This window comes from Agromyces sp. NPDC029043 (genome assembly GCF_055564615.1).
Map to the genome: position 1 here is coordinate 1 of NZ_JBVHVX010000018.1, position 111699 is coordinate 111699.

General features: G+C 72.1%; 113 protein-coding genes, 1 tRNA gene and 1 pseudogene (1 of these 115 only partly in view). 32 read left to right on the top strand and 83 right to left on the bottom strand.

Features of this window, described 5'->3' with window-relative positions; genetic code table 11:
- Window positions 1-123: 123 nt before the first annotated feature.
- The 5 genes from ACZ4TW_RS18355 to ACZ4TW_RS18375 all read right to left on the bottom strand — a co-directional run bounded on the left by ACZ4TW_RS18355 (window position 124) and on the right by ACZ4TW_RS18375 (window position 7974).
- The gene (locus ACZ4TW_RS18355; RefSeq protein ID WP_465545039.1) at window positions 124-2007 is read right to left on the bottom strand and encodes a PA domain-containing protein; all 1884 of its coding nucleotides are present in this window, start codon (window positions 2005-2007) and stop codon (window positions 124-126) included.
- 162 nt (window positions 2008-2169) lie between these two features.
- The gene (locus ACZ4TW_RS18360) at window positions 2170-3915 is read right to left on the bottom strand and encodes an amino acid ABC transporter ATP-binding/permease protein (protein ID WP_465545041.1); all 1746 of its coding nucleotides are present in this window, start codon (window positions 3913-3915) and stop codon (window positions 2170-2172) included.
- On the bottom strand, window positions 3908-5542 hold the full coding sequence (gene cydD / locus ACZ4TW_RS18365; RefSeq protein ID WP_465545043.1) for a thiol reductant ABC exporter subunit CydD: 1635 nt from the start codon (window positions 5540-5542) through the stop codon (window positions 3908-3910). The genes ACZ4TW_RS18360 and cydD overlap by 8 nt, the downstream gene beginning before the upstream one ends.
- Before the next feature lies 1 nt (window position 5543).
- Window positions 5544-6551 (bottom strand): cytochrome d ubiquinol oxidase subunit II, encoded by a 1008-nt coding sequence (gene cydB, locus ACZ4TW_RS18370; protein ID WP_465545044.1) that lies wholly within the window; start codon window positions 6549-6551, stop codon window positions 5544-5546.
- Between the two features lie 10 nt (window positions 6552-6561).
- On the bottom strand, window positions 6562-7974 hold the full coding sequence (locus tag ACZ4TW_RS18375) for a cytochrome ubiquinol oxidase subunit I (RefSeq protein WP_465545046.1): 1413 nt from the start codon (window positions 7972-7974) through the stop codon (window positions 6562-6564).
- Window positions 7975-8084: 110 nt separating this feature from the next.
- Here ACZ4TW_RS18375 and ACZ4TW_RS18380 point away from each other — a divergent pair, with 110 nt between their 5' ends.
- The 3 genes from ACZ4TW_RS18380 (at window position 8085) to ACZ4TW_RS18390 (ending at window position 10188) form a co-directional block, all read left to right on the top strand.
- Complete coding sequence (locus ACZ4TW_RS18380; RefSeq protein WP_465545048.1) at window positions 8085-8456, top strand: BlaI/MecI/CopY family transcriptional regulator; 372 nt, start codon at window positions 8085-8087, stop codon at window positions 8454-8456.
- 1 nt (window position 8457) lies between these two features.
- On the top strand, window positions 8458-9384 hold the full coding sequence (locus tag ACZ4TW_RS18385; RefSeq protein ID WP_465545050.1) for a M56 family metallopeptidase: 927 nt from the start codon (window positions 8458-8460) through the stop codon (window positions 9382-9384).
- Window positions 9385-9459: 75 nt separating this feature from the next.
- Window positions 9460-10188, top strand: a complete 729-nt coding sequence (locus tag ACZ4TW_RS18390; RefSeq protein WP_465545052.1) for a DedA family protein — start codon at window positions 9460-9462, stop codon at window positions 10186-10188.
- Here the strand turns inward: ACZ4TW_RS18390 and ACZ4TW_RS18395 are convergent.
- The 5 genes from ACZ4TW_RS18395 to ACZ4TW_RS18415 form a co-directional block, all read right to left on the bottom strand.
- A complete protein-coding gene (locus ACZ4TW_RS18395; protein WP_465545054.1) occupies window positions 10185-11114 on the bottom strand; it encodes an ABC transporter substrate-binding protein in 930 nt (309 codons plus the stop codon). The genes ACZ4TW_RS18390 and ACZ4TW_RS18395 overlap by 4 nt on opposite strands.
- The gene (locus ACZ4TW_RS18400; RefSeq protein ID WP_465545056.1) at window positions 11111-11872 is read right to left on the bottom strand and encodes an ABC transporter permease; all 762 of its coding nucleotides are present in this window, start codon (window positions 11870-11872) and stop codon (window positions 11111-11113) included. The genes ACZ4TW_RS18395 and ACZ4TW_RS18400 overlap by 4 nt, the downstream gene beginning before the upstream one ends.
- Window positions 11869-12561, bottom strand: a complete 693-nt coding sequence (locus tag ACZ4TW_RS18405) for an ABC transporter permease (RefSeq protein WP_465545058.1) — start codon at window positions 12559-12561, stop codon at window positions 11869-11871. Before ACZ4TW_RS18405 ends, ACZ4TW_RS18400 begins: the two co-directional genes overlap by 4 nt.
- On the bottom strand, window positions 12558-13370 hold the full coding sequence (locus ACZ4TW_RS18410; RefSeq protein ID WP_465545061.1) for an ABC transporter ATP-binding protein: 813 nt from the start codon (window positions 13368-13370) through the stop codon (window positions 12558-12560). The genes ACZ4TW_RS18405 and ACZ4TW_RS18410 overlap by 4 nt, the downstream gene beginning before the upstream one ends.
- Window positions 13371-13482: 112 nt before the next feature.
- Complete coding sequence (locus ACZ4TW_RS18415) at window positions 13483-14142, bottom strand: TetR/AcrR family transcriptional regulator (protein ID WP_465545063.1); 660 nt, start codon at window positions 14140-14142, stop codon at window positions 13483-13485.
- A 104-nt stretch (window positions 14143-14246) separates the two neighbouring features.
- Between ACZ4TW_RS18415 and ACZ4TW_RS18420 the strand changes: the two genes are divergently transcribed.
- A complete protein-coding gene (locus ACZ4TW_RS18420) occupies window positions 14247-15305 on the top strand; it encodes an App1 family protein (protein WP_465545065.1) in 1059 nt (352 codons plus the stop codon).
- A gap of 39 nt (window positions 15306-15344) precedes the next feature.
- Here the strand turns inward: ACZ4TW_RS18420 and ACZ4TW_RS18425 are convergent, their stop codons facing one another.
- The 24 genes and pseudogenes from ACZ4TW_RS18425 to ACZ4TW_RS18540 form a co-directional block, all read right to left on the bottom strand.
- A complete protein-coding gene (locus tag ACZ4TW_RS18425; RefSeq protein ID WP_465545067.1) occupies window positions 15345-16400 on the bottom strand; it encodes a quinone-dependent dihydroorotate dehydrogenase in 1056 nt (351 codons plus the stop codon).
- A gap of 13 nt (window positions 16401-16413) precedes the next feature.
- Window positions 16414-16887 (bottom strand): transcriptional regulator NrdR, encoded by a 474-nt coding sequence (nrdR, locus tag ACZ4TW_RS18430; RefSeq protein ID WP_465545069.1) that lies wholly within the window; start codon window positions 16885-16887, stop codon window positions 16414-16416.
- A gap of 30 nt (window positions 16888-16917) precedes the next feature.
- On the bottom strand, window positions 16918-18225 hold the full coding sequence (hisD, locus tag ACZ4TW_RS18435) for a histidinol dehydrogenase (protein WP_465545071.1): 1308 nt from the start codon (window positions 18223-18225) through the stop codon (window positions 16918-16920).
- Window positions 18226-18272: 47 nt separating this feature from the next.
- Window positions 18273-21803, bottom strand: a complete 3531-nt coding sequence (gene dnaE, locus ACZ4TW_RS18440) for a DNA polymerase III subunit alpha (protein ID WP_465545073.1) — start codon at window positions 21801-21803, stop codon at window positions 18273-18275.
- An 88-nt stretch (window positions 21804-21891) separates the two neighbouring features.
- Window positions 21892-22812 (bottom strand): RluA family pseudouridine synthase, encoded by a 921-nt coding sequence (locus ACZ4TW_RS18445; RefSeq protein WP_465545075.1) that lies wholly within the window; start codon window positions 22810-22812, stop codon window positions 21892-21894.
- Between the two features lies 1 nt (window position 22813).
- The gene (gene lspA, locus ACZ4TW_RS18450; RefSeq protein WP_465545077.1) at window positions 22814-23428 is read right to left on the bottom strand and encodes a signal peptidase II; all 615 of its coding nucleotides are present in this window, start codon (window positions 23426-23428) and stop codon (window positions 22814-22816) included.
- Window positions 23418-24101, bottom strand: a complete 684-nt coding sequence (locus tag ACZ4TW_RS18455; protein WP_465545079.1) for a DivIVA domain-containing protein — start codon at window positions 24099-24101, stop codon at window positions 23418-23420. Before ACZ4TW_RS18455 ends, lspA begins: the two co-directional genes overlap by 11 nt.
- A gap of 117 nt (window positions 24102-24218) precedes the next feature.
- Window positions 24219-24536 carry a YggT family protein gene (locus ACZ4TW_RS18460; RefSeq protein ID WP_465545081.1) on the bottom strand — a complete coding sequence of 106 codons (318 nt, stop codon included), beginning with the start codon at window positions 24534-24536 and terminating at the stop codon, window positions 24219-24221.
- A gap of 10 nt (window positions 24537-24546) precedes the next feature.
- Window positions 24547-25026 (bottom strand): cell division protein SepF, encoded by a 480-nt coding sequence (locus tag ACZ4TW_RS18465; RefSeq protein ID WP_465545083.1) that lies wholly within the window; start codon window positions 25024-25026, stop codon window positions 24547-24549.
- A gap of 34 nt (window positions 25027-25060) precedes the next feature.
- Complete coding sequence (locus ACZ4TW_RS18470) at window positions 25061-25732, bottom strand: YggS family pyridoxal phosphate-dependent enzyme (RefSeq protein WP_465545085.1); 672 nt, start codon at window positions 25730-25732, stop codon at window positions 25061-25063.
- A 31-nt stretch (window positions 25733-25763) separates the two neighbouring features.
- Window positions 25764-26972, bottom strand: coding sequence for a cell division protein FtsZ (ftsZ, locus tag ACZ4TW_RS18475; RefSeq protein WP_465545087.1), 1209 nt, complete (start codon window positions 26970-26972; stop codon window positions 25764-25766).
- 171 nt (window positions 26973-27143) lie between these two features.
- Complete coding sequence (locus tag ACZ4TW_RS18480) at window positions 27144-28157, bottom strand: cell division protein FtsQ/DivIB (protein WP_465545250.1); 1014 nt, start codon at window positions 28155-28157, stop codon at window positions 27144-27146.
- A 54-nt stretch (window positions 28158-28211) separates the two neighbouring features.
- Window positions 28212-29646, bottom strand: a pseudogene (murC, locus tag ACZ4TW_RS18485) (UDP-N-acetylmuramate--L-alanine ligase); the annotation flags it as partial.
- 43 nt (window positions 29647-29689) lie between these two features.
- Entirely contained in the window at window positions 29690-30790 is a 1101-nt protein-coding gene (gene murG, locus ACZ4TW_RS18490; RefSeq protein ID WP_465545089.1) for an undecaprenyldiphospho-muramoylpentapeptide beta-N-acetylglucosaminyltransferase, read from the bottom strand.
- A complete protein-coding gene (gene ftsW, locus ACZ4TW_RS18495; protein ID WP_465545091.1) occupies window positions 30787-32034 on the bottom strand; it encodes a putative lipid II flippase FtsW in 1248 nt (415 codons plus the stop codon). Before ftsW ends, murG begins: the two co-directional genes overlap by 4 nt.
- Window positions 31991-33547 carry a UDP-N-acetylmuramoyl-L-alanine--D-glutamate ligase gene (gene murD, locus ACZ4TW_RS18500; RefSeq protein ID WP_465545093.1) on the bottom strand — a complete coding sequence of 519 codons (1557 nt, stop codon included), beginning with the start codon at window positions 33545-33547 and terminating at the stop codon, window positions 31991-31993. Before murD ends, ftsW begins: the two co-directional genes overlap by 44 nt.
- Window positions 33532-34626 (bottom strand): phospho-N-acetylmuramoyl-pentapeptide-transferase, encoded by a 1095-nt coding sequence (gene mraY / locus ACZ4TW_RS18505; RefSeq protein WP_465545095.1) that lies wholly within the window; start codon window positions 34624-34626, stop codon window positions 33532-33534. The genes murD and mraY overlap by 16 nt, the downstream gene beginning before the upstream one ends.
- Complete coding sequence (locus ACZ4TW_RS18510; RefSeq protein ID WP_465545252.1) at window positions 34623-36035, bottom strand: UDP-N-acetylmuramoyl-tripeptide--D-alanyl-D-alanine ligase; 1413 nt, start codon at window positions 36033-36035, stop codon at window positions 34623-34625. Before ACZ4TW_RS18510 ends, mraY begins: the two co-directional genes overlap by 4 nt.
- Window positions 36032-37588, bottom strand: a complete 1557-nt coding sequence (locus ACZ4TW_RS18515) for a Mur ligase family protein (protein ID WP_465545097.1) — start codon at window positions 37586-37588, stop codon at window positions 36032-36034. Before ACZ4TW_RS18515 ends, ACZ4TW_RS18510 begins: the two co-directional genes overlap by 4 nt.
- Window positions 37589-37600: 12 nt before the next feature.
- The gene (locus ACZ4TW_RS18520; RefSeq protein ID WP_465545099.1) at window positions 37601-39385 is read right to left on the bottom strand and encodes a peptidoglycan D,D-transpeptidase FtsI family protein; all 1785 of its coding nucleotides are present in this window, start codon (window positions 39383-39385) and stop codon (window positions 37601-37603) included.
- A gap of 76 nt (window positions 39386-39461) precedes the next feature.
- Window positions 39462-40043 carry a cell division protein FtsL gene (gene ftsL / locus ACZ4TW_RS18525; protein WP_465545101.1) on the bottom strand — a complete coding sequence of 194 codons (582 nt, stop codon included), beginning with the start codon at window positions 40041-40043 and terminating at the stop codon, window positions 39462-39464.
- Window positions 40040-40993: a 16S rRNA (cytosine(1402)-N(4))-methyltransferase RsmH gene (rsmH, locus tag ACZ4TW_RS18530; protein ID WP_465545103.1), complete on the bottom strand. Its 954-nt coding sequence runs from the start codon at window positions 40991-40993 to the stop codon at window positions 40040-40042. Before rsmH ends, ftsL begins: the two co-directional genes overlap by 4 nt.
- 104 nt (window positions 40994-41097) lie before the next feature.
- Complete coding sequence (gene mraZ / locus ACZ4TW_RS18535; RefSeq protein ID WP_465545105.1) at window positions 41098-41529, bottom strand: division/cell wall cluster transcriptional repressor MraZ; 432 nt, start codon at window positions 41527-41529, stop codon at window positions 41098-41100.
- 386 nt (window positions 41530-41915) lie between these two features.
- Window positions 41916-42311 carry a DUF3040 domain-containing protein gene (locus ACZ4TW_RS18540; protein WP_465545107.1) on the bottom strand — a complete coding sequence of 132 codons (396 nt, stop codon included), beginning with the start codon at window positions 42309-42311 and terminating at the stop codon, window positions 41916-41918.
- Between the two features lie 75 nt (window positions 42312-42386).
- Here ACZ4TW_RS18540 and ACZ4TW_RS18545 point away from each other — a divergent pair, with 75 nt between their 5' ends.
- Window positions 42387-43493, top strand: coding sequence for a polyprenyl synthetase family protein (locus ACZ4TW_RS18545; protein WP_465545109.1), 1107 nt, complete (start codon window positions 42387-42389; stop codon window positions 43491-43493).
- Between the two features lie 17 nt (window positions 43494-43510).
- On the opposite strand, the gene ACZ4TW_RS18550 is transcribed toward ACZ4TW_RS18545, so the two are convergent.
- The gene (locus tag ACZ4TW_RS18550; RefSeq protein WP_465545111.1) at window positions 43511-43849 is read right to left on the bottom strand and encodes an Rv2175c family DNA-binding protein; all 339 of its coding nucleotides are present in this window, start codon (window positions 43847-43849) and stop codon (window positions 43511-43513) included.
- A gap of 135 nt (window positions 43850-43984) precedes the next feature.
- Between ACZ4TW_RS18550 and ACZ4TW_RS18555 the strand changes: the two genes are divergently transcribed.
- Together ACZ4TW_RS18555 and pknB are read left to right on the top strand one after the other, a co-directional pair.
- Window positions 43985-45097: a LysM peptidoglycan-binding domain-containing protein gene (locus ACZ4TW_RS18555; protein WP_465545113.1), complete on the top strand. Its 1113-nt coding sequence runs from the start codon at window positions 43985-43987 to the stop codon at window positions 45095-45097.
- Window positions 45098-45198: 101 nt separating this feature from the next.
- Window positions 45199-47118 (top strand): Stk1 family PASTA domain-containing Ser/Thr kinase, encoded by a 1920-nt coding sequence (gene pknB, locus ACZ4TW_RS18560; RefSeq protein ID WP_465545114.1) that lies wholly within the window; start codon window positions 45199-45201, stop codon window positions 47116-47118.
- A gap of 105 nt (window positions 47119-47223) precedes the next feature.
- Here the strand turns inward: pknB and ACZ4TW_RS18565 are convergent, their stop codons facing one another.
- The 3 genes from ACZ4TW_RS18565 to ACZ4TW_RS18575 form a co-directional block, all read right to left on the bottom strand.
- Window positions 47224-48552, bottom strand: coding sequence for a class II 3-deoxy-7-phosphoheptulonate synthase (locus tag ACZ4TW_RS18565; protein ID WP_465545254.1), 1329 nt, complete (start codon window positions 48550-48552; stop codon window positions 47224-47226).
- Window positions 48553-48674: 122 nt separating this feature from the next.
- Window positions 48675-49364 carry a lysophospholipid acyltransferase family protein gene (locus ACZ4TW_RS18570; RefSeq protein ID WP_465545116.1) on the bottom strand — a complete coding sequence of 230 codons (690 nt, stop codon included), beginning with the start codon at window positions 49362-49364 and terminating at the stop codon, window positions 48675-48677.
- A gap of 52 nt (window positions 49365-49416) precedes the next feature.
- Window positions 49417-50367, bottom strand: a complete 951-nt coding sequence (locus tag ACZ4TW_RS18575) for an ROK family glucokinase (protein WP_465545118.1) — start codon at window positions 50365-50367, stop codon at window positions 49417-49419.
- Window positions 50368-50510: 143 nt separating this feature from the next.
- Here ACZ4TW_RS18575 and ACZ4TW_RS18580 point away from each other — a divergent pair, with 143 nt between their 5' ends.
- Window positions 50511-52346: an AMP-dependent synthetase/ligase gene (locus ACZ4TW_RS18580; RefSeq protein WP_465545119.1), complete on the top strand. Its 1836-nt coding sequence runs from the start codon at window positions 50511-50513 to the stop codon at window positions 52344-52346.
- A gap of 59 nt (window positions 52347-52405) precedes the next feature.
- Here ACZ4TW_RS18580 and def read toward each other — a convergent pair whose 3' ends face one another.
- From def to ACZ4TW_RS18595, 3 genes are all read right to left on the bottom strand, one after another.
- A complete protein-coding gene (gene def / locus ACZ4TW_RS18585) occupies window positions 52406-52897 on the bottom strand; it encodes a peptide deformylase (RefSeq protein WP_465545121.1) in 492 nt (163 codons plus the stop codon).
- Window positions 52898-52965: 68 nt separating this feature from the next.
- Window positions 52966-54345 (bottom strand): MinD/ParA family ATP-binding protein, encoded by a 1380-nt coding sequence (locus ACZ4TW_RS18590; RefSeq protein WP_465545123.1) that lies wholly within the window; start codon window positions 54343-54345, stop codon window positions 52966-52968.
- Window positions 54346-54383: 38 nt separating this feature from the next.
- Complete coding sequence (locus ACZ4TW_RS18595; RefSeq protein WP_465545125.1) at window positions 54384-57788, bottom strand: pyruvate carboxylase; 3405 nt, start codon at window positions 57786-57788, stop codon at window positions 54384-54386.
- Window positions 57789-57867: 79 nt separating this feature from the next.
- Here ACZ4TW_RS18595 and ACZ4TW_RS18600 point away from each other — a divergent pair, with 79 nt between their 5' ends.
- Window positions 57868-58710, top strand: a complete 843-nt coding sequence (locus ACZ4TW_RS18600; protein WP_465545127.1) for a ParA family protein — start codon at window positions 57868-57870, stop codon at window positions 58708-58710.
- Between the two features lie 80 nt (window positions 58711-58790).
- Here ACZ4TW_RS18600 and ACZ4TW_RS18605 read toward each other — a convergent pair whose 3' ends face one another.
- The 5 genes from ACZ4TW_RS18605 to ACZ4TW_RS18625 all read right to left on the bottom strand — a co-directional run bounded on the left by ACZ4TW_RS18605 (window position 58791) and on the right by ACZ4TW_RS18625 (window position 61772).
- A complete protein-coding gene (locus tag ACZ4TW_RS18605) occupies window positions 58791-59345 on the bottom strand; it encodes a MerR family transcriptional regulator (RefSeq protein WP_465545129.1) in 555 nt (184 codons plus the stop codon).
- A 122-nt stretch (window positions 59346-59467) separates the two neighbouring features.
- Window positions 59468-60160 carry a transcriptional regulator FtsR gene (gene ftsR / locus ACZ4TW_RS18610; protein ID WP_465545131.1) on the bottom strand — a complete coding sequence of 231 codons (693 nt, stop codon included), beginning with the start codon at window positions 60158-60160 and terminating at the stop codon, window positions 59468-59470.
- Window positions 60157-60672: an FHA domain-containing protein gene (locus tag ACZ4TW_RS18615; RefSeq protein ID WP_465545133.1), complete on the bottom strand. Its 516-nt coding sequence runs from the start codon at window positions 60670-60672 to the stop codon at window positions 60157-60159. Before ACZ4TW_RS18615 ends, ftsR begins: the two co-directional genes overlap by 4 nt.
- A 2-nt stretch (window positions 60673-60674) precedes the next feature.
- Complete coding sequence (locus tag ACZ4TW_RS18620; protein WP_465545135.1) at window positions 60675-61295, bottom strand: CDP-alcohol phosphatidyltransferase family protein; 621 nt, start codon at window positions 61293-61295, stop codon at window positions 60675-60677.
- 9 nt (window positions 61296-61304) lie between these two features.
- Window positions 61305-61772 carry an NUDIX domain-containing protein gene (locus ACZ4TW_RS18625; protein ID WP_465545137.1) on the bottom strand — a complete coding sequence of 156 codons (468 nt, stop codon included), beginning with the start codon at window positions 61770-61772 and terminating at the stop codon, window positions 61305-61307.
- Window positions 61773-61908: 136 nt separating this feature from the next.
- Between ACZ4TW_RS18625 and idi the strand changes: the two genes are divergently transcribed.
- Genes idi through ACZ4TW_RS18670 form a run of 9 tightly spaced genes read left to right on the top strand, consistent with a single transcriptional unit; the run spans window position 61909 to window position 68356 of the window.
- Window positions 61909-62451, top strand: coding sequence for an isopentenyl-diphosphate Delta-isomerase (gene idi / locus ACZ4TW_RS18630; RefSeq protein WP_465545139.1), 543 nt, complete (start codon window positions 61909-61911; stop codon window positions 62449-62451).
- The gene (locus ACZ4TW_RS18635; protein WP_465545141.1) at window positions 62444-63490 is read left to right on the top strand and encodes a polyprenyl synthetase family protein; all 1047 of its coding nucleotides are present in this window, start codon (window positions 62444-62446) and stop codon (window positions 63488-63490) included. Before idi ends, ACZ4TW_RS18635 begins: the two co-directional genes overlap by 8 nt.
- The gene (locus ACZ4TW_RS18640; RefSeq protein ID WP_465545143.1) at window positions 63487-64392 is read left to right on the top strand and encodes a phytoene/squalene synthase family protein; all 906 of its coding nucleotides are present in this window, start codon (window positions 63487-63489) and stop codon (window positions 64390-64392) included. The genes ACZ4TW_RS18635 and ACZ4TW_RS18640 overlap by 4 nt, the downstream gene beginning before the upstream one ends.
- Window positions 64389-66020, top strand: a complete 1632-nt coding sequence (gene crtI / locus ACZ4TW_RS18645) for a phytoene desaturase family protein (protein ID WP_465545145.1) — start codon at window positions 64389-64391, stop codon at window positions 66018-66020. The genes ACZ4TW_RS18640 and crtI overlap by 4 nt, the downstream gene beginning before the upstream one ends.
- Window positions 66017-66403 (top strand): lycopene cyclase domain-containing protein, encoded by a 387-nt coding sequence (locus ACZ4TW_RS18650; protein ID WP_465545147.1) that lies wholly within the window; start codon window positions 66017-66019, stop codon window positions 66401-66403. Before crtI ends, ACZ4TW_RS18650 begins: the two co-directional genes overlap by 4 nt.
- The gene (locus ACZ4TW_RS18655; RefSeq protein ID WP_465545149.1) at window positions 66400-66741 is read left to right on the top strand and encodes a lycopene cyclase domain-containing protein; all 342 of its coding nucleotides are present in this window, start codon (window positions 66400-66402) and stop codon (window positions 66739-66741) included. The genes ACZ4TW_RS18650 and ACZ4TW_RS18655 overlap by 4 nt, the downstream gene beginning before the upstream one ends.
- On the top strand, window positions 66738-67643 hold the full coding sequence (locus ACZ4TW_RS18660; protein ID WP_465545151.1) for a prenyltransferase: 906 nt from the start codon (window positions 66738-66740) through the stop codon (window positions 67641-67643). The genes ACZ4TW_RS18655 and ACZ4TW_RS18660 overlap by 4 nt, the downstream gene beginning before the upstream one ends.
- A 23-nt stretch (window positions 67644-67666) precedes the next feature.
- Window positions 67667-68038 (top strand): RNA-binding S4 domain-containing protein, encoded by a 372-nt coding sequence (locus tag ACZ4TW_RS18665; RefSeq protein WP_465545153.1) that lies wholly within the window; start codon window positions 67667-67669, stop codon window positions 68036-68038.
- 24 nt (window positions 68039-68062) lie between these two features.
- Complete coding sequence (locus ACZ4TW_RS18670; protein WP_465545155.1) at window positions 68063-68356, top strand: GNAT family N-acetyltransferase; 294 nt, start codon at window positions 68063-68065, stop codon at window positions 68354-68356.
- 51 nt (window positions 68357-68407) lie between these two features.
- Here the strand turns inward: ACZ4TW_RS18670 and ACZ4TW_RS18675 are convergent, their stop codons facing one another.
- Complete coding sequence (locus ACZ4TW_RS18675) at window positions 68408-69259, bottom strand: aggregation-promoting factor C-terminal-like domain-containing protein (protein ID WP_465545157.1); 852 nt, start codon at window positions 69257-69259, stop codon at window positions 68408-68410.
- Window positions 69260-69430: 171 nt separating this feature from the next.
- Between ACZ4TW_RS18675 and ACZ4TW_RS18680 the strand changes: the two genes are divergently transcribed.
- Both ACZ4TW_RS18680 and ACZ4TW_RS18685 read left to right on the top strand, forming a co-directional pair.
- The gene (locus ACZ4TW_RS18680; protein WP_465545159.1) at window positions 69431-69844 is read left to right on the top strand and encodes a YchJ family protein; all 414 of its coding nucleotides are present in this window, start codon (window positions 69431-69433) and stop codon (window positions 69842-69844) included.
- A gap of 193 nt (window positions 69845-70037) precedes the next feature.
- Complete coding sequence (locus tag ACZ4TW_RS18685) at window positions 70038-70688, top strand: GTP pyrophosphokinase (protein WP_465545256.1); 651 nt, start codon at window positions 70038-70040, stop codon at window positions 70686-70688.
- 6 nt (window positions 70689-70694) lie between these two features.
- Here the strand turns inward: ACZ4TW_RS18685 and ligD are convergent, their stop codons facing one another.
- Both ligD and ACZ4TW_RS18695 read right to left on the bottom strand, forming a co-directional pair.
- A complete protein-coding gene (gene ligD / locus ACZ4TW_RS18690) occupies window positions 70695-71723 on the bottom strand; it encodes a non-homologous end-joining DNA ligase (RefSeq protein WP_465545161.1) in 1029 nt (342 codons plus the stop codon).
- A gap of 37 nt (window positions 71724-71760) precedes the next feature.
- Window positions 71761-72039, bottom strand: a complete 279-nt coding sequence (locus tag ACZ4TW_RS18695; RefSeq protein WP_465545163.1) for a DUF2277 domain-containing protein — start codon at window positions 72037-72039, stop codon at window positions 71761-71763.
- A gap of 152 nt (window positions 72040-72191) precedes the next feature.
- Here ACZ4TW_RS18695 and ACZ4TW_RS18700 point away from each other — a divergent pair, with 152 nt between their 5' ends.
- Window positions 72192-72392 (top strand): hypothetical protein, encoded by a 201-nt coding sequence (locus ACZ4TW_RS18700; RefSeq protein WP_465545165.1) that lies wholly within the window; start codon window positions 72192-72194, stop codon window positions 72390-72392.
- 30 nt (window positions 72393-72422) lie between these two features.
- Here ACZ4TW_RS18700 and ACZ4TW_RS18705 read toward each other — a convergent pair whose 3' ends face one another.
- From ACZ4TW_RS18705 to ACZ4TW_RS18715, 3 genes are read right to left on the bottom strand one after another with little or no spacing between them, the layout of a single operon-like run.
- The gene (locus ACZ4TW_RS18705; protein WP_465545166.1) at window positions 72423-73487 is read right to left on the bottom strand and encodes a YihY/virulence factor BrkB family protein; all 1065 of its coding nucleotides are present in this window, start codon (window positions 73485-73487) and stop codon (window positions 72423-72425) included.
- Window positions 73488-73540: 53 nt separating this feature from the next.
- Complete coding sequence (locus ACZ4TW_RS18710; protein ID WP_465545168.1) at window positions 73541-74764, bottom strand: AI-2E family transporter; 1224 nt, start codon at window positions 74762-74764, stop codon at window positions 73541-73543.
- Window positions 74724-75758, bottom strand: coding sequence for an EamA family transporter (locus tag ACZ4TW_RS18715; protein ID WP_465545170.1), 1035 nt, complete (start codon window positions 75756-75758; stop codon window positions 74724-74726). Before ACZ4TW_RS18715 ends, ACZ4TW_RS18710 begins: the two co-directional genes overlap by 41 nt.
- A 40-nt stretch (window positions 75759-75798) precedes the next feature.
- On the opposite strand from ACZ4TW_RS18715, the gene ACZ4TW_RS18720 reads away from it, so the two are divergent.
- Window positions 75799-76323 carry a MarR family winged helix-turn-helix transcriptional regulator gene (locus tag ACZ4TW_RS18720; protein WP_465545172.1) on the top strand — a complete coding sequence of 175 codons (525 nt, stop codon included), beginning with the start codon at window positions 75799-75801 and terminating at the stop codon, window positions 76321-76323.
- A gap of 27 nt (window positions 76324-76350) precedes the next feature.
- Here the strand turns inward: ACZ4TW_RS18720 and ACZ4TW_RS18725 are convergent, their stop codons facing one another.
- The 5 genes from ACZ4TW_RS18725 to ACZ4TW_RS18745 all read right to left on the bottom strand — a co-directional run bounded on the left by ACZ4TW_RS18725 (window position 76351) and on the right by ACZ4TW_RS18745 (window position 80693).
- A complete protein-coding gene (locus tag ACZ4TW_RS18725; protein ID WP_465545174.1) occupies window positions 76351-77274 on the bottom strand; it encodes an aggregation-promoting factor C-terminal-like domain-containing protein in 924 nt (307 codons plus the stop codon).
- Window positions 77275-77484: 210 nt separating this feature from the next.
- On the bottom strand, window positions 77485-77790 hold the full coding sequence (locus tag ACZ4TW_RS18730; protein ID WP_465545177.1) for a hypothetical protein: 306 nt from the start codon (window positions 77788-77790) through the stop codon (window positions 77485-77487).
- A gap of 16 nt (window positions 77791-77806) precedes the next feature.
- Window positions 77807-78538, bottom strand: a complete 732-nt coding sequence (locus ACZ4TW_RS18735) for a glycosyltransferase family A protein (protein WP_465545179.1) — start codon at window positions 78536-78538, stop codon at window positions 77807-77809.
- A 74-nt stretch (window positions 78539-78612) separates the two neighbouring features.
- A complete protein-coding gene (locus ACZ4TW_RS18740; protein WP_465545181.1) occupies window positions 78613-80271 on the bottom strand; it encodes a SulP family inorganic anion transporter in 1659 nt (552 codons plus the stop codon).
- Window positions 80268-80693: an ArsR/SmtB family transcription factor gene (locus ACZ4TW_RS18745; protein WP_465545183.1), complete on the bottom strand. Its 426-nt coding sequence runs from the start codon at window positions 80691-80693 to the stop codon at window positions 80268-80270. The genes ACZ4TW_RS18740 and ACZ4TW_RS18745 overlap by 4 nt, the downstream gene beginning before the upstream one ends.
- A gap of 95 nt (window positions 80694-80788) precedes the next feature.
- Here ACZ4TW_RS18745 and ACZ4TW_RS18750 point away from each other — a divergent pair, with 95 nt between their 5' ends.
- The gene (locus ACZ4TW_RS18750; protein WP_465545185.1) at window positions 80789-81748 is read left to right on the top strand and encodes a helix-turn-helix transcriptional regulator; all 960 of its coding nucleotides are present in this window, start codon (window positions 80789-80791) and stop codon (window positions 81746-81748) included.
- Window positions 81749-81905: 157 nt separating this feature from the next.
- Window positions 81906-82628: an alpha/beta fold hydrolase gene (locus tag ACZ4TW_RS18755; protein WP_465545187.1), complete on the top strand. Its 723-nt coding sequence runs from the start codon at window positions 81906-81908 to the stop codon at window positions 82626-82628.
- Here ACZ4TW_RS18755 and ACZ4TW_RS18760 read toward each other — a convergent pair.
- Genes ACZ4TW_RS18760 through ACZ4TW_RS18775 form a run of 4 tightly spaced genes read right to left on the bottom strand, consistent with a single transcriptional unit; the run spans window position 82555 to window position 85176 of the window.
- The gene (locus tag ACZ4TW_RS18760; RefSeq protein WP_465545189.1) at window positions 82555-83190 is read right to left on the bottom strand and encodes a mismatch-specific DNA-glycosylase; all 636 of its coding nucleotides are present in this window, start codon (window positions 83188-83190) and stop codon (window positions 82555-82557) included. The genes ACZ4TW_RS18755 and ACZ4TW_RS18760 overlap by 74 nt on opposite strands.
- A gap of 1 nt (window position 83191) precedes the next feature.
- Window positions 83192-84037, bottom strand: coding sequence for an NUDIX hydrolase (locus ACZ4TW_RS18765; RefSeq protein ID WP_465545191.1), 846 nt, complete (start codon window positions 84035-84037; stop codon window positions 83192-83194).
- Between the two features lie 4 nt (window positions 84038-84041).
- Window positions 84042-84533, bottom strand: a complete 492-nt coding sequence (gene lepB, locus ACZ4TW_RS18770) for a signal peptidase I (RefSeq protein WP_465545193.1) — start codon at window positions 84531-84533, stop codon at window positions 84042-84044.
- 28 nt (window positions 84534-84561) lie between these two features.
- Window positions 84562-85176, bottom strand: coding sequence for a DUF6448 family protein (locus ACZ4TW_RS18775; RefSeq protein WP_465545195.1), 615 nt, complete (start codon window positions 85174-85176; stop codon window positions 84562-84564).
- Between the two features lie 116 nt (window positions 85177-85292).
- Here ACZ4TW_RS18775 and ACZ4TW_RS18780 point away from each other — a divergent pair, with 116 nt between their 5' ends.
- The 4 genes from ACZ4TW_RS18780 (at window position 85293) to ACZ4TW_RS18795 (ending at window position 89214) form a co-directional block, all read left to right on the top strand.
- Complete coding sequence (locus tag ACZ4TW_RS18780; protein ID WP_465545197.1) at window positions 85293-86846, top strand: carboxylesterase/lipase family protein; 1554 nt, start codon at window positions 85293-85295, stop codon at window positions 86844-86846.
- Between the two features lie 27 nt (window positions 86847-86873).
- Complete coding sequence (locus tag ACZ4TW_RS18785; protein ID WP_465545199.1) at window positions 86874-87638, top strand: 2-oxo acid dehydrogenase subunit E2; 765 nt, start codon at window positions 86874-86876, stop codon at window positions 87636-87638.
- Between the two features lie 215 nt (window positions 87639-87853).
- The gene (locus tag ACZ4TW_RS18790) at window positions 87854-88237 is read left to right on the top strand and encodes a PNPOx family protein (protein WP_465545201.1); all 384 of its coding nucleotides are present in this window, start codon (window positions 87854-87856) and stop codon (window positions 88235-88237) included.
- 134 nt (window positions 88238-88371) lie between these two features.
- Entirely contained in the window at window positions 88372-89214 is an 843-nt protein-coding gene (locus ACZ4TW_RS18795; protein ID WP_465545202.1) for a 2-oxo acid dehydrogenase subunit E2, read from the top strand.
- 65 nt (window positions 89215-89279) lie between these two features.
- On the opposite strand, the gene ACZ4TW_RS18800 is transcribed toward ACZ4TW_RS18795, so the two are convergent.
- Window positions 89280-90053: an SRPBCC family protein gene (locus ACZ4TW_RS18800; RefSeq protein ID WP_465545204.1), complete on the bottom strand. Its 774-nt coding sequence runs from the start codon at window positions 90051-90053 to the stop codon at window positions 89280-89282.
- A 144-nt stretch (window positions 90054-90197) separates the two neighbouring features.
- On the opposite strand from ACZ4TW_RS18800, the gene ACZ4TW_RS18805 reads away from it, so the two are divergent.
- Complete coding sequence (locus ACZ4TW_RS18805; protein WP_465545206.1) at window positions 90198-90836, top strand: DnaJ family domain-containing protein; 639 nt, start codon at window positions 90198-90200, stop codon at window positions 90834-90836.
- A 53-nt stretch (window positions 90837-90889) separates the two neighbouring features.
- On the opposite strand, the gene ACZ4TW_RS18810 is transcribed toward ACZ4TW_RS18805, so the two are convergent.
- The 3 genes from ACZ4TW_RS18810 to ACZ4TW_RS18820 form a co-directional block, all read right to left on the bottom strand.
- Window positions 90890-90963 (bottom strand) — tRNA-Pro (locus tag ACZ4TW_RS18810).
- Between the two features lie 111 nt (window positions 90964-91074).
- Window positions 91075-91731 (bottom strand): hypothetical protein, encoded by a 657-nt coding sequence (locus tag ACZ4TW_RS18815; protein WP_465545208.1) that lies wholly within the window; start codon window positions 91729-91731, stop codon window positions 91075-91077.
- Window positions 91728-92207 carry a MarR family winged helix-turn-helix transcriptional regulator gene (locus tag ACZ4TW_RS18820; RefSeq protein WP_465545210.1) on the bottom strand — a complete coding sequence of 160 codons (480 nt, stop codon included), beginning with the start codon at window positions 92205-92207 and terminating at the stop codon, window positions 91728-91730. The genes ACZ4TW_RS18815 and ACZ4TW_RS18820 overlap by 4 nt, the downstream gene beginning before the upstream one ends.
- Before the next feature lie 98 nt (window positions 92208-92305).
- Between ACZ4TW_RS18820 and ACZ4TW_RS18825 the strand changes: the two genes are divergently transcribed.
- Entirely contained in the window at window positions 92306-92824 is a 519-nt protein-coding gene (locus tag ACZ4TW_RS18825) for a nitroreductase family deazaflavin-dependent oxidoreductase (protein ID WP_465545212.1), read from the top strand.
- Between the two features lie 10 nt (window positions 92825-92834).
- Window positions 92835-93449 (top strand): GNAT family N-acetyltransferase, encoded by a 615-nt coding sequence (locus ACZ4TW_RS18830; protein WP_465545214.1) that lies wholly within the window; start codon window positions 92835-92837, stop codon window positions 93447-93449.
- A gap of 13 nt (window positions 93450-93462) precedes the next feature.
- On the opposite strand, the gene ACZ4TW_RS18835 is transcribed toward ACZ4TW_RS18830, so the two are convergent.
- Both ACZ4TW_RS18835 and ACZ4TW_RS18840 read right to left on the bottom strand, forming a co-directional pair.
- Window positions 93463-94428: a CHAD domain-containing protein gene (locus tag ACZ4TW_RS18835; RefSeq protein ID WP_465545216.1), complete on the bottom strand. Its 966-nt coding sequence runs from the start codon at window positions 94426-94428 to the stop codon at window positions 93463-93465.
- Window positions 94429-94437: 9 nt separating this feature from the next.
- Complete coding sequence (locus ACZ4TW_RS18840; protein ID WP_465545218.1) at window positions 94438-94887, bottom strand: nitroreductase family deazaflavin-dependent oxidoreductase; 450 nt, start codon at window positions 94885-94887, stop codon at window positions 94438-94440.
- Window positions 94888-94896: 9 nt separating this feature from the next.
- Here ACZ4TW_RS18840 and ACZ4TW_RS18845 point away from each other — a divergent pair, with 9 nt between their 5' ends.
- Window positions 94897-95760, top strand: a complete 864-nt coding sequence (locus ACZ4TW_RS18845; protein WP_465545220.1) for a YqjF family protein — start codon at window positions 94897-94899, stop codon at window positions 95758-95760.
- A 33-nt stretch (window positions 95761-95793) separates the two neighbouring features.
- Here the strand turns inward: ACZ4TW_RS18845 and der are convergent, their stop codons facing one another.
- The 16 genes from der to ACZ4TW_RS18925 form a co-directional block, all read right to left on the bottom strand.
- Window positions 95794-97302 carry a ribosome biogenesis GTPase Der gene (gene der, locus ACZ4TW_RS18850; protein ID WP_465545222.1) on the bottom strand — a complete coding sequence of 503 codons (1509 nt, stop codon included), beginning with the start codon at window positions 97300-97302 and terminating at the stop codon, window positions 95794-95796.
- Between the two features lie 53 nt (window positions 97303-97355).
- Window positions 97356-98057, bottom strand: coding sequence for a (d)CMP kinase (gene cmk, locus ACZ4TW_RS18855; protein ID WP_465545224.1), 702 nt, complete (start codon window positions 98055-98057; stop codon window positions 97356-97358).
- Entirely contained in the window at window positions 98054-99136 is a 1083-nt protein-coding gene (locus ACZ4TW_RS18860; protein WP_465545226.1) for a prephenate dehydrogenase, read from the bottom strand. Before ACZ4TW_RS18860 ends, cmk begins: the two co-directional genes overlap by 4 nt.
- Window positions 99137-99928: a pseudouridine synthase gene (locus ACZ4TW_RS18865; protein WP_465545228.1), complete on the bottom strand. Its 792-nt coding sequence runs from the start codon at window positions 99926-99928 to the stop codon at window positions 99137-99139.
- Window positions 99915-100556, bottom strand: coding sequence for an SMC-Scp complex subunit ScpB (scpB, locus tag ACZ4TW_RS18870; protein WP_465545230.1), 642 nt, complete (start codon window positions 100554-100556; stop codon window positions 99915-99917). Before scpB ends, ACZ4TW_RS18865 begins: the two co-directional genes overlap by 14 nt.
- Before the next feature lie 73 nt (window positions 100557-100629).
- Window positions 100630-101484 (bottom strand): segregation and condensation protein A, encoded by an 855-nt coding sequence (locus ACZ4TW_RS18875; RefSeq protein ID WP_465545258.1) that lies wholly within the window; start codon window positions 101482-101484, stop codon window positions 100630-100632.
- A gap of 40 nt (window positions 101485-101524) precedes the next feature.
- The gene (locus ACZ4TW_RS18880; RefSeq protein WP_465545259.1) at window positions 101525-102400 is read right to left on the bottom strand and encodes a ParA family protein; all 876 of its coding nucleotides are present in this window, start codon (window positions 102398-102400) and stop codon (window positions 101525-101527) included.
- A gap of 60 nt (window positions 102401-102460) precedes the next feature.
- On the bottom strand, window positions 102461-103366 hold the full coding sequence (gene xerD, locus ACZ4TW_RS18885) for a site-specific tyrosine recombinase XerD (RefSeq protein ID WP_465545232.1): 906 nt from the start codon (window positions 103364-103366) through the stop codon (window positions 102461-102463).
- Window positions 103363-104010: an NUDIX domain-containing protein gene (locus ACZ4TW_RS18890; RefSeq protein ID WP_465545234.1), complete on the bottom strand. Its 648-nt coding sequence runs from the start codon at window positions 104008-104010 to the stop codon at window positions 103363-103365. Before ACZ4TW_RS18890 ends, xerD begins: the two co-directional genes overlap by 4 nt.
- The gene (locus ACZ4TW_RS18895; RefSeq protein WP_465545236.1) at window positions 104003-105697 is read right to left on the bottom strand and encodes a CTP synthase; all 1695 of its coding nucleotides are present in this window, start codon (window positions 105695-105697) and stop codon (window positions 104003-104005) included. The genes ACZ4TW_RS18890 and ACZ4TW_RS18895 overlap by 8 nt, the downstream gene beginning before the upstream one ends.
- A gap of 138 nt (window positions 105698-105835) precedes the next feature.
- Window positions 105836-107533 (bottom strand): DNA repair protein RecN, encoded by a 1698-nt coding sequence (recN, locus tag ACZ4TW_RS18900; RefSeq protein ID WP_465545238.1) that lies wholly within the window; start codon window positions 107531-107533, stop codon window positions 105836-105838.
- The gene (locus tag ACZ4TW_RS18905; RefSeq protein WP_465545240.1) at window positions 107526-108482 is read right to left on the bottom strand and encodes an NAD kinase; all 957 of its coding nucleotides are present in this window, start codon (window positions 108480-108482) and stop codon (window positions 107526-107528) included. The genes recN and ACZ4TW_RS18905 overlap by 8 nt, the downstream gene beginning before the upstream one ends.
- Window positions 108437-109252 (bottom strand): TlyA family RNA methyltransferase, encoded by an 816-nt coding sequence (locus ACZ4TW_RS18910; RefSeq protein WP_465545242.1) that lies wholly within the window; start codon window positions 109250-109252, stop codon window positions 108437-108439. Before ACZ4TW_RS18910 ends, ACZ4TW_RS18905 begins: the two co-directional genes overlap by 46 nt.
- Window positions 109249-109437 carry a hypothetical protein gene (locus tag ACZ4TW_RS18915; RefSeq protein ID WP_465545244.1) on the bottom strand — a complete coding sequence of 63 codons (189 nt, stop codon included), beginning with the start codon at window positions 109435-109437 and terminating at the stop codon, window positions 109249-109251. The genes ACZ4TW_RS18910 and ACZ4TW_RS18915 overlap by 4 nt, the downstream gene beginning before the upstream one ends.
- Window positions 109438-109487: 50 nt before the next feature.
- Window positions 109488-110519, bottom strand: coding sequence for an HAD-IIA family hydrolase (locus tag ACZ4TW_RS18920; protein ID WP_465545246.1), 1032 nt, complete (start codon window positions 110517-110519; stop codon window positions 109488-109490).
- Window positions 110516-111699, bottom strand: the 3' portion of a protein-coding gene (locus ACZ4TW_RS18925) for a primosomal protein (RefSeq protein ID WP_465545248.1). The gene runs 436 nt beyond the window's last position; the window shows 1184 of its 1620 coding nt (coding positions 437-1620); its start codon lies off the right edge, out of view — the gene reads right to left on this strand; its stop codon occupies window positions 110516-110518. The genes ACZ4TW_RS18920 and ACZ4TW_RS18925 overlap by 4 nt, the downstream gene beginning before the upstream one ends.

Below are 111699 nucleotides of genomic sequence, written 5' to 3' on the forward strand. Positions count from 1 at the left end.
ACGTCCTCCCCTTGGAGGACGTGTGGCTCGCGGAACCCGTGTCCGCCCCCCCCCCTAGAAGAGGGGGGAGGAGGGGGGGGGGGGGGGGCCCCCCCCCCCCCCCCCCGCAGCGGTCCGAGCCGATCAGTCTCCCGGGTTGTACTGGAGGATGTACAGCCCACTGTCGCGGTCGGAGGCCAGCACGTACTTCTCGTTGCCGATCTTGTGCACTTCGACGCCCCAGAAGTTGTTGCCGCCTTCGTCGATGAAGCTGCCGACCTCTTCGAGCTGCCCGTCCGCGTAGCTCAGCACGCGGAAGCCCGCGGCGTAGTACGAGATGTAGGCCAACTGCTCGTCGGGGTCGGTCGCGACCTCGTGCACCGACAGGTCGCCGGAGCCCGACGCGTACGCCGGGTCCTGGCTCTCATCGACCCAGTACTGGTCGAGCTCCGGCAGCTTCTGCTTCCCGTCGACCTCGACCGGCGTGGTCGAGTACAGGTGCACGTAGCCCCAGCCGTCGAAGACCGCCTTGATGTCGACGTCCTGACCCGCGGTGCCGATGAGGTTCGAAGGTACCGCGGTACCCCCGGCGTCGTCGCACGCGTATCCGGCCGGCACGCCACCGGTGACGATCCGGAAGCCGTCGGTCCGCGACACGAACACCGCCGGGATCCCGGCCTCAACGAGCATCGAGACGAGCGCCTCGCACCCATCGACTCCGGTCCGGTTGAACACGACCGCGCCGTCGTAGCCCTTGGCCTCGACGTTCTGGACCTTGACCGTGAAGTCGCACACGCCGCGCTCGATGACCGCGATCTCGTCCTCCGTCGCGCTGGCTTGGGGGATCAAGTTCGGGTCGCACGCCAGCCCCACGTACCGCGACGGACCCGACAGCCAGGAGTCCTCGTCGGCGCCAATCGCGGGAACGTCGGAGCCCTGCACGGCGGTGAACTCGGTTCCATCCTCCATGGTGGCGACCACCCGGAACGGGTCGAAGTCCTCATCAGTCGCGATGAAGTACTTGCGGTCGTTCGTGAACTCGGCCTGGTGCGCGTTGCCCTCAGGCGAGATCGTCTGCCCGAACTGCGCACGCACGGGATCAGCGGCGGCGAAGTCGGTGTCCGCGATGAACTCCGGGTCCGCCGGGTTCTCGACGTTCAGCATCGCGTACCCGCCGTCCCAGTACGAGACGAGCATGGTCATGACGCCGCCGACCTCTTCGACGACCATGTCATGCAGGAAGACCGCGTCGCCGTGCACCGCACCCAGCGACTGCGCCGTGTCGGCGTCGAGCGACGTCTCGGAGATCAGCTTCGGCTTCGACGGGTTGGTGATGTCGAGGATGTCGATGTCGGTGTCCTCCTCGTCGTCGACGAGCACCGCGTAGGCCTTGTCGCCGTCGGTCCACATGCGGACCGAGTGCGTCTCGTTGGCCTTGGTCTGCGCCTTGCCGGCGTTCGAGAAGTCCCCGGCGCCCTCGACGAGGATCTTCGGCTTGGTCGGGTCGGACACGTCGACGAGGGTGATGCCGCCGATGCCGTTCGTGTACCCGGGGCAGATCTCGTTCTGGAACGCGAGCAGTTCGCCGCTGAAGTGCTTGGTCTCGAGGTGGATCACCTGCGAGCCCTCACCGCTGAAGGTGCCCTGGTGGCTCGGGATCTGCGTGACGAGCTCCGGCTGCGAGGGGTCGGAGATGTCGGCGATGTACACGCCGCCGCGGTCGCACTCGGGCTCGTAGAACGCGGTGAGGTACGCGTAGTTCCCGTACGCCGAGACGTCGGCGATGCGGCCCGGCTGCTCCGCACCTGCGAAGAGGTCGAGTTTCCCGATCACGTCGACGTTCTCGTTGACCGCCGGGAGGTGTCCCTTCTCCTCGCCGTGCTGCTGGTCGTGCTCGTGGTGGTAGTGCGTCTCCTTCCCGGAGTCGAGGACGCCGTCATCGATCCACTCCGTGTCGTCATGCGCGATCGCGGGCGCGGCGGCGAAGGCGAGTGCCGCTGCGGCCGTGAGGGCGATACCGGTGGTCATTGCGCTTCTTCTCATGAAGGCTCCTTGTAGGGGAAATCCAGTCCGGTGGTTCCGGTCGGATTCAACCAGAGCGATGGCATCCCGCCTAGGGGTGGGGGTATGCACGCAACAACCGTGCGCGGAACGCGTGAAATCGTCATCGCGCTGAGCTCGTCGATGTGCTCAGAGCGCGATCCTCCGGTCGACCGTCCCCTCGGGCGCTCCCGTGTGCGAGATGAGCACGACGGACCGGTCGCGCCCCGCCGCGTCGAGGAGGTCTCGCAGCAGCGCGTCCGCCCGATCGGGGTCGACGCTCGCGGTCGGCTCGTCGAGCACGAGGATGCGAAAGTCAGCGAGCATCGCCCGTGCGAGCGCGATCCGCTGAGCCTGCCCGCCCGAGACGAGCCCGCCGCGCTCGCCCACGGGCGCGTCGAGGCCGCCGCGCTCCTCCACCCACTCGCGCAGCCCGACACGGTCGAGCACGTCGAGCAGTTCCTCGTCCGACGCGGTGTCGCGCGCGAAGACGAGGTTCTGGCGCACGTCCTCGTCGAAGAGCCACGGCCGCTGCTCGACGAGGCCCACGACGCGTCGCACCGCGCGCGGATCGAGCTGTCGTACCTCGGCGCCCCCGAGCCGGTACGAGCCCTCGTGATCGAGGAACCGCACGAGCACGTGCGCGAGCGTCGTCTTCCCCGATCCCGACGGTCCTTCCACCAGCAGCCGCTCCCCCGGCGCGAGGTCCAGGTCGATCGACTCCAGGGCCGCGGGCACGGATGGCAGGGGCTCGCCGTGCCGCGTCGACGCGCCCGCAGCACCGCTCGCCGAGCCATCCGCGGCCACGTCTCGCACATCGTCGGCACCGACGCGCGGCCAGTGAGCGCGCACCCCGCGCAGTCGTATCGGCGGCACGCCGGAGTCGCCCACCGCCGCGCACGACGCCGATCCGACGACGGGCCGCGGCAGCTCAGCCGGCACCTCGTCGGGCACCGCGTCGGCAACGCGCCGCGCGCTGGCGCGCACGACCCTGAGCGACCCGATCGCGATCGGGAGCGCCGCTGCGACCTCCGCGATCGCGAGCGGCACGAGGCACAGCACCGCGAACGTCGGCCCGTCGATGCGTCCGTCCGCAAGGAGGGGCTGCGCCGCACCGAGGCTCGCCGTGGCCGCGAAGGCGCCCACGGCGCTCATGGCCGCCGCCGCCAGCCCGACGGCGGAGGCCCGCGCCCGCGTCGCGCGCTCGAGCCGTGCCCCGAGTCGGCGGATCCGGCCCCGGCTCGCCTCGGCGGCATCGAACGCGACCAGCACGTCGAGCGCCTGCACGTGCTCGAGGATCGCGGCCTGCAGCTCGCCGCGCAGCGGCGCCAGCCGCGCGTCGGCGCGGGCGGCCAGCACCGCCTGGGCGAGGGCGGCGATGGCGACGCCCGCCACGAGGCACGTGCCGACCGCCAGAGCGGACGCCGGAGCGAGCCAGGCCAGCCCGGCGATCGCCGCGACGAGCACGACCGTTGCGCTCGCCACCGGCTGCACGATGCGCAGCGACACGTTCTGCAGGTCGTCGACGTCGCCCACGAAGCGAGCAAGGAGGTCGCCGCGGCGCGACGTCGCGAGCCCGTCGGGCGCGAGCGGCAGCATGCGCTCGAAGACCCCGACGCGGATCTCCGCGAGCTGCCGGAACGCCGCATCGTGCCCGGCGAGGCGCTCGAGGTAGCGGAACACGGCGCGGCCGAGCGCGAAGGCGCGCACGCCGACCACGCCGAGCTGGAGGAAGAGCACCGGCGGCTGCTCGGCGGCGCGGGCGATGAGCCATGCGCTCGCACCGAGCAGCGCCACGCTGGAGAGGCCGGCGAGCACGCCGAGCAGCACGGACGGCAGCAGCACCCGGACGGGCGGGATCGCCTGCCGGAGGACGGAGCGGGTGCGGTCAGACACGGGCCGCCTCCGGGATCCGGACGACCCGATCGGCGAGCCCGGCGAGCCCCTCGCGGTGGGTGGTCACCAGCACCGCGCGCCCCTCGCGCGCGAGTTCGCGCAGTCCCCGCGCGAGCCCGGTCTCCAGACCCGGGTCGAGTGCCGAAGTCGGTTCGTCGAGCACGAGCAGCCCGGCGCCCGTCGCGAGCGCACGGTGCACCGCGCGTGCGACGGCGACGCGCTGCGCCTGACCGCCCGACAGGCCCGCCCCGCCCGGTCCGAGTCGGAGGCCCGCCGGCACGTCGACGCCGGCGGTCTCGAGCGCGCGATCGAGCAGCGCCGTGGGAGCGTCCTCGCAACCGAGTCGGACGTTGTCCGCCACGGTTCCCTCGAGCAGTTGCGGAGCCTGGCCGGCCCACGCCACGCGGTCGCGCATTGCGGCGCCCGCGCGCGCGCCGTCGAGCGTCAGCTCGCCCTCCGCCTCGGCGAATCCGAGGAGCGCGGCGACCACGCTCGACTTCCCGGAGCCACTGGCACCGGTGAGGGCGACGAGCTCCCCCCGCGCGACGTCGAGGTCGAGGTGCTCGACGACCGCGCGCTCGTCGCGGAGCACGCGCAGGTCGCGGATGCGCAGCCCCGTGCCATCCGCCCCCACGCCGTCGGGCCCGCTCGCCGCAGAGGCGGGCGCCGCCTCGCCGGCGCCGTCGAGCAGGCCGAGGGCGTCGCGCGACGCCTCGAGCCCCGCCGTCGACGCGTGGAACGCGGCGCCGACGTTGCGGATGGGAAGGAACACCTCGGGAGCGAGGATCAGCACGAACAGCCCCGGCGCGAACGACATGTCGCCGGCCACGAGTCGCAGCCCGATCGAGACGGCGACGAGCGCGACGGACAAGCTCGCCGCGAGCTCGAGCGTGAACCCCGAGAGGAAGGTCACGCGCAGCACCTTCATGGTGCTCGATCGATAGTCGTCGGTGACGACACGGATGCGTCCGACCTGGCGCTCGGCGCGGCCGAAGACCATGAGCGTCGACAGCCCGCCGACGACCTCGAGGAACCCGCGCGAGAGCGACTGCAGTCGCTGCCACTGCCTGCGCTGCACGACCTCGGTGGCCATGCCGATGAGCGCCATGAACACCGGGATGAGCGGGAGCACGAGCACGAGGATGAGCCCGGACACCCAGTCGGAGGCCCAGGCGGCGGCGACGAGCGCCGGCGTGGCGATCGCGGTGAGCACGAGCTGGGGCAGGTAGCGGCCGAAGTAGTCGTCGAGCGCATCGAGACCCGGACCGAGGAGCGTGGCGGCCCGCGCCGTGGTGACCGCACGGGCGCCGGGGCGGTCCTCGAGGGTCGCGAGGACCTCGTCGCGGAGCTCCGACTTGACGCGCATGGCGCCGGCCGAGCCGAGCCACTCCCACGACCAGCCCGCGAGGGCCCGGACCGAGGCCGCGACGAGGAGCACGCCCACGACCGGCTCCACGCCGATCCCGCCGGGCACCCCGCCCTCGATGAGCCCGACGACGAGCGACGCGAGCGCCCACGCGAACGCGACCGTCGCCCCGGCCTGCAGGAGCGCGAGCGCTCCGCCGGCGACGAGGAAGCCCCGCGCGGCACGCGACCGGCGGAGCAGCCTCGGATCGAGCGGACGCACGTCAGTGGACGACGGCGGCGTCGATCGTCTGCCGGGTGACGCGCTTGCGGAACACCCAGTACGTCCAGCCCTGGTAGGCGAGGATCAGCGGCAGGAAGATGAGCGCCGTCCAGCTCATGACGGTCAGCGTGTACGGGGAACTCGACGCGTTCGCGATGGTCAGGCTGTTGGCCGGGTCGTTCGAGGCCGGCATCACGTCGGGGAACAGCGCGGCGAACAGTGCGAACACCGCCGCGCCGATCGTCACGGCCATGAGCGCGAACGCCGTGCGCTCGGCACCGCGACCGTTCGCGAGCCAGCCTCCGACGAGCGCGAGCGCGGCGACCGCCGCGAGACCCCAGAACCACGCCGTGCCGTGCGCGAAGCCGGTCCACAGAAGGAACGCGGCGGCCACCACGATGGTCGCGGTGCCGGCCCGCGTCGCCAGCCGGCGAGCGCGCTCGCGGATCTCGCCGTCGGTCTTCAGCGCGGCGAACACGACGCCGTGCGTGAAGAACAGGAGCAGGGTCGTGAGCCCGCCGAGCAGCGCATACGGGTTCAGCAGGTCGAACAGCGTGCCGGTGTAGTTGTGGTCGGCATCGAGCGGCACGCCCTGGACGATGTTCGCGAACGCGACGCCCCAGAGGAGCGCGGGCACGGCCGAGCCGATGATGATCATCCAGTCGAAGCGGCGCTTCCACTCGGCCTCGGGCCGCTGGTGCCGGTACTCGAACGACACGCCGCGCGCGATCAGCGCGACGAGGATGAGCAGCAGCGCGAGGTAGAACCCCGAGAACAGCGTCGCGTACCACTCCGGGAACGCCGCGAAGAGCGAGGCTCCCGCGACGATGACCCAGGTCTCGTTGAGGTCCCAGACCGGGCCGATGGTGTTGATGAGCACGCGGCGGTCGGTGTCGTCCTTCGCGAGGAAGGGCAGCGACATCCCGACGCCGAAGTCGAATCCGTCGAGCACGAAGTAGCCGACGAAGAGGAAGGCGACGATCCAGAACCAGAGCACTGCGAGATCCATGTCTTGTCTCCTAGTAGACCGTTGCGGCGTGTTCGACTCTGCCCGTCTCCGGGTCGGGTGGGGCGATCTCGGGCGGGCCCTTCCGGATGGCGCGGAGGATGAGCTTCACCTCGACGACGGCGAGCGCGCCGTAGACGAGGGTGAAGACGACGAGCGAGATGAGCACGTCGAGCCCGGTCACGTTCGGCGACACCGCCGATTCCGTGGGTAGGAGGCTGAACACGATCCAGGGCTGGCGACCCATCTCGGTGAAGATCCAGCCGACGATCATCGCGCCGAGCGAGAGCGGGAAGCTCCAGATCGCGACCGTCCAGATCCACCGCTGCCGCGGCATCCGGCCCTTGCGGGTGAGCCACAGGCCGACCACCGCGATGAGGACGTGGAGCATGCCCAGGCCGATCATCCAGCGGAACGACCAGTAGGTGACCCAGATGATCGGGGCGTAGTCGCCGGGCCCGTACAGGTCGGTGTACAGCGCCTGCAGGTCGTTGATGCCTTCCACGCACCCGTCGAGCGTGTGCGTCGAGAGCAGCGAGAGCAGGTAGGGCACGCGGATCGAGAACAGCTCGGTGCTGCCGTCGGGCGTGCCGAGCGTGAACAGCGAGAACGAGGCATCCGCCCCGCAGACCGTGTCGTAGGTCGCCTCGGCCGCGGCCATCTTCATGGGCTGCGTCGCGACCATCGCGAGGCTCAGCTGGTCGCCGAAGAACGTGGTGAGCGCGCCCGCTCCGACCATCGTCCAGAGGCCGAACTTCAGCGCGGGGCGCATCGTGTCGAGGTGCTGGTTGCGTGCGAGGTGCCAGGCTGCGGCGCTGATGATCAGGCCCGAGCTGACCATGAACGACGCCGCGATGGTGTGCGGGAACGCCGCGACCGCCACCGGATTGGTCAGGAGCGCCCAGATGTCGACGAGCTCGGCGCGACCGCGCTCGGCGTTCATCTCGTAACCGACCGGGTTCTGCATGAACGCGTTCGCCGCGATGATGAAGTACGCCGAAAGGATGGTGCCGATCGCCGTCGCCCAGATCGTGGCGAGGTGCACCTTCTGCGGCAGGCGGTTCCAGCCGAAGATCCAGAGGCCGATGAACGTCGCCTCGAGGAAGAACGCCAGCAGGCCCTCCAGCGCCAGGGGTGCGCCGAAGACGTCGCCGACGAAGCGCGAGTACTCCGACCAGTTCATGCCGAACTGGAACTCCTGGACGATGCCCGTGACCACGCCCATCGCGAAGTTGATGAGGAAGATCGTGCCGAAGAACCGCGTGATGCGCAGGTACTCGACCTTGCCCGTGCGCACCCACGCGGTCTGGAAGACCGCGGTGGTGGTCGCCAGTCCGATCGTGATGGGCACGAAGAGGAAGTGGTAGACCGTGGTCAGTCCGAACTGCCACCGGGCGAGCAGCAGCGGATCGAGGAGGTCGTTCACTGTGGGGCCCCTTTCATGGGAGTGAACTGCGGCGCGATTCTTCTACACAGCGTAGAGCAATTTTCTACGCCCTGTAGAACCTTTGGGCCCTTGCGCGCTATCCTCGAGATATGGCAACACTCGGCGAGCTGGAGCGCTCGATCATGGAGCAGCTCTGGATGAGCGACACGGCGCTCACCGCGAACGAGATCCGCGACCGCCTGGCCGAGCCGGGCGCGCCGTCGCGTGCCCCCGCGACCACCACCGTGCTCACGGTGCTGTCCCGCCTCGAGCGCAAGGGGTTCGTCGCCCGCGCCCGCGACACACGGCCCCACCGGTACCACGCGCTCCTCACGCGTGCCGAGCACACCGCCGAGCTCATGCACGAGGTGCTCTCCTCGTCGTCCGATCGCGACGCCGCACTCGCCCGGTTCGTCGGCACGGTCAGCGCGGGCGAGGCGAACACGCTGCGTCGACTGCTCGACGAGCTCGTCCGACACTGACGTGATCGCCGCCGCCGTGCTGCTCGGCGCGCTCGCGTTCGCGCTCGCGTGGCCGGTCCCGGTGGCGCTCTCGAAGGCCGCATGGCCCAGCCGCTCCCCCGCGGCCGCGCTTGCGCTCTGGCAGGGCATCGCGCTGGGCGGCGCCCTCGCCATGATCGGGTCGCTCCTCGCCTTCGGCGCGGCACCGGCCGGATCCCTCGCGGCCGCCGCACGGCTCCTGCTGCCGGCGCTCCTGGCCGGTCCGATCCCCGCCGCGTTCGGGATCATCCAGGTCGCCGCGCTCACGCTCGCCGTCGGGCTGGCCGTGCACCTCGCCCTCAACGTCGCCACCACCGCGGTTCGTGCCGAGCGCGCACGCCGCCGGCTGCACCGCATGGTCGACCTGCTCGCCGACCCCGCCGACGACGCGTCGGGCGCCCGCATCCTCTCGCACCCCATCCCGCTCGCGTACTGCGTCCCGGGAATCCGCACCGCGACCGTCATCACCGCGGGCCTGGTCGACCTGCTCGACACCGACGAGCTGCGCGCGGTCATCGCGCACGAGCGCGCGCACCTCGACCAGTTCCACCACCTCGTGCTCCTGGCGTTCCGCGCCTGGCACGGGGCGCTCCCGTGGTTCCCCATCGCGAACCGCGCCGAACGGGCGGTCGCGCTGCTGACCGAGATGCTCGCCGACGACCGCGCACGCACCGAGGTCGGCGCCCACGCGCTCCGCGGGGCGCTCGTGCGCGTCGGCGCCGCCGGGGAACCGGGGCCCTACGCCGACACCGGCGGCGTGAACCCCGACGCCGGGATGCTCGAACAGCGGCTCGAGCGCCTCGAGGCGCCGCGCCATCCGCTCGACCCGGGCGCCCGCGCAGCCTGCTGGGCCGCCACGGCGGTCATCGTCGCGGTACCCGTCGGGGTCCTCGCCGCGATCGCCTCCTGACCCGGCGGACGGGCCCGCCCCGGCCCGGTCAGCGGCGCACGGCCCGCGCGGAGGGTCACGCCCTAGGCTCGAATCGTGAACGAGTTGCTCGACGGCATCCTCGAGACCGTCGCGGGGGTCGACCCCGTGCTGCGGACGCTGCTCGCCGCACTCGGCATCATGCTCGAGACCTCGGTGCTCATCGGCCTCGTCGTTCCCGGCGACACCATCGTCCTCGTCGCCGCCACGGCGGTCGACGGCACCGTCGAGTACTTCGCGCTGGCGCTCGCCGTGATCGTCGGCGCGCTGATCGGCGAGAGCATCGGCTTCGCCCTGGGCCGATGGTTCGGACCGCACATCCAGCACTCGCGCCTCGGCCGGCGCATCGGCGAGCACAACTGGCATCGGGCGCAGCGCTACCTCGCGCGCCGCGGCGGTCCGGCGGTGTTCATCTCCCGGTTCCTGCCCGTGCTGCACTCGCTCGTGCCGCTCACCGTGGGGATGAGCGACATGAGCTACCGGCGGTTCATCACGTGGACGGCGCCCGCGTGCGTGATCTGGTCCTTCGCCTATGTCAGCGTCGGGTCGGCGGCGGCGGGCGGCTACCGCGAACTCAGCGAGGAACTGCACTGGGCCGGCTACCTCTTCGTGGGCGCCATCGTGCTCTTCCTCCTCCTCGTGTGGACCGGGAAGAAGGTGCTGATGAAGCTCGAGGCACGGCACATGGCCGAGGATGCGGCGCACCCGCAACGCGGTCGCGCGGCGACGCACGAGGGGTCGGCCGCCGAGGCGACCGACCCCTCCGAGCGCGGCGGCCCGGCCTAGACGAGGCCCTCCGACTCGAGCCACTCGGCCGCGATCTCATCGGCCGAGCGCTGCTCGTTCACGCTCTGCGCGTTCAGCTCGACCAGCCCCTCGGGCGTGAGCGCCGCGCTGACCTCGTCGATGATCGCGGCGATCTCGTCGGTGACGTTCTCGCTCGCGACCGGCACGACGTTCGAGGCGAGGAAGAGCCCCTCCGGATCCTCCAGCGTCACCAGGTCGTTCGTCGCGATGTTCGGGTCGGCGCTGTAGATGTTCACCATCTGGACCTGGCCGTCGGTGAGCGCCTTGAGCGTCAGCGCGCCGCCCGAGTCCTGGATCGCGGTGAAGCCCACCTCGACGCCGTACACCTCCTTCAGGCCGTCGGGACCGTACGGACGCGTCTCGAGCTCGGCGTTGCCGCCCAGCGTGATCGGCACCGTCACGTCGGCCAGGTCGGCGAGGCTGGTCACACCGTTCGCCTCGGAGAACTCGCGCGTGACGTTGTAGGAGTCCTGGTCGGTCGCCGACGACTGCTCGAGCACGCGGAGACCCTCGGGAAGGGCGCCTTCGAGCTCGGCGTACACGTCGTCGGAGGTCGTCGCCTCGGTGTCGGGCACGTAGTACTGCAGCAGGTTGCCGGTGTACTCGGGGAACAGGTCGATCGCGCCCGACTCGAGCTCGGGGATGTAGACCTCGCGCTGGCCGATGCGGAAGTCCCGCTCGACCGTGTAGCCGTTGGCCTCCAGGGCCTGCGCGTAGATCTCGGCGATGATCTCGTTCGAGTAGTAGTCCTGCGAGCCGATGACGATCGTCTCGCCGCCGCCCTCGCCGTCGCCCGGATCCTCGTCGAGGGGATCCCCCGACGCGCACCCTGCCAGGGCCACTGTCGCCCCGACCGCGACCGCCGCGAGTGCGACGAGCCGGCCTTTTCCAGTCACGGACCTCATGATGCATTCCCTTCGTTGACGGGCCGCCCGGCGACCGGGCCTCCCACGACCGCCTTCGGCCGGGATGGCCGGAGGCGGAGCTTGTCGGCACCGCGCGCCGCGCGGACGCCGGCCGGCACGACGAGGCGCTGCAGCGCGGCGAACGCCCCGTCGAGCACGAGCGCGAGCGCGATGACGAGCATCGACGCGGCGAGCATGAGCGGGTAGTCGCGCGTCTGGATGCCGAGGAAGAGGTAGGTGCCCAGCCCGGGGCCGCCCACGTAGGCGGCCAGCGTCGCCGTGGCCACCACCTGGAGCACCGCCGAGCGTATGCCGCCCATGATGGTGGGAAGCGCGAGCGGGAACTCGACCTTGCCGCCGATCTGCGCCTCGGTCATGCCCATCGCGCGGGCCGCGTCGACGGTGCGGCGGTCGACCGCCCCGATGCCGGCGTACGCGCCCGCCAGGACCGGCGGGATCGCGAGCACGACGAGCGCGATGAACGGCGCGACGAGCCCCACGCCGAGCGCGAGGGCGACGAGCGTGAGCAGCCCGAGCGTCGGGAGGGCGCGCATGCCGCCGGAGATGGTCACGGCCGTCTCCCGCCCTCGGCCGGTGTGCCCGATGAGCGCGCCGACGGGCAGCGCGATGGCCGCCGCCGCGGCCACGACCGCGAGGCTGAACACGAGGTGGAACCACAGCTGCGCGCCGATCCCGTCTTCGCCAGCCCAGTTCGCCGGGTCGAGGATCCACGCGAACGCCTCGGCGAACAGGCTCATGCGACGGCCCCTTCCGGGTCGCGCACCAGCCGGCGGGCGGGTCGGCGGGAGCGACCGTCGGCGCGCTCCCAGGGCAGGAGTATGCGCCCGAGCAGCACGGCGGCGAGGTCGAGCAGCAGGGCCAGGGCGACCGTCACGACGATGCCCGTCGCGATCTCGAGCGGGATGTTGCGTTGGAAGCCGTCGGTGAACAGGCTTCCGAGGCTCTGGATGCCGAGGACCGCGCTCACGGTCACGAGGCTCACCGTGCTCACGATCACGACGCGGAGGCCGGCGAGGAGGGTCGGCCCGGCGAGCGGCAACTCGACCGCCCAGAACCTGCCGCGCGACGAATAGCCCATGGCGGTCGCCGAGAGCCTGATATCGGGATCGACGTCGCCGAACCCGTCGGCGGCGGTGCGCACCATCAGCGCGATCCCGTAGAGCGTGAGCGCGACGACCACGTTCACGGGCGAGCGCACCGACGTGCCGATGATGCCCGGCAGCGCGATGAACAGCGGCAGCGAGGGGATGGCGTACAGGATGCCGCAGAGCCCGAGCACCACCCCGCGCGACCAGCGGTAGCGCCACGCGGCCCACCCGATCGGCACGGAGATCACGAAACTCAGGATGATGGGTGGCACCGACAATGCCAGGTGCACGAGCGCGAGCTCGGCCACCCGGTCGAGGTTGTTCCAGAGCCAGTTCACGACGCGAGCACTCCGGCGGGTCGCCCGTCGTCGTCGACGACGACGCGCCGGCCGTCGACCTCCGTGACGTGCAGCGCCCGTCGGCCGCGATCGGCGCCGATGAAGCCGGCGACGAACTCGTCGGCCGGTGAGGCGAGGATCTCGGCCGGGGACCCGCTCTGCACGATCTCGCCGCCCGTGCGCAGGATCACGACCTGGTCGCCGAGCAGGAACGCCTCGTCGATGTCGTGCGTGACGAAGACGACGGTCTTGCCGAGCTCGCCCTGCAGGCGCAGCAGCTCCTGCTGCAGCTCGGCGCGCACGATCGGGTCGACCGCGCCGAACGGCTCGTCCATCAGCAGGATGTTCGGGTCGACGGCGAGTCCGCGGGCGACCCCCACACGCTGCTGCTGGCCGCCCGAGAGCTGCGCCGGGTAGCGGTCGGCGAGCGACCGGTCGAGGCCGACGGTGTCGAGCAGCTCGAGCGCGCGGCGGCGGGCCTCGCGCTTGGGCTCGCCGCGCAGCATCGGAACGGTCGCGACGTTGTCGATCACCCGTCGGTGCGGCAGCAGCCCGGAGTTCTGCATCACGTACCCGATGCCGCGTCGCAGCTTCACCGGATCGAGGGTCGAGACATCCGTGCCGTCGATGAGCACGCGGCCCGCGGTCGGGTCGACCATGCGGTTGATCATGCGCAGCAGCGTCGTCTTGCCCGACCCCGACGAGCCGACGAGGACGGTCGTCTTGCGGGGCGGGATGACGATGTCGACCTCGTGCACGGCGACCGTGCCGTCGGGGAACTGCTTGGTGACGCCGCGGAACTCGATCATGCTGCCTCTTTCCCGGGTGCGGGACGCCGTGCGGCGCACGGTCAAGCCAAACACCTCGGGGCCGTCGGGGGCAACGGATGTCGCGGCGGTTCGCCGCGCGCGCGGCAGGTTCTCAGGCCGCCGAGGAGTCCGCGGCGCGCGTCGAGAGATGCTCGTCGAGGTACTCGCGCACGACGCGGCGGGCCTCGTCGAGGTAGCGCTGGTCGCCGGCGGCATCCCGCTCGAACGCCCGGTGGATGAGCGTCGCGGCGATCTCGAGGGAGACGCCGAGGCGGAACCGGATCTCCGCCTCGTCGGCGATGCCGAACTCGTGCTCCATGAGGCGGGCCACGCGGTGCGCGAGCTCGGGCTCGCCGTCGCGGTCGGACGCCTCCCGCGGCGCGGCGTGGATCACGCTGAAGCCGGGCTCCTCGCGATAGAGGTCGGCGCACACGTCGAGGGCGTGGCCGACGACATCCCACCACTCCTCGAGCTCGGCGCGCTCCATGGTCTCGGCCAGGCGCTCGCGATAGCGGCGGACGCTGCGATCGCGAAGGGCGTGCAGCACGGCCACGCGGTCGGGGAAGTAGCGGTAGACCGTGCCGATCGACGCGCCTGCGCGCTCGGCGACCATCTGGGTCGTCAGGCGCTCGAAGCCGAGCTCGTCGACGATCTCGGCGGCGGCGTCGAGCAGCGCGTCGAGCCGCTGGGTGCTGCGACGCTGCGTCGGCTCGGTGCGTACCGAGCGCCTCCGTCCGTGATCGGTCCCGAGGATCAGGTCGATGTTGGGCACGGAACCTCCTCACTTGCCGGACCACTCTACCCGTGCCGCGCCGCGGCCCCGACCATGACGGCGGGGTTTCGCGTCCCGGCGGGGGTGCATGACAGACTAAGTGGATGCCGGTCAGCTCCCCCTTCCCGGCCGGTGCCCGGCAACGGCCGGTCCGGCACGGCGCCGCACGTCTCGAGGACTGGATCCACGACGTGCGCGAACGCTGGGCCCGTCGTCGCGGCCACGTGCCCACCGTCGTGCCGTACACCGGCTACGGGTCGACGGAGTGGGTCCGCGTGTTCTGCCGCGTGCTGCTGTCGAAGCCGGTGCGCGCCGACGACACGTCCAAGCGGCGCCGCCGGCGGCGCGAGCAGGGCATCCGCGGATGGCGCAGCTTCACGAGCGTGCCGGTCGGCGACGTCCCCGTGGTGATCGAGGTCGGCGGCGAGCGCATCGAGGTGCTCGCCGACCGGGGCGGCGTCGTCGACACGAAGATCCCCGTGCGGCTCGAGGCCGGATGGAACCGCGCCGTGCTGCGCGTGGAGGGCTCGGAGGACGTGGAGGCGCCCATCTGGGTGGTCGGGCCCGACGTCGACTTCGGCATCGTCTCCGACATCGACGACACGGTCATGGTCACCGCGCTCCCGCGCCCCTTCGTCGCGTTCTGGAACACGTTCGTGCTCGACGAGCACGCCCGCAGCCCCACCCCCGGCATGGCGGTGCTCTACGAGCGACTCGCGCGGGCCCACCCCGGCTCGCCCGTCATCTACCTGTCGACCGGCGCGTGGAACGTGGCGCCGACGCTCACGCGCTTCCTCTCGCGGAACCTCTACCCGGCCGGGCCGATCCTGCTCACCGACTGGGGTCCGACGCACGACCGCTGGTTCCGCAGCGGGCGCGCGCACAAGACCGAGAACCTCCACCGGCTCGCCGAGGAGTTCCCGCACATGCGCTGGCTGCTGATCGGCGACGACGGACAGCACGACGAGGAGCTCTACGCCGACTTCGCCAGGCGGCACCCCGACCAGGTCGCGGCGATCGCCATCCGCGAGCTCTCCGTCGGAGAGGCCGTGCTCGCCGGCGGCCGGGCCAAGGCCGAGCAGCACGGCGCCGACGTCCCCTGGGTGTCGGCGAGCGATGGTGCGACGCTCGCCGACCGGCTCGGCGACGTGGGCATGCTCTGACGCCCGCTCGGGTGCTCGCTTCGGCGGGCCGTCGCCGTGTCAGGCGACCGGGATCGCGGCGCGCCGCTCGCCTCGGAGTCGCTCGAGGCCGCGGTTGACCTGCCTGGCCCACAGCGGCCCACGGTAGATGAACGCGGTGTACCCCTGCACGAGCGTGGCGCCCGAGTCGAGCCGCTCCTGCACCTCCTCGGCGGTCTCGACCCCGCCGACCGAGATGACGCACAGCGACGCCGGCACGTGCTCCCGGATCAGGCGCAGCACCGCGAGCGAGCGGGCGGCCAGGGGCGCGCCCGAGAGACCGCCGGCGCCGATCGCTTCGATCTCGGTCGCCGGTGTCACGAGGCCTGAACGCGAGATCGTGGTGTTCGTGGCGATGATGCCGTCGAGGCCGAGCCGGGTCACGAGCTCGCAGATCCGCACCACCTCGGCATCGTCGAGGTCGGGGGCGATCTTCACGAGCAACGGCGTCGCGCCGGCGGCCGCCTGCACCGCCGCCAGGAGCGGCGCGAGCGCGTCGAGCTCCTGGAGCCCCCGGAGCCCGGGTGTGTTCGGCGAGCTGACGTTGACGACGAGGTAGTCGGCGTGCGGCGCGAGCACCTTCGCGCTCCGCACGTAGTCGTCGGTGGCCTGCTCGACCGGCGTGACCCGGCTCTTGCCGATGTTCACGCCGAGCACGGGCCGATGCGCGCGGCGCGACAACCGCGAGACGCGGCCGGCCGCGGCATCCGCCCCGCCGTTGTTGAAGCCCATGCGGTTGATGAGCGCGCGGTCGGCGACCAGCCGGAAGAGGCGGGGCCGCTCGTTGCCGGGCTGCGGTTGGGCCGTGATCGTGCCGACCTCGACGTGACCGAAGCCGAGGTTGCCGAGCCCGACGACGGCGAGGGCGTCCTTGTCGAAGCCGGCCGCGACGCCGAACGGCGACGGGAAGCGCAGGCCGAGGGCCTCGACCGCGAGCTCGGACGACGGCCCGGTCCACCGCTCGACGAGGCGGCCGACGCCGAGGAACGGAAGGGCTCGGATGACGCGGAACGCGAGGTGGTGCGCGGCCTCCGGGTCCATGCGGGAGAAGACCAGGGAGAAGAGGAGTCGATACATGCCGTCGCTCAGGCTACTCGACCGGGCGGGCCGGGAGGCGCCCGTGCTCCTCGCGGAGCGCTTCGATCGCCGCCTCGAAGTCGTCGAGCGACTCGAACGCCTGGTAGACGCTCGCGAACCGGAGGTAGGCGACCTCGTCGAGCTCGCGCAGCGGCGGCAGGATGGCCAGGCCGATGTCGTTCGCCTCGATCTGCGACGCGCCCGTCGACCGGATCGTCTCCTCGACCTTCTGCGCGAGCACCGCGAGGTCGGAGTCGGTGACCGGGCGCCCCTGGCACGCCTTCTTCACGCCGAGCACGACCTTCTCACGACTGAACGGCTCGATCACGCCCGATCGCTTGATGACCGAGAGGCTCGCCGTCTCGGTGGTGGAGAACCGGCGCCCGCACTCCGGGCACTGGCGCCGGCGGCGGATCGACAGGCCGTCGTCGCTCGTGCGGGAGTCGATGACGCGCGAGTCGGGATGGCGGCAGAAGGGGCAGTACATGGTGCTCTCAGCGTACCGGCGCGTGCGCGGTCACCGTCCGAACCGGGCGGTCACGGCCTCGCCGTGCGCGGGCAGGTCCTCCTCGGCCGAAAGGGTCGCGATGACGGGCGCGACCTCGCGCAGCGCGGCCTCGTCGTACCGCACGACCTGCTGGGGGCGCAGGAACGTCGCCGCCGACAGTCCTGCCGCGTGACGCGACTGCCCCCCGGTCGGGAGCACGTGGTTCGAGCCCGCCGCGTAGTCGCCGAGGCTGACGGGCGAGTACGGGCCGATGAAGATGGCGCCGGCGTTGTCGATGCGCGCGAGCGTCGCGTCGGCGTCGCGCACCTGGATCTCGAGGTGCTCCGCGCCGAACGCGTTCGCGAACTCGGCGGCCAGCTCGAGGTCGTCGACGAGGACCACCGCCGACTGCGATCCCTCGAGCGCGATCCGCACGCGCTCGGAGTGGCGCGTCTCGGTCGCTCGCACCGCGAGCCGCTCGAGCACGCGCTCGGCGAACTCGGCCGAGTCGGTGACGAGCACGGCCGCGGCGAGCTCGTCGTGCTCGGCCTGGCTGACCAGGTCGGATGCCACGAAGTCGGCGTCGGCCGCGTCGTCGGCGATCACGAGGATGTCGGTGGGGCCGGCCTCGGCATCGATGCCGGTGACGCCCTGCACGAGGCGCTTGGCCGCCGCGACGAAGACGTTGCCGGGGCCCGTGACGCGCTGCACGGGGTCGAGCCCGATTCCGGGGACGCCGTGGGCGAAGGCCCCGATCGCGCCCGCGCCGCCCATGGCGTAGACCTCGTCGATGCCCAGCAGCGCCGCGGCGCCCGCGATCGTCGGGTGGATGCGTCCGTCGTACGCGGCCTGGGCCGGCGAGGCGAGCGCGATCGAGCGCACGCCCGCGACCTGGGCGGGCACGACGTTCATGACGACGCTCGACGGGTAGACGGCCTTGCCCCCGGGCACGTACAGCCCGACGCGAGCGACGGGCTGCCAGCGCTGCTCGACCACGGCGCCCGTCGCGAGCACCGTGCGCTCGGGCGCGGGCACCTGGGCGGCGCTCGCCGCGCGCACACGCTCGATGGTCGACTCGATCGCTCGGCGCACGTCGGGCCGCAGCGCGTCGCGGGCCTCGGCGAGCTCGGCGGCCCGCACGCGGACCGCGCCCGGACGGACGCCGTCGAACCGTTCGGCCTGGTCGAGCAGCGCCGCCTCGCCGCGCTCGCGGACGTCGTCGATGAGCGCGCGCGCAGGCTCGAGCGCGGCGGCCACATCGGTCGCGGCGCGCGGCACGAGCGCGAGCAGCTCGGTGGCGGACGGACGGGAACCGCGGAGGTCGATCGTTCGAAGCATGGTCGGACCAGCCTATCGAGGCCGTCGCCGCGCCCGCACCGGGCCCGTCACGTCAGGCAGTTCGGCCCCAGGAGGCTCTTCAGCTCGCCGTAGAAGTCGGCGCTGACCGCGACCGGGTACGGCAGCTCGAACACCCGCGCGGTGCGCCCCTTCGTGAGCTTCAGCCGCACCTCGGTGTCGCCGCGGTGCCGGATCAGGACGTCGCCGAGCGCCGTGATGGTGTCGGTCGTCGCCCGCACGTCGGGCAGCGAGATCACCACGGGCGCGTTCTCGTCGCCCTGGCCCACCTCGGGCTCGAAGACGCTGTAGGCGTGCAGGTTCATGCCGTCGTCTCGCATGCTGACGCGACCGCGGACGACGACGATGGAGTCGCCCCTCAGCGCCGGCGCGAACTCCTGGTAGGCCTTGCCCATGAACATCACGGTGATCTCACCCGAGAAGTCCTCGACCTGGATCATGCCGTACTGATTTCCGCTCTGCCGCGCGACGCGGTGCTGCACGCTCGTCACGAGCCCGGCGATCGTCACGGTGTCGCCATCCTGCGTGGCATCGGACGACATGAGGTCGGTGATCGTCGTCGAGGCGTGCTTGGCGAGTGTGGCCTCGAGCCCCGCGAGCGGATGGTCGGAGACGTACAGCCCGAGCATCTCGCGCTCGAACGCCAGCTTGTCGCGCTTGGACCACTCGGGGCGGTCGGGCACGGGCGACGGAGCGGCCTCCTTCTCGTGGTCCTCGAAGAGGCTGTCGAAGTCGAAGCCGACGTCGCCGTTCTCCTCGGCGCGCTTCTCCTTCACGGCGGCCTCGACCGCGCCCTCGTGGATCTCGACCAGCGCCCGGCGCGTGTGGCCCAGCGAGTCGAACGCGCCCGCCTTTACCAGCGACTCGACAGTGCGCTTGTTGGCGACCTGGGTCGGCACCTTCTTCAGGAAGTCGTGGAACGTCTCGAAGCGGCCCTTCGCGTCGCGCGCGGCGCGGATCGCGTCGACGACGTTGAAGCCCACGTTCCGCACCGCACCGAGGCCGAACCGGATGTCGTCGCCGACGGCCGCGAAGAAGCCGATCGACTCGTTCACGTCGGGCGGGAGGACCTTGATGCCCATCCGCCGGCACTCGTTGAGGTACAGGGCGAGCTTGTCGCGCGCATCGCCGACGGAGGTGAGCAGCGCCGCCATGTACTCGGCCGGGTAGTGGGCCTTCAGGTAGGCCGTCCAGTAGCTCAGCACGCCGTACGCCGCCGAGTGGGCCTTGTTGAACGCGTAGTCGGAGAACGGCAGCAGGATGTCCCAGAGGGTCTTCACCGCGGCATCCGAGAAGCCGTTCGCCTTCATGCCGCCCGAGAAGCCCTCGTACTGCTTGTCGAGCTCGGACTTCTTCTTCTTGCCCATCGCACGGCGCAGGATGTCGGCCTGGCCGAGGCTGAACCCGGCGACCCGCTGCGCGATCGCCATGACCTGCTCCTGGTAGATGATCAGGCCGTAGCTCGTGTCGAGGATGTCCTTCAGCGGCTCTTCGAGCTCGGGGTGGATCGGCGTGATCGGCTGCAGGCCGTTCTTGCGCAGCGCGTAGTTGATGTGCGAGTTCGCGCCCATCGGGCCCGGCCGGTAGAGCGCGATGACGGCCGAGATGTCCTCGAAGTTGTCGGGTTTCATCTGCCGGAGGAGCGACCGCATGGGCCCGCCGTCGAGCTGGAACACGCCGAGCGTATCGCCGCGCGAGAGCAGCTGGTAGGCCTCGACGTCGTCGAGCGCCAGGTCTTCCAGGACCGGGCGGAAGCCGCGGTTCGCCTCGATGTTGTCGAGCGCGTCGTCGATGATCGTGAGGTTCCGCAGGCCCAGGAAGTCCATCTTGATCAGGCCGAGCGACTCGCACGCGGGGTAGTCGAACTGCGTGACGATCTGGCCGTCCTGTTCCCGCTTCATGATCGGGATGATGTCGATGAGCGGCTCGCTCGACATGATCACCCCGGCCGCGTGCACGCCCCACTGCCGCTTGAGGTTCTCGAGGCCGAGCGCGGTGTCGAAGACCGTCTTCGCCTCGGCGTCGGTCTCGATGAGGGCGCGGATGTCGCCGGCCTCCTTGTAGCGCGGATGCTCCTTGTCGAGGATGCCCGAGAGCGGGATGTCCTTGCCCATGACCGCCGGCGGCATGGCCTTGGTGAGCTTCTCGCCCATGCCGAAGGGGAAGCCGAGCACCCGGCTCGAGTCCTTCAGCGCCTGCTTGGCCTTGATGGTGCCGTACGTGACGATCTGGGCGACGCGCTCGTCGCCGTACTTGTCGGTGACGTACTTGATGACCTCGCCGCGACGACGCTCGTCGAAGTCGACGTCGAAGTCGGGCATGGAGACGCGGTCGGGGTTCAGGAACCGCTCGAAGATGAGGCCGTGCTGCAGCGGGTCGAGGTCGGTGATCCGCATGGCGTAGGCCGCCATCGACCCGGCGCCCGAGCCGCGGCCGGGGCCCACGCGGATGCCGTTGCGCTTGGACCAGTTGATGAAGTCGGCGACGACGAGGAAGTAGCCGGGGAAACCCATCTGGCTGATGACCTCGACCTCGTAGTCGGCCTGCTTCCGAACGGCATCGGGGATGCCGGCCGGGTAGCGCTCGTGCAGGCCCTTCTCGACCTCCTTCACGAACCAGCTCTGCTCGCTCTCGCCCTCGGGCACCGGGTAACGCGGCATGTAGTTCGCGCTCGTGTTGAACTGCACGTCGCAGCGCTCGGCGATGAGCAGCGTGTTGTCGCACGCCTCGGGGTGGTCGCGGAACAGGTGCCGCATCTCGGCGGCGGACTTCAGGTAGAACTCGTCGGCGTCGAACTTGAACCGGTTCGGGTCGTCGAGGGTCGAGCCCGACTGCACGCACAGCAGCGCCGCGTGGCTCTGGGCATCGTGGGCGTGCGTGTAGTGCAGGTCGTTCGTCGCCACGAGCGGCAGGTCGAGCTGCTTCGCGAGGCGGAGCAGGTCGCTCATGATGCGCTTCTCGATGCCGAGGCCGTGGTCCATGACCTCGGCGAAGAAGTTCTCCTTGCCGAAGATGTCGCGGAACTCGGCCGCCGCCCGGACGGCCTCGTCGTACTGGCCGAGCCGAAGGCGCGTCTGCACCTCGCCCGACGGGCAGCCCGTGGTCGCGATGAGGCCCGAGGAGTACGTCTGCAGCAGCTCGCGGTCCATGCGCGGCTTGAAGTAGTAGCCCTCGATCGAGGCTCGGCTGGAGAGCCGGAAGAGGTTGTGCATGCCCTCGGTCGTCTCGGAGAGCAGCGTCATGTGCGTGTACGCGCCCGAACCGGAGACGTCGTCGCCGCCGCCGTTGCCCCACCGCACGCGCGTCTTGTCGCTCCGGTGCGTGCCCGGCGTGAGGTACGCTTCGGTGCCGATGATGGGCTTCACCCCGGCGTCGGTCGCCTGCTTCCAGAAGTCGTACGCGCCGAACACGTTGCCATGGTCGGTCATCGCCACGGCGGGCATGCCCTCGGCCGCGGTGGCCTTCATCAGCTCGCCGACCCGGGCCGCGCCGTCGAGCATCGAGTACTCGGAGTGCACGTGCAGGTGGACGAAGGAATCGGCGGCCACAGGGCTCCTCATCGGTGGTGCTGCGAGGCGTGTTCGGGGGTGTGTTCACAGTGTATGAGCCCCGGGCGACATGTCGACCGGGGCTCGCGGCATCCGTCGCTCAGTCGCCGCGCAGGAGGTCGAGCGAGTGCTGCAGGTCGGCCGGGTAGTCGGACTCGTAGGTCGTCCACTCCCCCGTGCCGGGGTGCACGAACGAGAGCTCCTTCGCGTGGAGCCACTGCCGCTCGAGCCCGAGTCGCGCGCTCAGCGTGGGGTCGGCCCCGTACATCGCGTCGCCCGCGCACGGATGGCGCTGCGCCGCCATGTGCACGCGGATCTGGTGCGTTCGCCCGGTCTCGAGGTGCACTTCGAGCAGGGAAGCGTATGGGAATGCCTCGATGGTCTCGTAGTGCGTCACGGCGTGCTTGCCGTCGGACGTGACCGCGAACTTCCATTCCGACCGCGGGTGCCGGCCGACCGGCGCGTCGATCGTGCCCGCGAGGGGATCGGGATGGCCCTGTACGACCGTGTGGTAGACCTTGTCGACCTCGCGGTCGTGGAACTGGCGCTTCAGGTCGGTGTAGGCGCGCTCCGACTTCGCCACGACCATGAGCCCGCTCGTCCCCTGGTCGAGACGGTGGACGACGCCTTGGCGCTCGGGAGCGCCGGAGGTGGAGATCCGGTAGCCGGCCGCGGCCAACGCTCCGACGACGGTCGGGCCCTCCCATCCGAGCGAGGGGTGGGCGGCCACACCCGCGGGCTTGTCGACCACGACGATCTCGTCGTCGTCGTGGACGATGCCGAGGTCGGGCACCGGGATGGCCTCGACCTCGAGCGTGCGTGGCGGTGCCCAGGTCACCTCGAGCCAGGCACCGGCGCGCAGGCGGTCGGCCTTGTCGACGACGGCGCCGTCGAGGAGCACGCCGCCCGCCGAGGCGACCTCGGCCGCCTGCGTCCGGGAGAAGCCGAGCAGCTTCGCCAGCCCGGCGTCGACGCGCGACCCCTCGAGCCCGTCGGGTACGGGCAGCGAACGGTGCTCCACGTCAGGACTCGCGCGCGAGCTCGGCGGGTGCGCCGCCCCGGGCCCCGCGCCCGGATTCCGCCTCGGGCGTCGAGGCATCCGTCGCACCGCCGTCGCGGTCGCGCGCCGGCCGCGACCCGTCGAGACCCACCCCGCGGATCGTGAGGATCATGAACAGGACCATGCTCGAGACGATCGCGATGTCGGCCACGTTGTAGATCGCGGGCAGCATCCACGGCGTCGAGATGAAGTCGATCACGTGCCCGATGCCGAAGCCCGGCTCGCGGAAGAGCCGATCGGTCAGGTTGCCGAGCACGCCGCCGAGCAGCAGGCCGAAGACGAGCGCCCAGGCGATCGAGCGGATGCGACGGGCGAACCACACGATGAAGGTGATGACGCCCGCGGCGAGGATCGTGAAGACCCAGGTCATGCCGCTCGCGATCGAGAAGGCCGCCCCGGGGTTGCGCACGAACTGCCATTGCAGGACGTTGCCGAGGACCGGGACGACCTCGCCCTCGGCGAGCGTGGTGACGACGAAGTACTTGCTCAGCTGGTCGACGCCGTAGACGGTGATCGCGACGCCGACCAGGATGAGCAGCGCGGTGGTGCCGATCCTGGCCGCGCGCTCAGCCGCCAAAGCCCTGGAAGGTCGGAGCCGGCTGGTCGCTCGTGGCGCCCTGCGCACCGACCGGGGCCGAGAAGCCCGCACCACCCGAGACCTGCACCGGCTGGGCGGTGTCGAGCTCGCGGAGCTGGCCCTCGATGTAGCTCTTCAGCTTCTGGCGGTACTCGCGCTCGAAGACGCGCAGTTCGTCGACCCGCTTCTCGAGTGCGACGCGCTCCTGGTCGAGGATGCCCATCTGCGCGCGCTGCTTCGCTTCGGCCTCGGCCACGATGCGTGCCGCGGTCGCGTGGCCCTCGGCGATCAGCGCGTCGCGCTTCTCGACGCCCTCGCGCACGTGCTCCTCGTGGAGGCGACGGGCGAGCTGGAGCAGGTTGGTGGTGCTGGTCTGCTCGTCGATCTCAGCCTGCGAGGGCTGTGCGGGCGTGGGCACCGCGACCGTGGGCGGCGCGGCCGCGGGCTCGGCGTAGACGGGCGCGGGTGCGGCCGCCGGCGCGGCACCGCCCTCGCCGGCACGGGCCTCGGCAGCAGCGAGCCGCTGGCGCAGCTCCTCGTTCTCCTGGTTCAGCCGGCGCAGTTCGACGACCACCTCGTCGAGGAAGTCGTCGACCTCGTCCTGGTCGTAGCCCTCCCGGAACTTCGTCGCCTGGAAGCGCTTGTTGACCACATCTTCCGGAGTTAGCGCCATGGCTTCCCATCCCTTTGAATCTGTCGAACTGTCGATCACGTTCAGCTAACGGTAGCAAAGACAACCACACGGAGGCAGAGCGCCGGACGCACGGCGCGCCACCTCTGCGTCATCCGGTCAGGCGGATGCCGCCGACGCCGCGGCGAGCCAGGACACGACGGTCATCGCGACGATGACGACCAGCATCGCGATGCTCCACCCGAGGTCGAGCGCCACCTGGCCCAGGCGGATCGGCGGAACGAGCCGGCGGAAGAAGCGCACCAGCGGATCGGTCACCGTGTAGACGCCCTCGACGAGCACGAGCACGAATCCACGCGGCCGCCAGGAGCGGTTGAACGTGCGCACGAGGTCGAGCACGAACCGCGCCCACATCACGAAGAAGTAGATGAGGAGGAGCGTGTAGAGGAGGTTCCAGACGACGACGAGCGCACTCACGTCGGGGAGTCTACGCGTGCGTGAAGAACGACGCGTCGACGTCGCCCTCGGCCTCGCCGGCCTCCCCGGAGACCACGACGTGCGCCGGCGAGAGCAGGAACACCTTGCTCGTCACGCGCTCGATCTTGCCGTAGAGGCCCTGCGAGAGGCCGCTCGCGAAGTCGATGAGGCGGCGCGCCTCGGCGTCGGACATCTGGGACAGGTTGATGATCACCGGCACGCCCTCGCGGAAGGACTCGGCGATCACCTGGGCGTCGCGGTACTGGCGCGGGTGCACCGTGAGGATCTCGTTCATCTCCGCCTGCGGTGGTGTCGTCGGTTGGATGTGCTGCTTCCTGAGCGGTGTCACCGCGGCCCCGGTCTTGGGCGCCGGGGCGGGCGCGGCGTGCACGATGGGCGCCGGCGCTGCCGCCGTCTGCGGCGTCTCGGCCTCGAGCTCCTCGTCGGCGAGTCCGAGGTAGACCATGGTCTTCTTGAGCGGGTTGGACATCGCTGCCTCCGTCAGTGGTTCCGTGGTTCCGAGGCTAGCCCGGGGTCGGGCGTTCCCCCGTGATTGCCGTGCCGATCCGAAGGTGTGTCGCACCCTCCAAGATCGCGTCGCGATAGTCGTGCGACATCCCCATGGACAGTGCGGTCGCCTCGGGTGCGAGGGTGCGGACGCGCTCGGACATGGCGCGCACGCGCGCGAACGCCGGCCTGGCCTCCTCGCCCAGGGGCGCGACCGCCATGAGGCCGAGCAGGCGCAGGCCGGGCGTGCCCACCACGTGCTCGACGAGCGGCTCGAGCGCGTCGGGGTCGACACCGCCGCGACCGGGGTCGTCGGTGAGGTTGACCTGGACGAAGCAGTCGACGGCTGACTCCTCGGAGCGCAGCGCGTCCACGAGCGACGTGCGATCGACCGAGTGGATGACGGACGCGTAGACACGGACCTGCCTGGCCTTCTTGCCCTGCAGCTGACCGACGAAGTGCCAGGTCAGACCGACGTCGGCGAGTTCGCGGGCCTTGGCCTGCGCCTCCTGGTGGCGGTTCTCGCCCACGTCGGTGACGCCCAGCGCGGCGAGCTCGCGGATGAGCGAGACCGGCTGGAACTTGGTGACGACGACGGTCGTGATCTCGTCGGCGTCCCGCCCGGCCGTCGACGCGGCATCCGCGATGCCCGACCGCACGGAGGCGAGCCGGGAGGCGAGCCCGCTCACGCGGCTCGCCTCCGGGCGTGGCCCCGCGGACTCACTTGAGGAAGTCGGGGATGTCGAGGTCGTCGGAGTCGTCGCCGAACGCGGGGTCGGAGACGATCTGGTCGGCCGTGCTGCTGGTCGCCTCGCCCCAGTTGGCCGTCTCGACGAGCTCCTCGATGTCGATCTCGGCGAGGGCCTCGCCCGAGTCGGCGCCGGCCAGCGCGCTGCCGAAGCCGGCGCCCCCGCCCGCGACGGCGCCGACGGCCGCGGGGACGACCGACGGCTTCTTCACCTCGACCGGCTTGGGCATCGGGTCGCCGCCGTCGAAGCCCGCGGCGATCACCGTCACGCGGACCTCGTCGCCGAGGGTGTCGTCGATGACCGCGCCGAAGATGATGTTGGCCTCGGGATGCACGGCCTCCTGCACGAGCCGCGCGGCGTCGTTGATCTCGAAGATGCCGAGGTTGGAGCCGCCCTGGATCGAGAGCAGCACGCCGTGCGCGCCGTCGATGGACGCCTCGAGCAACGGGCTCGCGACGGCGAGCTCGGCGGCCTTGATCGCGCGGTCGGCGCCGCGCGATGAGCCGATGCCCATGAGGGCGGAGCCCGCTCCCTGCATCACCGACTTGACGTCGGCGAAGTCGAGGTTGATCAGGCCCGGCGTCGTGATGAGGTCGGTGATGCCCTGGACACCGGCGAGCAGCACCTGGTCGGCCGTCGCGAAGGCCTCGAGCATCGAGATGCCGCGGTCGCTGATCTCGAGCAGGCGGTCGTTCGGCACCACGATGAGGGTGTCGACCTCCTCCTTCAGTCGCGCGACTCCCTGCTCGGCCTGGGTCTGGCGCCGCTTGCCCTCGAAGCTGAACGGCTTGGTGACCACGCCGATCGTCAGCGCGCCGATCGACTTGGCGATGCGCGCGACCACGGGGGCGCCACCGGTGCCGGTGCCGCCGCCCTCGCCCGCGGTCACGAAGACCATGTCGGCGCCGGCGAGCGCCTCCTCGATCTCCTCCGCGTGGTCCTCGGCGGCGCGCCGGCCGACCTCGGGGTCGGCGCCGGCGCCGAGGCCGCGGGTGAGGTCGCGGCCGACGTCGAGCTTGACGTCGGCGTCGGACATCAGCAGCGCCTGGGCGTCGGTGTTGATGGCGATGAACTCGACCCCGCGCAGGCCGAGCTCGATCATGCGGTTCACGGCGTTGACGCCGCCCCCGCCGATGCCGACCACCTTGATGACGGCGAGGTAGTTCTGGTTTGTCGACATGTCCGGCCCTCTCTGCGAACTCTGAACCTTGAACCTCTAGTCGAAGGTTAAAGATTTGCCGAGTATGCAATTCCTGAGTCGAAGGTAGGTGCCCGTGGGCGGGCACGCGGCAAGGCGACTCCGCGTGTCGCGATCCGGTGAGCGGATGGCGCGCCGCGACATCCGCTCAGTTCACTGCGTCACGGGGCTGAGCGGCGCCGACACGTCGTACCGCCCCACCGTGTCGGGCGGCGCGGCGGCCATGAGCTTCACGAGCACGGTCGACTTCAGGGCGGAGTCCTCCGCACTCCCCCACGCCACGCTCGCACCCTCCGCGAGTTCCAGCCGCACGTCGTCCGGGGTCTCCGCCGTGACCGACGCGACCCGCGCGAGGAGGTCGGCCGGCAGGCTCCGCAGGACGGCACCGACCGACTCGAACGCGTCTCCGGCGACGCCTCCGTCGACCGTGATGAGCGGCAGCGCCTCGGGTCGCTCCTCGTACCGCTCGATGACCACGCCGGCCGCGTCGATCGCCGTGTAGCCCGAGGATCCCTCCACCACGCCGACCGGCGTGCGCTCGACGATGCGGACGACGAGCGTGCCCGGGGGCACGGTCTCGGTCGAGTACGTCTCGATGAGCGGGAACCCGGAGAGCGTCTCCTGCACTTCGTCGGCCGCGATGAGCGGCAGCGGCGTGCCGAGCCGGTCGTCGAACGCGGTGCGGACGTCGGCGGCGGGGATGCGGGCGGTGCCCTCGACGCGCACCTCGCGGAGCGCCATGAGGGGCGAGTACGCGGCGGCCACGGCCAGGACGGCGAGACCGACCACCGAGGCGATCCCCGTGATCCAGGCGATCCGGCGCATGCGGCTCCGCCTGGTGAATCGCCGCACCTCCTGCCGTTCGTACCGGCGGCGCTCCCGCTCGGCGGCCGCCAGCGCGCGCCGCGCCGCGCGGTCGTCGGCCTGCGGGTTCCCGTCGCGACGGTCGGGCGCTCCGGATGCCGCGGCGGAGGCACCGGGGGCGACGACGGTCGTGGCGTCGGCCGCCGGGCGGGCGTCGTCGGGCGCGACCAGGTCGCCCACGGGCAGCCGCAGGGGCTCGGTCAGCGTGCGGTCGCGGCCCTCGGCCGCCCGGGAGTCGCCGGCGGCCAGGACCGGCTGCCGACGGCTGCGCGCGCCGCGGTCGCCGTCTCCGTCGGGACGCACGGCCGCGGAAGAGGACGACGTGGCCGGCGTCCGCGCGGTCCGCGCGCGATCGAACCCCTGCGGCCGCTTCACGTCGCCCCGTTCAGCCGCGCCGCTCGCGCTCGAGCGAACCGAGGATCTGCGGCACGATCCGGTAGACGTCGCCGCAGCCGAGCGTGATGACGAAGTCGCCGGGACGTGCGATGCGCGCGGTGTGGTCGGCCGCGTCCTGCCAGTCGGCGATGAACGCCACGTGCTCGGGGTCGGCGAACCGCTCGCTGACGAGCGCGCCCGTCACGCCCGGCTCGGGATCCTCGCGCGCACCGTAGACGTCGAGCACGACCGTCTCGTCGGCGTACTGCTCCAGCACGTCGGCGAACTCCTTGGCGAAGAGCCGGGTCCGGCTGTAGAGGTGCGGCTGGTGCACCGCGATGATCCGCCCGTCGCCCACGACGGTCCGCGCAGCGGACAGCGCCGCCGCGACCTCGGTCGGGTGGTGCGCGTAGTCGTCGTAGACGCTCACGCCGTCGACCGTGCCGTGCAGTTCGAACCGGCGACCGGTGCCCGCGAACCGGGCGATGCCGTCGAGGGCGCCCTGCGGGTCGAAGCCGAGCCCGACGAGGACCGCGAACGCACCGGCCGCGTTGATCGCGTTGTGCCGCCCGGGGATGCGCAGCTGCGCGGCGTACTCGCCGCCCTCGTACGAGAGCGAGAACGCCACAGGACCCTCGGTCCTGATCGAGTGCACGCGCACCGTGGCATCCTGCGCCTCGCCGAACGTCATGACGCGCTCGTGCGAGAGCCGCGCACGCACGCGCGTCGCACCCGGGTCGTCGGAGGAGATGACGACGAGCTCTCGCGCACGGTCGGCGAAGTCGACGAACGCCTGCTCGAAGGCGTCGAGCGACCCGTAGTGGTCGAGGTGATCGGGGTCGACGTTCGTGACGAGCGCGACCGAGGTGTCGTACAGCAGGAACGAGCCGTCGGACTCGTCGGCCTCGACGACGAACAGCTCGCCCGAGCCCGATGCCGAGCTCACGCCGAGCTCCTCGATGACGCCGCCGTTGACGAAGCTCGGGTCTTCGCCGAGCGCGAGCAGGCCCGTGATGATCATGCCCGTCGAGGTCGTCTTGCCGTGCGCACCGGCGACGGACACGAGCCGCCGGCCGGCGATCACCGAGGCGAGCGCCTGCGAGCGGTGCAGCACCGGGATGCCGCGCGAGAGCGCCAGCCGGTACTCGGGGTTGTCCTGCCAGAGCGCACCGGTGACCACCACCGTGTCGACGTCGTCGGGGAGGTTCTCGGCGGCGTGCCCGATCGCGATGGTCGCGCCCAGGGCGCGGAGCGCGGCGATGTTGTCGGACTCGCGCACGTCGGAGCCGGTGACCCGGTGGCCCGCGCCGAGCACGAGTCGCGCGATCCCGCTCATGCCCGATCCCCCGATGCCGACGAAGTGCACGGCGCCGAGGTCGGCGGGGATCGGGGTCGAGAGGTCGGGCTTGATCGTCACGGTGTCGCGGAGCTTCCTGGTCGGGTGTTCGGTGGGTTCAACGTTACGCGCCCGCGCGGGGAGCGCCGCCCTCGGGGCGCAGCGCGGCGTCGATCAGCGCGACCGTCCGGTCGGTCCCGTCGAGCGCGCCGACGGATGCCGCGGCCTGCGCCATCGCGGCGAGGCGCCCCCGGTCCGCGAGCAGCGGCACGAGCTCGCGATCCACCCACGCGGGCAGGAACGCGGCGTCGTCGACGAGGATGCCGCCGCCGGCGCCGACCACGTCGGCGGCGTTGAAGCGCTGCTCGCCGTTGCCCACGGGATACGGCACGTAGACGGCGGGGATGCCGAGCGCGGCGAGCTCGCTCACGGTCGCGGCACCCGCGCGCGAGACGGCGGCGTCGGCGATCGCGAGCGCGAGGTCCATGCGGTCGGCGTACTCCACCATGCGGTAGTCGGGCAGGCCGGGGTCGTCGACCTCGGACTTCGCGCCGGTGACGTGCAGCACCTGCCATCCGGTCGCGACCAGGGCGGCGGCGCACTCGACCATCGTGCGGTTGATCCGTCGTGCCCCGAGGGATCCCCCGGTCGCGAGCAGCACCGGACGTGCCGGGTCGAGCTCGAACAGCGCGGCCGCCTCGTCGCGACGCGCCGTGCGGTCGAGCGTCTCGATCTCGCGGCGGAGCGGCATGCCGACGAACTCGGCGCGCGGAAGCGGCGTGCCGTGGAAGGCCACTCCGACGCGCGCGGCGAAGCGGGCGCCGAGCCGGTTCGCCAGGCCCGGCCTGGCGTTCGCCTCGTGGATGACGACCGGGACGCCCGCCCGTCGCGCGGCGAGGTACGCGGGCGTCGCGACGTACCCGCCGAACCCGACGACCGCGTCGACCTTGCGCTCGGCGATCATCGCGGCGACCTCGGCGATCGATCGCCGGAAGCGCGAGGGGAAGCGGAGCGCGGCGCCGTTCGGCCGCCGCGGGAACGGCACCTTCTCGATCGTGAGCAGCTCGTAGCCGCGCGCGGGGACCAGGCGCGCCTCGAGCCCCTCGGCCGTGCCCAGCACGAGCACCCGGGCCTGCGGGTCCCGCTCGCGCAGCCGGTCGGCGACCGCGAGGAGCGGATTGACGTGGCCGGCGGTGCCACCGCCGGCGAGCAGGTACGTGGTCATCGCGCGCGGGCCGCCCGTGCCGCGCGTCGCTGCTCGGAGCGCGCGGCGGCTCGCGCGGGAGCCTCGGGGTCGCGGGCGACCGAGAGGACGACGCCGATGGCGAACAGGGTGGTCAGCAGCGCGGTGCCGCCCGCCGAGACGAGCGGCAGCGGGACGCCGAGGACGGGGAAGACGCCGAGCACGACACCGATATTGACACATGCCTGGCCGACGACCCACACGAGCACCGCGGCCGCGACCGTCCGTCCGAACGGCGTGGAGGCGTTGCGGAGCACGCGAGCCAGTGCGATCGCGAGCACGACGAACAGCCCGATCACCACGACCGCCCCGATGAGGCCGAGCTCCTCGCCGATGATCGCGAAGATGAAGTCGTTGTCGGCCGCGGGCAGCCACGACCACTTCGCCGCCGAGTTGCCGAGGCCGACGCCGAAGATCCCGCCGTTCGCGAGCGCGAACGTGCCGTGCTGGATCTGCCAGCAGTCGGCCGTGTCGTACCGCGTGCAGTGCTCCTGCAGGAACGCGGTGATGCGCCGCATCCGGTTCTCGCTCGAGATCGCCACGAGCCAGAACGCGATCGCGCCGACGACGAGCGGGATGACCAGCAGGCGCAGCCGCACGCCGATGAGGAACAGCGTGCCGAGCAGCATCGCCGCCATGACCATGACCGTTCCCAGGTCGCCGCCGAGCAGGACCAGCCCGATCGCTCCCCCGCCGACCAGCAGGATCGGCATGATGCCCTGGCCGAACTCGTGCAGGTGGTCCTGCTTCTTCGTCACGATGAGGCCGAGCCAGAGGACGAGGGCGACCTTGATGAGCTCGGACGGCTGGAACTGGATCGGACCGAGTCGGAGCCAGTTCGTGTTGCCGCCGACCTCGACGCCCAGCGGCGTGGCGACGACGAGCAGCTGCAGCACGCACGCCACGCCGAGCACGAGCCAGGCGATGCGCATCCAGAACCCCTCGGGCATCCGGCCGGCCAGCAGCATCACGGGCACGCCGACGAGCGCGTACGTGGCCTGCTGCATGGCGCGCGACGTGAAGTCGCCGTCGTTCTCCAGGCCCGACTCCACGATCGACGAGGAGAGCACCATGATGAGGCCGAGCAGGACGAGGAAGACCGTCGTACCGAGCAGGAGGAAGTAGTCCTTCGACTCCGGCCGGAACGCGCCGAGCCGGATCCGGGCGGCCAGGCCCGAGGGCTCAGCGGCCTTCGGCGGGCGGCTCGTCCGAGGCGGGCTCGTCATGCGCCTCCCCTCCGAGCCGTTCGCGGACGGCGTCGTGGAAGCGCCGTCCGCGGTCGGCGTAGTCCGCGAACTGGTCCATCGATGCCGCCGCCGGCGCGAGGAGCACGGTGTCGCCGTCCTCCGCGACGGAGGCCGCGAGGGCGACCGCGTCGGGCATCACGCTCTCAGTGTCATCCGTGACCACCTCGAGGAGGGGCAGGTCGGGCGCGTGTCGGCGGAACGCCTCGACGAGCGCCGCGCGGTCGCGGCCGATGACGATCGCGGCCCGCAGCCGAGGCACGTGCCGGGCCACGAGCGCGTCGGCGTCGACGCCCTTGAGCAGGCCGCCCACGATCCACACGACCCGGCCGAACGCGCGCAACGAGGCCTCGGCCGCGTGCGGGTTGGTCGCCTTCGAGTCGTCGATCCAGCGGATGCCGCCGGCCACCGCCACGGTCTCGATCCGGTGCGCGTCGAGCCGGAAGGTCGCGAGCGCGTCGTGGATGACGCCGACCGGCACGTCGTACGAGCGCGCGAGCGCCGACGCGGCGAGGATGTTGGCCACGATGTGCGGCACCGCGAGGCCGAGCGGCTCGAGCTCGTCGAGCGTCGTGAGCTCGAGCGCGGCCGTGCGGCGCTCCTCGAGGAACGCGCGGTCGCACAGGATGCCGTCGACGACGCCGAAGTCGCTCGGTCCGGGCGTGTCCAGCCCGAAGCCGATCGCGCGGGCGCCCTCCTCGACCTCGGCCTCCTCGACCATCGCGCGGGTCGCCTCATCGGCGCGGTTGTAGACGCACGCCACCTTCGTGTTGGCGTAGACCTTGCCCTTCGCCTCACGGTACGCATCGGCCGAGCCGTGCCAGTCGAGGTGGTCGTCGGCGAGGTTCAGGCACACGCTCGAGTACGGATGGACGGCGCCGGGGCCGGCGGTCGGCAGATGATGCAGCTGGAAGCTCGAGAGCTCGACGACGAGCACGTCGTACCCGATCGGGTCGCGCACGGCGTCGAGCACGGGCACGCCGATGTTGCCGCACGGCGCCACCCGCACGCCGTTCGCGGCGATCAGCGTGGCCGCGAGCTGCACCGTGGTCGTCTTGCCGTTCGTGCCGGTCACGAGCATCCACTCGGACGCCCGCACCTTGTCGCGCACGCGCCAGGCGAGTTCGATGTCGCCCCACACGGCGATGCCCCGTTCGGCGGCCCACGCGAGCACCGGGTGGTCGGGACGGAATCCCGGCGAGACGACGATGAGCTCGGGGTCGGATGCCGCGAGCTCGTCGGGCACGACGTCGAGCGGCTGCACGACGAAGCCCACGCCGATCACCTCGAGGATGCGAGCACGGTCGACGTCGGGGTCGCGTGCGTACACCGTGACCGCCGCGCCGAGCTCGGCGAGCGTGTCGGCGACGGCGAACCCCGTGACGCCGAGGCCGAGCACGGCGACGCGCAGCCCGCGCCATCCCTCGGCATGCCAGCTGGTCAGGCCGTCGAGGCGCCCGGCGGGCGGTGCGTCGTCGGTCAACTCTGCAGCCATTCGAAGTAGAACGCGCCGACGCCCGCGGCCACGAACAGGCCCGCGATGATCCAGAAGCGCACGACGATCGTGACCTCGGCCCAGCCCTTCAGCTCGAAGTGGTGGTGGATCGGGCTCATGAGGAAGATCCGCTTGCCGCCGGTGACCCGGAAGTACGCGCGCTGCACGATCACCGAGCCGGCCTCGATCACGAACAGGCCGCCGAGCAGCAGCAGGAGCAGCTCGGTCTGGCTCGTGACCGCCAGTGCTGCGAGCGCGCCGCCGAGCGCGAGGGACCCCGTGTCGCCCATGTAGATGTGCGCGGGATTGGTGTTCCACCAGAGGAAGCCGACGACGGCGCCGACGATCGCGGTGGCCACGATCGCCAGGTCGAGCGGGTCGCGGACGTCGTAGCTGCGGTAGAGGTCGTCGGGATTCAGGTTCTCGCTGAACCGCGACTGGTTGAACTGCCAGAAGCCGATGATGATGAACGAGCCGATCGCGAGGATCGACGCGCCCGAGGCCAGGCCGTCGAGGCCGTCGGTGACGTTGACGCCGTTCGAGGCGGCGGCCGCGATCAACACGATCCACACGACGTACGCGATGATGCCGACGATCGAGCCGAGCACCATGAAGTCGAGGGGCAGATCCCGGATGAACGAGATCTTCGTCGTCGCGGGCGTCGCGCCCTCCTCGTTCGGGAACTGCAGCGCCAGCAGTGCGAACGCCGCGGCCACGATCGTCTGCCCGGCGATCTTCGCCCAGCCGCCGAGGCCGAGGCTCTGCTTCTTCCGCGTCTTCAGGAAGTCGTCGATGAAGCCCACGAGGCCGAGGCCGACCATCATGAACAGCACGAGCAGGCCGGAGGCCGTCGGGCCGTCGCCGATCAGCAGCGTCGCCGAGAAGTACCCGAACAACGTGCCCAGGATGAAGATGATGCCGCCCATCGTGGGCGTGCCGCGCTTGACGTGATGCGTCTTCGGGCCGTCGTCGCGGATGAACTGGCCCCAGCCGAGCCTCGTGAACAGCCGGATGAACAGCGGGGTCAGGAAGAGCGTGAAGGAGAGCGACAAGGCTCCGGCGGTCAGAAGTGCTCTCACTCGAACCATTCTCCCAGTCGGTCGCCGAGGTGACGGAGGCCCGCCGAGTTCGACGATTTCACGAGCACGGTGTCGCCGGGCCGCGCCGACGCGGTCACGAGGTCGAAGGCCTCGTCGGCCGTGTCGACGTACGCGGACTCGCCGTCCCACGACCCCTCGTTGATCGCGGTGATGTGCAGGCGCCGCGCGCCCTCCCCCACCACGACCAGCTGCGAGACCCCGAGCCGCACGGCGAGCAGCCCGATGCGATCGTGCTCCTCACCCGAGAACTCGCCGAGCTCGCTCATCTCGCCGAGCACCGCGATCGTGCGCCCCTCGGGTCGCCTCACCTGCGCGAGCGTCTTGAGCGCGGCCGCGACGGAGTCGGGGCTGGCGTTGTAGGCGTCGTTGATGACCGTGATGTCGTCGCGCCCGCCCATCACCTGCATGCGCCACTGCTCGGCCAGCGTCACGCGCTCGAGGCCCGCCACGATGGTCGCCAGCGGCACGCCGAGCTCACGTGCCGCCGCGATCGCGGCGAGGGCGTTCATCACGTGGTGCTCGCCGAGCACCGAGAAGCGCACGTGCGCCGATTCCCCGCCGGGCACCGTCACCGTGAACTCGGTGCCTCGGGCGTGCACCACGACGTCGGTCGCCCGCACGTCGGCGCGCTCGCCGAGCCCGAACCACACCACGCGCGCGGCGGTCACGTCGGCCATGGGCACGACGCGCGGGTCGTCGGCGTTCAGCACCGCCACGTCGGTCGGCAGCAGGTCGGTCACCATCTCGGACTTGGCCTGCACGGTCTTCTCGATGCCGCCGAACTCGCCGGCGTGGGCCAGGCCGACCTTGAGGACGATGCCGACGTCGGGGCGGGCCATCCGGATCAGGCGCGCGATCTCGCCGACGCCCGAGGCGCCCATCTCGGCGACCAGGTACTCGGTCTGCTCGGTGAGCTCGAGCATGGTCGTCGGCGCGCCGACCTCGTTGTTGTAGCTCTTGCGGGCCGCGACCGTCGGGCCGACCTGCTCGAGCACCGTACGCAGCAGGTTCTTGGTGGTGGTCTTGCCGTTCGACCCGGTCACGCCGACGATCCGAAGGCGCCCGAGGGCGCGGACGCGCCGCACGACCTCGGTCGCGAGCGCCCCGAGCGCGTCGACCGAATCCGCCACGACGACCTGCGGCACCGGCAGGTCGAGCGGTCGCTCGACGACGAGCAGCGCCGCGCCGCGCTCGACGGCGCCGGACGCGAAGCGGTGCCCGTCGTCGAACTCGCCGCGCTTGGCCACGAAGACCCCGCCGGGGACGACCTCGCGCGAGTCGGTCGTGACGGGACCGTCGACGATCGTCGCGCCCGTGGCATCCGTGCCGCTCGGCTCGAGCCGTCCGGCGGTCGCCGCCACGATCTCCTCCAGCGTCAGCGCGATCATTCGAGCCACCCCGCTTCCTGCAGTGCCAGCCGGGCGTCGTCCCGTGCCGAGTACGGATGCTTCACGCCCGCGACCTCCTGGTAGTCCTCGTGACCCGGCCCCGCGTAGAGCACCGCATCGCCCTCGCCTGCGAGGGCGAGGGCCTGCCGGAACGCGGCGCGCGGATCGGGGACCTCGTGGATCTCCCGGTCGGGAACCGCGGCGCGGGCACCCGCGATGAGCGCCGCGCGGATCGCGGCCGGATCCTCCCAGCGCGGGTGGAAGTCGGTGACGACGAGCGAGTCCGCGCCGCGCGCGGCGATCGCGCCCATGTCGGCGCGCTTGGTCGTGTCGCGGTCGCCGTCGGCGCCGAACACCATCACGATGCGCCCGTCGGTCGTGCGACGGATGGCGTCGAGCGTCTGCCGGAACGCGTCGGGCGTGTGCCCGTAGTCGATGTAGACCACGGGGCCGCGCTCGCCCGAGACCCGCTCGGCCCGCCCGGGGATGTACGCGTCGATGCCGTGCTCGGCGACCGCGCGCGCGATGAGGTCGAGGTCGTGGCCCGCCTCGACGAGCATCACGATGGCGAGTGCGGCGTTCGCGGCCATGAAGTGGCCGATGAGCGGCACGCGGGTCTCGAGCGTGCGGCCGTCGGGAGCGGCCAGGCGGAACGCGGTGTGCGTCGGCGTCTCCTCGAGCAGTGTCATCGTCCAGTCGGCGTCGGCGTCGGCGTCGGCGCCGGGATCGGTCGCGAGGGTGGTGACCGGGATGCGGGACTCGGCGACGAGACGCCGGCCCCACTCCGAGTCGACCGTCACGACGCCGCGACGTGCCCGCTCAGGCGTGAACAGCTCGCGCTTGGCGTCGAAGTACTCCTCCATCGACACGTAGTCGTCGAGGTGGTCGTGCGAGAGGTTCGTGAAGCCCACGACGTCGAACACCAGCCCGTCGACGCGGTGCCGGCTGAGAGCCTGCGCCGAGACCTCGATGCCCACGGCGCGCACGTCGACCTCGCGCATGCGTGCGAGCAGTGCGTGCAGCTCGCTCGCCTCGGGCGTCGTGAGCGAGCTCGTGACGGCCTCGTCGCCGATCCGACGCTCGGCCGTCGAGGTGAGCCCCGCGGTGACCCCGAGCTGGCGCAGGACGGCGAAGAGCAGGTAGACGACGCTCGTCTTCCCGTTCGTCCCCGTGACGCCGAGGAGCGCCGCCGGGTTCTCCGCAGTGCGATGGATCCAGGCCGCGACCTCGCCGAGCGCCGCACGCGCGTCGGGCGTGACGAGCACCGGTAGGCCCGAGCCGGCGGCGTGCTCGGCGCCCGCGGCATCCGTCAGCACGGCGACGGCGCCGTTCTCGGCCGCCTGGGCCGCGAACTCCGCGCCGTGCGCGTTGCGACCGGGGACACCGACGTAGAGGTCGCCGCCCTGGACCGCCCCGGAGGCGATGGCGACGCCCGTCACGTCGATCTCGTCGATCCCGCCGCGCACCTCGAATCCGAACGCCTCCGCAAGGCTGCGGAGCGATCGAGGACCGGGATGCTGCGGCCGGAGTGCCGTGGGAGGCGTTCCGGTCACGAACCCAACTTTCTACCAGGTGGCTGGCAATTCGGGCGCCGGGGCGCCGGATGGAACCGTCCGATACGTCTTCAGCACCTGGCTCATCACCTGTTGGAAGACGGGAGCCGAGGCGGCGGACGAGTTCATCTTAACGGGGTCCATGATGCTGACCGAAACGACGAACTCGGGGTCATCGGCCGGAGCGAAGCCCGATACCGACACCAGGTGGCCCGCCTGGTACCCGCCGTTGCCGTCCGAGACCTGGGCCGTTCCGGTCTTCGCGGCGACCCGGTACCCCGGGATCTCCCACTTGTCGGCCAGCCAGCCCTCGAGGTAGACGCGCTCGAGCATCTGCGCCGTCTCGTCGGCGGCCTTCTCGGAGACCACGCGGTGCCCCTCGGTCGACGCCGCCTGCGTCACCGTGCCGTCCGGCCGGTGGCACCCGTCGACGAGCGTCACCGGCATGCGGACCCCGCCGTTGGCCAGGGTCTGGTACACGCTTGCGATCTGGATGGCGGTCGTCGTCAGGCCCTGGCCGAACATCGTGGCGTACTTCGTCTGGTTGTCCCAGGCGCCGGGGCCGCCGTGGAGGTCGCCGGCGGCCTCGCCGGCGAACCCGACCTCGGTCGTCTCGCCGAGACCGAAGTCGAGCATGTCCTCGTAGCGCTGCTCGTCGCTCACCCGCTCGCCGAACAGCGACATGGCGGTGTTCGAGGAGTCGACGAGCATCCCGGTCATCGTGTAGTTGGTCGGCCCGTGGAAGAAGCTGTCGTTGATGTCGGCACCGTTGGGTGGCCGGTAGCGGTAGTCGGCCGTCACGCCGCTCGTCGGGTCGCCCTTGCCCGCGTCGATGACGGATGCGGACGTGAGCGCCTTGAACGTCGATCCCGGCTCGAACGGCGCGGTGAACGCGCGCGAGCCGCGGTCGTCGGCCTCCGTCGCCGACGGCGCGTTGGGATCGACGGTGGGCACGTCGGCGATCGCGAGGAGCCGGCCCGTCTTCGCCTCCATGACCGTCACGGTGGCCCACTGCGCGCCGGTGGCCTGGACCTGTTCGGCAGCGACCCGCTGCACGAAGTACTGCAGGTCGGCGTCGATGGTCAGCTGGAGGTCGCCGCCGTCGCGCGCCTCGGTGTGCACCTGCTCGGAGCCCGGGATCGCGACCCAGTCCTTGAGGCTGTGCAGGTAGCTCATCTCGCCGTCCTCGGCCGCCAGGCAGGAGTCCTCCGAGAACTCCAGCCCGGCGAGCGGGTCGCCGTCGTCGCCGACGAAGCCCAGCAGGTTGCCTGCGACCGCGCCGTTCGGGTAGCGACGGCTCGGGTGCTCGTACGGCACCACCCACGGGATGTCGAGTGCCTTGACCTGCTCGTACGCCTCGGTGTCGACGAGCTTCGCCACGTAGGCGAAGTCGGAGTCGGGATCGGACTCGAGCGACGCGTCGATGACCGAGCGGAGCTCCTCGGCGGACCGGCCGATCACGGCGCCGAGCTCGGCGAGCACCTGCTCGAGCGGCACCTCGACCTCGAGGCGCTTCGACGGATCGGCGGGATCGGGCTCCTCCCGGACCACCGGTCCGAGCAGCGCCTGCTTCGGCGAGAGGGCGATGTCGTAGCGCATCACGCTCTCGGCGAGCACCGTGCCGGTCGCGTCGAGGATCGCGCCGCGCTCGCCGTGGATCACGCGCGTCTGCGACCGCACGTCCTGGGAGGCGGCGTTGAGCTCGGCCGCCCGCACCACCTGGATGTCGACGAGCCGGACGACGAACCAGCCCACCATGAGGATGAGCGCGAGCGCCGCCGCGATGACGCGGCGCATGGGCCGCCGGCTCATTCGGTTCATCGGCGGGTTCCGCTCCCTTCGCTGCGGTCGTCGTTCGGTGCGTCGTGCTCGATCAGTGGGTGGCGGGAGTCGGGAGGCCGCCTTCGAGCGGCAGCGGTGCGGCGGGCGAACCCTCGGCTGCGGCCGGCTGCTCACCCTCTCCCGCAGTCTCCTCCGCGGCCTGCTCCGTCACGAGCGGCACGCCGTCGATGAGGGCATTCGGCACGAGCGGGGCGGATGACGCGCCCGCCCCGACCGCGGCCGTGGGCTCGCCGAGCACGGCGCCGTCGGACAGGCGCAGGTAGACGGGGTCGGAGTTCGGCACCATGCCGAGCGCCTCGGCGTTGGCGGCGAGGAACTGCGGCGACTCGAGCCGGTCGAGGTCGTCGGCGAGCTTCTGCTCCTCGCGGCGCAGCTCGGCCTGCTTGAGCAACTCGGCGTCGAGCTCGTACGCACCCTGCGTCATCGCGATCGAGAGCAGCAGCTGGACCATGGCGATGATGCCGATGGAGACGAGCGCGACCACGGCGTACGCGAGCCGCGGCCTCGCCCTGCGGACCGCGTCGGGAACGGGCCGGAGGCGTGGCGTGCGCGAGGGCGCCGCTTCGGGCGCGGGACGGCGGGCGGGTCGGGTCTGGGCCGGCAGTGCGCTCACGACGGCCTCCTCACTCGTTCTGCGGCGCGAAGTCGCACCGGCTTGGCACGCGGGTTCTCCGCCTGCTCGGCGTCGCTCGCGAGCTCGGCACCCCTGACGAGGAGCCGGAACTGCGGGCGGTGCTCGGGAAGCTCCATGGGCAACCCGGCGGGTGCCGTGGAGCTCGACGCCGCGGCGAGGACCCGCTTGACGAGCCGGTCCTCGAGCGACTGGTAGGAGAGGACCACCATCCGGCCCTCGACGGCCACGAGGCCGAGCGCGGCGGGCAGCGCGCGCTCGAGCACCGAGAGCTCCTCGTTCACCTCGATGCGCAGGGCCTGGAAGACGCGCTTGGCTGGATGGCCGGCTCGCTGCACCGCGGCCGGCGTGGCCTCGTGCAGCACCTCGACCAGGCGACCGGACCGCGTGATGGGCTCGCGCTCGCGGGCGCGGACGATCGCCCGGGCGTACCGCGCGGCGAGCTTCTCCTCGCCGTAGTCGCGGAAGATCCGGCGCAGCTCCTCCTCGGGGTACTCGGCGATGACCTCGGCCGCGGTACGGCCGCGCGTCGAGTCCATCCGCATGTCGAGCGGCGCATCCTTCGCGTAGGCGAACCCGCGCTCGGCGCGGTCGAGCTGCAGGGACGAGACGCCCAGGTCGAAGAGGATGCCGTGCACCTCATCGAAGCCCTCGCCGCGGACCGCCTCGGCGATGCCGTCGTACACGGTGTGCACGAACCTGGCACGGTCGCCGAACCGGACCAGCCGCTCCCGGGCGATCGCGAGCGCCTCGGTGTCGCGGTCGAGCCCGATGGCGACGACGTCGGGGAACCGCTCGAGCACCGCGGCGGTATGCCCGCCCATGCCGAGCGTGGCATCGACGAACACCGCATCCTCGCGATCGAGCGCCGGTGCGAGCAGCTCGAGCGTGCGCTCGAGCATCACCGGCGTGTGGATCCGTTCGATGTCCATGATGTCTCCCACTCCCGGGTCCTCCGGGTCCCGATCCCCATCCGTTCGTCCTGCTGCGGGGAAGTGCAGCAGGCTCGCACGGCTGGGAGTCGGGGCCCGGGGACTCAGAAGAGTCCGGGGATCACCTCCTCCGCCGTCTCTGCGAAGGCCGCCTCCTGCTCGGCGAGGTAGCTCTGCCACGCCGCCGCATCCCAGATCTCCACCCGCGTTCCCGCGCCGATGACCGTGAGGTCGCGGTCGAGCCCCGCATACGTGCGGAGGTTGGCGGGGATGGTGACCCGATGCTGCTTGTCGGGGGTCTCCGCAGAGGCCCCTGAGAGGAAGACGCGCATGTAATCGCGCGCCTGCTTGCTCGTGACGGGGGCTTGGCGGATCTTCTCGCTCATGCTCTCGAACTCCCGCGCGCTGAACACGTAGATGCAGCGCTCCTGACCTCGCGTGAGCACGAGGCCGTTCGACAGCTCATCCCGGAACTTCGCCGGAAGAATGACGCGGCCTTTCTCATCGAGCTTCGGTTCGTAGCTTCCGAGGAACATCGCGTCACCCCCATCCTCCGGCCAGGAACCAGGTGCTGGCTCCACTTTACTCCACTGTCCTCCACCAGACAACGACATTGGCGTGTTTCCGGCGCTCGTACGTCAGTGGAGGCGCGGATTCCCAGCGATCTCGAAGGTGGAGGGAAGTGGATGGCGTGCGCGCGAGCGCGCACGCGAGGGAACCGTGTCGAGCACCCGCCGGCGACGTCCCCGGGGCCCGCTGCCCAGCGTGACGCGCCAGGTCGCCGCCGGGGCGGCCCGGTGGTGGGAAGTGGAGGGATCGCGTGGGGCGAAGTGGAGGGGCCGCGTGGTGGGAAGTGGAGGAACACGAAGAACGGGCCGATCATCGATCGGCCCGTCAGTCGGTGGTCAGCGCGAGGAGCGCGTCAGTCGCGCCCCTCCTGCCGTCGGTCCCAGCGCTCGTTCAGCCGGTCCATGAAGCCGCCGCGCGGCTTGGCCTGCCGCGGCGCAGTGCCCGACGCTCCGGGCATGCCGGAGACCGGGGAAGCGGACGCCGTGCGCTTGGACGGCGTGATCGCGACGAGCACGCCGACGAACATGAGCGCGAAGCCCAGCACTCCGATGATGAGGATCTGCGACGCGACGCCGCCGATGAGCGCACCCGCGCCCGCCACGGCGAGCAGCACGCCGAGCACGATCGCCCGGTAGTTGGGTCGCCCGCGACCGGCACCTCCGACCGTCGCGACGAAATCCGCGTCGTTCTTGTAGAGGTTCCGCTCCATCTCCTCGAGAAGGCGTTGCTCCTGCTCTGAAAGCGGCATCTCATTCCCCTCATGCTCGGGACCGACGCTTCGTTACGCCATTCTAGTCCTGCGCGCCGTCGGTAGGCTAGGACGATGGTCCCGGCCCCCCGAACCGTCGCCCTGGTGAACGAACGCCTCGAGGAGTTCCTCGCCGACCGTGCTTCCATTCTCCGCTCCATCGCGACCGACCTCGACCAGTTGGCCGGATTCTCCAAGCGCTTTCTCAGCGGTGGCAAGCGATTCCGGGCCCAGTTCTGCCACCGCGGCTGGCAGGCGGTCCGCGGGGCCGCCGGCGAGGGGCCCGACGCCGCCGCCGAGCGCGACGCGGTCGTCTCGGCCTCGGCCGCGCTCGAGGTGTTCCACGCGGCGGCGCTCGTGCACGACGACCTCATCGACAACTCCGACACGCGGCGCGGCGCGCCATCCGTCCACCGGGTCTTCGAGGCGCAGCACCGCGACGCGGCCTGGGCCGGCAGCGCCGCCGACTACGGCCGCGCCACCGCCGTGCTGCTCGGCGACCTCCTGCTCGGCTGGAGTGACGAGCTGCTCGACGAGGGGCTCGCCGGCCTCCACGATCCCACGGCGGCCCGCGCCGCGCGCCTGGAGTTCAACCGCATGCGCACCGACGTCACCGTCGGCCAGTACCTCGACATCCTCGAGGAGCGGGCCTGGCTCGCGATGCCCGACGACGAGCAGCGCACCCGCGCCGAGCGTGTCGTGGTGTTCAAGTCGGCCAAGTACAGCATCGAGGCGCCGCTCGTCATCGGCGGGGCCATCGCGGGCGGCTCCGCGGCCGAGCTCGACGCGCTCCGTGCGTTCGGGCTCCCGCTCGGCATCGCGTTCCAGTTGCGCGATGACCTGCTGGGCGTGTACGGCGATCCCGAGGTCACCGGCAAGCCCGCGGGCGACGACCTGCGGGAGGGCAAGCGCACGCTGCTCGTGGCGATCGCGCGCGAGCGGCTCGCTCCCGACGGCCGCCGCCTGGTCGACGGACTGCTCGGCGATCCCGCCCTCGATGCCGATCAGGTGCGGATGCTGCAGGAGACGATCCGCGACTGCGGCGCGGTCGACGAGCTCGAGCGCATCATCGACGAGAACACCGGGCGCGCGATGGCGGCCCTCGAGTCGGCGCCGATCGATCGGGACGCCGCGCTCGGCCTCGGCGACCTCGCGCGCGCCGTGACGCGGCGCGCGAGCTGAGGCCGACCGGCTCGGGGCTACGCGAGCGCCTGGGCGACCCGGCGCACCTCGGACTTGCGGCCCGCGCGGAGCGCCGCGATCGGGGTCGTGCCCAGGCTGTCCTCCTCGCCGAGGAGCCACTCGAGCGACTCGGCGTCGGTGAAGCCGGCGTCGGCGAGGACGATCGCCGTGCCGTGCAGCTCGGGCAGGGGCGCGTCATCGCGCAGGAACACGGCGGGGACCTTCAGCACGCCATCGACCCGCGTCGCGAGCAGGTAGCGCTCGTCGATCAGGCGACGGATGCGGCTCGGCGTCTGCCCCAGCCGTTCGACGAGTTCGGGAACGGTCAGCCATTCGGTCTGCTCGGCGTCGGTCACGCGTACAGACTGCCACGCGAGCGGGCGGGGTGGGAACCGCCGCGACGGCGAGGCGCGGCGACGCGCGCGGATGAGTTTGACTCGTCCCCATCCGCGTGAGACGGTGACCGCATCCGCTCAGGGCGGAGGGGGATCATGGAGCAGTACTCGGGGGCCGCGCACACCGGCGATGGGGTCGACGGCGAGACCGACGCTCCGCGCGAGGGCCGCCGCCGCGGCATCCGCCGACTGCTGACCCTGCCGGTCGCCGTCGCGAGCACGCTCGCGGTCACGCTGGGCATCGTGCAGCCCGCCGCGGCCGCCGCGCCGACCGTGAAGCGCCAGGCGAAGGCCAAGGCGCAGTCCGGTGCACCCGCGACCGCGACCGCGTCGGCCGCGGTGGCGTCGGTCGTGCCGGCGGAGGTGACGGTGCTCGAGGGCGACACCGTCAGCGCGATCGCGGCGAGGTACGGTCTGCCGACCGCCGAGGTGCTCGCCGAGAACGGACTGAGCTGGTCGAGCCTCATCTTCCCCGGCCAGCGGCTCGCGCTCCCCGGCGGAGCCGTCGCCGCCTCGCCCGCTCCCCCGGTGTCGCGGCCCGAGATCGCGCGGCACGTCGTGGAGGCGGGCGACACCGTCAGCGGCATCGCGGCGGCGCACGGCCTCGACGTCGAGGTGGTGCTCAGCGCGAACGGGCTGAGCCGTGCCAGCCTGATCTTCCCGGGGCAGGCCATCGTGCTGCCGGCGACGGATGGCGCGGCCCCGGCCGCGCCCGCACTCGCGCCGGCACCCCCCGTCGCCGACGCGGAGCCGACCGCGCCCGCACCGGTCGAGGCGACCCCAGTCGTGATGCTCGACGTCGCGCTCGACGGCGAGATGCAGGCCAACGCGCGCGTCGTGGTCGACGTGGGTCGCGCGCTCGGCGTTCCCGACCGGGCCATCGTCATCGCGCTCGCCGCCGCCGCCCAGGAATCCGGCCTGCGCAACCTCGCCCACGGCGACCAGGACTCGCTCGGCCTCTTCCAGCAGCGCCCGAGCCAGGGATGGGGCGCTCCCGAGCAGGTGCTCGATCCCGCGCGCGCTGCGGCGGCCTTCTACGGCGGCCCCTCCTCGCCCACCGTCGGAACGGCCCCCGGCCTGCTCGACGTCGACGGCTGGGAATCGATGCCGCTCACGGCGGCCGCGCAGGCCGTGCAGCACAGCGCCCACCCCGACCACTACGCCAAGTGGGAGGCATCCGCCCAGCGCTGGCTCGCCGAGCTCGGCTGAGGCCCGCGCCCGCGGCATCCGATCGTCACGATGCCGTTGCGATCCCAGCGCGCCCGGCGTTTGTTCATCTGGCGGCATACGCGCCTTCGTACACTCGTACGGTGACCACCGCGCCCGCCGACCCGATGATCGGCCGTCTCGTCGACGGCCGCTATCAGGTGCGCTCGCGGATCGCGCGCGGCGGAATGGCCACGGTGTACCTCGCGACCGACCTCCGCCTCGAGCGACGCGTCGCGATCAAGGTCATGCACGGCCATCTCGCCGACGACAACACGTTCAAGACCCGCTTCGTGCAGGAGGCGCGGTCGGCGGCGCGCCTCGCGCATCCCAACGTGGTCAACGTGTTCGACCAGGGACAGGACGCCGACATGGCGTACCTGGTGATGGAGTACCTGCCGGGCATCACGCTCCGCGATCTCCTGAAGGACTACAAGCGGCTCACGCCCGAGCAGACCGTCGACATCCTCGACGCCGTGCTCTCCGGGCTCGCCGCGGCGCACAAGGCCGGCATCGTGCATCGCGACCTCAAGCCCGAGAACGTGCTGCTCGCCGACGACGGCCGCATCAAGCTCGGCGACTTCGGGCTCGCGCGTGCCGCGAGCGCGAACACCGCGACCGGGCAGGCGCTGCTCGGCACGATCGCGTACCTCTCCCCCGAGCTCGTCACACGCGGGGTCGCCGATGCCCGCAGCGACATCTACGCGCTCGGCATCATGACGTACGAGATGCTCACGGGCGAGCAGCCCTACGTGGGGGAGGCGCCGATGCAGATCGCCTACCAGCATGCGAACGAGTCGGTGCCCGCGCCGAGCACCCGCAACCCCGCGGTGCCGCACCAGCTCGACGAGCTGGTGCTGTGGGCGACCTCGCGCGACCCCGACGCGCGGCCGGCCGACGCCCGCATCATGCTCGAACGGCTCCGCGAGCTCGAGCCCGGGCTCCGACCGACCCAGCCCCGCGCGTCCGCGGGCGACACCGTCGTGATCGGCGCACTCGACGCCGCACCGACCGCCGAGACGCGCGTGCTCGCGCCGTCGGGCCGCATGGCCGTCGCCCCCGTGACCGCTCCCAGCGAGGTCGAGGCCGAGGGCGACGCCGCCGCCCTCACGAAGGTCTCGGAACGGCGACGACACCGCGGGTACTGGATCCTCGCCCTCGTCCTGCTCCTGACCGGCCTCGCAGCCGGCACCGGATGGTACTTCGGCGCCGGACCCGGATCCCTGGCGACCGTGCCCGAGACCACGGGCATGCTCCCCGACAACGCGACCCAGGTCCTCACCGAGGCGGGGTTCCAGGTCGAGCCCGCGGAACGCCACGATCCCGAGGTCCCCACCGGGCAGGTCTCCGGAACCGACCCGGAGGACGGCGCGCTGGCCCGGCGCGGCTCGACCGTGCAGCTCTTCGTCTCGCTCGGCCCGCAGCAGCTCGACGTGCCGCAGGTGGTCGGGATGCCCGAAGCCGAGGCCCGCACGGCGCTCGAGGCGTTCACGGTCGCCGAGGAGGCCACCGGGCAGTTCTCCGGCGACGTCGAACCGGGCACGGTGGTGGCGGTGCTCGACGGGTCGGGCGCGCCGGTCGGGGCGACCTACCCCGAGCGCGGGGCGATGACCCTCGTGGTCTCGATCGGACCGGTGCCGCCCGTCGAAGGGCTCGCGGTCGGCGAGGCGCAGTCCCGACTCGAGACGGCCGGGCTGACGGTGGAGTTCGCCGACGCGCAGTACAGCAACGACGTCCCCGTCGACGTGGTGATCACGGCCGACTGGCTCGACGACCCCATGAACCCGGGCGACATCGTGCGACTGACGGTCTCCCTGGGGCCCGAACCCGTCGAGGTGCCGAACGTGGTCGGCGCGACGATGTCCGACGCCGTCGCGACCCTCGAGGCCGCGGGGTTCTCGGTGGCCTACGAACTGCCCGACCTCTTCCTGCCCCTCGCCACGGTCAAGGAGCAGTCGCCCGCGGCGGGCGAGACGGCGCCTCGCGGAAGCAGCGTGCGGATCGTGGGTTCGCTGACGCTCTGAGTCGCCCGATGCGTACCGCACGCGGTGCCGTGCACCCGGGTCGGACGAGGAACGGGCGGCCGAGGCATCCGTCGACGCCTCGACCGCCCCTCGGCCCGCCGACCATCAGCGGACGGCGAGCTCCTCGGCCACGAGGAAGGCCAGCTCGAGCGACTGCATGTGGTTCAGGCGCGGGTCGCACAGCGACTCGTAGCGCGTCGCGAGGGTCTCCTCGTCGATGTGCTCGGAACCGCCCATGCACTCGGTCACGTCGTCGCCGGTGAGCTCGACGTGGATGCCGCCCGGGTAGGTGCCCGCATCACGATGCGCCTCGAAGAACCCGCGGACCTCGTCGACCACGTCGTCGAAACGGCGGGTCTTGTACCCGGTGGGCGTCGTGATGCCGTTGCCGTGCATCGGATCGGTCACCCACAGCGGGTTCGCGTCGGACGCCTTGATCGCCTCGAGCAGGGGCGGCAGCGCGTCGCGGATCCTGCCCGCGCCCATGCGCGTGATGAACGTGAGCCGGCCCGGCTCGCGATTCGGGTCGAGCTTCTCGACCAGCTCGAGCATGACCTCGGGCGTCGTGCTCGGACCGAGCTTCACGCCGATCGGGTTCCGGACGCGCGACAGGAAGTCGACGTGCGCGCCGTCGAGCTCGCGGGTGCGCTCGCCGATCCAGATGAAGTGCGCCGACGTGTTGTACGGCGTTCCCGTGCGGGAGTCGATGCGGGTCATGGGGCGCTCGTAGTCCATGAGCAGGCCCTCGTGGCCGGTGTAGAACTCGGTGCGCTTGAGCTCGTCGAAGTCGGCGCCGCAGGCGTCCATGAACTTCACGGCGCGATCGATCTCGCGGGCGAGCTTCTCGTAGCGCGCGTTCGCGGGGTTCGCCGCGAAGCCCTGGTTCCACGCGTGCACCTGGCGCAGGTCGGCGAACCCACCCTGCGTGAAGGCGCGGATCAGGTTCAGCGTCGACGCCGCCATGTGGTAGCCCTGCAGCAGCCGAGACGGGTCGGCGGCGCGCGACTCGGGCGTGAAGTCGTAGCCGTTGACGATGTCGCCGCGGTACGCCGGCAGCGTGACGTCGCCGCGCGTCTCGGTGTCGCTCGAGCGGGGCTTCGCGAACTGGCCCGCCATGCGGCCCATCTTGACGACCGGCATGGAGGCGCCGTACGTGAGCACGACGGCCATCTGCAGCACGGTCTTCACGCGGTTGCGGATCTGGTCGGCGGTCGCGCCGGCGAAGGTCTCGGCGCAGTCGCCGCCCTGGAGCAGGAACGCCTCGCCGCGGGACGCCGCGGCCAGCCGATCGCGCAGCATGTCGACCTCGCCCGCGAACACCAGCGGGGGCAGGGTCGCCAGCTCGGTGGACGCCGCGTGCGCCGCCTCGGGGTCGGGCCAGCTCGGCTGCTGCTTGATCGGCAGCGTGCGCCAATAGTCGAGGCCCGCGATCACGGAGGGATCTGCGTTCACGATGGGCTCGACGAGCTGTACCACTTGGAATCCTGGAGGGTCGGGGCGCGCCGCGCGCGCGAAAGGAAACGGGCGCCGCACGCCGCGACGCCGTACCCGCCAGCCTACCGCGACTGCGGGGCGCGTTGCTCCCGGACGGTGCTGGCGTAGACGTCGACGTAGCGCTGCTCGCTGAGCGCACGGAGGTCGTACACGAGCTCGTCGGTCACCGATCGCAGGACGAACCGGTCGCCCTCCATGCCGTGGAACCGGCTGAAGTCGAGCGCCTCGCCGAAGACGATGCCGACGCGACGCACCTTCGGCAGTCGCGTGCCGATCGGCATGACCTCGGCCGTTCCGATCATGGCGACCGGGACGACGGGCACGCCGGCCTCGAGCACCATGCGCGCGACACCGGTGCGACCGCGGTAGAGCCGGCCGTCGGGACTGCGTGTGCCCTCCGGGTAGATGCCGAGGATCCGGCCCTCGCGCAGGACCCGCAGTCCGGTGTTGAGGGAGGCCTCGGACGCCTTGCCGCCCGAGCGGTCGATCGGCAGCTGCCCGGCGGCCTGGAAGAACATCTTCGTCGCCCACCCCTTGAGGCCCCGGCCCGTGAAGTACTCGCTCTTGGCAAGGAAGACGACGGGGCGGTCGACCACGAGCGGCAGGAAGATCGAGTCGATGAACGACAGGTGGTTGGACGCCAGGATGACGGGCCCGTCCTTGGGCACGCGTTCGAGGCCGACGACCCACGGGCGGAAGATCGAGAGGAGGATCGGGCCCACCACGATGTGCTTCATGATCCAGTAGAACACCGGAGTCCTCCGTCTCGCCGTCCGCCCGGCAGCCAGCCTAGCCCGCGACCCGTCAGGCGTGTTCCTCGACCCAGAGACGCGCGAGGTCGGCCGCGCCGACCACGCCGGCGTCGTTGACGAGCTCGGCGATCACGAAGTCGGGCTCGGGATGGTACCCGCGCGCCGGGAGGTGTTCGAGGAACGATTCCCGGATGGGCGCGAGCAGGAGCTCGCCCGCGACCGCTACACCGCCTCCGAAGACGAACCGCTGCGGGTCGAGCACCGCCGACAGGCTCGCCGAGGCCTGGCCGAGCCAGTGTCCGAGCTGGCGGAGTGCGGCGAGCGCGCCCGGGTCCTCTGCGGCGATCAGGCCGCCCACGATCGCGCCGTCGAGCGTCCCGTGCTCCTCGCGGGCCCGGGCGAGCGACAGGCCGATGCCGCCCGCATCGGCGATCTCGCCGGCCATGCGCATGAGCGCCCGGCCCGAGCCGTACTGCTCGAGGCAGCCGTGCTGGCCGCACCCGCACGCGATGCCGTTCGGCACCACCCGCAGGTGACCGAGTTCGGCACCCGCGCCGAAGCCGCCGCGGAACAGCCGGTCGCCCGCGACGATCGCGCCGCCGACGCCCGTGCCGATGGTGAGCATCACCATGTCGCTCACCATGCGGCCCGCGCCGAAGCGGAACTCGGCCCAGCCGGCCGCGTTCGCGTCGTTCTCGACGACGACGGTGCCGCCGACGCGGGCCTCGAGCTTCTCGCGGAACGGCTCGTTGCGCCAGTCGATGTTCGGCGCGTAGTAGACGGTGGACTGCGCGGCATCGATGAAGCCGGCGGCGGCCACGCCGACGGCGGCGACCGGCTCGCCGTCGGACAGCGTGCGGATCATCGCCACCACGGCATCCTCGAGCGCCGCGGCATCCCCTGCAGGCGTGGGGACCCGCTCGGCGCGCACGATGGCGCCGAGCTCGTCGACCACAGCTCCGGCGATCTTCGTGCCGCCGATGTCGATGCCGATCGCGTGCACGTCGAAGCCTTTCGCCGGGTGGTGGGGGGTATGAACGCCGGGGTCTCGCCGGGCGGAACCGATTAGAGTGTAGTCAACCCCAATGCCGAGGTTTCGCGCGGCCCCGAAGCGCGTGCGTTCCTCCCGGTGCCGAAGGAGCTACCGTGACCGAATTCGCCACAGCACCCCTGGTCCCCGCCGACCCCGACGCCAACACCACCGACCTGCTGGTCGAGCGGGTGAGGGCGACGCCCGACTCGGTGCTCTTCTCCCTTCCCACCGCAGACGGCGGTTGGAGCCCGGTCACCACCCGCGAGTTCCACCAGCAGGTCGTCCGCCTCGCCAAGGGCCTCGTCGCAGCCGGCATCCAGCCCGGCGACAAGATCGGCCTGATGTGCAAGACGCGCTACGAGTGGACGCTGATCGACTTCGCCACGTGGTTCGCCGGCGCCGTGCTGGTGCCGATCTACGAGACGAGTTCTCCCGCGCAGGTCCGCTGGAACCTCGGCGACTCGGGGGCGGTCGCCGTCATCCTCGAGACCGCCGACCACTTCGCGCGCTTCGACGAGGTGCATCCCGACCTTCCCGCCGTCCGCAGTGTCTGGCAGATCGACCTCGGCGACCTCGACAAGCTCGTCGCTGCCGGCGCCGACGTGCCCGACGACGAGATCGAGCGCCGCCGCAACCTCGCGGTCGGCAGCGACATCGCCACGCTCATCTACACCTCCGGCTCGACCGGCAAGCCCAAGGGCTGTGTGCTCACGCACGCGAACTTCGTCGAGCTCTCGCGCAACTCCGCGGTCGCGCTCGAGGAGGTCGTGCTCGACCCCGACGGCGCCTCGACGCTGCTGTTCATCACGACCGCGCACGTCTTCGCCCGGTTCATCTCCGTCCTCTGCGTACACGCCGGCGTGCGGGTCGGTCACCAGCCCGACACCAAGCAGCTCCTGCCGAGCCTCGGCAGCTTCAAGCCCACCTTCCTCCTCGCGGTTCCGCGCGTGTTCGAGAAGGTGTACAACGTCTCCGAGCAGAAGGCGGAGGCCGGCGGCAAGGGCAAGATCTTCCACGCCGCGGCCGAGACGGCCGTCGCGTACTCGACCGCGCTCGAGAGCGGCGAGAAGATCCCGCTCGGGCTGAAGCTCAAGTTCCGCCTGTTCGACCGGCTGGTCTTCTCCAAGCTCCGCGCCGCGATGGGCGGCAACGTGAAGTACGCCGTGTCGGGCTCGGCCCCGCTCGGTCCGCGCCTCGGCCACTTCTACCACGCGCTCGGCATCACCATCCTCGAGGGCTACGGCCTCACCGAGACCACCGCGCCGGCGACGGTGAACCTGGTCACGAAGTCGAAGATCGGCACGGTCGGCCCGGCGCTGCCCGGCGTCTCGGTCCGCCTCGCCGACGACGGCGAGATCGAGGTCAAGGGGATCAACGTCTTCAAGGAGTACTGGAAGAACCCCGACGCCACGGCCGCCGTGTTCGACGGCGACTGGTTCAAGACCGGCGACCTCGGCTCGTTCGACGCCGACGGCTTCCTCACCATCACGGGCCGCAAGAAGGAGATCATCGTCACGGCGGGCGGGAAGAACGTCGCCCCGGCCGCGCTCGAGGATCCGATCCGCGCGAACCCGCTCGTGGGCCAGGTGGTGGTCGTCGGCGACCAGAAGCCGTTCATCTCGGCGCTCGTCACGCTCGACCCCGAGATGCTGCCGGTGTGGCTCAACAACCACGGCGAGGATGCCGGCATGAGCGTCGCCGAGGCGGCGAAGAACCCGGCCGTGCTGGCCGAGGTGCAGCGCGCGATCGACGCCGCGAACGAGAACGTCTCGCGCGCCGAGTCCATTCGCAAGTTCACGATCCTGCCGATCGAGTTCACCGAGGCGAGCGGCCACCTCACGCCGAAGATGAGCATCAAGCGCAACGTCATCCTCGAGGACTTCGCCGCCGACATCGAGGGCATGTACTCGGGTGCGCCGGCCACCGAGGGCCACTCCATCGTCCACTGATCTCCGCGAGACGACGAACGGCCCCGCGGATGTCGCGGGGCCGTTCGTTGTCGTCGCGATCAGAACCAGTCCGACTCGCGCACCGCGCGCATGGCCGCCCGACGCTCGTCCTTCTCGAGGCGGTCGAGGTAGAGGATGCCGTCGAGGTGGTCGGTCTCGTGCTGCAGCGCCTGGGCCATGAGCCCCTCGCCGGCCAGCTCCACCACGTTGCCGTCGAGGTCGATTCCGCGCACGCGCGCGAACGGATGGCGAGGCGTCTTGTGCCACAGGCCCGGCACCGACAGGCAGCCCTCGTCGACGAGCTCGGGCTGGCCCGTGACCTCGACGAGCTCGGGATTGATGATGTAACCCACCTCGCCGTCGACGTTGTAGCTGAACACCCGGAGGTTCACGCCGATCTGGGGTGCGGCCACGCCGGCGCGACCCGGAAGGCGCACGCTGTCGACGAGGTCGTCGACGAGGGAGCGCACCCGGTCGTCGACGTGATCGACGGGTGCGGAGACGGTCTTCAGGACGGGGTCGCCGAACAGGCGGATGGGTCGTTCCGGCAATGGTGCTCCGTGTTCAGGCCCGTGCGCGACGGGCGGGGTCGGGCCCCGATCGAGGGGGCCAGGGGGGGTCAGTGTCCGCGCTCGACGGGAAGGCCTTCCACGACCAGGGCGGCGAGCTCGCGTGCCGCGTGCTGGGTCACGGGACGCAGGTCCTCCCAGTGCACCACGGAGCCCGCGGCGAGCTGCGGGTCGTACGGGATCCGCACGATCTCGCGCACGCGCGACTGGAAGTGCGCCTCGATCTCGTCGACCTTGACGAGATGGGTGCCCTGCGTGGCCAGGTTGATCGCGACGACGGCGTTGCGGACGAGCTCGCCGTAGCCGTTGGCCTCGAGCCAGGTCAGCGTCTCGCTCGCGAGCCGCGCCTCGTCGACGCTGCCTCCGGACACGATCACGATCGCGTCGGCGCGCTGAAGCGTGGCGCGCATGACCGAGTGCACGATGCCCGTGCCGCAGTCGGTGAGCACGAGCGAGTAGTACCGGGCGGCGAGACCGGCGACCACGTTGTAGTCGTCGGCGTCGAACGCCTCGGAGAGCGTCGGGTCGGTGTCGGAGGCGAGGATGTCGAGCCGCGTCTCGTCGCGTGAGACGAACTTGGAGAAGTCGGTGTACCCGCCGATCGAGGACGCCTTCGCGACCACGTCGCGGACCGTCTCGCGAGTCTGCCGGTCGACGCGCTCCGCGAGCGTGCCGCGGTCGGGATTGGCGTCGATGGCGATCACCCGATCGTCGCGGGCATCGGCCAGCGCCATGCCGAGCAGCGCAGTGATGGTCGTCTTGCCGACGCCGCCCTTGCGCGTGAGGACCGGCACGAACCGTGCGCCGCCCTCGAAGCGTCGGCGGATGCGCTCGTTCATGGCCCGGTGCGCGCGCACCTTGGCCGAGTCGCCGAGGTTCACGACGTGGAGGGTCGCCTCGTAGAGGAACCGGTTGAAGCCGCCCTGCGGGGCCGGCCGCGTGGTGCGGTTGAGGTCGATCAGGCGGTCGGCGGTGAGCGAGTCGGGCGTCTCCGGAAGCTCCGCGGGAAGGAGCTCGGCGTCGGCATCCTCGACGATCGCGACGTGCGCGCCGGTGTCGGTCGTGACCCGCTCGCGGCGCAGGCGCGACGCGTCGGCCGCGAGCAGGGCGCCGTACGGCGAGGCCTCGCGCGCGGCGCCGTGGCGGGACGAGCCGCGCGGCAGCGCCGGTGAGAGCACGTCGACCGAGGTCGTGCCCGTCGTGACCGCGCCGAGGTCGTGCGGATCGACCGCGATGTCGTCGATGGCCACCGCCACCTCGTCGTCGGGCATGCGCTGCGCCGGCGCGGGCGGCAGGGCGACGTGGACGTCGACGGGCTCGGCCGGCTCTGCCGGATCGCCGGTGTGCGCGTCGCCGGCGGCGGATCGGGCGGTGCCGCGAGCGCGCGGGCGTCGGGCGGTGGGGCCGGTCTCGTCGTCGTGTTCAGCCACCGATTCCCCTCCTCACCAGTGCGGGAATGCTCACGAGTCTATCGCGAGCGCACGACGACCAGCAGATCACCCGCCTCCACCTGCTGGGTCTTCGGGATGGCGACGCGCTCGACGACGCCCGCCACGGGCGACGTGATCGCGGCCTCCATCTTCATCGCCTCGATCGACGCGACCGCCTGGCCGGCCGCGACCTCGGCCCCCACTTCGACCTGCAGCGTGACCACGCCCGAGAACGGCGCGGCGATCTGGCCCGGCTGGGATGCGTCGGCCTTCTCCGCAGCACGCGTCTCCACGGTGATGCTGCGGTCTCGGACGAACACGGGGCGGAGCTGGCCGTTGAGGATCGTCATGACGGTGCGCATGCCCTTGTCGTCGGCTTCGCCGATGGCCTCGAGGCCGGCGTACAGGCGCACGCCCTTCGCGATCTCGACCACGTGCTCGGAACCCGGTCGCAGGCCGTACAGGTAGTCGGCGGTGTCGACGACCGAGAGGTCGCCGAACAGCTCGCGGATCTGCTCGAACTGCCGGGTCGGCGCCGGGAACAGCAGCGCGTTCAACAGCGCCTGGCGGTCGGCGCCGGCCTGTTCGAGTCCACGGCGCTGCGCATGGGTCAGCTCGGTGACGCCTACGCGCACGTCGCGGCCCGCGAGGACCTTGGAGCGGAACGGCTCGGGCCATCCGCCCGGCAGGTCGCCGAGCTCACCGGCCATGAACCCGATGACCGAGTCGGGCACGTCGTACTTCTCGGGGTTGGCCTCGAAGTCGGCCGGATCGGCCTTCACGGCCGCGAGGTGCAGCGCCAGGTCGCCGACGACCTTCGACGACGGCGTGACCTTCGGGACGCGGCCGAGGATCCGGTTCGCCGCGGCGTACATGTCCTCGATGAGCTCGAAGTCGTCGGCGAGGCCGAGCGCGATCGCCTGCTGTCGCAGGTTCGAGAGCTGGCCGCCGGGGATCTCGTGGTGGTACACCCGTCCGGTCGGGCCCGGCAGGCCGGACTCGAACGGGCGGTAAAGGCGGCGGACCGCCTCCCAGTACGGCTCGAGGTCGGAGACGGCGTCGAGGGAGATGCCGGTGTCGCGCTCGGTGTGGGCGAGGGCGGCGACCAGCGACGAGGCCGAGGGCTGGCTCGTGGTACCCGCCATGGGAGCGCTCGCCACGTCGACCGCGTCGACGCCCGCGCGGCTGGCGGCCAGGAGCGTCGCGAGCTGCCCGCCCGCGGTGTCGTGCGTGTGGAGGTGCACCGGCAGGTCGAACCGCTCGCGCAGCGCCGTGACGAGCTGTTCGGCCGCGGCCGGCCGCAGCAGGCCGGCCATGTCCTTGATCGCGAGGATGTGCGCCCCCGCTGAGGCGATCTCGTCGGCGAGGCGCAGATAGTAGTCGAGCGTGTAGAGGTCCTCGGCCGGGTCGAGCAGGTCGCCCGTGTAGCAGACCGCGACCTCGGCGAGGGAACCGCCCGTGGCGAGCACCGCGTCGATCGCGGGGCGCATCTGCGACACGTCGTTCAGCGCGTCGAAGATGCGGAAGATGTCGACGCCGGTCGCCGCCGCCTCCTGGACGAACGCGTCGGTCACCTCCGTCGGGTACGGCGTGTAGCCGACCGTGTTGCGACCGCGCAGCAGCATCTGGATGTTGACGTTCGGCAGGGCGCCGCGCAGTGCCGCGAGCCGCTCCCACGGGTCCTCGCCGAGGAACCGCAGCGCGACGTCGTAGGTCGCGCCGCCCCATGCCTCGACCGAGAGCAGTTCGGGCGTCATCCGAGCCACGTACGGTGCGACGGCGACGAGGTCCTTCGTGCGCACGCGCGTGGCCAGCAACGACTGGTGGGCGTCGCGGAACGTCGTCTCGGTCACCGCCAGGGGCGTCTGCGCCCGCAGCGCCGCAGCGAACCCGGCCGGACCGAGCTCGAGCAGGCGCTGACGGGAACCCGACGGAGCCGGCTGCGCGAGGTCGAGCTCGGGCAGCTTCTCGGCGGGAGCGACGCTCGTGGGCGCCGGGCCGTTCGGCTGGTTGACCGTGACATCCGCCAGCCAGTTCAGGATCTTCGTTCCACGGTCCTTCGACACGCGGCCGCGCATCAGCTGCGGGCGCTCGTCGATGAACGACGTGCTGAGGTCGCCCGCGATGAATGCGGGGTCGTCGAGCACGGCCTGCAGGAACGGGATGTTCGTGGACACGCCGCGGATGCGGAACTCGGCGAGGGCGCGCTTGGCGCGCGTGACCGCCTGCGGGTAGTCGCGGCCCCGGCAGATCAGCTTGGCGAGCATCGAGTCGAAGTGCGGGCTGATCTGCGCGCCGGGGTTGACCGTGCCGCCGTCGAGACGGATACCGGCGCCGCCCGGGGAGCGGTACGTCGTGATCTTGCCGGTGTCGGGGCGGAAGTTCGCCGTCGGGTCCTCGGTCGTGATCCGGCACTGCAGCGCGGCGCCGCGCAGCTGGATCCGGTCCTGCGTGAGTCCGAGGTCGGCGAGGGTCTCCCCCGCGGCGATGCGCATCTGCGCGACGACGAGGTCGACGTCGGTGACCTCCTCGGTCACCGTGTGCTCGACCTGGATGCGCGGATTCATCTCGATGAACACGTGCTGGCCGGCGCGCTCGCCAGCGGTGTCGAGCAGGAACTCCACGGTTCCCGCGTTCGCGTAGCCGATCGACCTCGCGAACGCGACCGCATCGCGGTAGAGCGCGTGACGCACCTCGTCGGACAGGTTCGGGGCCGGCGCGATCTCGACGACCTTCTGGTGGCGGCGCTGCACCGAGCAGTCGCGCTCGAACAGGTGCACGGTCTCGCCCGTGGCATCCGCCAGCACCTGGACCTCGATGTGACGCGGGCGCACGACGGCCTGCTCGAGGAACATCGTGGGATCGCCGAAGGCGCTGTCGGCCTCGCGCATCGCCTCCTCGAGGGCGCGGCGCAGGTCGTCGCGCTTGTCGACGCGACGCATGCCGCGACCGCCGCCGCCCGCGACGGCCTTCGCGAAGATCGGGAAGCCGATCTCGTCGGCCTGCGCGAGCAGCGCGTCGACGTCGCGCGAGGGCTCGGTCGACTTCAGCACCGGCACGCCCGCGGCGATGGCCTGCTCCTTGGCGGTGACCTTGTTGCCCGCCATCTCGAGCACGCGCGTGGGCGGGCCGATGAAGGTGATGCCCGCGTCGGCGGCCGCCTGCGCGAGCTCGGGGTTCTCGGAGAGGAAGCCGTAGCCGGGGTAGATCGCGTCGGCACCCGACTCCTTCGCGACCCGGATGATCTCGGAGACGTCGAGGTAGGCGCGAACCGGATGCCCCGGCTCGCCGATCTGGTACGCCTCGTCGGCCTTCAGGCGGTGCAGCGAGTTGCGGTCTTCGTACGGGAAGACGGCGACGGTCTTCGCACCGAGCTCGACGGCGGCGCGGAACGCCCGGATGGCGATCTCACCGCGATTGGCGACCAGGATCTTCGAGAACATGCAGGCCTTTCCGGACGGGGGACTTCCGCACAGCGAACATTTAGGTATCGCCTTCCGAGTAACGGTAACGTATTCGCTCGTGCACGTTCTTTCGGTCAGTTCCCTGAAGGGCGGCGTCGGCAAGACGACCGTCACCCTCGGACTGGCGTCGGCTGCGTTCGCGCGCGGCGTGCGCACGCTCGTGGTCGACCTCGACCCCCAGTCCGACGTGTCGACGGGTATGGACATCCATGTCGCCGGCCACCTCAACGTCGCCGACGTGCTCGCGTCGCCCAAGGAGAAGATCGTCCGCTCGGCGATCGCGCCGAGCGGGTGGGCGCGGTCGAACCCGCAGTCGACCATCGACGTCATGATCGGCAGCCCGTCGGCCATCAACTACGACGGTCCGCACCCGTCGATCCGCGACATCTGGAAGCTGGAAGAGGCGCTCGCCAACGTCGAGGCCGACTACGAGCTCGTGCTCATCGACTGCGCGCCCTCGCTCAACGCGCTCACGCGCACCGCGTGGGCCGCGAGCGACCGCGTCGCCGTCGTGACCGAGCCGGGCCTGTTCTCGGTGGCCGCCGCCGACCGTGCCCTGCGCGCGATCGAGGAGATCCGCCGTGGCCTCTCCCCCAGGCTGCAGCCGCTCGGCATCATCGTGAACCGCGCGCGGGTGCAGTCCCTCGAGCACCAGTTCCGCATCAAGGAGCTGCGCGACATGTTCGGTCCGCTCGTGCTCTCCCCCCAGCTCCCCGAGCGCACGTCGCTCCAGCAGGCGCAGGGCGCCGCGAAGCCCCTGCACATGTGGCCGGGCGAGAGCGCCGAGGAGATGTCGAACCACTTCGACCAGCTGCTCGAGCGCGTGCTCCGCACGGCCCGCATCGGCGACTACGCGCCGGGTCCGGGCAACCGCCTCGAGATCGACGCCTCCGCGCGCTGACGGTTGGCGTCAACCGGCGTCACATGACGTCATGTCGACATCGTCGACGGGCGAGCGGATGTCGCGCGGGCTCCGGTCGGTCAGGAGATCTTGCGGGTCGACCGGCTCCGGCGCACCGCGAGCTCATCGACCTGCTCGGCCGACTGCGTGTCGAGCTCGACGAGCGTCGACTCGACCTCGCGCAGCACCTTGCCAACGGCGATGCCGAAGACGCCCTGGCCGCGGTTGACGAGGTCGATCACCTCGTCGTCGGAGGTGCAGAGGTACACGCTCGCGCCGTCGCTCATGAGCGTGGTCTGGGCGAGGTCGTCGATGCCCGATTCGCGGAGCTGGGTGACGGCCACGCGGATCTGCTGCAGCGAGATACCGGTGTCGAGCAGCCGCTTCACGAGCTTCAGCACGAGGATGTCGCGGAAGCCGTAGAGTCGCTGCGATCCCGACCCGGCCGCGCCCCGCACGGTGGGCTCCACGAGTTGCGTGCGGGCCCAGTAGTCGAGCTGGCGGTAGCTGATGCCGGCGGCCCGAGCCGCGACGGCACCGCGATAGCCCGTGCCGTCGTCGTGCTCGGGAAGCCCGTCCGTGAAGAGCAGTCCGAGGTCGTAGCGCGTGCGTTCGCTCCGATCGAGCTCGCTCATCCGATCGCCCCTCACCTCTCGTCGGCGCCTCGACGGCGCGGGTCCCACGCTACCCACGCTCGCGACCCGAGTCGAGGACATCGGGCCGAACGTCACGGCGTGTCGCGGGCCGATGCGCGTGGTCAGCGCGAGAGTCCGTCGAGCGCGCGCTGGAGCACGCTCGCGTGCACGATCGCGAGGTGCTCGGCGAGCTCGCGAGCGCGCTCGGCGCTGCGGGCCCGGCCGGCCGGGTCGGGTCGTCGTTCGGGCGCGATGGCCTGGCCGATGAGCGCGGCCTCGCGCTCGGCCGCGGCGCGAAGGCCGCGGAGGTGGCGAGGCTCGATCCCTACGGAACGGAGCGCCGCGAGCGCCCGGAGGGCGTCGAGCGCGTCGGTGCCGTAGACCTCGGCCGGGCGGATGACCGACGCCGCGATCGCCTCATCGAGCAGGGCCGCCGTCGCACCCGCCTCGCGAACCAGCTCGTCGCGCGAGAAGCGGTTCGCCGTCGCCTGCACGGCGGCGGCGCTCACCGCGCCGGGCAGTGCGGGCGTGCCCCCGGCGTCGATCGCGTCGAGGTGCGCGCGGATGACCTTGAGCGGCAGGTAGTGATCGCGCTGCATGGCGAGCACGACGTGCAGCCGCTCGACATCGGACGGCGCGAACTTGCGATAGCCCGCGGCCGTGCGCGACGGCGTGACGAGGCCCTGTTCTTCGAGGAACCGCAGCTTCGACGGGGTCAGTTCCGGGAACTCCGGTTGGAGCTTCGCGAGGACCTGACCGATGCCGAGCAGCGGCGGGGCGTGCGCGGGACGCCGCGTCGCGGCGCCCTCGGTCACCCGGTGCCCGCCGGTGAGAGGTCGCGCCGTGAGGCGTAGAAGGTCAGGCGGTACTTGCCGATCTGGACCTCGGCGCCGTCGCTCAGCAGCGCGGTCTCGATCCGCACGCCGTCGAAGTAGGTGCCGTTCAGCGAGTTGAGGTCGCGCACCTCGAACGCCGTGCGGTGCCGCACGAACTCGGCGTGCTTGCGCGAGACGGTGACGTCGTCGAGGAAGATGTCGGCATCGGGATGGCGGCCGACGGTCGTGACATCGGTGTCGAGCAGGAACCGGGCGCCCGCGTTCGGACCACGACGCACGATGAGCAGCGCCGACCCGGACGGGAGCGCGGCGATCGCCTCCTGCTCGGCCGCCGAGATGTCGCTGTCGAGCGCGCTCAGCTGGGCCGCCGCCTCGCGGCTGAAGCCCATCGTCGTGTCGTTCGCGTGGTTCACCACGTGGGCGGAGGTCTGCGTCGAAGGCTCACGCTCCTCGTCGCTCGCACCGGCCTGGTTCATGTCGGAATCCGCCACTGCTAACCTCCCTGCTCCAGCGTATCGGATGCCGGTGGGGGCGACACCCGCGAGACACGCACGACACGGGCGGTCTCGATCGCGTAGATGACACCGGCCCACCAGTAGAGGAACGCACCCCACAGCGTGACCGCCCAGCCGAACGGCTCGCTCACCGGCTGCACCGCCGGGAACGCGAGGCCGAGCATGATCACGGGCAGTCCGGTGAACAGCGCGAACGTGGCGGCCTTGCCGAGCTGGTGCACCGGAAGCGGGCCGTAGCCGTGGTTGGCGAGCACCACGCCGAGCACCACGATCAGGGCATCGCGCGCGACGATCACGATGACGATCCACCACGGCACGAGCTCGTTCGCGGCCAGTCCGATGAGGGCGGCGAAGATGTAGAGCCGGTCGGCGGCGGGGTCGAGCAGTTGCCCCAGTCGCGTCACCTGGTCGAAGCGCCGGGCGAGGTAGCCGTCGAGCAGGTCGGTCAGGCTGGCCGCGATGAGCACGATGAGCGCGGTGACGTACGCCCCGGCGATCACGAGGACGAGGAAGACGGGCACGAGCAGCAGGCGGAGCATGCTGAGCACGTTCGGGATCGTCCAGATCCGCGTCGAGACCCCCGCGTTCTCCCCGGCCACGGGTCGATCCTATCGAGCGGATCCGCCGCGGAGTCGGGCGCGCAACGCCGGCCACGCCTCGGCGAACCGCGGATGGAGCGGCAGCTCGTGGACCGCGTCGGCGTCTGTCCAGCGCAGCGCGATGCTCTCGGGATCGGCCAGCCGCGGCTCGAAGCGCTCGGCGGCGTCGGCCACGACGGTCGTGTACGACCAGTAGCCGAGGTCGAGCACGCTCTCGAACCGGACGGCGACGAGCCCGGCGGGCATCCCCGTCTCCTCCGTCGCCTCGCGGACTGCGGCGTCGTACGCGGACTCGCCGAGATGACGCGCGCCGCCCGGGATGCCCCACGTGCCGCCGAAGTGGCTCCACGTGGCGCGGTGCTGGAGCAGCACCGCGCCATCGGGTTCGACCACGAGCAGCCCGGCTGCGCCGTAGCGTCCCCAGTACCGGGCGCCGTCGGGTCCGTGCACCCAGCCGTCACCGCTCTCGCCCGTCATCGTTCCAGCATGCCGCACGCGCGAGCACGTCGCGTCGGTCCAACTTTCGGTTGTTCCCGGTGCCCCGCGCCGCTGCTACCTTCGGGTTCACGGATCGCGGGACCGCGTCATCGCCCGCAGTGACGAGGGAGGCACCATGCAGCAGACGACCGAGACCGTCGAAGACGAGGTGGTCCTCCTCGACGAGTCGGGAACGCCGATCGGGCGAGCCCCCAAGAGCGCGGCGCACGGGCCCGACACCGCACTGCACCTGGCGTTCTCGTGCCACGTGGTCAACCCGATCGGCGAGGTGCTCGTGACGCGCCGCGCACTCGGCAAGCAGGCGTGGCCGGGCGTGTGGACGAACTCCTTCTGCGGGCACCCGAAGCCGGCCGAGCCGATGCTGCACGCCGTGCGCCGCCGCGCCGAGCACGAGCTCGGGCTCGACCTCGACTCGGTCGAGCTCGCCCTGCCGCTGTTCCGGTACCGGGCGACCGATGCGAGCGGCGTCGTGGAGAACGAGGTGTGCCCCGTCTACATCGCGGTCGCCTCGGGCGAGCCCGACCCGAACCCGCGCGAGGTCGCCGAGCACCGCTGGGTCGACCCGGCCTCGCTCGCGGCCGCGGTCGAGGCCGCGCCGTGGGCGTTCAGCCCGTGGCTCGTGCTCCAGGCCAGGGAACTGGAGCTGTTCCGTGCCTGAACTGCTCGACTCGGCGATCGACGGCGGACTGCGCGCCTTCTTCGCCGAGGCGCGGGCGCGCGCCGGACAGTACGGCGGGCACTACACGGCGCTGTGGGAGTCGATCGAGCAGCAGAGCGCGGGCGGCAAGCGTGTGCGGCCGAGGCTGGTCTGGTCGGCATACCGCGGCTTCGGCGGCGACGACCGCGCCCTCGTCACGCGCGTCGCGCTCGCGTTCGAGCTGCTGCACACGGCCTTCCTCATCCACGACGACCTCATCGACCGCGACACGGTGCGTCGCGGTGCGCCGAACGTCGCGGGACGGTTCGCCGCACGAGCGATCGAGCACGGAGCCGACGAGCGCGCGAGCGCCGTGTGGGGCGAGACGGCCGCGGTCCTCGCGGGCGACCTGGCGCTCAGCCGCGCACACCGCGAGCTCGCGATGCTGCCCGTCTCGAACGAGCGTCGCGAGGCGCTGCTCGACATCCTCGACCACGCGGTGTTCGTCTCGGCGGCCGGCGAGCTCTCCGATGTCGTCGGGTCGCTGCGCGGCACGACCCCGCAACTCGAGTCGGTCCTCTCGACGCTCGAGCAGAAGACGGCCGTGTACTCGTTCGAAGCCCCCCTCGCGGCCGGCGCGGTACTGGCCGGCGCCGACGACGAGGCCGTCGCGGCGCTCTGCCGGTTCGGCCGGCTCGTCGGCGTCGCGTTCCAGATCACCGACGACGTGCTGGGCGTGTTCGGCGACCCGCTCGTGACGGGCAAGTCCGCCTCGGCCGACCTGCGCGAGGGCAAGCGCACGGCGCTGATCGCGCACGCGGCGACGACCTCGTCCTGGCCCGCGATCTCGGCGCGCCTGGGCGACCCCGCGCTCGACGACGACCACGCCGAGGCCATCCGCGACGAGCTGCGGCGGTGCGGCGCCCTCGATGCCGCCGTGGCGCTCGCGGCCGAGCACGTGATGCTCGCCCGGTACGAGCTCGACACCGCCGACCTTCCGGCGGCCCTGCGGGCCGAGCTGGGCGAGTTCGCGCAGCGCGCGACGGAGCGCGTGCGATGAGTGCGCGACCCGACCGCAGCCTCCTCGGGCGGTATTCGGATGCCGCGGAGGCCGGTTCCGCGACCGTGATCGCGCACTACTCCACGTCGTTCGGCGCGGCGGCGAAGCTGCTCGATGCCGACTCGCGTCGCCGCGTGCGCTCGATCTACGCCCTGGTGCGGATCGCCGACGAGATCGTCGACGGCGCCGCGGCGGAAGCGGGACTGAGCCTGGAGCAGCAACGCGAGGTCCTCGACGGGCTCGAGGCCGACACCGAGCGGGCGCTGGCGTGGGGCTACTCGGGGAACCTGGTCGTCCACGCGTTCGCCGCCGTCGCCCGGGAGGCGGGGTTCGGCACCGAGCTGACGCGGCCCTTCTTCGCGTCGATGCGTCGTGACCTCGACCCGGCCCCGTTCGCCGCCGATGAGATCGGCCCGTACATCCACGGCTCCGCCGAGGTGGTGGGCCTCATGTGCCTCGCGGTCTTCCTCACGGGCGAGGCCGCGCAGACCGGTGAACCGGTCGACGACGCGCGCCGCGCGCGACTCGAGCGCGGCGCCATCCACCTCGGCGCGGCCTTCCAGAAGATCAACTTCCTCCGCGACCTCGCGGTCGACTGGCGCACGCTCGGCCGCAACTACTTCCCGGGGATCGACCCTGAGGCGTTCACCGATCACGACAAGACGGCGATCCTGGATGACATCGATCGCGATCTCGAGATCGCGCGGCGCTCGCTGCCCGAGCTGCCGCGTCGCGCGCGCGCCGCGGTCTCGGCGGCCCACGGGCTCTTCGCGAGCCTCACGGCGCGGTGCCGGGCGACGCCGGCATCGGAGATCATCGCGACCCGCATCCGCGTGCCCGACGGCGAGAAGATCGCCATCGCGGTCCGGTCGGCGCTCGGCACGGGAGGGGGCCGGCGATGATCGGCGAATCGGAGCGGATCGTCGTGATCGGCGGCGGCATCGCCGGCCTGGCCGCCTCGGCGCTGCTGGCCCGTGACGGGCACCGGGTCACCCTGCTCGAGGCGCGCGACGAGCTCGGCGGCCGCGCCGGCCGATGGGAGCATCACGGATTCCGGTTCGACACCGGACCGTCGTGGTACCTCATGCCCGAGGTCTTCGATCACTTCTTCCGTCTCCTCGGCACGAGCACCGAGGAGCAGCTCGACCTGGTCCGACTCGACCCGGGATACCGCGTGTACGCCGACGGCTACGACGAGCCCCTGGACATCATGCCCACGCGCGAGGGCAACGTCGCCCTGTTCGAGTCGATCGAGCCCGGTGCGGGCGCAGCGCTCGGCGGCTACCTCGACTCCGCGGCATCCGCCTACGACATCGCCCGCCGGCGGTTCCTCTACACGAACTTCGACGACCCCCGGAACCTGCTGTCCGGCGAGGTCCTCCGGCAGGCCGGGCGGCTGGCGAAGCTGCTCACGACGCCGCTCGACCGCTTCGCCGCGCACGCAGTGCGCGACCGCCGACTGCGGCAGGTGCTCGGGTATCCGGCCGTCTTCCTCGGCTCCTCGCCGGACTCGACCCCGGCGATGTACCACCTGATGAGCCACATGGACCTCGAACAGGGCGTGTTCTACCCGCAGGGCGGATTCGCGGCGCTCATCGACCGGGTCGTCGCGCTCGCCGAGCGAGCGGGGGTCGACATCGTGACGGGCGCGCGCGTCGAGGCCATCGAGCTGTCGGGCGACGCGCGGCCCGCCGTCGCCGGCGCCCGCTTCCGCGACGCGACCGGGCGCAGCGTGGTCGCACCGGCGCACCGGATCGTCTCCGCCGCCGACCTGCACCACACCGAGACGGAGCTGCTTCCGCGTGCCGCCCAGACCTACCCGGAGGAATGGTGGCGGCGCCGCACGTCCGGGCCGGGCGCGGTGCTCGCGATGCTGGGTATCCGCGGCCGCGTACCCGGGCTCGAGCACCACTCGCTCTTCTTCACCGAGGACTGGTCGCGGAACTTCGGCGCCATCTTCGGCGCCGATCCGCACGTGCCCGATCCGGCGTCGTTCTACGTGTGCATGCCCAGCGCGACCGACCCGACCGTCGCCCCCGAGGGCGACACCAACCTGTTCGTCCTCGTGCCGGTGCCGGCCGATGCGGCCATCGGGCGCGGTGGGATCGACGGCACGGGCGACCGACTGGTCGAGGAGACCGCCGACCGGGCGATCGCCCGCATCGCCGAGGCGTCGGGCCTGCCCGACCTCGCCGAGCGGATCGTCGTGCGGCGCACGGTCGGCCCCGCGGACTTCGCCGAGGACCTCAACTCGTGGCAGGGCGGCGCGCTCGGCCCGGCGCACACCCTGCGGCAGAGCGCGTTCCTGCGCGGCACGAACCGGTCGCGTCGCGTCGACGGGCTCTACTACGCCGGAGGGTCGTCCGTGCCCGGCATCGGGTTGCCGATGTGCCTGATCAGCGCCGAGAACGTGCTCAAGCGCGTGCGCGGCGACCGTTCGTCGGGACCGGTCGCCGAGCCCGCGGCATCCGGTGCCCTCGAGACGGCCGCGCCGGGCGCCGGCGCGGGCTCCGACCCGGCGCACGCATGACGGGGTTCGCCTACCTCGCGGGGCTCCTCGTCGCGATCGGCTGCATGGTGCTCATCGACGCCCGCTGGCGGCTGGTCTTCTGGCGCGCCCCGGTCGCCGCGGCCGTGACGGTCGCGGTCGGCGTGGCGTTCTTCCTCGCGTGGGATGCGGCGGGCATCCTGCTCGGCGTGTTCTTCCGCGGGCGGTCCGAGATCGTCACCGGCATCGAGCTCGCGCCCGAGCTGCCGGTGGAGGAGCCGGTCTTCCTCGCCTTCCTCTGCTACCTCACGCTCGTGCTGGTGCTCGGCATCGAGCGGATGCTGCGTGCCCGCGACGCGCGCCGCGTCGACGCGGCATCCGGCACCGGCGGGGCTGCCCCTCGCGACGGCGAAGGGACCGCATGACCTACCTGCTGATGAGCCTGCCGTTCCTCGCGGCAGCGGCCCTGCTCGCCTGGGCGATGCGACCGCGCGAGTCGGGCGCCGCCCGCCGGCGACGGATCTCGACGATCGTCGCCGCAGCCGTGCTCATCGTCCTGACGGCGGTCTTCGACTCCGTCATCATCGCCACGGGCATCGTCGCCTACGACGACGCCCACCGCGTCGGCTGGACGGTGGGACTCGCGCCCGTCGAGGACTTCCTGTACCCGCTCGCGGGCGTCCTGCTGCTGCCGGCCGTCTGGGCGCTCGCGCTGCGCCGGTGGCCACCGCGTCGCGACGACACCGCGGGAGCGCCCGGATGAGCGCCGCCCGCACGCGCGATCGCGGCCTCGGCCACCGCGTCGGCCAGGTGCTGCTCTCCTCACGGCCGATCAGCTGGATCAACACGGCGTTCCCCTTCGCGGCGCCGTACCTGCTCACCACCGGCGAGGTCGACGCGCTCCTGGTCGTCGGGACGATCTTCTTCCTCATCCCCTACAACCTGCTGATGTACGGCATCAACGACGTGTTCGACTACGAATCCGACCTCCGCAACCCCCGCAAGGGCGGTGCCGAGGGCGCGCTACTGGATCCGAGCCTGCACCGCACCGTCGTCTGGGCCGGCATCGTCACCGCGACGCCGCTCCTCGTCGCGATGCTGTGGCTCGCCGGCACGGGCGAGCCCTGGTCCTGGCTGGTGCTGGCGGTCAGCCTGTTCGCCGTGTTCGCGTACTCGGTGCCGGGCCTGCGGTTCAAGGAACGACCGCTGATCGACTCGATCACCTCGAGCACGCACTTCGTGAGCCCCGCGGTGTACGGTCTCGCGGTGGCGGGCGCCGAGCCGACGTGGCCGCTCGTGGCCCTCATGGTCGCCTTCTTCTGCTGGGGCATGGCGAGCCATGCGTTCGGCGCCGTGCAGGACGTCGTTCCCGATCGCGAGGCCGGCATCGCGTCGGTCGCCACGGCGTTCGGCGCTGCGGCGACCGTGCGGCTCGCGCTCGGACTCTGGACGGCCGCGGGCCTGCTCATGCTCGCGACCGAGTGGCCGGGTCCGCTCGCGGCGCTGCTCGTGCTGCCCTACCTGTGGGCCGCGTGGCCGTACCGTTCGGTGACGGATGCCGCGTCGGGCGAGTCGAACCGCGGCTGGCGGCACTTCATCCTGATCAACTACCTCGTCGGCTTCGCGGTCACCATGCTCATGATCTGGTGGGCGCTGGTCCGGTGATCGCGGCCGCGTAGGCTTGCCGGATGGCGGAACTCGAGTCGGCGCGCGTGGATGCGTGGCTCTGGGCCGTCCGCGTGTGCAAGACGCGGTCGGCCGCGACCACGGCGTGCCGCGCCGGGCATGTGCGCGTGAACGGCGAGCGTGCGAAGGCGGCGATGCCGGTCCGGCCGGGCGACGAGGTGCGGGTGCGCCTGCACGGATTCGATCGCATCCTCATCGTGCGGCGGCCGATCGTGAAGCGCGTGTCGGCCGAGGTGGCGGCGACCGCCGCCGACGACCGCACGCCTCCGCCGCCGCCCCGCGAGGCCGTGCCGACGGTCGCCGTCAGGGACCGCGGTGCCGGCCGCCCCACGAAGCGCGAGCGACGCGACCTCGACCGCCTCCGCGGTCGCTGACCCTCCCGGGCGTAGCCTGAAGCGGTGACGAAGGACTTCGCCCACGAGCCCGGACTGCGCCGGTACGTCGTGCGACTCGACGGCCAGGTCGCGAGCGTGCTCGACTACCGCGAACTCGGCGACACGGTCGCGTTCGTGCGCACGTTCACGAATCCGCCCTACCGCGGCAGCGGGCTCGCGGCCGAGCTCGTCCGCTACGCCGTCGACGACGTCGAGCAGCGCACGCAGCTGCGGATCGTGCCGAGCTGCTGGTACGTCGAGCAATGGTTCGACCGGCATCCCGACCGACGCGGCCTGCTCGACCCCCGAACGGCGTGAGGGCGGTCCGGGCGGGGAGCCCGGACCGCCCTCACGGATGGGACGTCGCGATCAGTACCAGTTCAGCGACTGCGAGTGGCCCCACGCGGCGCACGGCGACCCGTAGCCACGAGCGATGTAGTCGAGACCCCACTTGATCTGCGTCGCGGCGTTGGTCTGCCAGTCGGCACCGGCGCTCGCGAGCTTCTCGGCGGGCCAGGCCTGGACGATGCCGTACGCGCCGCTCGAGGGGTTGGTCGCCTGGTAGTTCCAGCCGGACTCCTTGGTCCAGAGCTTGACGAGGCACTGGAACTCGCCCTCGCCCCATCCGTACTGCGACGCGGCCATCTCCCGGGCGGTCTGCTTCGCGCCTTCGGGCGTGTTGGCGCGAGCGCGGGCCTCCGCGGCGTTCCGCTCGGCGACCGCCTGGTCGTGGGCGGCGGCGGCGTCGACGGCCTGCTGGATGCGCGTCTCGGTCTCGGCGGTGAGCGCACGGACCTCGTCGAGCGGCAGGGTCTCGTAGTCGCCGAGCGAGGCGACGGATGACGCGAGCTCGCCGGCGTCGACCTTGCCCTCGACCGCGGCGAGCGTGTCGTGCGCGACGGTCAAGGTGTCCTCGGCCTCGGAGTGGGTCTTCGCCTGGGCGATGCCGACGTAGGCGCCGAGCTGGTCGGCGGAGCGTCCGCCGGCTTGGGTGATGGCGGCGGTGGCCTCGACGCGCTCCTGAGCGGCGATCGCCGACTGCATCATCGTGCCGGTCCCGGCGACGAGGCCGGTCGCGAGGACCGCGCCGACGACGAGGCGCCGGCGGCCGACGCGACGTCGGCGCTGGGCGCGACGGGTCGCGGCCGGCGTGGCGTCTGCGGTTCGGGAGGTGGTGGGGATGGTGGGGGCGGGCTGGTTCTCGTGCGTATCGATCTGCATAGCGTCGTGGGGGGCTCGGATCCGGGGGTCGGGGGCCCTCCGAGCAGGGGCATGGACGCGCTCGGACGAGGCGCCCGGCACACAAGCCCCCTACTCTGCCCTGTTTTTCTGGACGAAACCTCGGCTTTCGCTGGGCAGAACGTGTCCGTCGCGCCTGCCAGACTGGGCGGCATGGCCCGCCCCGACCGCCCCGGCTTCCCCGTGCTCGACGTTTCCGACCGGTGCCCGTGCCGATCGGGCTCGGCGTACGGCGAGTGCTGCGGGCCGTTCCACGCCGGGACGACGGCGGCCCCGACCGCGATTCAGCTCATGCGCTCGCGGTACACCGCGTACGTGGTCGGCGACTCGGGGTACCTGCTCGCGACGTGGCATCCGTCGACCCGGCCCGACACTCTCGAACTCGACCCGCAGGTCGAGTGGCGCTCGCTCGAGATCGTGCGCACCGAGCGCGGCGGCCCGCTCGATCGCGAGGGCGTCGTCGAGTTCGCCGCCCGCTACGCCGCCGAGGGCGAACGCGGGGTGATGCGCGAGACGAGCCGGTTCGTGCGGGAGGACCGATGGCGCTACGTCGACGCGATCGCGTGACACTCGCCATCCCCGCTTCATGGCGGCCCCATCGCCGGCGCTGAGCGAACCCCGAGGTTCGCGCCGTAGCGTGGCCTCCGTGACGCCGCTCGACGGAACCCCGCCAGCCCGTACCCCGCCGCCTTCGCCCTCGATGCTGACCGCCCGGGCCCAGCGCACGCTCGACACCATCGACGGGCAGACGCTCGACGAGATGCGTGCGCTGCGCGATGAGACCGAGCGGTTCATGCTGCGGTACAAGTTCGGCATGGACGAGGTCATCACCAAGCTGTCGATCCTGCGCGAGGAGTTCAGCCAGGCGCACGCCTACAACCCCATCGAGCACATCTCGAGTCGCCTGAAGAGTCTCGACAGCGTGGTCGACAAGATGCGGCGCAAGGGCGTGGAGCCGTCGTTCGAGGCCATCCGCGAGACCGTGACCGACATCGCGGGCGTCCGCGTGACCTGCAGCTTCGTCTCGGACGCGTACCGGATCGCCGAACTGCTGACCGCGCAGGAGGACGTCCGCGTCATCCGTATCAAGGACTACATCGCCGAGCCGAAGGCCAACGGCTACCAGAGCCTGCACCTGATCGTCGAGGTGCCGGTGTTCCTCTCGACGGGCGCCCACCCGGTGCCGATCGAGGTGCAGATCCGCACGATCGCGATGGATTTCTGGGCGAGCCTCGAGCACAAGATCTACTACAAGTACGATCGCCAGGTGCCGGGCGAGCTGCTCGACCAGCTGACGGATGCCGCCCGCACGGCGGCCGAGCTCGACGCCCGGATGGAGCGGCTGCACCGCACCGTGCACGGCGCCCCGCACGAGCTGCGGCACACGCGCACCGGACCGACCGTGGCCTGAGCCGGGTCACTCCCCCTCGGGCCGCCTGGCCCGGCTCGGCTGCACCCGCGTCGGCTCGCCGGGCATCTTCGGGAAGTCGGGCGGGAACGGCAGCTCGGTGAGGCCGTCGTCGAGGTCGCGCTGCCACCATTCGAGCAGCGTGCCGATGCGACCGGGCGCGTCGTGCATGCCCGCCCAGGGGTCGCCGCGCTCGGCGAGCCGCGCCGGCACCGTGCGGATCGTGTGCTCGGCGGGATCGGCGTGCTCGAGCTCCTCCCATTCGAGCGGACATGAGACGGCGGCGTTCGGCAGCGGCCGCGGGCTGTACGCGCCCGCCATGGTGCGGTCGCGGTTGGCCTGGTTGAAGTCGAGGAAGATGCGCTCGCCGCGCTCCTCCTTCCACCAGGCGGTCGTGACGCGGTCGGGCATGCGGCGCTCGAGCTCACGCGCGAGCGCGATGACCGCATGCCGTACGTCGAGGAACTCGTGCTCGGGTTCGATCGGTGCGAAGACGTGGATGCCCCGGTTGCCCGAGGTCTTCACGAATCCGGTGAGGCCGACCTCGGCGAGGAGCTCGCGTAGGGCGAGGGCGGCCGGGACCGCCTCGGCGAACCCGGTGCCCGGTTGCGGGTCGAGGTCGACGCGCAACTGGTCGGGCAGGTCGGTCGCCTCGGCGCGCGAGGCCCAGGGGTGGAACACGACGGTGTTCATCTGCGCCGCCCACGCCGCCCCGGCGGGCTCGTCGATGACGAGCTGCGGATGCCGCCGGCCGCTCGGGTACGCGACCGTGACGTCGCGCATCCACTCCGGGGCTCCGCGCGGCGGGTTCTTCGAGAAGAAGCGCTCGCCGTCGACCCCCTCGGGGAAGCGCTCGAGCGAGACGGGCCGACCGCCGTTCGCCTCGACGAACGCGGGCCCGACCGCCACCAGGTACTCGGCGAGCTCGACCTTCGTGATGCCCGGCTCGGGCCACAGCACGCGCGTCGGGCTCGAGATCCGCACGGCGCGCTCGCCGTCCGGTCCGGGGATGTGCAGGGTCACCGCGTCGCCGGCCATGGGGACGACGCTACCGCTCGCCGCCGACGCCGCCGCGTCAGGCGCTCGCCGTGGCGTATCGCTGGGCCGCTCGGGCGCGCGCCTTGGCGGCCTCGACCTCCCGGTCCTTCGGGGGCGCCGAGGTGACGAGGTGGTCGAGCAGGTGCTGGGTGACGTGGGCGACCGCCTCGACGGCATCGTCGAACGCGGCCCTGTTGGCCTGCGAGGGGTGCGTGGAGCCGCTGATCTTGCGCACGTACTGCAGCGCGGCGGCGCGGACCTCCTCGCTTGTGGCGGCGGGCTCGAAGTTGTGGAGGGTGTGGATGTTCCTGCACATGCCGGGAGCCTAACCCCGCACGCCGACCCCGTCGAGGACCTACTCGGGGCCGTGTGCGCCGTCAATCCCCTGACGGGCCGCTGCCGGCGCGCCTAGCGTGAGCCTCGGCCGCCGCACCCCGCGGATGACGGCCGGACGAACGGAGAGTGAGCATGATGCAGCCGCGCGACCCGATCGAGGGCGAGTACACCGACTCCGAGCTGCCGCTCGACGCCGAGGTGCCGAAGGATGCGGACGTCGAGGGCGTCGACGACGGCGACTGGAACGACGACGACGACGACGTGGTCGTCGAGGAGGTCGAGGTGATCGAGTTCACCGACGCCGACGACGACGACGACCGCCCCCTGCGCTGAGCATCGCGCGACCCTGCGGCGCGGCGCGCATCACGGCGCGTCGCGCCGGTCGCCGGCCGGGTCGGCGACGCCCGGCAGCGCGTCGCGCGCCGCCGCGACCTCGGCCGCGGCGATCGCCGCTCGGCGCTCGGCCTGCTTGAGCCGCCGCAGGGCCATCGACGTCGCGCCATGTCGTGCCGCGACCCGATCGTGCTGCTCTTCGACGCCCGTGATGACGTACGCGCTGGCGATGAGCACGACCTGGCTCGAGAGGTTCAGCCAGATCAGCAGCGCCACGAGCGAGCCGAACGACGCGAGCAGCGGATTGCTCGTGGCACCGCCGACGAAGAGCCCGGAGAGCACCTGCAGCACCGTCAGGCCGAGGCCGCCCAGGACCGCGCCCGACCACAGCGCCCTCGCGGTGGGCCGCAGCCCGGAGAGCAGGCGGAACAGGCCGGCGATCACGAGCGTGTCGATGACGAACGCCACGACGATCGAGAGCGCCTGCGATCCGCCCTCGACGAGGCCCCCGGTCGACCGGAGTCCGAGCCAGGCGAGCGCCGTGCCGATCGCGCCCGTGCCGATCACCGTGATCGCGGCGCCGGCGACGAGCAGGAGGCCGAACGCGACCGCGATCACGAAGTCGCGCAGCAGCTGCCAGAGGAAGAACGTGCGGTCATCGGGAACGCCCGCGAGCGTGCGCAGCGCGATGCGAAGCGACCCGATCGCGCCGATCGCGGCGCCCACGGTGCCGATGAGCGCGATCGCCCCGGCGATGCTCAGCGTGATCGGCTGGACGAGGTCGTCGGGATCGATCACCGCGCCCTCGCCGACCAGGCCGGGGATGACGTCGCTCACGGTGGCCACGATCGCATCGATCGCGTCGGGGTTGCCCGCGAGCCAGATGCCCGCGACGGCGAAGCCGAGGAAGGTCCCGGCGAACACCGAGAAGAGCGTGCGATAGGTCACGCTGTCGGCCAGCATCGGTCCGTGCTGCTCCTGGTAGAGCAGGACCGCCCGCGCGGGCTTGGTGCTCAGCACCCATTGGACCATGTGCGTGACCCGTGCGCGGATGCCCGCCGGCCGGCGCGTCGACTCCCCCGTGTGCTCGCTCATGCCGTCAGGCTACCGAGGCGCGCGCCGAGCGGCGGCGCCCTCGACGGGCGCGCTCACTTCGCGCGCCTGCGGTCCGACTTCTCGGCGCGGAGGGCCTTCGATTGGGCGCGGTTCTCGGCGACGAGCTCGGTGGCGAGCAGCTTCGCTTCGCCGACATCGCCGGTGGCCGGGCGCCACCACGCCATGGACGGATCGGCGTCGATCAGGACGGTGCGCGCCAGGAGCGTCAGCGGCACGGCGAGGATCGCGCCGATCGGGCCGAGCACGAGGGCCCAGAAGAGCACCGAGGCGAACGTGATGGACTCGCTGAGCTGCACGGCCTTGCCGACCATCTTGGGCTGGACGATCGACTGGACGACGGCGTTGACGATGCCGTAGACGACGATCACGGCGATCACGACGGGCCAACCGCCCGACAGGAAGCCGAACACGATCGGCGGGATGATCGCGATGAAGTAGCCGATGTTCGGGATGAAGCTGCAGATGAACGAGAGCAGGCCCCAGAGCGCGGCGCCGGGAACCTGCAGCAGGACGAGCGCGATCCAGTTCAGGATGCCCTGGGCGAGGCCCAGCCCGGTCGTGACGACCATGTAGCGGCGCACGTTGCGCCCGTACGCCGCGAACGCGACGACGAGCGCCGGCCGGCGCGGCTGCATCTGACGCAGGATGGCAGGGACGTAGGTGGCATCCATCGCCATGAGGATCAGCAGCGTCAGCAGCACGACGAGGCCGAACACGATGTTGGTGATGCCGCCCAGCAGGCTCGAGACGACGTCGACGGCGCGCGAGGGCTCGAGGCCGGTGAGGATCGTCTCGACCTGGGCCTGGCCGAACCCGATCGACTCGAGCGCCGCACCGAGGTTCGCGGCCGCCGCCTCGATCTGCGGCGCGAACTGCGGCAGCAGCGACGTGAACTGGGCGACGCCGAAGAGCAGGACGGCGAAGAACCCGGCGAGCAACGCGAACACGACGATGATCGCGCTCGCGGTGGCGAGACCGCGGGGCACGCCACGGCCCTCGAGCCATCGTCGCGCGGGATGCACGCAGATCGTCAGGACGAGCGCGAAGAACACCGGACCGACGACCGAGCGCGTCGCCGAGATCCCGAACGTGACGACCACGGCGGCGGCGAGCCCCAGCAGGATGACGGTCGCCCGGGGCAGCGCAGCGGCTCCTGGCGCCGCGTCGGCCGGGACCGCCGCGTCCGCCGGGACCAACGCGGCGGCCGGGGCCGGGTCAGGCCGTGACTTCCCGCGGTGCCACCAGCCCTGCGCCATGAGTCCCCCGATCCTCGGGCCGTGGAGCAGCGACGGCAGCCCCTGCCGCGGACCCTAGCACCTCGCTCGAGCGCCGCGCCGGGACTTCCGTCCCCGACCGCACCCGGGCGGGTCGGCGGACGCGGCTCCGCAGACGCGTCCACGTCCGCGCGGCGGCGGGCTGCCCGAGCAGGATGCCGACGAGGACGAGCGCGAGACCCCCGACCTGCCAGCCGCCCAGTGCCTCCCCCGCGAGCACGGTGCCGAGCAGCACGCCCGTCGCCGGGTTGAGCAGCCCGACGAGGCCGACGGTGCCGGCCGGCAGGTGCGCCAGCCCGCCGAACCACGCGGCGAAGGCGAGCGCCGTCGCGATCACGCTGACATAGCCGAACCCGACGAGCTCGCTCGCACCGAGCTGGGGCGGCGGGCCCTCGACGACGACGGCGACCGGCATGAGCATGAGCCCGCCGGCGAGCAGTTGCCACGAGGTGACCGCGAGTACCTCCGTCCCGTCCTTCCAGCGCTTCGCGAGCACGTAGCCGAACGAGGAGAGGAGCATGGCCGCGACGGAGGCGGCGACACCGAGGGGGTCGACCGTGGTCGCGTCGGTCGCGAGCAGGAGCGCGACCCCGGCCAGGCCCACCGCAGCGCCGAGCATCGGCACCCCGCGCAGCCGCTCCCCGGTGAGCAGCCAGGCCAGGAGCATCATCACGGCGGGCGAGGTGGCCATGACCGTGGAGGCGAGGCTCGTCGGCAGCAGCTGCGCGACGAGGTAGATGAGCGCGAAGAAGACGCCGACGTTGAGCGCGCCGAGCACGGCCGCGCGCCACCACCACGCCCCCCGCGGCAACCTCGGCCGGAGGGCCAGCAGGAGGAGGCCGGCAGGCGCGGCTCGCAGGACCGCACCCCAGATCGGGACGTCGGCAGGCAGGAACTCGCGCGTGACGAAGTAGGTGCTGCCCCACGCGACCGGCGCGATCGCCGTCAGCATGACCCAGCGCACGGTAGTTTCCATGGAAGACACTATACCTTCCGCGGAAGATACACTTCGTCCCATGACCTCACGAGCGGATGCCGCCCCCGATCACGTCGCGCGGATCATGGCCGAGTGGCGCCGCGAACGTCCCGACCTCGACGTGTCGCCGCAGGGCGTGATCGGGCGCATGCATCGCCTCGCCAACGCGCTCACCGAGGAACTGGTCGTCGTCTACGCACGGTTCGGCCTCGCCGAGGGCGAATTCGACGTGCTGGCCACCCTGCGGCGCGCCGGCGCGCCCTACGAGCGCACGCCGAGCGACCTCGCGGCCTCGACCATGGTGACGAGCGGGGCGATGACGAAGCGGATCGACCGGCTCGAGCAGCGCGGCCTCGTCACGCGGCGGGCCAGCGAGACCGACGGTCGCGGTCGCGTGATCGCCCTCACGCCTGCCGGGCGCGAGCTCATCGACGAGGTCATGACCGCGCACATGGCCAACGAGCACCGATTGCTCGGATCACTCGGCGAGGCCGACCGGAAGGCCCTGGAAGCGGCGCTCACCCGGTGGCTGACGGCGTTCGAGACGCCGCCGGCCACCGGGTGAGCGCGGTGGATCCGGTGTCCGAAGTGATCAGTACCAGCCGACCGAGGCCGAGTGAGACCACGCGCCGCACGGGTTGCCGTAGCGACCGGCGATGTAGCCCAGTCCCCACTTGATCTGCGTGGCGGGGTTGGTCGCCCAGTCGGCGCCCGCCGTGCCCATCTTGCTGCCGGGCAGCGCCTGCGGGATGCCGTATGCGCCGCTCGAGGGGTTCTGGGCGTAGACGTTCCAGCCCGACTCCTTGTTCCAGAGGTCGACGAGGCAGCCGAACTGGTCGTCGCCCCAGCCGTACATGGAGGCCATGAGGTCGCGGGCGATCGCCTGGGCTCCGCTCGGGTTCGCCGGGCCCTTCGGGTACGACGGCGTGGCGGGCGCGGCATCCGCAGCGGCGGCCGCCTCGGCGGCGGCCTTCTCCGCGGCGGCCTTCTCGGCGGCGGCCTTCTCGGCGGCGGCCTTCTCGGCCGCGATGCGGTCGAACTCGGCGACGCCGGCCTTCACCTGCTCGGTGTGCACGGCGGCGACGTCGACGAGCTCGAAGACCCGCTCAGGCGCCAGGTAGGTGTAGTTCTCGAGGCTGGCGACCGTCGAGGCGAGCTCGGCCGCGTCGGTCTTGCCCTGGGCAGCGGCGAGCGCGTCGCCGGCGACCACGAGCGTGTCCTCGGCCTGCTTGACGGCCTTGGCCTCGAGGATGCCGCCATGGGCGTCGAGCTGCTCGATGCCACGATCGGAGGACTCGGCCAGCGCGGCCGTCTCGGCGATCCGGAGGTTCTCCGCGGCGACGGCCGACTGGAGGGCGAAGCCCGAGCCGACCATCGCGCCGACGGCGACGATCGCACCGGAGCCGATGAGGGCCCTGCGGTTGCGACGCATGCGCCGAACTCGGTCGCGGTTGCCGTCGAGGCGGCTGAGCGGGGTGGTCTCGGTGGTACTGGGGGAACTCTTCAAGTTGCGCATAGATCTCGTGGGCCGGCCTGCGGGTGCTGTCGGTGCAGGCCGTCCGTGCTCTCGTCTCGGTGCATGATGGGGGGTCGCCGCGGCGAAGTCAGCAGTCTGCACGCTGTTTCTCCATGGGTCGTGCCCATTCCCTGTGAATGTCATCAAAGGTCTCGACGCTCACTCGCCTCGGAACGGGGCGGAATCCGCGCTCCGATCCACGAGGGTTCCTCAGGGACCGACGTGCGAGAAGTCGGGATATCCCTGCCACTCACCGGGACCGTGCGAGCGGACGAAGGCGTGGTGGACGCGCTCGCACGCACCCTTCAACGTCGTTCCCCACCCCAGCAGGCGACCCTCGAACTCGGCGCGATAGCGCACCTCACCGTCGACGCGCACGATGCTCACGCGCCCGTACTCGCGCCCCATCGAGTCGACCAGCCGCCACCTGCCCGGCTCGGGCTCATCGGCGGCGAGGATCGGATGCCACGTGACCAGTGCTGCTCCTCCCAGAGCGCCCCGGCCGGCGTGCCTCAATGCTACGTCGAGCCGCTCACGCCGTACGACCCCGCCGCCACCATCGCCGCACCGGGAACTCCTCCGGCCAGTGCGCGACGATGGAGTGGAGGCCGCGGTGCAGGCGCAGTATCCCATCGCCCCGCAGCGCGCGCATCGAGATGCCCATGCCCAGGCGGAGGTCGTACCGGATCCGGCGCTGCGGTCCGAGGTGCACGGACAGGTCGATGTCGTCGTGCATCAGCGTGTCGTGGCGGTGGACCTGTTCCCGCACCGCCAGCCAGGCACTGCGCCGAACCGCGAGGTTGGAGCCGAACAGCGGCACATGTCCGAGCGCGGGGGTCACGGTGGCGACGTAGCTGCCGAGGTAGAGCAGCGCGAGCAGCCGGCGCAGGCCGCGCGGTCCGTCGACGAAGTGCGCCGGGCCGGTGATGGCGTCGAGCGACGGATCGGCGGCGAATGCCGCCCGGATCCGCTCGATCCAGTCCGCGGGCGGCACGCAGTCGGCGTCGAGGCGCGCGATCACCGCTCCCCCGGCGGAGTCGAATCCGCGCGCGGAGGCGGCCGGGATGCCGCGCTCGGGTTCGACGACCACCCGGGCGCCGAACTCGCGCGCGACGTCGGCCGAGCCGTCCGTCGACCCGTTGTCGACCACGACGAGTTCGTCGGGCCACGAGCGCTGGACCGCGAGCGCCTCCAGGCAGCGTCGCAGGAGCGCCGCGTCGTCCCGCACGGGGATGACCACCGAGACCGTGAGCGACGACTCCATGCGCCCATCGTCCCGCATCGACCGTGCGCGGCGGCAGGGCTTGCGCTGCGGCCCGGCGTCACCCCTGGCGCGCGTCACGTCGCCGCGGCCGCCCGACGCGCGTGGCTGCGCGCGTGCTCGACGGCCGCCGGAAGCTCGTCGAAGAGGTGGTTGCGGTGGCGGAGCGAGTCGATGACGCCGACGCGCCGGGCCAGTTCGAGGTGGCGACCCTGGATGCCCTTGACGAGCACCGTGACCCCGCGCCGCTCGAGCGCGTGGATCAGCTCGGTCACCACCTGCGCACCCGTCGCGTCGAGCAGCTGCAGCTGCGACATCCGGATGATGACGACGTCGACGTCGCGGAGCGCCGCGACCCGCTCGAGCATGCGCTCCGCCGCGCCGAAGAACAGCGCGCCCTCGAGCCGGAACAACGCGATGCGCTCGTCGCCGCGTTCGGCTGGACCGGGCAGCTCCTCGCGGTGCACGCCGCTCGAGCGCGCGACCGCCCTGAGCGCGAGGAACGCCGCCACGGCGATGCCCACGAGCACCGCCGTGATCAGGTCGACGCTCACCGTGATGATGGCGGTCGCGACGAAGACGACGGCGTCGGGGCGGGTCGAGCCCATGACCGAACGCACCGTCGCGATCGAGATCATGCGCGTCGCGGTGACCATGAGCACGCCGGCGAGCGCGGCGAGCGGGATGGCGCCGACGACGCGCGCGCCGACCGCCACGATGCCCGCGAGCAGCACCGCGTGCAGGATCGCCGCGAGACGCGTGCGACCGCCCGAGCGCACGTTGACCGCGGTGCGCGCGATGGCGCCCGTCGCGGGCATGCCGCCGAAGACCGCCGACGCGACCGATGCGAGGCCCTGCCCGACGAGCTCGCGATCGGCGTCGTACGGCCCGGTGTCGGAGATGGATGCCGCGACCCGCGCCGAGAGCAGCGACTCGATCGCCGCGAGCGCCGCTACCGTCGCCGCGGGCAGCAGCAGCGAGACGAGCGTCTGCGGCGCGATGGCCGGGATGACGGGCGCCGGCAGCCCGCTCGGCAGCTCGCCGATCGTCGCGACCGGGAGGCCGGCGACGACGGCCACGACGGTCACGACCACGATCGCGACGATCGAGCCGGGCATCAGCCGATGGATTCGCGGCGCGACGAGCATGATCGCGGTGACCGCCGTCACGACGGCGAGCGACCACGCGGCATCCGGCCATGACGCGCGGAGCACCGCGTCGATCGCGCCGACGATCGCATTCGCGCCCTCGGTCGCGGGCACGCCCACCGCGGCCGGCACCTGCTGCAGGAAGATGATCACGGCGATGCCGAGCGTGAACCCCTCGATGACGGGCCACGGGATGAACGTGACCGCCCGCCCGAGCCGCAGCAGGCCGGCGGCGAGCACCATGCTTCCGGCGAGCACGCCGACGATCGCGAGTGCGCCGAGCCCGTGCGCCGCGATGATGGGCGCCAGCACGACCACCATGGCGCCCGTCGGACCGGAGACCTGCACGTTCGACCCGCCGAACACGGCCGCCACGACGCCGGCGACGATTGCGGTGACGAGGCCGCTCGCCGCGCCGGCGCCCGAGCTCACGCCGAAGGCGAGCGCGAGCGGAAGTGCGACGATGCCGACGGTGACGCCCGCGACGACGTCGCCCTTCCACGTCCGGCGCAGGTCGCGGTAGTCGGCGATCGATGGCAGCAGCGAGCGGATGCCGCGGAGGGCGCGCCGCACCGCGGTGTCGGTCATGAACGGGCCGCCGTCGCGGTCGGTGCAGGCGCCGGCCCCGAGGCATCCGCCGCCCGTGACGCGGGCGGGAGCTCGGGCAGGCCCGCCTGTGCGATGAGCTGACGCTCGGTGGCCTGCAGGATCTCGCCCAGGAGTGATCGCGCCACGCGCAGCAGGTCGGCCACCTGCGGGTACGCGAGCCGGTAGCGCACCTGGTTGCCGCGTCGCTCGGCGGTCACGAGCCCGTAGTTCCGCAGCACGGCGAGGTGCTGCGAGAGGTGCGACGCCTCGAGGCCGGTCGCCGCGAGCAGCTCGCCCACCGGCGTCTCGTCGTCGGGCGCCGCGGAGAGCACCTCGAGGACGCGCACGCGAACGGGATGCGCGAGGCCCTTGAACAGGTTGGCCTTGACCTCGTAGAGCGGGCGGCTGGCATCGGTGAACACGGGCGACTCCTTCACGGATTGATCAATCCATCAATCCATTATGCCGCAGTCGAGGCGTCTTGCCGCCGGTGGCCTCGGCGACCAGACTGTCGCGCATGGGCGAAACGACCGCGCCCCCGCCGCCGCCCCTCGTCTGGGACACCCGTCTCGTCGCGCCGCGAGACCGCTTCGCGCTGACGCGGGACATCGCGCGCGGCCTCACCACCCCGGTCGACCTGACCGGCCACGAGCCCGAGCGCTTCCGGCTCCGGGTGTCGACCGGGCGGCTCGGCCCGATCTCACTGGTCCGCAACCAGGGCGTCGGCGCGACCGTCACCAGGAGCGAGCGGATGTCCCGGCGCGCCGATCACGCGCGCCTCATCGTCGGCATCGCCGAACACGCCGGTGCACGGGAGCACGGTGCCGGTCGCCCGATCGAGGTCATGCTGTACTCGTCCGTCCGCAGCCACGCCTCCCGTCTCGACGGCGTGCGGCGCACGTTCGTCTCGGTCGACTACGACGAGCTCCGGTTGCCGACGCGGGTCGTCGAGGCGCAGCTGCACGTCCCGATCGACGCCACGCACGGCATCGCGAACGTGATCGCGACCTCGCTGCTCGCGGCCGCCGACCTCCGCCTCGCCGAACCGGGCGACGGGAGCGCTCCGCTCGAACGTCCGGTGATCGAACTCGTGCGGACCCTGCTCACGGTCACCGCCGGCGACGAGTTCCGCAGCCGTCGGCCGCTCCGTGCGACGCTCGCCGAGCGGATCCTGCGGTTCATGGAGGACCGACTGGACGATCCGTCGCTGAACGTGGGCGCCGTCGCACGCGCCCATCACGTCTCCGACCGCTACGTGTACGCGATCCTCCACGGCCAGGGCGTCGTGTTCGGCGACTGGGTCCGCACGCGTCGGCTCGAGGAGTGCGCGACGATGCTCGCCGACCCGGCGACCCGCGCCCTGACCGTCTCCGAGATCGCATTCCGCTGGGGCTTCCGCGACCATTCCGCCTTCAGCCGGGCGTTCCACCGGGCGTACGGGATGAGTCCGAGCGAGTGGCGGCACCGCCGGTCCTGACCCGCGCGCCCCGGCCGGGCCCCCGGCGGGGCGCCCGCAAGTGTGCGGACCCGGCACAGCACCCGTGCGGATGCGGTCAAGCGGACGAGGGCCGCCCGGCGTACGGTCGCCACGACCCGACCGGCCACGCCGTCATCGACCCCGGAAGGAACCCCGTATGACCACCATCGTCCTCGTGCACGGCGCGTTCGCCGACGCATCCGGCTGGAACGACGTCATCTCCCGCCTCCAGCGCGACGGCCACACCGTGTACGCGCCTGCCAATCCGCTCCGCGGCCTCGAGTCGGACGCCGCCTACGTGCGCGCGTTCCTCGAGACCCTCGACGGACCCGTCGTCCTCGCCGGCCACTCCTACGGCGGCGCCGTCATCACCAACGCGGCGACCGGCCTCGACCATGTCGCCGCGCTCGTGTACATCGCCGCGTTCGCCCTCGACGAGGGCGAGGCCGTCGGTCAGGCGACGGGCCTCGGCGGCGAGGCGGCCGACCTGCTCGCGGTCACCGTCATCCGGCCCTTCCCGGGTGCCGGCGAGGGGAACGGCGATGCCTACCTGAATCCCGAGGTGTTCCCGCAGGTCTTCTGCCAGGACCTCCCGCCCGAGGTGGGCGCGGCGATGGCCGCGGCGCAGCGTCCCGCGGCCCTCGCCTCGCTCGTGCAGCCGTCCGGACCGCCGGCGTGGCGGAGCATCCCGAGCTGGTACCTCGTCGCCTCATCCGATCGCGTGATCCCTCCGGCGGCCGAGCGCGTCATGGCCGAGCGGGCGGGCGCCACGACGGTGGAGATCGAGAGTTCGCATGTCGCCATGATCAGCCACCCCGACGAGGTCGCCTCCCTCGTCGGGGACGCGGTCGCGGCGACCGTGCCGGCGCGGGTGGGCTGACCTCGATCCCCGCGGCGAGCGCCGGTTCCGCATAGGCGCTCGCGAGGTCGGCGACCGTGGCGTGCGCGTTCAGTCCGCTCGGGTTCGGCACGACCCAGAGCTCGGCGCCTCCGAGCGTCTCGGCCTGGCGGCCGGCGCGCGCCTTCGGGCGATCGAAGCCCTGCCGGTAGGCGGTGAGCCCGACGACCGCCACGACCCTCGGCTGCCACCGCGCGACGTCGGCGGCGAGCCGCGCCGCGCCCTCCCGCAGCTCGGCTCGGTCGAGCTCGTCGGCGCGCGCGGTCGCCCGGTGCACGAGGTTCGAGATGCCGATCCCGGCTTCGAGGAACATCCGCCGGTCGGCATCGCCGAACCCCGCCGCGAAGTCCGGCAGGTGGGGGATGATCCCGGCCGCGGCCAGCGCCGGGTAGAACCGATTCCCGGGGTGTGCGAAGTGCGTCCCGGTCGCAGCGGTCCAGAGCCCCGGGTTGATGCCGACGAACACGAGCTTGGGATGCTCGGGCATGAGGTCGTCCACGCTCCGATCGCGGTACGACTCGAGCTCCGCGCGCGTGAATCCCATGTCAGCGTCCTCCCGATCGGGGCGTACGACCCTCCGCGATGCGTGTCACCCTCGCGAGCAGGCGGCGCGTGGCGAGCACGTGCGCGCCCGTGCCCATCAGGAGCATCCGGTACACCGAACCGCGGCGCCCCGGGAAGATCGCCCGCGTCTCGGCGCGGAGCCGGCTTCGACCGCCGCCGAGCTCGTCGATCCGGAACGCCAGCTCGTAGTCGGAGTAGCGGTGACGCCCGGCCAGCGCGAGCACCGATGGACGGTCGGCCGTCACGACGTGGAAGCCGGGCACGATCGACCACGCCGCGAGCGGGCGCGGACCGGACGGCACGGTGTCGTCGCAGCCCAGCAGGCGCGCCAACCACGGGGCGCCGGTGCGTTCGACGACCCGCTCCAGCGCCGACCAGACGCCCTCGCGGTCGGCCTCCATGTCGGCGGCGTGCTCGTCGAGAGGCGGCAGCGACGGCACGATGCCCGCAGCACGCAGGCGGTCGAGGAGGTGGGCGGTCAGCCTCAGCGCCGGCAGCTCGTCCGGCGCGACCCAGCGCGCGTCTTCCGCGTCGTCGCCCGAGCCCAGCACGCCGCCCGTGACGACCGCCGCGAACCCGTGGACCTCGTACTCCCGGGCGGGCCCAGCCGGCACGCGGGCGATCCACGCCTCGCCGCCGACCTCGACGACGAGGCCGGTCTCCTCGAGCACCTCCCTGGCGGCGGCCTGCTCGAGCGACTCGCCCGGCTCGAGGCGGCCGCCCGGCACCGACCAGCGACCGCGCTGGGGGTCGTGGCCCCGCCGGACGAGGAGCACCCTTCCGTCCAGGTCGGTGATGACGGCGCTGGCAGCGGGTACGACGTCCACATCATCACCGTACGGCGCGGACGGCCTCGTCGGTCGTCCGCCGGCGCCGGAGCCGGCCGCGCACGATGCCGAGCAGGTCGCGGCGCCGCACGTAGGGATCCGCCCACGACCGCGCGTCGTCGGAGTCCTCGCGCGCGTCGCCGAGCACCAGGTATGCGTCATCCGGCACCGCGAACGTCCCGCGATAGCCGCCGGACGGTTGCGCGTACGGCTCGGCGAGCGCCGCGCCGTCCGCCCGCACCGTCCCGCCCTCGATGTCGACGCGCTCGCCCGGCAGCCCGACGACGCGCTTCACGAGCGTGCCGCCGCGCTCGCGCGACGCGAACACGATGACGTCGCCGCGGCGCACCACGGTCGCGGCGTGGATTCGAACCGCGAGCAGGAGGTCTCCCGGCTGGAGGGCCGGCCGCATCGAGCCGGAACGGACCAGGGTGGTGAACACGACGACGCGCTCGAGGACGGCCGCCACGACGACCACCCCGGCGAGCGCGGCCACCCACGCGCCGAGGACGCGTGCCGGCGACTCAGCGGCGCCCGTGGTGCGTCCCGTGCGCGGGGGCGGACGAGTTCGCCGCGTGCGCGTGCTCCTCGCCCTCGGCGAGGTGGAAGAACGCGACGTACGCGGCGATGAAGGAGCGCGCGGCCACGAGATCGTCGGCGTCGAACTCCCTCGTCGCGAGCACGCGTTCGAATCGCTCGCGCAGTTCGGGCAGTTCCTCGGCGGGGACGAGCGCCTCGAGCGGGGCGAGGCTCCCTTCCGCGACGCAGCGATCGGCCGCGACGACCCTCTCGTCGATCGCCACCCCGGACGGACGGATGCCGGTGTACGGCTCGCCCTCGCCCGCGCGGTGCAGCCGCACGAGCGTCTCCAGGAAGTACCGGTCGGCGAGTTCACGCGCGTCGTCGCCCAGGCCGCGGACCCGCCGGGCCAGGTCGAACGCGGCCGCGAGCTCGGCCTCGTGATGCTCGTCGACCCATTTCAGCGCGACGTTGGCGTTGCCGCCCTCCAGCGCGCGGCGGCCGTCGGCCACGGTCGGTCCGTCCATGGTGTCGCAGTGCGCGCGGGCCGGGCGCGGCCAGGCGAGGGCGAGGGCGACGGATGCCGCGGCTGCCAGCAGCACTCGGACCACCATCCGCATCTCGGCCTCCCGTTCGCTGCGCGATCTGCGATGCACTCAGCGTACGAAGCGACCGTGGCCGCGCCCGGGACCTTCGCCCCTGACGGGCCGCGCCGCACGGGAGCACCGTGGGCCGCATGGACACGGTGGTGACGACGGTCCACGGCGACGTGCGCGGCAGCGTCGTGGACGGCGTGCACGTCTTCCTCGGTCTGCCGTACGCCGCGCCGCCGTTCGGTGCGCGACGACTGCGGCCGCCCGAGCCCGTCCAGCCGTGGGACGGCGTGCGCGACGCGACGCAGCTCGGTCCCGAGCCGCCGCAGGTGGCGCCGCCGGCGACGGGCGGCGTCGAGGGGGGTGCAGCCGAGGACTGGAGCGAGATCGACGACGCCTTCGCTCGGGTGGCGCGCGCGGCGCCGTCCGAGGACGTGCTCAACCTCGACCTGTGGACGCCCGACCCGGGAGCGGCCGGATTGCCGGTGATGGTCTGGATCCAGGGCGGCATGTTCGAGATCAGCTCCACCGCGGCCTACGACGGCAGTCGGTTCGCGCGCGACGGCGTCGTGTGCGTGGTGATCAACTGGCGGCCGGGCGCTGAGGGGTTCCTGTTCCTCGGCGACGGCATCGCGAACGTCGGCCTGCTCGACCAGGTCGCGGCGCTCGAGTGGGTGCGCGAGAACATCGCCGCATTCGGCGGGGACCCGGGCAAGGTGACCGTCTTCGGCGAGTCGGCCGGGGCGATGAGCGTCGGGATGCTCCTGGCGATGCCCCGCGCCGAGGGGCTGTTCCGGCGCGCCATCCTGCAGAGCGGGGCGGCCCACCATGCGATGCCGGCCGCCGACGCGCTTCGGGTGGCGCAGCATCTCGCGGACCTGCTCGGGGTGCCGCCCGACCGGGAGGCCATCGCGGCCACGGGGGTCGACCGGCTGCTCGCCGCGCAGGCGCAGCTGAAGGCGGAGCTGATGGCCGACCCGGATCCCGCGCGCTGGGGCCTGCCCGTGGTCGCGACCCGGATGCCGTGGCATCCCACGGTCGACGGCGAGGTGATCCCGGCACCGCCGATCGAGCGGATCGCCGCCGGATCGTCGGCGACCATCGACCTCATCGTGGGCACGAACGTCGACGACTGGCGGCTCTTCAGCCTGGTCAGCGGCGTCTTCGGCGCCATCACCGATGAGATCCTGACCGGACCCGTCGAGCAGTACGGCTACCAGTCGCTCGCGACCTACGGACTCCCGGCCGATGCGACGCTCGCGGCGTACCGCGACCGGTACCCGCAGGCGGTGCCCGGCGACATCCTCGCCTCGGTCGAGACGGACTGGTGGATGCGGGTCCCCGCGCTCCGTCTCGCCGACGCGCATGCGGGCGGCCCCGCGCGCACGTACATGTACGAGTTCGCCTGGACCGCGCCGGGTCTCGGCGCCGTGCACGCCGTCGAGATCCCGTTCGTCTTCGACACCCTCGGCCCCGACCGTCCGCTGTTCGGCCCGATGCTCGGAGCGAATCCGCCGCAGGAACTCGCGGATGTCATGCACGCCGCCTGGGTCTCGTTCGCCGCACACGGCGACCCCGGTCCGGGCTGGCCGCAGTACGACCTGGATCGCCGCGCCACGATGCGGTTCGACGTGACCACGCAGGTGGTTCCCGACCCGCGCGCGTGGGAGCGCGACCTCTGGGCCGGCGTCCGTTGACGGCGGATGGCACGACGGCGCGGTCCCATGAGCAGCCCCGGCTATATCGTCCGCCGCATCCCCCGGAACCGGCGGCCGGTGATCGACCGGCTGGTGGGCGCGAGCCGTCGGTTCCAGGTGCACGCCCTGCTCGAGCTCGACGTCTCCCAAGCGGCCGAGCGGATGGCGCGGGCCGCGCCGCACGTGTCGTGGACCGGGTTCCTCCTCGCGTCGATCGGTCGCGCGGTCGCCGCGCACCCCGGCGTGAACGCACGCAAGGCCGGCGACCGTCTCGTGGTCTTCGATCGGGTGGACGTCGGCGCGACGGTCGAACGGCAGTGGCAGGGACGCGCGATCCTCGACATCGTCACGATCCGCGATGCCGATCGGCGGTCGGCGGCGGAGGTGTCCGCCCTGCTCCACGCGGCCAAGCACGGGCCCGGCGAATCGCACGAGCCGCGAGGGGCGATGCGGATGGTGCTGCGGCTGCCGGGGCCGTTGCGGCGGAGCGCCATCCGCCTCGCGGGCAGGCGCCCGCGGATCGCGGCGACGTTCGGGCCGGCCGTCGGCGTCACCTCGATCGGGATGTTCACGAGCAGCTGGGGCTGGGCCATCCCGCTCGCACCCCTGACCGTCATCGCGACCGTGGGCGGCATCGTCGACCGCGCCGTCGTGCGCGACGGCGACATCGTGGTGCGTCCGATGCTGCCGCTCACGCTCAGCTTCGACCACGCCGTGATCGACGGCGCCCCCGCGACGCGCTTCACCGAGACGCTCCGCGAGCTCGTCGAGTCGGCGGCGGCGCTCGACTGATCGGCGGGCACGCGGCACGGCGCCGCTCGAGAAGGCGTGCCGCGTGCTCGGCGGATCCTGACGTCAGCGCCCCAGCACGCCGGTCGACGCCTTGGGCCACGGAGCAGGCGCACGCGCGCCACGCCGGGGAGGTGGAGGCAGCCTTACCCGAGGACCTTGTCCTCTCGACCCATTGCGGCTCCCGTACGAATATGGTCGGACTGGAAGGCTCGGAGATGACCATCCGCTCGCGATCGCGCATCGTCCTGGCGGTTCCGACGGTGCTGTTCGCGGCGCTCGCCGCCACCGCCGCCGTCTACGTGCTCGGAATGCGGTCGAGAAGTTCCCTCGTGCGACGGGCTGCACGCGGGTTCCACCACGCGGTCGGCAACCGCGTGCAGATGCGGTCGGCGGGTATGCCGGGAACGTACGCGTCGATCATCCGGCATCGTGGCCGAACGTCGGGCCGGCCGTACGAGACGCCGGTCTGGGCCGCGCCGACCGAGGACGGCTTCGTGATCGGCATCGTGTACGGCCCGCGCACCGACTGGCTGCGGAACCTGCGCGTCGCCGGGTCCGGTCCGGCTCGATCGTGCATGAGGGCCGCACGTACGCGGTGAGCGAGCCCCGGATCGTTCCGGCCGAGTCCGCGAGGCCGTACCTTCCACCCGCGATCCGACGGGCCCAGCGACTCGTCGGCGTCGATCGGTACGTGCGGGTCCGAGGGCTCGCCACGGGAGATGAGGAGCAGACGATGCAGCAGGCGCACGGCCACGTGGTCGAGTACGGCAAGGCCAGGCGTTTCATGAGGGAGGCGATCCGTTCCACGCATCACAAGCCGCTGATGCACGGGCTGATCGAGGTGGACGTGACACGCGCCCGCTCCGTGATCGGCGCGGTGGAGGCCGGAACGGGCGAATCCCTGTCGTTCACCGCGTTCATCATCGGATGCGTCGGACGAGCGGTCGACGAGCACCGATACGTGCATGCCCTGTGGAACGGCAGGCGGCACCTCATCGAGTTCGACGAGGTCGACGTACTCACCTGGATCGAGCGCGACGTCGGCGGCGGCACCACCGCGGTCCTTCCCTGCATCGTCCGCGCTGCGAACCGACGGAGCTTCCGCGAGCTCAGCGCCGACATCAGGACCGCGCAGAGCCAGGACCTTGCGACGATCGACGTCGGCGGTGCGAAGGAGTCCCAGACACTGCCGGCGTGGGCCTTCCGCCCGTACTTCGCGCTCGTCACCCGCATCGGGAAGCGGTTCCCGCAGCTCTGGAAGCGGACCTGGGGGACGATCACGCTGACGGCCGTCGGCATGGTCGGCGAAGGGGGCGGCTGGGGCATCCCTCCGTCGTCGCCGTCCATCTGCTGGATCACGGTCGGTGGCATCGCGGCCAGGGACGAGGAGGATGCGCACGGCCGAGTCGTCACGCGGGACTTCCTCAACCTGACGGTGAGCATCGACCACGACATGGTGGACGCGGCTCCCACCGCACGGTTCACGACGCGACTCAGGCAACTGATCGAGAGCGGCTACGGACTGCCGACGGGCGAGGAGGCCGGCGTGGCGGGCCGGACCCAGGTCGCACGGTGAAGCCACGAGGGCCCCTCGGAATGAGGGGCCCTCGTGGGCGATGCGTGGCGCCGAGCAGCGCTTCGTCAGCGGTCAGGGCTGTCGCCGCGCAGCGTGGGGTCGACATTCGGGTCGAGGACGTCGGTCATGACCGGTTCGTCCACCGTACCGGGGGTCACGGTCGCCGGCGGGACGTCTGCCACGGGAACGGGCTCGACCGGTGCGACCACCTCGACATCGGTCTCGACCACATCGGCGTCCGACGACTTCTTGCCGGCCGTCGCCGCAGCCACGCCGGCGGCCGCCGCGGCCGCAGCCACACCGGCGGCCACGACCTTGCCCGACACGCCGGCCTTGCCCGAGTCACCGCGGGACGCCCCGGCGTCCTCGATTCCCGGCGTGCCCGGGACGTTCTCGATCGTCCCCCGCCACGCGCCGGACGCGTAGCCTTCGGACTCGACGAGTTCCTTGAACCGCTCGAGGTCCTTCTTCGTCCGGTTCTCGACGACGTTCAGCTTGTCGCCGACTTCCTCGACGAGCCCCTCGGGTTCGTACTCGAGCGTCAGGTGCACGGACGTCTGGCCCCCGCCCAGGTCTTCGAACGTGACTTCACCGGCGTTGGTGGCGCCCTCCGTCGCAGCCCAGGCGACCTTCGTGTCGGGGATCTGCTCGAGGATCTTCGCCTCCCACTTTCGACGGACGCCGGCGATCTCGGCGACCCACTCGAGGCGGTCGTCGCTCAGCTGGGTGACCTTCTTGATACCGCCCATGAAGTGCGGGAAGTCCTCGAACTGCGTCCACTGGTTGTAGGCCACGCTTACCGGGACATTCACGAGGATCCTGTGTTCGACCTTCGTCATGGTGTCTCCTTCACTTCCTCGAGGCGGCGGCCGAACGCCACCACCCGGTGCAGCACATTACGCGCGGCACGGGAGGGTCCGTCAGCCCCTTGAATTCTCAGGTGGAGGTGACCACGACGTACCGTGGGTGAAGGGAGGAGCGACATGTCCGACGACATTCGACGCAGGGTCTCGCAGTACCGACTCGAGCAGTTCGACCGCGCCTCGGATGCCGGATCAGCCGCGGACGGCCCGTCGCGCGGGGCGAGCGATGGGTCGCCCGCCTCGGAGACTCGGGCGTCCGCCGCCCCGACGGCCGCCGACCGGGCCGCGTACATCGAGACGACCATCCAGCAGGCGATCCGTCGTGGCGAGTTCGACGACCTGCCGGGCGCGGGCAAGCCGCTCCCCGGCCTGAACGGTCGTCACGATCCCGACTGGTGGATCCGTCGCAAGATCGAGTCGGAGCGATTGACCGGGCTCGGGCCGCCGGCGCTGACCCTACGGACCGAGGATGCCGCGCTCGACGACCGGCTGGACGGCATGCACCGCGAAGAGGAGGTCCGTGCGGCGATCGACGACTTCAACCTCCGGGTGAAGGAGGCGCGTCGCCAGCTCCTCGGCGGCCCGCCGGTGATCACGCCGCTCCGCGACCCCGATCACGAGGTCCGAGCCTGGCGCGAGCGGCGCCTCGAACGAGCGCAGCGCGCCGCTGAGGAACGGGAGCGGCAGCGTGCCGAGGAGAACGCACTGGGCTGGCGCGGGCGACGCCGTCGGCGCCGAGCGGCTCGATCGCGGGACTGAGGAGGGGCCGCATCCGGATGACCGGAAACGACCCCTGACCTACGACTTCTCAGTCGGGCTGACAGGATTTGAACCTGCGACCCCTTGACCCCCAGTCAAGTGCGCTACCAAGCTGCGCCACAGCCCGATGCCGCCGGCGTTCCCGCCGAAGACAACTTGACCATCATAGCGGCATCCGGAGGGGTGCTCGTGCACGCGGCAGCCCGCGCCATCCGGAAGCTGAGACGCGACGCGGCGCTCAGATGTGCTTGCGCACCTCCGCCATGAACCCCACGGGGTCGTCGACCCAGATCCGCACCTCGTCGACGACCTGCTGGCCGCCCTTCGGCGGCGACCCGGGCAGCCGCAGCACGGTGGGCCGCTCGAGCTCGATCGTGATGACGGTCTCGTCCTGCATCCGCAGCGAGAGCGTGCGCGCGCCATCCGACTCGGTGATCTTCGGGGTCTTCGGCTCGTCGACGCGTCGGTCGCGCGCGACCGACGCGATGTCGTCCCAGGCGAGGCGGATGTCGGTGTCGAGCCCCTCGCGTACGCGGATGCCGTCGGGGCCGACGGTGTGCGGGCGCATGAGGTAGCCGCACAGGAGCCCGAACATCCAGGTCACGCCCCAGATGCCCAGGATCAGCACCGGGATCCGCACCGCGGGCCAGCGATGCACGATGAGGTCGAGCACCGGGATCTCGACCGCCGAGAGCACGATGAAGATGATCAGCACGGTCAGCACGGGCTTGTGGAAGCTGAAGCCCGCCGCGCCGGGCGCGATCGCAGGTCGGCGGACGATGAAGCGGCCGATGTTCGCGTAGATGCGGAGCTCGACCTTGAGTGCCCGCAGCGCGAAGCGCCCGAGTCGACGCACGGCGGAGGTAGCCCGCTGCTCTCGCACGCCGGCCGTCATGACGCGCCGCCCTTGGACTGGGCGGTCGTGCGTCCGGCTTCCGCGGCGGCGACGAGGTCGCGCAGGCGCGCGGCGACCGCGTCGACGCCGCGGACGAACGCGTCGCGGTCGGGTGGCGCGACCGCGCCGACGAGCGTCGCGGAGAGCTCCTCGTGATCGCGCTGCATCTCGCGCATGAGCTCGGTCGCCGAAGGCGTGAGCGAGACGAGCACCGCCCGGCGGTCGGTCGGATGCGGGGTGCGGACGACGTAGCCCGCCGACTCGAGCGCGTCGACGAGGCCGGTGATGTTGCGGGCGCTGACCTCGAGTCGCGTCGCGAGCGCCTGCTGGGTCGACGAGCCCGAGTGCGCGAGGTCCCAGAGCACGCGCGTGCGCGCCGTGGAGAGCGACGTGCCGTCGAATTCGCGCGCCATGTCGCGCTGGAACAGTTCGCTGATCTCGAGCAGTCGGTCGAGCACCGTCGGTTCCGGGAGCATGTCCTGATCATACTTCATCGTTACCTCGCTTCACGAATTCTGAAGTCGCAGGACCATCGCCCCGGCCCGCTGCGCCGCTCATCCGTAGACTGCGCCGCATGGTCCTCGGCAAGCCCGGCCCCCTCCGCGCCTGGTTCGATCGCACGCCGTCGTACCTCTTCCGCGCCCACCTCGGCGCGCTGGCCGGGCGGCGAATCGTGATGCTCACGACGGTCGGACGGAAGTCCGGCCGCATCCGGCGCACGGTCGTCGAGGTGTTCGCGCAGGGTGCCGTTCCCGAGGGGACTGCCCTGCCCGTGCTCCACGTCGTCGCGAGCCGCGGGACGCGGAGCGACTGGTACGCGAACGCGACGGCCAGGGGCCGCGTGCGCGTCGACTGGATGTCGCGACGCGGACGTGCCGACGTCCATCAGCTGGGGCTCGGCGAGCGCTCCGACCTCTTGGCCGACTACGCGCGCCGACACCCGAAGGCGGCGGCCATGCTCGGCAAGGCGGTGCTCGACGAGCCGTTCACCGGCGCACCCGAGCAGCTCCGACGCCTCGCTTCGGAGCTGCGGGCGCTCCGCCTGGAGCCCGTGACGATGTCGATCGGCTCGGATGTCGCACCCCCGCGGTAACGTCGGCCGCATGGGGAACGACGGCACCGTCACCACCACTCCGCTGCGTATCGTCCCGGCCGGCGAGGCGCCCTTCGACGACGTCGCATCGGTCTTCGGCACCAAGGGCGACCCGGCGAGTTGCTGGTGCCAGTGGTACAAGATCCGCGGCGCCGAGTGGCGGGCCGCTCGGCCAGAAGAACTCCGCGCGCGCCTGGCGGCGCAACTCGCCGAACCCGATCCGGGGCCGGGCCTGCTCGCCTACGACGGCGACACGCCCGTCGGCTGGTGTGCCGTCGAGCCCCGCCCGGCGCTGGTGCGGCTGCAGTACAGCCCGATCGGGTCCGCGTCACCCGACCTCGACTTCGGCGACTCCGGCATCTGGTCGGTGTCCTGCTTCGTGATCCCCAGGGCGTTCCGCCGTCGCGGCGTCGCAGGCGCCCTCGCCGTGGCCGCGGTCGACTACGCGCGCGACCACGGCGCGCGCATCCTCGAGGCCTACGCCGTCGACCCGGCCGCCCGCACCAAGCCCCCGGCCGCCGAGCTCTTCCCGGGCACGATCTCGATGTTCGTCGCGGCGGGCTTCCACGAGGTCGCGCGGCCCAAGCCGCACCGCGCGGTCATGCAGCGTCGCCTCACCGGGTGAGCCGACGGCGCAGTCAGCGCTTCTCCCACGCGGCGGCGGCCGAGCGCAGCTCGTCGACGGCGTCGTCGAGGTCCTTGAGGTGATCGCGCGCGCGTTCGTCCGCGGCCGCCGCGAGCGCCTCGAAGGCGGCCGACGGCGCCCCGGCATGTGCGGCGTGCGCGCCCGCACGACGCACGTGCTCCGCGAACAGCACCTCGTCGCGGTGATCCCCGAGCACGTCGTGCAGCTCCTCCCCCGCCTCCGCGAGGCGCGTAGCGCGCTCGCCGTACAACTGCAGCGGCTCGTCGACGACCGCCTCGGCGGCATAGCGGAGCCGTCGGCCGGCCTTGCGCACCTCGTGCAGCGCCTCGGCATCCCCGTGCTTCGCGAGCCGATCCGCGCGCTTCAGCGCACGGCGCGCCTCGTGCTCGATCAGGTCGCCGAGCACCGGCGCGGCCTCGCCCGACGCCAGCGGCGTGAACGTCGGCGCTGCCAGGAACGAGGCGAGCGACTCCCGTCGTCCCTCGGCACGCGGCATCCCCTGTCGTTCGACCAACCGGGCGTGCGCGAGCCGGTGGGCCTCGACCTCGTCGTCCACGAGCCGCTCGCGGACCGCTGCGGCCTGCTCGGGTGCGGCGACGACATCGCGATCGGGGTCGTGCTCCGACGCCGTCTCGAGCGCCTGCTCGGCGACCTGGATGCGCACCTCGATGTCGCGCACCGTTCCGAGCTCGCGACCGAACTCGCCGAAGCGGCGTCGCAACGCGAGCACGGCCGAGGGGTCGAACAGCGGACCGAACGCGGCGAGCAGGCTCCGCAGTCGCCGCACGTGCGTGCGGAGCTGGTGCACGGCGTCTGGCTCGTCGGCCATCGCCGCGGGCTCGAGCTCGGCCAGTCGCGCGGCGATCGCGCGGAGGGCTGCGAGCGCCGCGGTGCCCGCGTCGGCATCCGGCGGGATCGTCCCGACCGGTGCGGCGGACTCGACCTCGGTGTCAGCCATGGCTTCATGCTACGTGCCGGGCCGCGGTTCGCAGATCACCACCGGGATGTCGCGCCGCGTCCGCTCCTGGTAGTGCGCGTAGCCCGGGTACACGGCCGTCACGCGCGGCCACAGCTCGGCCTTCTCCTCCGCCGTCGCGGTCCGGGCATGGAGCGCACGACGTTCGTCGCGCCGTTCGATCACGACGTCGGGGTGGGCGACGAGGTTGAGGTACCACGCCGGGTGCCGGTCCGCTCCTCCCTTCGACGCCACGAGCACGACGCGGCCGGGCTCGATGATCGGCGCCGAGAGGATCGTCGTGCGGGCGCTGCCGCTGCGCCGGCCCGTGGTCTGCAGGATGACCGTCGACATGCCGGCGATGCGCCAACCGAGCCGGCCGCGCGTGACGCGGATCACCCACCGGTGGAACCCGGAGAGCACCGCGAGGGCGCGGTCGCCGAGGATCCCGCCTGAAGCCATGACTCGAGCGTGGCGGCGGGCACCCTCCGGCGCAAGGTCCTCGCGTCGGTCGACGCGTCGCGGCAGGATGGGGCCGTGGACCGACTGCCGATGAGCTCCCCGCCCCTGCCCGGGCGCGTGCTGGTCGAGCAGCACTGGCGCGACCTCGTCTTCCTGCACTGGCGCGTCGCGCCCGAGCGGGTCGAGCCGTACCTGCCGAAGGGCACGCACCCCGACGTGATCGACGGCGCCACGTGGGTCGGGCTCATCCCGTTCGTGCTCGCCGACACCCGATTCCCGCCGCTGCCGGCCCTGCACCGGCTCGGCACGTTCGTCGAGGTCAACGTGCGGCTCTACGCCCGCGACGACCTCGGTCGGCGCGGGGTCGTGTTCCGCACGCTCGAGGCCGGGCGGCTGCTCCCCGTCATCGCCGCGCGCGTGGCGTTCGGGCTGCCGTACCACTGGGCGCGGTCGAGCGTGGCCAGGCGAGCGGATGCCGCAGGCCTCGAGCTCGAGTTCAGGAGCCGCCGGCACGGCCCCCGCGGGCCGTCCACTCGGATCCGCGCCCGGCTGGGCGAACCAGTGCGCCCCGAGGCTCCCGACGCCGAGCTCGCCGCCTTCCTCACCGCGCGCTGGGGGTACCACGAGCAGCACCTCGGCCGCACCATGTGGGCCCGGAACACGCACGCGCCCTGGCCGCTGCTGCGCGCCGAGCTGCTCCAGCTCGACGACCAGCTGCTGGCCGCGTCGGGCTTCCCCGAGCTGGCGGGCCGCCTTCCCGACTCGGTGCTCGCCTCATCGGGCGTGCGCACCGCGTTCAGCCGCCCGCGCCCCATCGAGGCACGCGGCTGGCAGCTCCAGCCGATCCGGATCCGGCGACCCGTCCGCGCCTGAGGCGAACGACAGGCCGGGCTGACGAACCGGCGGCTACCGCTGGCGCCGTTCGCGCACGCGCATGTTGACGACGATGGGCGTGCCGACGAAGCCGTAGATCTCGCGCAGGCGGCGCTGGATGAACCGCCGGTACCCCGGGTCGAGGAACCCGGTCGTGAAGAGCACGAACGTCGGCGGGCGCGTCGAGGCCTGCGTGCCGAAGAGGATGCGCGGCTGCTTGCCGCCGCGCAGCGGATGCGGGTGCGCCTGCACGAGCTCGGTGAGGAACGCGTTGAACTTGCCCGTCGGGATGCGCGTGTCCCACGACTCGAGGGCGGTCTCGAGGGCGGGCACGAGCTTCTCGAGGTGCCGACCGGTCTTCGCGGAGATGTTCACGCGCGGCGCCCACTGCACGTGGTGCAGGTCCTGCTCGATCTCGCGCTCGAGGTAGCGGCGACGGTCGTCGTCGAGGAGGTCCCACTTGTTGTACGCGAGCACCAGCGCGCGGCCCGACTCGAGCACGAGGTCGATGATGCGCACGTCCTGCTCGGAGATCGGCTGCGAGACATCCAGCAGCACGACCGCGACCTCGGCCTTCTCGAGCGCGGCCTGCGTGCGGAGCGAGGCGTAGAAGTCAGCGCCCTGCTGCAGGTGCACGCGACGGCGGATGCCGGCCGTGTCGACGAACCGCCAGATCCTGCCGCCCAGCTCGATCTGCTCGTCGACCGGGTCGCGGGTCGTGCCGGCGAGCTCGTTCACGACCACGCGCTCCTCGCGGGCGGCCTTGTTCAGCAGGCTCGACTTGCCGACGTTGGGGCGGCCGAGGATCGCGACGCGGCGGGGTCCGCCGAACTCCTCCTTCGCGACCGCGGAGACCTGCGGGAGGACCGTGAAGACCTCGTCGAGCAGGTCGGCCACGCCCCGGCCGTGCAGCGCCGAGACCGGATACGGCTCGCCGAGCCCGAGGTTCCAGAGCGCCGCCGCCTCGGGCTCCTGGCGCGCATCGTCGACCTTGTTGGCGACCAGGAACACGGGTTTCTGCGTCTTGCGGAGCAGTCGCACGACATGCTCGTCGGTCGCCGTCGCGCCGACCGTGGCGTCGACCACGAACAGCACGACGTCGCACAGCTCGATCGCGACCTCGGCCTGCGCCGCGACGGACGCGTCGATACCCCGGGCGTCCGGCTCCCAGCCGCCGGTGTCGACGAGCGTGAAGCGGCGGTCGAGCCACTCGCCCTTGTACGAGACGCGGTCGCGCGTGACGCCCGGCGTGTCCTCGACGACCGCCTCGCGGCGGCCCAGGATGCGGTTCACGAGCGCCGACTTGCCGACGTTGGGCCGGCCGACGATCGCGATGACCGGCAGCGCGGGCAGGTAGCGGATGCCCTCCTCGCCCTCCTCGGAGAGCTCGAGCAGCTCGAGGTCCTCCTGGTCGAGCTCGAAGTCGTCGAGACCCGAGCGCAGTGCGGCGGCGCGCTGCTCGGCGAGCTCCTCGTCGACGCCGGCGAGGCGCTCGGCGAGGTCGTCGTCGGTGGCGTCGAACTCGTCGTCGCGGTCGGTCATCGCATCTCCTGGAAGGTCTCGGGGTGGTGCGGGCGAGCGCACAACCGGTCTATTCAACCAGTTCGAACCTGAGCGTCGCGGATGACGTCGACCACCGCCTTCACGGTCGCGTCGAAGTCGAGGTCGGTCGAGTCGACCGTGATGACGCCCTCGGCGGCGTTCATGAAGTCGACGACCTTCGAGTCGGCCCGATCGCGCGCCCGCAGCTGCGCGCCGGTCGCCTCGGCGGAGTGCCCGACGAGCTCCTTCGAGCGCCGCGCCATCCGGACCTCCTCCGACGCCGTCAGCAGGATCCGCACGGGCGCGTCGGGTGCGACGACCGTGGTGATGTCGCGGCCCTCGACGACGATGCCCTCGCGAGGCTCGGCCGCGATGATCGCGCGGAACACCTCGATGAGGTGCCGACGCACCTCGGGCACGCGCGCGACCGCGCTCACCACGGCCGTGACCGACGGCTCGCGGATCGCGTCGGTCACGTCGACGCTGCCGACATGCACGGCGTAGCCGTAGGGATCGGTGCCGATGCGGTAGTCGAACGAGTCGAGCGAGGCGACGACGGATGCCGCGTCATCCGTGTCGACGTGCGACGCCGTCGCATGCCACGCGAGCGCCCGGTACGCGGCTCCGGTGTCCAGGAAGCCCCAGCCGAGGCGGCGCGCGACCTCCTTCGAGATGCTCGACTTGCCGCTGCCGGCCGGGCCGTCGAGGGCCACGACGAAGGGGTACTCGATCGGGTGGGGTTCGTGCTGCATCATCCTGCGATCCGCCAGCCGCGTTCGGCCAGCTCGGTGGTGAGTCGGTCGGCCGCCTCGGGGAGCACGGCGATCTCGGCCAGGCCCACCTGGCGGCCTGGCGAGTGCTCGAGGCGGAGGTCTTCGAGGTTCACGCCGATCTCGCCGATCTCGGCGAGGAGGCGCGCGAGCTGGCCGGGTCGGTCGTCGACCATGACGATGATCGTCGTGAAGCGCTTGTCGGTGCCGTGCTTGCCGGGCAGCCGCTCGACGCCGGTGTTGCCGCCGGTGAGCTCCTCTGCCACGCGGCGACGTGCGCCGGGCGCGGTCGGCTCGGCGAGCGCGTCGATGAACCGGTCGAGATCGTCGCGGTACGCCAGCAGGATGTCGCGCACCGGCGCGGCGTTCGCGCCGAGGATCTGCACCCACAGGTCGGGGTCGCTCGCCGCGATGCGCGTCACGTCGCGCACGCCCTGGCCGGCGAGGCCGAGCGCCGCGTTCGGCGCGTCGATGAACCGGCGCGCCATGATGCTCGAGACCACCTGCGGCACGTGCGAGATGAGGGCGACGCCGCGGTCGTGCTCGTCGGGCGTCATCTCGACGAGCGTCGCGCCGAGGTCGAGGATCAGGTCGTCGATCGCGCTCGCGCGCTGGTAGCTGATCTCGTCGTGCGCGGCGACGACCCACGGCCGGCCCGCGAACAGGTCGGCGCGTGCCGCGAGGGGGCCGCCGCGTTCACGACCGGCGAGCGGGTGGGAGCCGATGTAGCGCGACACGTCGGCGCCGGCCGCCTCGAGCTCGGCGAGCACGCCGGACTTCACGCTCGCGACATCGGTCACGATCGCGTCGGGGAACGCGGCGAGCTCGGCGGCCACCACGGTCGCCGTGACATCGGGCGGCACCGCCACGACGACGAGCTGCGGCGCGTCATCGGGCCGCGCGGCGCGCCCCGCGCCGAGGTCGACCGCGATGGCGACATGCGTCGGCGAGGCATCGGCGAGGATCACGTCGATGCCTCGCGCGCGCAGGCCGAGGGCGACGCTCGTTCCGAGCAGGCCGGCGCCGACGACGCGGACGGGACCGATGAGTCGTGACTCGACCACCTAGTCCGTCCCCTTCCGCTCCGCGTCGGCGGCCCGTGCGATCGTGAGCAGGGCGCCGAGTTCGACTCTAGTCAACTCGCGCACCGCGCCCGACTTGAGGGTGCCGAGGTGCAGCGGGCCGAACTGGCGGCGCACGAGCTCGACCACGGGGTGGCCGACGGCGTCGAGCATGCGTCGCACGATGCGGTTCCGGCCGGAGTGCAGGGTGACCTCGACCATGGTGTGGCCTGCGTCGGCCTGCGCCTGCAGGATCTTGGCCCGATCGGCCCGGATCGGGCCGTCCTCGAGTTCGACCCCGCGCTTGAGCTGCTGCAGCGTCTGCGGGGTCATCCGCCCCTTCACCTTGGCGATGTAGGTCTTCTCGACGCCGAACGAGGGGTGCGCCAGCACGTGCGCGAGCTCGCCGTCGTTGGTGAGCAGCAGCAGCCCGCTCGTGTCGCCGTCGAGGCGGCCGACGTTGAACACGCGCACCTCGAGGGGGTCGGTGAACCGGCGCAGGTCGGGCCGGCCCTGCTCGTCGCGCATCGAGGAGACCACGCCGCGCGGCTTGTTCAGCATGAAGTAGCGCTTCTCCTGGTCGAGCTGCACGGCCGTGCCGTCGACGGCGACCTTGTCGGCGACCGGGTCGATGCGCGTGCCGAGCTCGGTCACGACGCGGCCGTTCACCTCGACGCGGCCCTCGACGATGTACTGCTCGGCCACGCGGCGGCTCGCGACCCCCGCGGCGGCGAGCGCCTTCTGGAGTCGGACGCCCTCGCCGCCGCCCGGCGCGCCCTGGTCAGGTGAGGTCACGTTCGAATCCCTCCGAGCCGCCGTCGAGCAGCGGCGAGATCGGCGGCAGCTCGTCGAGCGAGGCGATGCCGAGGTTCGTCAGCAGCTGGGCGGTCGTGCCGTACAGGATGGCGCCCGTCTCGTCGTCGGTGTCGACCTCGGTGACCAGCCCGCGCCCGAGCAGCGTGCGCACGACCGAGTCGACGTTGACCGCGCGGATCGACGCGATCGAGGAGCGGGAGATCGGCTGCTTGTAGGCGATGACCGCGAGCGTCTCGAGCGCGGGCTGCGAGAGCCGCGTCGACGTCTGCGCGAGCACCGCGCTCGTGATGAGCGCGTCGTACTCCTCGCGGGCGTAGAACCGCCATCCGCCGCCGACCTCGCGCAGTTGGAACGCACGACGGATGCCGCCCGCCGCCGCGTGCTCCTTCCCCGCATCGGTGCGCGGCTCCCCCGAGGGCGCACCGCCGTCGTAGTCCTCTCGGAGTCGCGCGATCGCGGCGCGCACCTCGGCGATGGGGCGTGCGACGGCGGAGGCGAGGTGCACGAGGCTCTGCGGTTCATCGGCGATGAACAGCAGTGCCTCGAGCGCGCGATCGAGGTCGAGGCGCGGCTGGCCGGGCACGTCGAGCGGCGTCGCGACCGACACCTCGGGCCTGTCCGGGGATCGAGGAGCCGGCGAAGCAGGGGTCTCGAGACCCGGCCCCTCCGCGGCATCCGTCTCACTCGTCATAATCGGCTCCCAGAGTCTCCAGGTTGTCGTCGGACCAGTGCTCGCTCGCGGCCCAGCGCAACGTCAGCTCGCCGAGCGGCTCGAGCTGCTCGAACCCGATGGCGGCGTGCCGGTACAGCTCGAGCACGGCGAGGAACCGCGCCACGACGATACCGGTTCGGTCGACTCCGGCGATGAGCTGCCGGAACGTGACCGGTTCGCCGCGTCGCAGCACGGCGACGACATAGGCCGCCTGCTCGCGGATGGAGACGAGCGGCGCGTGCAGGTGGTCGAGCCCGACCATCGGCACCTCGCGTGGAGTGAGCGCGAGCAGCGCGAGCGCGGCGAAGTCGTCGGCGCCGAGGGTCCACCGCAGCTCGGGCGCGCGCTGGCGGAAGCGCTCCTCCAGTCGGACCGTCCGCGGGTGGCGGCCGGCCTCGGCCTCGAACCGGCCGCCGAACCAGCGCGCGGCCTCCTTGAAGGCCCGGTACTGCAGCAGGCGTGCGAACAGCAGGTCGCGGGCCTCGAGGAGCGCCACATCCTCGGCGTCGACCAGCTCGCCCTGCGGCAGCAGCCCGGCGACCTTGAGATCGAGCAGCGTCGCCGCCACGACGAGGAACTCGCTCGCGCGGTCGAGGTCCTCGTTCGTCTCGATGCCCCGCAGGTACGCGATGAAGTCGTCGGTCACCGCCGACAGCGAGACCTCGGTGATGTCGAGCTCGTGCTTGGCGATGAGCGAGAGCAGCAGGTCGAACGGACCCTCGAAGTTCGACAGGGCGACGCGGAACTCGGGGCCGGACTCGGGCGCGGGCGTCGCGGCATCCGTCACCGCACCCGGCCCGTCGGCGATCGCGCGCACGCTCACGCGCTCGCCCGACGAGGGGTCGGATGCCGCCGCCCTGGGATCAGGCGACCGCGCCACGGTCGACCAGCTCCCGGGCGAGCTGACGATACGCCTTCGACGCCGGGTGGTCGGGGGCGAACTCGGTGATCGGGGTCGCGGCGACCGTCGCGTCGGGGAACTTCACCGTGCGGGTGATCACGGTCTCGAGCACCTGGTCGCCGAACGCGTCGACCACACGCTCGAGCACCTCGCGCGAGTGCAGCGTGCGCGCGTCGTACATCGTCGCCAGGATGCCGTCGAGCTTGATCGCCGGATTGAGCCGGTCGCGCACCTTGTCGATCGTCTCGATGAGCAGGGCGACGCCGCGAAGGGCGAAGTACTCGCACTCGAGGGGGATGACCACGCCGTGGCTGGCGGTCAGGGCGTTCACGGTCAGGAGCCCCAACGACGGCTGGCAGTCGATGAGGATCACGTCGTAGTCGGCCGAGACCTTGCGCAGCACGCTCGCGAGGATCTGCTCGCGGGCGACCTCGGTCACCAGGTGCACCTCGGCGGCCGACAGGTCGATGTTCGCGGGGATCACGTCGAGGCCATCGACGTTCGTCGACTGGATCGCGTCGGCGGGCGTGACGTTGCGCGAAAGCAGCAGGTCGTAGATGGTCGGCACGTCGTGCGTCTGCACCCCGAGGCCCGCGGAGAGCGCGCCCTGCGGGTCGAAGTCGACCGCGAGCACCCGCCGGCCGTAGTCGGCCAGGGCCGCACCCAGGTTGATCGTCGTGGTGGTCTTGCCGACGCCGCCCTTCTGGTTGCAGAGCGCGATGATGCGCGCCGGGCCGTGCGAGCGCAGCCCGGGCGGCTCGGGGAACTCGCGCGCGGGGCGACCGGTGGGACCGAGATCCGACTCCAGCGTGGCGGTGCCGTCCGCCGGGTCGTACATCTCGTGGGTCACGGTTCGGTCTCTCTCCCGGTCGTGTCGGCTGCGATGGCTTGGTCGATTCTAGCGAGCGCGGGGGTGGGCGGCCGTGTACATCTCCCGGAGTGTATCGGCTGTGACCAGCGTGTAGATCTGCGTGGTCGCGACCGACGCGTGTCCGAGCAGCTCCTGAACGACGCGCACGTCGGCGCCGCCCGCGAGCAGGTGGGTGGCGAACGAGTGCCGGAGCGTGTGGGGTGAGACGGATGCCGCGGCCCCGGCCCGCTCGGCGGCATCCTGCAGCACCTGCCACACGGCCTGGCGCGACATCCGCCGCCCGCGGACGCCGAGGAACAGCGCGGGCGTCGCGCTCCCCCGTGACGAGAGCACCGGACGCGAGCGCACCAGGTACGCGTCGATCGCCCGTCTCGCGTAGCTGCCGAGGGGCACGATGCGCTGCTTGCCGCCCTTGCCCGACAGGCGCACGACCTCGTCGTCGACGAGGTCGTCGACGTTGAGCGCAGTCGCCTCCGACACGCGCGCGCCGGTCGCGTAGAGCAGCTCGAGCAGGGCGACATCCCGGAGCGCGGTCACCTCGTCGCCGACCCTCGCCGCCTCGATGATCGCGGCGACCTGCTCGACCGGGATCGCCTTCGGCAGTCGCATGGGCAGCTTCGGCGGACGCAGCCCGGTCGACGGGTCGGTCGGCGTTCGCCCCTCCTCCGCGAGGAAGCGGTGCAGCCCGCGTACCGCGGAGAGCACGCGCGCGATCGAGGAGACCGCGAGGCGCGGTTCGCGCTCTACGCCGAGGTAGCGCACGAACGCGCCGAGATCGGCCTCGGTCACGCGTTCGGGCCCGTCGATCCCCGAGCGATCGAGCCAGCCCGCGTAGATGCCGAGGTCGCGTCGGTACGAGGCGAGGCTGTTGCGCGCGAGGCCGCGTTCCACGGTGAGGTGCCGCAGGTACTCGTCGACCGCGCGCGAGGTCACGCCGGAGCCGGCCTCGACGACGGATGCGCCGGCCAGGGCGCATCGGCGGGGGCGAGCGTCACCCAGCCGCGCGCCCGCGACGCGTGGGCCGCGAGGGCGCCGACCGTGAGCGACGGGTTGCCGACGCGGCGCTCGAGGACCGCGTCGACACACGCGTCGAGCGGAACCCACCGGAGCTCCATGTCGGCCTCCTCGTCGACCCGCGCGTGCGCCTCGGGCGCGTCGGCGAGCCCGCGCGCGAGGTAGACGCGGATCGCCTCGTCGCTGCCGCCGGGCGAGGTGAAGTAGTCGGCGAGCACGGCCCAGTCGGATGCCACGAGGTCGACCTCCTCGGCGAGCTCGCGCTTGGCGGCCTCGAGCGGCGCCTCGTGCGCCGCGTCGAGCAGCCCGGCCGGGATCTCCCAGTCGCGGGCGCGCACCGGGTGCCGGTACTGCTTGATCAGCAGCACGCGCTCGTCGTCGTCGAGTGCGAGCACCGCCACGGCACCGGGATGCAGGACGTAGTCCCGCACGATCCGCCCGCCCGCTTCGCCGTAACCGAGGGTGTCGCGCCGGACGTCCCAGATGCGGCCCTCGAACACCGTCTCGCGGCCTGCGACCGGCAGGTCGACGTACTCGTCGACCGGCTCGCGCGCGTCAGGCATTGCTCACGTCGAACAGCAGGCTCGCCTGCTGGCGCTCGAGCGCCGCCGCGACGAGCCCCCGGAACAGCGGGTGCGCGTCGTTCGGGCGGCTGCGCAACTCGGGGTGCGCCTGCGTGGCGACGTAGAACGGGTGCACGTCGCGCGGCAGCTCGACGAACTCGACGAGGTGACGGCTGGGCGACATGCCCGAGAACACCAGGCCCGCCTCGGCGATCCGGTCGCGGTAGGCGTTGTTGACCTCGTACCGGTGGCGGTGGCGCTCGGAGACCTCGGTCGCGCCGTAGAGCTCGGCGACGATGGAGCCGTCGTCGAGCTTGGCCGGGTACAGGCCCAGGCGCATGGTGCCGCCCAGGTCGCCGCCCGCGATGATCTCCACCTGTTCCTCCATCGTCGCGATGACGGGGAACTCGGTGTCGGGGTCGAACTCGCTCGACGAGGCGCCGGGGAGGCCCGCGACATTGCGCGAGTACTCGATGACCATGCACTGCAGGCCGAGGCAGAGGCCGAGGGTGGGAATGCCGTTCTCGCGCGCGAAGTGCAGCGCGCCGAGCTTGCCCTCGATGCCGCGGACGCCGAAGCCGCCGGGCACGAGGATGCCGTCGAGGTGGCTCAGCCGCTCCTTCGCGCCCTCGGGCGTGCGGCACTCGTCGGACGGGATCCACTCGATCCGCACCCTGGTGTCGTTGGCGAAGCCGCCCGCACGCAACGCTTCCGTGACCGACAGGTACGCGTCGGGCAGGTCGATGTACTTGCCGACGAGGCCGATCGTGACCTCGTGCTTGGGGTCGTGCACGACGCGGAGCAGGTCGGACCAACCCGACCAGTCGACGTCGGCGGCCTTGGCGTCGAGCCCGAGCGCCTCGATGAGGTACGCGTCGAGGCCCTGGTCGTGCAGCATCGTGGGGATGTCGTAGATCGACGGCACGTCGACGGCGTTCACGACGGCGGCCTCGTCGACGTCGCACATGAGCGCGATCTTCCGCTTGTTCGCGTCGGTGACGGGGCGATCGCTGCGGAGCACGAGCGCGTCGGGCTGGATGCCGATCGAGCGCAGCGCGGCGACCGAGTGCTGCGTCGGCTTCGTCTTCTGCTCGCCCGAGGCGCCCATGAACGGCACGAGCGAGACGTGCACGAAGAACACGTTCTTGCGGCCCAGCTCGTGGCGCACCTGGCGGGCCGACTCGATGAAGGGCTGGGACTCGATGTCGCCGACGGTGCCGCCGATCTCGGTGATGATCACGTCGGGCTTGGGCGTCTCGGTGGCCTGCAGGCGCATGCGGCGCTTGATCTCGTCGGTGATGTGCGGGATCACCTGCACGGTGTCGCCGAGGTACTCGCCGCGCCGCTCCTTGGCGATGACGGTCGAGTAGATCTGCCCGGTGGTGACGTTGGCGGCCTGCGACAGGTTGATGTCGAGGAACCGCTCGTAGTGTCCGATGTCGAGGTCGGTCTCGGCACCGTCGTCGGTCACGAACACCTCGCCGTGCTGGAACGGGTTCATGGTGCCCGGGTCGACGTTGAGGTACGGGTCGAGCTTCTGCATCACCACCCGCAGCCCCCGGGCCGTGAGGAGGTTGCCCAGGCTGGCCGCCGTGAGCCCCTTGCCCAAAGAAGAAACGACACCACCGGTCACGAAGATGTGCTTGGTCGTGTCGTTGAAAATGTCTGCGCCGCGATCATCCACCACGGGCTTGTAGTCTATCCGACTCCCGGCTGGGAATGCCCCGACATGCGCATGGCATGTCGAGCGGATCGAGCGGATGTCGCGCGCCGCCGCTCGACGACGTGCGCACCGTCGGCCGGCCCGAGGTCGTGTCGGGCGTCGTCAGGCGGCGGTCGCGTCGGCGATCTCGAGCAGTTCGCGCGCGTGCGCGAGTCCGCTCTCGGAGTCGGCGAGGCCCGACAGCAGGCGCGCCATCTCGGCTTCGCGGTCGGCTCCGGCGAGTTGGCGGACGCTCGAGGCGGTCACGCGGCCGTCGGTGCCCTTGACGACGCTGAGGTGGTTGTTCGCGAACGCGGCCACCTGCGCGAGGTGGGTGACGACGATCACCTGCGACCGCTCGGCGAGACGTGCGAGTCGCCGGCCGATCTCGATCGCGGCGGCACCGCCCACGCCGGCGTCGACCTCGTCGAACACGAACGTCGGCACCGGGTCGGCGCCCGCGATCACGACCTCGATCGCGAGCATCACGCGCGACAGCTCTCCGCCCGATGCGCCCTTCGCGACCGACCGGGGCTCGGCGCCGGGGTGGGGGCGGAGCAGGATCGACACGTGGTCCTGCCCGTGCGCCCCGGGCTCGGGCGCTCGCTCGACGACCACGGTCAGCTCGGCATCGGGCATGGCGAGCGCGGCGAGCTCGGCGGTGACCTCGCGAGCGAGGTGTTTGGCCGCGGCGGTGCGCAGGGCGCTCACGCGATCGGCGAGCACGGCGACCTCGGCGGCGCGACGCTCGACCACGTCGTCGAGTTCGGCGATGCGATCGTCGTCGCCGTCGAGCTCGACGAGGCGCAGCCCTCCATCGTGCCGGAACGCGAGCACGTCGTCGAGCGTGCCGTGGCGGCGCGTGAGGTTCGCGAGGACCGCGCGACGTTCCTGGACGCCCTCGAGCTCGGCGGCGCCGTCGGCGTCGAGGCCGGCGAGGTAGCCGGAGAGCTCGGCAGCGGCGTCGGCGAGGGCGAACCCGGCGGTCGCGACGGATTCGGCGATCGGCGCGAGCGCCGGGTCGTGCGAGACGACCCGATCGACGTGGCGGCGCGCGGCGTCGACGAGCGTGATGGCGTCGGGCGCGTCGTCGGCGACCTGCTCGGCGGAGATGAGCTCGCGCGCCTGGGCCGCGGCGAGCCTGAGGTCTTCGAGGTTCGTGAGGCGATCGGCGCGTTCCTGCAGGGCGGCATCCTCGCCGGATTGCGGATCGGCGGCCTCGATCTCATCGAGCGCGAGCCGCAGCTCCTCGGCCTCGCGGGCGCGCTCGTCGTGCTGGTCGCGGAGCCGCTGCAGTTCATCGGCGTCGGCACGCCAGGACCGGTACGCGGCGCGGTACTCGTGCAGCGCGGCCGCGAGCTCGGAGCCGCCGAAGCGGTCGAGCGCCTCTCGCTGCGCGGTCGCCGACCGCAGGCGCTGCTGGTCGGCCTGACCGTGCACGACGACGAGGTGGTCGGCGAGGTCGGCGAGCACGCCCACGGGCGCGCTCCGCCCGCCGACGATCGCCCGGCTCCGGCCTTCGGCGGAGACGGACCGCCCGAGCAGCAGCTCGCCGGCGTCGATCTCGCCGCCGGCGTCGGCGACGCGTTCGGCGACCGGTTCGACATCGCCGAGGAGCCAGCGCCCCTCGACCCAGGCCTGCTTCGCGCCGGCGCGCACCGTGGCGGCATCGGCGCGCGCGCCGAGCAGCAGGCCGAGTGCCGTGACGACCATCGTCTTGCCGGCGCCGGTCTCACCCGTCACGGCGGTGAAGCCGGGACCGAGCGGCATGGTCGCCTCGGCGATGACGCCGAGGTCGCGGATTCCGAGCTCCTCAATCACCGGCGACCGGCCCCCTCCATCCCGTCACGGGAAGCTGGAACTTGTTCACGAGCCGATCGGTGAAGGGCGCCTGGTGCAGACGCGCCAGGCGCACCGGGATCGACGAGCGACGCACGATCACCCGCGCACCGGGCGGCAGTTCGAACATGCGACGTCCGTCGCACCAGATCACCGCCGACGCCTCGGTGCGCTGCAGCACCTCGACCGCGAGCGACGAGTCGGGACCGACGACCAGGGGGCGGGCGAACAGCGCATGCGCGCTCAGCGGGACGAGCAGGAGCGCCTCGACCGCCGGCCACACGACGGGCCCGCCGGCGGAGAACGAATATGCGGTCGAACCCGTCGGCGTGGACATCACGACGCCGTCGCAGCCGAACGACGAGAGCGGACGGCGGTCGACCTCGATGACCACCTCGAGCATCCGCTCGCGCTCGGCCTTCTCGACCGTCGCCTCGTTGAGGGCCCAGCCCTCGTAGACCACCTCGTCGCCGACCTTGGCGCGCACCGACAGGGTCATGCGCTCCTCGACGGTGTAATCGCGCGACAGGGCGCGGCCGACCGTGTAACCGAGGTCGTCGCGCTCGCTCTCGGCGAGGAACCCGACGTGCCCGAGGTTCACGCCGAGGAGCGGGACCGGGTGCTCCCGGGTGAGCTCGGCGGCCCGCAGGATCGTGCCGTCGCCGCCCAGGACGATCGCGAGCTCGAGGTGCCTCGGCGAGACCTCCTCGAACCGCTTGACCACGCTCTCGAGCTCGGGCAGCGCCGAGAGCACGTCGTGCCACTGCTCGTGGGCGACCACGGGCACCGCCCCGGCTGCCGCGAGCTGCCCGCAGACGTCGGCCGTCGCCTCGAGGGCGGCGGCCCGGCCGGTGTGGGAGACCACGAGGAAATGCCGTGCATCGCTCACGCCGTGACGCCTCCCGTTGCTTCTCGGACCCGATTCGACCATTCTGACGGATCGGCGCCCCGCCTCGTGCCGAGCAGCACGAGCACCTCGCGGTTGCCCTGCGTGCCTGCGATTGGGGAGGACAGGACGCCGGCGACCCGGAGGCCGAGGTCGTGCCCCGCCCACAGCACGTTCATGACGGCGTCGGCCCGGGCGTCGGGGTCGCGGACGACGCCCTCGCGCGTGCCGCTGCGGCCGACCTCGAACTGCGGCTTCACGAGCAGGACGAACTCGGCGTCGGACGACGCGGTCGCCGTCAGCGCGGGGAGCACCGTGGTGAGCGAGATGAACGAGAGATCGGCCGTCACGAGCGTGGGCTGCTCGTCGATGCCGGTGAGCCGGGCGAGTTCAGCGGCGTCGAGGTGACGGACGTTGCAGCCCTCGACGAGCACGAGCCCGGGTGCGTCGGCGAGCTGAGGCGCGAGCTGGTCGTGGCCGACGTCGATCGCCAGCACCGTGCGCGCGCCGCGCTCGAGCAGCACCTGGGTGAAGCCGCCGGTGGATGCCCCGGCGTCGAGCGCCAGGCGGCCGGACGGGTCGACGCCGAAGGCATCGAGCGCCGCGATGAGCTTGTGCGCGGCCCGGCTCACGTAGTGGTCGGCGCCCGCGACCTCGAGCACCGACGCGTCGGCCACGCGGTGCGACGGCTTGATGATCGGTCGACCGTCGACCGTGACGAGCCCGCCCGCGATCAGCGTGGCCGCGTGCGAGCGCGAGCGTGCGAGCCCGCGTCCCGCCAGGGCGGCGTCGAGGCGCTGGTCGGCCACGGTCACCCCGACGCGCGGGCCGGATCCGACCGCTCGAGCTCGCGGCGCAGCTGGTCGACGAGCGCGTCGTACCCCGCAGCCCGTTCCTCGAGCGGTGCGGACTCGATCGACGCGAGGCCCTCGGCGGCCGCGGCCGCGAGATCGGTCGGCGTCTCGGCCGTGTCGTCGGCGGCGAGATCTCCAGTGCTCACCCCACCACGGTACCCGGTGCTGCCGACATCTCCCGCGAGCACGCCCGTACTCAGCGGTACAGGCGTTCCGGCACGTCGAGCGCGTGGATCGCGGTGCCGCACTCCCAGATGGCCAGGCACGCCGCGCGGAGCAGGTCGAGCGGCTCGTCGCCGTCCCGTTCGATCAGGACGCTCCGTCCGTCCACGCGCACGACCGCCCGCCCGACGTGCACGGCACCGCGGCGCCGCTCGGCCGCGGGGTACGGCTCGTGCAGCTGCCGCAGGTCGCCGAGGATGAAGTCCGGGCGGCTCGCGGCATCCGCGGCGAGCACCTGCTTCGCCCGGTCGATCCCGGTCAGCACGACCGCCGACGCGATCCCGGCGCGGTTCGCGCCGCGGATGTCGGTGTCGAGCCGATCGCCGACCATGAGCGGACGGTGCGCGCCGAAGCGGTCGCGCGCCTCGTCGAAGATCGGGGTCTCGGGTTTCCCGGCCACCTCGGGGAACCGCCCGGCGGCCGTGTGGACGGCCGACACCAGCGTGCCGTTGCCCGGGGCGATGCCGCGCTCGACGGGGATCGTCCAGTCCATGTTCGTGGCGATCCACGGGATCCCGCCCGGCTCCCCCGGTCCGCCGTGCGCGTTCAGCGCGAACGCCGCCTCGGCGAGCTGGCGCCATCCGACGTCGGGGTGGAACCCCTGCATGACCGCGTCGGGCCCGTCATCGGCCGACCGCGTGACCCGGTAGCCGCCGCGTTCGAGCTCGGTGACGATGCCGTCCCCTCCGACGACGAGCACGAGCGAACCCGGGGCGACGGATGCCGCCAGCAACCGCATCGCCGCCTGCGGCGAGGTCACGACCTCGCGTGCCGTCACGTCGAGTCCGAGTGAGGCGAGGTGCGCCGCGACCTGCTCGTCGCTGCGCGACGCGTTGTTGGTGATGTAGCCCACCGGCCGGCTGGCGGCGACCTCGTTCAAGCTCTCGACCGCGTACGGGATGGCGTGCGGCCCTGCGTAGACGACGCCGTCGAGGTCGGCGAACACGGCGTCGATGCCGTCGAGCGGCGTGGACCCGCGCACCCGCGTCGCGAAGAAGGGGCTCATGCGCGACCGGCGCCGTCGTCGCCGGGCTCCCCCGATCCGGTCGCGTCGCCGTCGAGGTCCGCGGTCTCGGCCAGGATCGCGGCCACCTCGGGCTCGATCGCATCGGCCGGGTCGCCCTCACCGGCTTCGGTGGGCTCGGAGGCCGCCGTTCCGGGCGCCGCGCCGTCGGCCGCTGCGACCTCGCGCTCGTCGTGCGAGGACGACGCGATCGGGTCGGCCTCGGCAGCCTCTGGAGCTGCCTCCACCCGGGCATCCTCCTCGAGCTCGAACACCTCGATCACGTCCGGGAGCGTCCCCTCCAGTGCCGCCTCGGCCCGCTCGGCGAGCCCGCGCCACTTGGCCGCGTCGAGCGGTCGATCGAGCTCCTCGAGCACCTCGGCGTACGCCGAGAACAGCGCCGGGCTGTACGAGAAGGCGCGGTCGGGGTCCAGCTGCGGCACCTCGAGCTCCGCGAGGGCGAGCTCGGGCTGGCCGAGGTCGAGGCGGGCGCCGGACATCGCGATCGCGAGCGCGGCCTGCACCGACGCGGGCAGCGTCGACCGCTCCACGGAACGGCCGAGCTCGAGCGCGCGGTCGGGTCGGCCGACACCGCGCTCGCTGTCGACCATGAGCGGGAGCTGGTCGTCGCGCCCGGTGAGGCGTCGGTACGTCCGCAGCTCGCGCAACGCGAGCCCGAAGTCGCCGGTCGCGTAGGCGGTGATCGCCAGGGTCTCACGCACCACGCCGACGCGCCCGGCGCGACGGGCGGCCGAGAGGGCGTGCCGATGCGCGAGCGAAGGATCGAACTCGAGCGCCTCGGCCGCCGCGACCAGGTGTCTCGCGACCCAGTCGGCGTTCTCCTTCGACAGCGTCTTCAGTTCGGAACGCGCGGCGGAGTCGAGGTCGCGGGGCGTGATCCGCTCGTCGACCTCGGGGTCGTCGTGTCGCGGACGCACGCGGAGCTCGGCGGCCCCGTGGCCGGCGATGCGCGGGGCCCGCTCGGTGGCGCGATCCTCACGCCCGCGCCGATCGCCGTCGCGGGTCGACCGGGCATACGGCGTGCGGTCGCCGTCGCGGGTCGGCCGGCCGTGCGATCTCCGCTCGCCCTCACGAGGACCGCTGCCGTAGGACTTCCGCTCGCCGTCGCGGCTCGGCCGGGCGTACGACCTCCGCTCGCCCTCACGAGGACCGCTGCCGTAGG

Excerpts from the sequence above, each read along its gene's own strand:
- ACZ4TW_RS18455 (WP_465545079.1), bottom strand. The coding sequence starts at position 24,101 with ATGGCGCTAACTCCGGAAGATGTGGTCAACAAGCGCTTCCAGGCGACG.
- ACZ4TW_RS18465 (WP_465545083.1), bottom strand. The coding sequence starts at position 25,026 with ATGTCCAACCCGCTCAAGAAGACCATGGTCTACCTCGGACTCGCCGAC.
- ACZ4TW_RS18685 (WP_465545256.1), top strand. The coding sequence starts at position 70,038 with ATGCGTGCGCTGCGCGATGAGACCGAGCGGTTCATGCTGCGGTACAAG.
- ACZ4TW_RS18800 (WP_465545204.1), bottom strand. The coding sequence starts at position 90,053 with ATGACGAAGGTCGAACACAGGATCCTCGTGAATGTCCCGGTAAGCGTG.
- ACZ4TW_RS18520 (WP_465545099.1), bottom strand. The coding sequence starts at position 39,385 with ATGCGCCGCGTCATCGCGGCGGCGCTCGCGCTCATCCTCATGGTGGGC.
- nrdR (WP_465545069.1), bottom strand. The coding sequence starts at position 16,887 with ATGTACTGCCCCTTCTGCCGCCATCCCGACTCGCGCGTCATCGACTCC.
- ACZ4TW_RS18905 (WP_465545240.1), bottom strand. The coding sequence starts at position 108,482 with ATGGTCGAATCGGGTCCGAGAAGCAACGGGAGGCGTCACGGCGTGAGC.
- ACZ4TW_RS18680 (WP_465545159.1), top strand. The coding sequence starts at position 69,431 with ATGGCCCGCCCCGACCGCCCCGGCTTCCCCGTGCTCGACGTTTCCGAC.
- ACZ4TW_RS18780 (WP_465545197.1), top strand. The coding sequence starts at position 85,293 with ATGGACACGGTGGTGACGACGGTCCACGGCGACGTGCGCGGCAGCGTC.
- ACZ4TW_RS18825 (WP_465545212.1), top strand. The coding sequence starts at position 92,306 with ATGGTCCTCGGCAAGCCCGGCCCCCTCCGCGCCTGGTTCGATCGCACG.
- ACZ4TW_RS18425 (WP_465545067.1), bottom strand. The coding sequence starts at position 16,400 with ATGTATCGACTCCTCTTCTCCCTGGTCTTCTCCCGCATGGACCCGGAG.
- ACZ4TW_RS18625 (WP_465545137.1), bottom strand. The coding sequence starts at position 61,772 with ATGACGGGCGAGAGCGGTGACGGCTGGGTGCACGGACCCGACGGCGCC.
- murG (WP_465545089.1), bottom strand. The coding sequence starts at position 30,790 with ATGACCACGTACCTGCTCGCCGGCGGTGGCACCGCCGGCCACGTCAAT.
- ftsZ (WP_465545087.1), bottom strand. The coding sequence starts at position 26,972 with ATGTCGACAAACCAGAACTACCTCGCCGTCATCAAGGTGGTCGGCATC.
- ACZ4TW_RS18710 (WP_465545168.1), bottom strand. The coding sequence starts at position 74,764 with ATGGCGCAGGGCTGGTGGCACCGCGGGAAGTCACGGCCTGACCCGGCC.
- ACZ4TW_RS18380 (WP_465545048.1), top strand. The coding sequence starts at position 8,085 with ATGGCAACACTCGGCGAGCTGGAGCGCTCGATCATGGAGCAGCTCTGG.
- ACZ4TW_RS18660 (WP_465545151.1), top strand. The coding sequence starts at position 66,738 with ATGAGCGCCGCCCGCACGCGCGATCGCGGCCTCGGCCACCGCGTCGGC.
- ftsW (WP_465545091.1), bottom strand. The coding sequence starts at position 32,034 with ATGACGAGCCCGCCTCGGACGAGCCGCCCGCCGAAGGCCGCTGAGCCC.
- ACZ4TW_RS18750 (WP_465545185.1), top strand. The coding sequence starts at position 80,789 with ATGGGCGAAACGACCGCGCCCCCGCCGCCGCCCCTCGTCTGGGACACC.
- ACZ4TW_RS18880 (WP_465545259.1), bottom strand. The coding sequence starts at position 102,400 with ATGTACGACCCGGCGGACGGCACCGCCACGCTGGAGTCGGATCTCGGT.
- ACZ4TW_RS18400 (WP_465545056.1), bottom strand. The coding sequence starts at position 11,872 with ATGAGCCTGTTCGCCGAGGCGTTCGCGTGGATCCTCGACCCGGCGAAC.
- ACZ4TW_RS18735 (WP_465545179.1), bottom strand. The coding sequence starts at position 78,538 with ATGGAGTCGTCGCTCACGGTCTCGGTGGTCATCCCCGTGCGGGACGAC.
- cmk (WP_465545224.1), bottom strand. The coding sequence starts at position 98,057 with ATGATGCAGCACGAACCCCACCCGATCGAGTACCCCTTCGTCGTGGCC.
- crtI (WP_465545145.1), top strand. The coding sequence starts at position 64,389 with ATGATCGGCGAATCGGAGCGGATCGTCGTGATCGGCGGCGGCATCGCC.
- ACZ4TW_RS18395 (WP_465545054.1), bottom strand. The coding sequence starts at position 11,114 with ATGAGGTCCGTGACTGGAAAAGGCCGGCTCGTCGCACTCGCGGCGGTC.
- ACZ4TW_RS18920 (WP_465545246.1), bottom strand. The coding sequence starts at position 110,519 with ATGAGCCCCTTCTTCGCGACGCGGGTGCGCGGGTCCACGCCGCTCGAC.
- ACZ4TW_RS18725 (WP_465545174.1), bottom strand. The coding sequence starts at position 77,274 with ATGCGCAACTTGAAGAGTTCCCCCAGTACCACCGAGACCACCCCGCTC.
- rsmH (WP_465545103.1), bottom strand. The coding sequence starts at position 40,993 with ATGGACATCGAACGGATCCACACGCCGGTGATGCTCGAGCGCACGCTC.
- ACZ4TW_RS18355 (WP_465545039.1), bottom strand. The coding sequence starts at position 2,007 with ATGACCACCGGTATCGCCCTCACGGCCGCAGCGGCACTCGCCTTCGCC.
- ACZ4TW_RS18695 (WP_465545163.1), bottom strand. The coding sequence starts at position 72,039 with ATGTGCAGGAACATCCACACCCTCCACAACTTCGAGCCCGCCGCCACA.
- ACZ4TW_RS18420 (WP_465545065.1), top strand. The coding sequence starts at position 14,247 with ATGCCGGTCAGCTCCCCCTTCCCGGCCGGTGCCCGGCAACGGCCGGTC.
- ACZ4TW_RS18805 (WP_465545206.1), top strand. The coding sequence starts at position 90,198 with ATGTCCGACGACATTCGACGCAGGGTCTCGCAGTACCGACTCGAGCAG.
- ACZ4TW_RS18640 (WP_465545143.1), top strand. The coding sequence starts at position 63,487 with ATGAGTGCGCGACCCGACCGCAGCCTCCTCGGGCGGTATTCGGATGCC.
- ACZ4TW_RS18775 (WP_465545195.1), bottom strand. The coding sequence starts at position 85,176 with ATGCGGATGGTGGTCCGAGTGCTGCTGGCAGCCGCGGCATCCGTCGCC.
- ACZ4TW_RS18700 (WP_465545165.1), top strand. The coding sequence starts at position 72,192 with ATGATGCAGCCGCGCGACCCGATCGAGGGCGAGTACACCGACTCCGAG.
- ACZ4TW_RS18555 (WP_465545113.1), top strand. The coding sequence starts at position 43,985 with ATGGAGCAGTACTCGGGGGCCGCGCACACCGGCGATGGGGTCGACGGC.
- ACZ4TW_RS18595 (WP_465545125.1), bottom strand. The coding sequence starts at position 57,788 with ATGTTCTCGAAGATCCTGGTCGCCAATCGCGGTGAGATCGCCATCCGG.
- ACZ4TW_RS18830 (WP_465545214.1), top strand. The coding sequence starts at position 92,835 with ATGGGGAACGACGGCACCGTCACCACCACTCCGCTGCGTATCGTCCCG.
- ACZ4TW_RS18890 (WP_465545234.1), bottom strand. The coding sequence starts at position 104,010 with ATGCCTGACGCGCGCGAGCCGGTCGACGAGTACGTCGACCTGCCGGTC.
- cydB (WP_465545044.1), bottom strand. The coding sequence starts at position 6,551 with ATGGATCTCGCAGTGCTCTGGTTCTGGATCGTCGCCTTCCTCTTCGTC.
- ACZ4TW_RS18755 (WP_465545187.1), top strand. The coding sequence starts at position 81,906 with ATGACCACCATCGTCCTCGTGCACGGCGCGTTCGCCGACGCATCCGGC.
- ligD (WP_465545161.1), bottom strand. The coding sequence starts at position 71,723 with ATGGCCGGCGACGCGGTGACCCTGCACATCCCCGGACCGGACGGCGAG.
- ACZ4TW_RS18510 (WP_465545252.1), bottom strand. The coding sequence starts at position 36,035 with ATGATCGCGCTGACGCTGGAGGAGATCGTGGCGGCGACCGCCGGACGG.
- ACZ4TW_RS18840 (WP_465545218.1), bottom strand. The coding sequence starts at position 94,887 with ATGGCTTCAGGCGGGATCCTCGGCGACCGCGCCCTCGCGGTGCTCTCC.
- ACZ4TW_RS18820 (WP_465545210.1), bottom strand. The coding sequence starts at position 92,207 with ATGCTCCCGGAACCGACGGTGCTCGACCGACTGCTCGAGATCAGCGAA.
- ACZ4TW_RS18720 (WP_465545172.1), top strand. The coding sequence starts at position 75,799 with ATGACCTCACGAGCGGATGCCGCCCCCGATCACGTCGCGCGGATCATG.
- ACZ4TW_RS18705 (WP_465545166.1), bottom strand. The coding sequence starts at position 73,487 with ATGAGCGAGCACACGGGGGAGTCGACGCGCCGGCCGGCGGGCATCCGC.
- ACZ4TW_RS18650 (WP_465545147.1), top strand. The coding sequence starts at position 66,017 with ATGACGGGGTTCGCCTACCTCGCGGGGCTCCTCGTCGCGATCGGCTGC.
- mraZ (WP_465545105.1), bottom strand. The coding sequence starts at position 41,529 with ATGTTCCTCGGAAGCTACGAACCGAAGCTCGATGAGAAAGGCCGCGTC.
- ACZ4TW_RS18675 (WP_465545157.1), bottom strand. The coding sequence starts at position 69,259 with ATGCAGATCGATACGCACGAGAACCAGCCCGCCCCCACCATCCCCACC.
- idi (WP_465545139.1), top strand. The coding sequence starts at position 61,909 with ATGCAGCAGACGACCGAGACCGTCGAAGACGAGGTGGTCCTCCTCGAC.
- hisD (WP_465545071.1), bottom strand. The coding sequence starts at position 18,225 with ATGCTTCGAACGATCGACCTCCGCGGTTCCCGTCCGTCCGCCACCGAG.
- ACZ4TW_RS18835 (WP_465545216.1), bottom strand. The coding sequence starts at position 94,428 with ATGGCTGACACCGAGGTCGAGTCCGCCGCACCGGTCGGGACGATCCCG.
- dnaE (WP_465545073.1), bottom strand. The coding sequence starts at position 21,803 with ATGAGGAGCCCTGTGGCCGCCGATTCCTTCGTCCACCTGCACGTGCAC.
- ACZ4TW_RS18540 (WP_465545107.1), bottom strand. The coding sequence starts at position 42,311 with ATGCCGCTTTCAGAGCAGGAGCAACGCCTTCTCGAGGAGATGGAGCGG.
- murD (WP_465545093.1), bottom strand. The coding sequence starts at position 33,547 with ATGGCTGCAGAGTTGACCGACGACGCACCGCCCGCCGGGCGCCTCGAC.
- ACZ4TW_RS18655 (WP_465545149.1), top strand. The coding sequence starts at position 66,400 with ATGACCTACCTGCTGATGAGCCTGCCGTTCCTCGCGGCAGCGGCCCTG.
- ACZ4TW_RS18715 (WP_465545170.1), bottom strand. The coding sequence starts at position 75,758 with ATGGAAACTACCGTGCGCTGGGTCATGCTGACGGCGATCGCGCCGGTC.
- ACZ4TW_RS18790 (WP_465545201.1), top strand. The coding sequence starts at position 87,854 with ATGACCATCCGCTCGCGATCGCGCATCGTCCTGGCGGTTCCGACGGTG.
- ACZ4TW_RS18760 (WP_465545189.1), bottom strand. The coding sequence starts at position 83,190 with ATGGGATTCACGCGCGCGGAGCTCGAGTCGTACCGCGATCGGAGCGTG.
- der (WP_465545222.1), bottom strand. The coding sequence starts at position 97,302 with ATGACCGACCGCGACGACGAGTTCGACGCCACCGACGACGACCTCGCC.
- ACZ4TW_RS18410 (WP_465545061.1), bottom strand. The coding sequence starts at position 13,370 with ATGATCGAGTTCCGCGGCGTCACCAAGCAGTTCCCCGACGGCACGGTC.
- ACZ4TW_RS18795 (WP_465545202.1), top strand. The coding sequence starts at position 88,372 with ATGCAGCAGGCGCACGGCCACGTGGTCGAGTACGGCAAGGCCAGGCGT.
- ACZ4TW_RS18545 (WP_465545109.1), top strand. The coding sequence starts at position 42,387 with ATGGTCCCGGCCCCCCGAACCGTCGCCCTGGTGAACGAACGCCTCGAG.
- ACZ4TW_RS18605 (WP_465545129.1), bottom strand. The coding sequence starts at position 59,345 with ATGAGCGAGCTCGATCGGAGCGAACGCACGCGCTACGACCTCGGACTG.
- ACZ4TW_RS18815 (WP_465545208.1), bottom strand. The coding sequence starts at position 91,731 with ATGACGGCCGGCGTGCGAGAGCAGCGGGCTACCTCCGCCGTGCGTCGA.
- ACZ4TW_RS18665 (WP_465545153.1), top strand. The coding sequence starts at position 67,667 with ATGGCGGAACTCGAGTCGGCGCGCGTGGATGCGTGGCTCTGGGCCGTC.
- ACZ4TW_RS18785 (WP_465545199.1), top strand. The coding sequence starts at position 86,874 with ATGAGCAGCCCCGGCTATATCGTCCGCCGCATCCCCCGGAACCGGCGG.
- ACZ4TW_RS18740 (WP_465545181.1), bottom strand. The coding sequence starts at position 80,271 with ATGACCGACACCGCGGTGCGGCGCGCCCTCCGCGGCATCCGCTCGCTG.